Raw genomic sequence first — 111,292 nt, 5'->3', positions numbered from 1 at the left:
ATGGTTGACTCAACAACTCCGCTCATCCCCCAGCTCTTGCGGGCTTCGCCAATAGTTGCCCCGCGGAGAGCGTGGCCGATGTCGAATACTTGATGTCTGACGATCCGCAGTTCTTGGAAAAGGCAAATTCCGGATGGAATCGCCTGTCCCGGCAAGGTGGACTCTTCACAGAAGGCGTTCCAGAATTCCTCCTGGCAGTCAACTGCGCAGAACCCGACGAGCCTCACGTCTGGTGGTGGGCGAGGGTTCCATTGTCGGATCGGTGGGACATCGCGGGCACCGGCGCGGCCACCAGAATTCTCGGCAATGGGTCCGGCCATCCGACATTCGTCATGCTGTCGCTCGACGAAAACGCGATTGTGCGAGCACAACAAGGCGAAAAGTCCACCAAGTTCGTGCTCGTACGCGAGCCTCATCGTGTCCAGTTTTTCCGACAGCACGGTGAGTGGATGGCCGGACGGCCTCGGACAGGGCAGTTCGTCCGCACCGCCATCGAAGCTGGCTTGCCGCCACATCGGAATGACCTAGATGCCTTGAGTCCGAAGTCTTCGTGCCTCAGACTGCGCTTGATATGCGCACCCGGCGGACCGCTGATCACCTGAGCCCTGGCCAACCCCCAAAGCCGACGAACGCGAAGTCCTCGCCGGCATGCTCACAAGCGATCCGGACCTGCTGACCACCCGTCCCCGGCAGACGGTCATCGGCGGGGTACGTCTTCAAGCACCGGCCAGCACCTGCTCAAGCCCATCCGCCAGCTCTTCAAGTCCGTCAACGACACCTCCAAAGGCCAGCTCGACCTCGATCGCCATGGCGCCAGGACCCCAACCAGGGTCCTGGCCCGCGTCAGACAGCGAGTCCTGGCACTGACCGCAGCGATCTGGCACAACCGGGCCAACGCAACACCAGTCACCCGATCAATCATGGGCTCAAGCCGCACCTGGTGGACACAAGCTCTCGAAAGATCCGCAGTTCATCGAGAAGGTCCGCGACGCCGTCGGCCTGTACATGGCACCGCCCGAGCACGCACTGGTGCTGTGCGTGGACGAGAAGACACAGATCCAGGCGCTGGACCGCTCTCAGCCGGTACTGCCGATGATGCCGGGCATGCCCCCGAGCGCCGCACCCACGACTACGTGCGCGGCGGGGTGACCACCCTGTTCGCCGCGCTGAACACCGCCACCCGCGAGGTGATCGGGCAGATCCACCGCCGGCACCGCGCCGTGGAGTTCAAGAAGTTCCTCTCCCCTATCGACAATGAAGTCCCCACTGAGCTCGATGTCCACCTGATCTGCGACAACGCCTCCGCCCACAAGCCCCCGCCATCCAGCGATGGCTGGCCGCCCACCCTCGCTTCCACGTGCACCTCACCCCCACCAGCAGCTCCTGGCTCAACCAGGTCGAGAGGTGGTTCGCCCTCCTGGCGACCAAGCAGACACGACGAGGCGTCCACAAGAATGTGCAGGCCCTGGAACGGGACATCCGCACCTGGAGCGAAGGCCCCAAGCCCTTCGTCTGGCCGAAGACCGCAGACGAGATCCTCGAACGCCTCGCCGGATATCTGAACCGAATCCCCGACTCAAAGCACTAGCGCGGTGACCGCGAAGGTTCGTCCGATTGGTGGTTGGACGGTCGGTAGCGTCCGTCCAACCTTCGGGCGGTCTGGCGGCCGGGCCTGTGCGGGTACACAGACTGGCTGACCAGGAAAGGCAGAAGTGCAGCAGATCGTCTGGAGCCGAAACCGTAGAGCGCACGGTGCGGGAGAATCCGCCGCTGAGCGCGGCCCTCGTGTCCCATCCGCTCACGCAGGCGCACGCAAACGGCCCCGGACGAGGAGTCCGAGGCCGCATAGAGCGCCTCCCTGAGGAGAAACCCCAGGTCAGCGCGTCATGCTCAGAGCCCCCTGTCGGATTCGAACCGACGACCTTCGCTTTACAAGAGCGGTGCTCTGGCCAGCTGAGCTAAGGAGGCGTGCGTGGAGAAGTGTACCCAGGCGCGCCGGATGCCGGTCGCATAATCTCGTGACCGCCGCGCTACTGACATCAGGCCCCCGCCCAGGTAGCGTCGCGCACAGTCCACAGCTGCGGACTACATCACTCCTTTTACTCGGATCGTCCGGCACGTTCCTGCCGGTGAAGGGACACATCACCATGGCTACGGTCACGTATGACCAGGCAACCCGCGTCTACCCGGGTGCCGACAAGCCCGCCGTCGACAAGCTCGACATCGCCATCGAGGACGGTGAATTCCTCGTTCTCGTCGGGCCCTCGGGCTGCGGCAAGTCCACGTCGCTGCGCATGCTCGCGGGGCTGGAGGACGTCGACGGCGGTGCCATCCGCATCGGGGACCGCGATGTCACCCACCTTCCGCCCAAGGACCGGGACATCGCGATGGTGTTCCAGAACTACGCGCTCTACCCGCATATGACGGTCGCCGACAACATGGGCTTCGCGCTCAAGATCGCGGGTGTCAACAAGGCCGAGATCCGGCAGAAGGTCGAGGACGCGGCCAAGATCCTGGATCTCACGGAGTACCTGGGGCGCAAGCCGAAGGCGCTGTCCGGTGGTCAGCGGCAGCGTGTGGCCATGGGCCGGGCGATCGTCCGGGAGCCGCAGGTCTTCCTCATGGACGAGCCGCTGTCCAACCTGGACGCCAAGCTCCGCGTGCAGACCCGTACGCAGATCGCGGGCCTGCAGCGCCGCCTGGGCATCACGACCGTCTACGTCACCCACGACCAGGTCGAGGCCATGACGATGGGCGACCGCGTCGCCGTCCTCAAGGACGGTCTGCTGCAGCAGATCGACTCGCCGCGGAACATGTACGACCGCCCGGCGAACCTGTTCGTCGCCGGCTTCATCGGCTCGCCCGCGATGAACCTGATCGAGGTTCCGATCACCGACGGCGGCGTGAAGTTCGGCAACAGCGTCGTTCCGGTGAACCGCGAGGCGCTGGCCGCCGCGGGTGAGAAGGGCGACCGGACGGTGACCGTCGGCGTGCGCCCGGAGCACTTCGAGATCGTCGAGCAGAACGGCGCCGCCGCGAAGTCGCTGTCCAAGGAGACGGCGGACGCGCCGGCCGGCCTGGCCGTCACGGTCAATGTCGTCGAGGAGCTCGGCGCCGACGGCTATGTCTACGGCACCGTCGAGGTCGGCGGCGAGGTCAAGGACCTCGTCGTCCGGGTCAACGGCCGCCAGGTGCCGGAGAAGGGCACCCAGCTGCACGTCGTGCCGCGACCGGGCGAGACCCATGTGTTCTCGACGTCGACGGGCGAGCGGCTCTCGGACTGACGGGCTGACGATCGGCAAGGGCGCGGGGCGGCGGTACGGCGCCCCGCGCCCTTGCCGTAACCCGCGGAAGGCCTGGCGGCACTTGGCGGGATTGGCGGCACCGGTGGGCCTCAGCTATCCCCGCGTGGCCATGCCAGGGCCTCGACAGGGCCTCGCCGGCGCGCACCACGGCGCCCGCCCACATTCCGCCGGTTCCCCGGCACCCTCACCAGGGCAGAACAGAGCGAATCTTTCCGGCTTTTCGTACCAGTGCGTCAACATCACAACCGCACCGACGAGCCATTCTGTCCCCCGATAAGGTGACCAAATGTCGCCAAATCATCACTCCTCGCTACCATCGCGACCGTGAACTCCGCAGCCCGCCGCATCGGCCGAACTCTCGCCCTCGTACTCCCCGTCGTCCTCGTCCTCTCCGGGACTCTCGCGGTGACCCGCGTCCCGTGGGCATCGACGAACACCGAGTCCCAGGTGCTGACCGCATCCTCGTCCACGTCCTCGGGGAAGGCTTCCACCAAGGCCGCCCCTCGAACCCCCCAGGCTGATCTTCGCGACCAGCTCCTCGTCGAACTTCAGGAGAGGAATCCCGGCGCCGCCCTGACCCATCTCCAGAAGGCGATCACCGAGCGGCCGTCCCTGGCCAAGCACTGCGCCTCCATCGCCCGCGACCTCGGCCGCGCCGCGGTCGCCAAGTACAGCGGCGCCACGCACCGTGCCCAGGCCTGGTCCCGTCCCGTGTGCGACACCTCCTTCGCCAGCGGCGTCGCCGGCGCACAGTGACATCGGCTCGCACCGCATAGGGTGCGAAACATGACAGGCGCCCCACACCCGTACCCCACGCAGGCCGTGATCCTGGCCGGCGGCCAGGGCTCGCGTCTCCGCCCCTACACCGATGACCGACCCAAGCCGATGGTCGAGATTCCCGGTACCGGAACCCCGATCATCGGCCATCAGCTGAACTGGCTGGCCGAGGAAGGCGTCACCGACGCCGTCATCTCCTGCGGCCACCTCGCCGAGGTCCTCCAGGACTGGCTGGACGGGACCCAACTGCCCTTGCGCATCACGACCGTTATCGAAACGGAGCCGCTGGGCCGCGGCGGCGGCCTCAAGTACGCCGCCGCCTCCCTCCCCCGCCCGGACGAGGCCTGGTACGCCACCAACGGCGACATCTGGACCCGCTTCCCGCTCCGCGAGATGGCCGCCTTCCACGACGAACGCGACGCCGAGGCCACCCTCGCGCTCGCCCGCCCACGCATCCCGTGGGGCGCCGTCGAGACCGACGCGTTCGGGCATGTGCTGGACTTCATCGAGTCGCCGCCCTCGCCGTATCTCATCAACGCGGGCGTCTACGTCTTCTCCGCCGCTTTCACGGATCTGCTGCCCACCCGCGGCGACCACGAGCGCACCACCTTCCCGCGCCTCGCCCGGGAACGCCGGCTGGCCGGCTACCCGCTCCCGCACGGGGCCTACTGGCGCGCCATCGACACCGCCAAGGACCTCACCGAAGCAGCCAAGGAACTGGGCGTGGAAGGGCGTTGAGCCGCCCTCAGCGGGCCGACCCACCGCCGTCGGCCCCCTGCGCCACCCCGGCCCGCTCGGCCCCCGCACGCACCCCCTGAGCGCCCCGCGCCCCCACACGGCACCCACACACGACTGTCCCCGACCACCAGAGGCGATCGAGGACAGTCAGGGTGCCGGCAGGGCACCGGCGCTCTCCGGAAGCGTCAGCCCAGGAGCCCGCCCAAGGTGCTCCCCCGGCCGGAGTCGTCTCCGGAGCTGGTGCTCTCGCTCGTGCCGCCGGTGGTGCCACCGCCGGTGCCGCCGCCCGACGAGGGCTTCGCCCGGGTCGGCGCCGGGGCCCGGGTCGGTGCCGTCTGCGGCGCGCTGGTGGTCGCGCCGGGCTGCTGCGCGATGCCGCTGGCGCTGCCGGACGGGGTGCCGGACGCCGAGGCGGACGGCCTGCCCGCCTTGCCGGTCTTGCGCGAGGCGCCCGCGGACGGCGTCCCGGGGCGGTGCGAAGCGCTGCCGACGTGCGTTTGGCCGGGCCGGGTGCCGCTCTTGCCGGGGCGGGGCAGCGGCGAACCGGGCAGGTTGTTGATCGCCGGCTCGCCGGGCCGCGGTACGGGCGCGACCGTCGCGGACCGTACGGCGCCGCCGAGCAGCGAGCCGATCAGCAGGGTCAGGCCGGCCACCACCGCGGTCATCGCGGCGCCGCGGCGCAGCACCCGGCGCCGCAGCTCGACGACCTCGACCCGCGGGCCGAGCCGCCGCCAGGCCTCGCCGGCCAGCCGGGCGTCCATGGAGTAGACCGGGGCGCCCGCGATGATCAGCGGGCTCCAGGCGGCGAGGTAGATGATGTCGGGGGCGTCGTAGGCGGGGACGGTGCGCCAGCTGACGGTCATCAGCAGCGCCGCGGAGAGCAGCGTGCCGAAGGAGGCGGCGAGGCGCTGCCACAGTCCGCAGATGGTCAGGACGCCGACGACGACCTGGAGGAAGGCGACGGTCAGACCGGCGCCGACAGGGTGCGAGACGGCGAAGTCGCGCAGCGGCACGGCGAGCGCCCAGGGGTCGAGCGACTGCAGCCACTTGACCATCGAGCCGCGCTCGCCGCCGTCGAAGTAGACGGGGTCGCAGAGCTTGCCCATGCCGGCGTAGACGGAGATCAGGCCGAGGAAGATGCGCAGGGGGAGAAGGACGACGCCGAGGTTCATGCGGCGGCCCGGGTAGTACGCGTGCCGAACGCTGTCGGCGCCGCGCCGCCTGGCCCCGGCCTCGTAGTCGTCCCGCGCATCGAACCGGTCGTCGTCGTATCCGCCGTCGTGGCCACCGTCGTCGCCGTGGCCACTCTCGCCGTACGTGTTGTCGCCGTACGCGCTGCCCACGGGGCGTACGCCGCGCAGCAGGGGGGTCTCGGACTCGGTGGGGCGGCGCTGGCCGATCACGGTCGAGGCGGGGGCGTCGTCGAGACGGACCCGGGGCAGGACCTGGGTCGTGCCGACGTCGGTGTCCTCGCCGTGACCGCTGTCGAGGCCGCTGTCGAGGCCGCTGTCGAGGCCGATACCCGAATTCCGTACCGCGAAAAGGAGTTCGGTGGTGGCGCCGGCCGAGCGTCCCGGTTCCGTGCGGCCGCTCCACACCACGGGCGCCCGGCGCCTGGCACCGGCGGAGCCCCGGATGACGGGGACGCGCGCGGTGTTCGCCATGTTGTGGCTCACGACAGGCGCGGCGAGCTGTACACGGAAGCTGGCGTGGTTGACGATGACCTGAGCGGGATCGCACGGCACCTTGACCGAGCTCAAGACCGCCTCGTCATCGAAGCCCGGCGAGCGTCCCCCCGTAGGTGTGCGGGGTGTTCTGGTGTCCACGCTCATCTAACCGAGTGACTCGCGGTTAGGACACTGCCTCGAACGGCTAGATCTGTCCGAGACCCGTCAAAAGATCACGGGATACGGCGATGACATACGGAACGTCAGGCTTTGCCCCGGGCTGCGGTCTGTCGCCTCCCCGCCCGGGGCCACCTCGCTCGCTCAGGAGCGGCGGCGCGCCGCCTCCCACAGGACCACACCGGCCGCGACACCGGCGTTCAGCGACTCCGCACCGCCCGGCATCGGGATCCGCACCCGTACGTCACAGGTCTCGCCGACCAGCCGCGACAGGCCCTTGCCCTCACTGCCGACCACGATGACGACCGGGCCGTTCAGCGCCTCGACGTCCTGAAGCTCCATCTCGCCGTCCGCGGCCAGACCGACGACCAGGAGACCGGCCTTCTGGTAGGCCTCCAGGGTCCGGGTCAGGTTCGTGGCGCGCGCGACCGGCGTACGGGCCGCGGTGCCCGCCGAGGTCTTCCACGCACCGGCCGTCATCCCGGCCGCCCGGCGCTCCGGCACGACCACGCCATGGCCGCCGAAGGCACACACGGAGCGGACGACGGCACCGAGGTTGCGCGGGTCGGTGACCCCGTCGAGCGCCACGATCAGCGGGTCGACGCCCTCGTCGAAGGCGGCCGCGGCCAGGTCCTCGGGGTGCGCGTAGTCGTACGGCGGCACCTGAAGGACCAGACCCTGGTGGTTGAGGCCGTTGGTCATCCGGTCCAGCTCGGGGCGCGGCGCCTCCATCAGATTGATGTTGCCGCGCGCCGTGGCGAGCTGCAGCGCCTCACGCACCCGCTCGTCGGAGTCGATGAACTGCTGGACGTAGAGAGTGGTCGCGGGCACACCGTCGCGCAGCGCCTCGAAGACCGGGTTACGGCCGACGACGAGCTCGGAGGTGCCCTTCGCGCCGCCGCGCCGCGGGGCGGGCCGGCGGGCGGCCGCCTGCTTCGCCTTGGCGTTGGCGATGCGGTTCTTGACATGCCCCTTGCGTGCGGAGGCGGGCGGGGTCGGCCCCTTGCCCTCCAGGCCCCGGCGCCGCTTACCGCCACTGCCGATCTGCGCGCCCTTCTTGCCGGATGCGCGGCGGTTACTGCCTTGGCTGTTGCCGGCCATGGGTCACCTGTTTCCTCACTGCTCTCGACGTCTCGCGACGTGGAGTGGATACGTACGTATGGATTGAGTGTCGCCCGCGGCCACCGGGAAGGGCGAATCCGGGCGGCGGCCGCGGCTCACGACGGGGGCGGGACGGCGGTCACGACACGCACTCGGGCGGATGTCATGACAGCGACCAGCGCGGGCCGGACGGGGTGTCCTCGATGGCGAGACCGGACTGCTGGAGCTGGTCACGGATGGCGTCGGCGGTGGCGTAGTCCTTGCGCGCACGGGCCGCCTGCCGCTGGTCCAGGACGAGCCGTACGAGAGAGTCCACCACGCCGTGCAGATCCGCGCCGCGCTCCGCCTCGCCGCCCGCCCAGCGCTCGTCGAGCGGGTCGAGGCCGAGCACACCGAGCATCGCCCGCAGCTCGGCGAGCCGGGCCACCGCCGACTCCTTGTCGTCGGCCGTCAGCGCGGAATTGCCCTGCCGGACGGTGGTGTGCACGATCGCCAGCGCCTGCGGCACACCCAGGTCATCGTCCATCGCCTCGGCGAAGGCCGGCGGCACCTCGGGCGCCGGCTCGACGACCCCCGCCTTCTCGACGGCCCTCTGGACGAAGCCCTCGATCCGCGCGAACGCCGACTCGGCCTCGCGCAGCGCTTCCTCGCTGTACTCGATCATCGAGCGGTAGTGCGGGGTGCCCAGGTAGTAGCGCAGCACGATCGGGCGCCAGCGCTTGACCATCTCGGAGACCAGCACGGAGTTGCCCAGCGACTTGGACATCTTCTCGCCGCTCATGGTCACCCAGGCGTTGTGCGACCAGTAGGCGGCGAAGTCGTCGCCGAAGGCCTTGGCCTGCGCGATCTCGTTCTCGTGGTGTGGGAAGACGAGGTCGACGCCGCCGCCGTGGATGTCGAAGGCGGTGCCCAGGTACTTGTGGGCCATCGCCGAGCACTCCAGATGCCAGCCGGGCCGGCCGCGGCCCCAGGGGGTCTCCCAGCTGGGCTCGCCGTCCCTCGCCGCCTTCCACATGGCGAAGTCGCGCGGGTCCCGCTTGCCGGTCTCGCCCTCGCCGGACGGCTGCAGGAGATTGTCCAACTCCTGGTTGGACAGCTCCAGATAGCCGGGGAAGGACTTCACATCGAAGTAGACATTGCCGTCGGCGGCGTAGGCGTGGCCGCGCTCGATCAGGCCGCGCATCATCTCGACCATCTCCGGGACATGGCCGGTGGCGCGCGGTTCGTAGGTCGGGCGCAGGCAGCCGAGGGCGTCGTACGCCGTGTTGAAGGCGACCTCGTTCTCGTAGCCGATCGACCACCACGGGCGGCCCTGCTCGGCCGACTTCGTGATGATCTTGTCGTCGATGTCCGTCACATTGCGCACGAACGTCACGTCATAGCCGCGGTAGTCGAACCAGCGGCGCATGATGTCGAAGTTCAGTCCCGACCTGATGTGCCCGATATGCGGGGCGGCCTGCACGGTCGCGCCACACAGGTAGATCGAGACACAGCCCGGCTTGAGCGGGGTGAAATCGCGAATCTGCCGGGCGCTGGTGTCGTACAGGCGAATCGTCACGGAACCAGGGTAGTCGGAACGAGGCAGTGCCCCGCGACCCATTCGGCCACGGGGACAAAGAAGCGCGACAGTCGTCCGGTTCGCCGGGAGTACGCACCGGAATGCCGGAGTGGCCCGGCACGGTCGGTCAGAGGCTGCCGACCACCTTGCGCGGTGTGATCCGTACGACCAGGCGCTCGGCGTCCTGCTGGGACGCCGGGTTGAATTCCGCGTACGGCTTGCCCGTGTACTTGTGGGACAGCTCATTGATCAGCTCTTGGCCGCCCTCGGTGGTGAACGAGGCGGAGCCGCGGATCTCGGCGTAGGTGTACGGGTGATCGAAGGGCTGGACGACGACGCTCACCCGGGGGTCGCGGCGCAGGTTGGCGGCCTTGCGGCGGTCGACCGTCGTCGAGATCAGCAGGTCGTCGCCGTCCCGCTTCACCCAGACCGGGGACACCTGGGGGCTGCCGTCGGGCTGGATCGTCGCCACCGTCACAAAGACGGGGGTGTCGAGGAGCTTCTTGAGGGCGTCGGACAGTGTGGCGGTCACGAGGGATCCTTCCGGCGGGCCGTACCGATGGACACGAGCACTCCGATGCTTCCCCAACACCCTTACCGCACCCGGCATTCCCCGTCCGTTCGGGGGAACACCGGGTCGCCGCACACCGCGTCCCGGACCTCCTCAGACCGTACGGACCACCAGCGCCGTGGCGACCGCGGCCAGCCCCTCGGCGCGGCCGGTGAGCCCCAGCCCGTCCGACGTCGTCCCCGACACCGAAACCGGTGCGCCGACCGCCGCCGACAGCGCCTTCTGCGCCTCGTCCCGCCGCTTGCCGACCTTCGGCCGTACGCCGATGACCTGCACCGCGACATTGCCGATCGTGAAACCCTCGGCCCGGACGATGCGCGCGGCCTCGGCCAGCAGCGTCACTCCGGAGGCACCGGACCACTCGGGGCGGTCGGTGCCGAAGTGCGCGCCGAGGTCGCCGACGCCGGCCGCCGAGAACAGCGCGTCGCAGGCGGCGTGCGCGGCCACGTCGCCGTCGCTGTGGCCGGCCAGGCCGTACTCCTCGCCCTTCCAGAGCAGCCCGGCGCACCACAGCTCGCGGCCGCGCTCGAAGGCGTGCACATCCGTGCCGATGCCGACGAGCGGGATGCCGGGCGGCCCCGCGGGGGCGGACTCGGCAGACCCCGTCGACGGCGCCGACGCCGTCGGCTCAGACATACCCATCAGTGGCCCTCCTACGGGCGAGTACGGCCTCGGCCAGGACCAGGTCCAGCGGCCGGGTCACCTTGAACGCTTCCTCATGGCCGGGGACGACCACGACGGGGGCGCCGAGCCGTTCGACCAGCCCGGCGTCGTCCGTGGCGCCCTCACCCTCGACGACCGTGTCATGCGCCTTGAGCAGCGTCGCCCGGTCAAAGCCCTGTGGGGTCTGTACGGCACGCAGCCGGGCCCGCTCCGGGGTGCCGACCACCGGCTCCGGGGTGCCCTGCGGCTGCGGCTCGACCTGCTTGACGGTGTCGGCGAGCGGCAGCGCGGGGACGACGGCCGGCGCGCCGGCGCGTACCGCCGCGATCACCGAGTCGACGGTGTCGACGGGGACCAGCGGACGCGCCGCGTCATGCACCAGCACCACGTCGATGGCGTCCGGCAGCGCCGCCAGACCGAGCCGCACAGATTCCTGGCGGGTCTCACCGCCGGGGACCACCACCAGGTCGGTGCGGTCGCCGAGCGGATGCTCGTTGAGGAGGTGGCGTACCTCGGGGGCACCATCGGGCGGGGCGACCACGACGACAAGGGAGACGGCACGCGAGGCGGCCATCGCACGGACGGCGTGTACCAGCATGGGGGTGCCGCCCAGCGCGCGCAGCGCCTTCGGGGCGCCGGGGCCGAGCCGGACACCGCGGCCGGCGGCGGGAATCACCGCGGCGGTGCGGATCGGGCGGGACGGATCTGACATCGATGGCTCCGGAGTCCGGGCCGAGCCCGGAATTGGCGCAGACAGGTTTGTTTCCTCGGCCGAGGTGGGTATGGCCTGAGCGTGCCGGGCGCGAAGCCTTGACCGGACCCTTCCGTGACATCGGTCGAGGCAGCTGCCCGAGCCCGGCACACCAAAAGGGCGACCGGCCGTAGATATGCCGCAGCGCCCGGCAACAGACCCCTCCACTGGGGAGACAGTCGTCACTCGGGCACCGCGGCAGTGCTGCGTAGAATCACCGCTCGTGAATCGTCACTCAGTGCAGATTCACCGCTCGGTGTCGATACACACTGTGTCGATGCAACTCAGTGCCGATTCACGGTGTCGCGCCGATTCTCGTCACATCGTCGGGTCACGTGGATTCACACAGCGTGCATTGAACACAGCGTGCATTGAACACAGCACGCATTCACGCAGCGTGGATTCATACAGCGTTCTGGCTCACACAGCGTTCACACGCTGCGTCAGGACGCGAGGACCTCGTCGAGCAGAGCCTCGGCCTTGTCTTCGTTCGTGTTCTCCGCGAGGGCGAGTTCGCTCACCAGAATCTGGCGCGCCTTGGCGAGCATCCTCTTCTCGCCGGCAGAGAGTCCGCGCTCGCGCTCACGACGCCAGAGGTCACGAACTACCTCGGCAACCTTGATCACATCGCCGGAAGCGAGCTTCTCAAGATTTGCCTTGTAGCGACGGGACCAGTTCGTCGGCTCTTCGGCATACGGTGCACGAAGCACCTCGAAGACCCGGTCCAGCCCGTCCTGACCAACCACGTCGCGTACGCCGACGAACTCCGCATTGTCCGCTGGAACACGAACAGTCAAGTCGCCCTGGGCGACCTTCAGCACCAAGTAGGTCTTGTCCACGCCTTTGATCTGGCGAGTTTCGATGGCCTCGATCAGCGCGGCCCCGTGATGGGGATAGACCACGGTGTCGCCAACCTTGAACGTCATGTGACAGGTACCCCTTCCGTGGCTATCCATGCTAACACGGGAACGGGCCGTTCTGAATGGCGTTTTCGCAGGTCAGGGCATATCTCGGGGCTTGACAACAGCGCCCGGAACGTGCTGCGAGGGGGCATCAGATACGGGTATTCGCAGGTCGGAGGGGCTCCGCGGGTGAGCTGAAACGCGCCTGCCACACACCGGGAACGCGGTGATCGACATGACGAACGTCCCGTTTTGCACGGATCCGTATGAGCGACTTCCGCTACTCCGTTCGGTTGGTCGCGGGCGGCTCCGGCTCGTTTCTCGAATTGATCAGCATCCGGCTACCGAGGGATGTGATCAATTCCGCGGGGCGCAAACATTCGCTACGAATAGCGCTTTTCACCGGGGGAAACCGGCCGACCGCCACCCGAACGGCAGCGTACCGAATATTCATCCACGTTCTCGGGACACATCGGGGAAGACGGCGCAGGGGACGCCGGGGAAGTGATCGGGAACTGATCACGGAACTGACCGGGATCTGATCGGGCGTCTGATCTGGCATCCGATCTGGCATCCGATCGTGGACGGAGAAGGGTGTCGGGAAGCGGATACGAAGGCCGTGCGGAAGAGGTACGCAAGTGATCTTGAAGGTTCCGGTCGGCGTTCCGTTCGGCGTGCCGGCCCGTCGGATACCGGCCGGCACCTCGGCCCGCGAGGGGTGCCTGATCGCTCCGGGGGCGGGTCGGGTGCGGCGGCGCGAGGGCGGCTCGGTAACCTAGCGGCGCTGACACACCCTTAGGGCGGCTTTACGCACCCGTCGACATGACGCGTACGCAACGGCCGCCCCAGCCGTCCATCCGCGACCGGGCACGAAGTTCGGCCGCCGTAGCTCGTCAAGGAGATGCCGCCGCCGTGAGCCGCAGCCTTCGACGCGGCGTCCTCGCCGCTACCGTCCTTTCGCTCTCGATCGCCTCGCTGTCCGCGTGCGGCGCCGGGAACGACGCACAGACGCTGCAGGTGAAGCCGGACAACGCCGCGACCGCCGTCGGCGACATCAAGATCCAGAACGCGAATGTGATCACCCAGCCCGACCTGAAGGCCAAGGGCCCGGCCGTGATCTCCGCGACGCTGTTCAACAACGGTGCCAAGGACCAGAAGCTGACCGCCATCAGCGTCAACGGCACCGGCAAGTCGGCCAAGCTGAGCCCGGCCAAGGGCGCGGCGGGCGCGATCACCGTGCCGGCCGGCGGCTCCGTCGTCATCGGTGGCGAGGGCAACGCCTCGGCCGTCCTGGCGAGCGGCCGTGAGTCCGTCAAGGACGGCGGCGTGCAGCCCCTGACGTTCAGCTTCAGCTCCACGGGCAAGGTGGGCATCACCGCGTTCATCGTCCCAGCGCAGAAGTACTTCGAGGGCTGGGGTCCCACGGAGGTGCCGCAGCCCTCCGGCTCGGCGACCCCCGCCGGCACCGCCAAGCCGTCGGAGTCGCACTCGCCGGCCGGCTCCACGACCGGCGCCGCGACGCCGACCGGCGCCGCCACCCCGGCCGGCGAGGCCACCAGCCAGGCACACAAGGGTCACTGACCGGGCCGTGGGACGTCGTCGCCTGGATGACGTCCCGCAGCATCACGTAAGCCCGGCACATACGCGTCAGGGGCGCCCGTCCGGATCGGATGGGCGCCCCTGACGCGTACATCGGCCAACAGTTTCGGCTTACGGCTCGAACTTGTAGCCCAGGCCGCGGACCGTGACCAGATAGCGCGGCGCGCCCGGGTCCGGCTCGATCTTGGCGCGCAGCCGCTTGACGTGCACGTCCAGGGTCTTGGTGTCGCCCACGTAGTCGGCGCCCCACACCCGGTCGATGAGCTGCATACGGGTCAGCACCCGGCCGGCGTTGCGCAGCAGCATCTCCAGGAGGTCGAACTCCTTGAGCGGCAGGTCGACCTTGCCACCGGAGACCGTGACGACATGGCGGTCCACGTCCATCCGGACCGGGCCGGCCTCCAGGGCCTGCGGGGTGACCTCCTCCGGCTCGCCGCGGCGGCGCAGCACCGCGCGGATGCGGGCAACCAGTTCGCGGGAGGAGAAGGGCTTGGTGACGTAGTCGTCGGCTCCTATTTCCAGGCCGACCACCTTGTCGATCTCGCTGTCCTTGGCGGTCACCATGATGACCGGGACGTTGGAGCGGCCGCGCAGCTGACGGCAGACCTCGGTGCCGGGCAGGCCCGGCAGCATCAGGTCCAGCAGGACCAGGTCGGCGCCGTTGCGTTCGAACTCGTCCAGTCCGTCGGGGCCCGTAGCCGCGATGGCGACCTCGAAACCCTCCTTGCGGAGCATGTACGACAGTGCATCGCTGAACGATTCCTCGTCCTCGACGACAAGCACTCGGGTCACGGAAGGACCTCCGGGGCAGGGTGAGCAGGGAGCGGTTCGTTGAAGGTCTCGTACGGGCGGTCCTCGTCGTCGAGGCCCTCCGCGGTATCGAGGTCGGCGGGCCGTTCGCGCTCGCGTACGGCACCGGCTTCTGGGAGACGCAGGGTGAAGGTGGAGCCCTGTCCCTCAGCGCTCCACACCGTGACCTCCCCGCCGTGGGAGGCGGCCACGTGTTTGACGATGGCGAGGCCGAGGCCGGTCCCGCCGGTGGCGCGCGAACGCGCCGGGTCCACACGGTAGAACCGCTCGAAGACGCGGTCCCGGTCCTTTTCGGATATCCCGATGCCCTGGTCGGTCACCGCGATCTCGATCAGGTCGCCACCGGGCGCGGAGACCCGGCGGCCGGCGATCCCGACGCGGGTGTGCGCCGGGGAGTAGTTGACGGCGTTCTCGACGAGATTGCCGAGGGCCGCCGCGAGCTGGCCGCGGTTTCCCCATACGTGCAGGTCGGCGGTGCCTCCGGCGGCCATGGTGATCTGTTTCGTGCCGGCCTGCTGGCGGCAGCGGTCGATCGCCTCGGCGACCAGTTCGTCCACCCGGACCGGCTCGGCGTCCTCCAGCGGGTCGTCGTTCTGGACCCGGGAGAGGTCGATGAGCTCCTGGACGAGGCTGGTCAGGCGGGTGGCCTCGTTCTGCATGCGGCCGGCGAAGCGGGTGACGGCCTCGGGGTCGTCGCTGGCGTCCATCACGGCCTCGGAGAGCAGCGAGAGGGCGCCGACCGGCGTCTTGAGCTCATGGCTGACATTGGCGACGAAGTCGCGGCGGACCGCCTCTATGCGGCGGGCTTCCGTGAGGTCCTCGACCAGCAGCAGGACGAGCCGGGAGCCGAGCGGGGCGACCCGGGCGGAGACCGCGAGCGCGTCTCCCCGGCCGGTGCCGCGGCGCGGCAGATCCAGCTCGACCTGGCGTATCTCGCCGTCCCTGCGGGTGTCGCGGGCCATCTGCATCATCGGCTCGACGGCGAGCTTGCCCCCGCGGACCAGCCCGAGGGCGTACGCGGCGGAGCTGGCCTTGACGACGGCGTCGGCCTCGTCCAGGACGACGGCGGAGGAGCGCAGCACGGAGAGCACGGTGTCGACGCCGGGTGGCAGCACCGCGTCGGTGTGCAGGGAGGTCCGCGTGGGCTTGGCCTGGTCGCGCTCACTCCAGCGGAACGCCAGCATGGCGAAGACGCCGGTGCACAACCCGGCGATCGCTGCCACTGCGGCAACGGCCGCGTCCACGTTCATGGCTCCAGGTTATGCGCCGGGTCGGACACTTCCCCAGCCGTGCGGACCTCTCCCCGAACACACGTCGCCCAGAATTCACCGTGAGGTCGGTGGTGGTTCACTCCGGAGGTCGGGAAGGGATCCGCGGCCGCGGGCCAGGCGGCCCTTGGGGGACCGGCACGACCGCCCGGCACCGCCGGGGCGCGGCCGGGTGAACCGTACGGCCGGCCGCGGGGCGGTGGTATGTCGCCCAGAGTTCACCTTCACGACGGCGACGGTTAACTCCCGGTGGCACGGGAGGTCGCGATGTCCCCGCACTGTGAGGGTGCGGGGACGAATCGATCCCGCACCGGCGCGCGGCCGAACCCGGGGATGACCTCCGCTTCCCGGAGTACCGGCCGTGCGGGCACGACCCGTGGGAGCGTAGGAGGAGCGCAGGAACCCAGAGCAGCCGCTCGCCCTTCATTCCCACCTCCCACACCCGCCGGCTCCACCGGACCCACGTGGAGCCGCTGGACCCCTGGATTCGATTCCCTCGAATCCGCACGACCCCATGGATTCGATCCGCTCGGATCCACACCACCACTCGATGCGAGAGAAGGTCACTGATGCGGGACGCGTACCACGAGGAGCTGGATTCGATCGGCGAGGGCCTGGTCGAGATGGCCCGGCTCGTGGGCTCCGCGATCGGGCGCGCCACCACGGCGATACTCGACGCGGACCTCAAGCTGGCCGAGAACGTGATCGCCGCCGACGAGAAGGTCGACGACCTCCAGCGCGATCTGGAGGCCCGGGCGATCGCCCTTCTGGCGCGGCAGCAGCCGGTCGCCACCGATCTGCGGATCGTCGTCACCTCCCTGCGGATGAGCGCCGACCTGGAGCGTTCCGGCGACCTGGCGCAGCATGTGGCCAAGCTGGCCCGGCTGCGCTTCCCGGAGACGGCCGTTCCGCGCGACCTGCACGCCACCATCCTGGAGATGGGGCAGCTGGCGCAGCGGCTGATGGCCAAGGCCGCGGAGGTCATCATCACCAAGGACGTCGATCTGGCGCTCCAGCTGGAGCAGGACGACGACGCGATGGACCTGCTGCACCGCGCCCTCTTCCAGCACCTCATGGACGACCGTTGGAAGCACGGCATCGAGACGGCCGTGGACGTGACGCTGCTGGGCCGCTACTACGAGCGGTTCGCGGACCACGCGGTCTCCGTGGCCAAGCGGGTCGTCTACCTGGTCACCGGGGAGCACGCGGACGAGATCGCCCCGCCGACGGCGGTCGACGGCTCGTGATCACGGCGGTGGTGCAGGGGCGCGTTTCGGCACCCCGCACCACCGTGCGCCGTTGACGCGTGCCTCCGCGCGCCGTTGACGCGCCTCTCGGCCAGGGCTTGCAATGGGCAGCGTTTGGGCACCAGGTGACCCCTAGGAGGCAATTCATGGCACTCATGGCAGACTCCCCCAACCTCACGCCCCACGACAGCCCGCCGGCCGTCGAGCTCCCGCTGCTCAGCAACTGCCAATGCGGCCCCGGCTGCAGCTGCGGCTGCCAGTCCGGCGGCTCGTGCCAGTGCGGTGGCGGCTGCGGCTGACGCGGCAATGCGGTAGTGACAGCGCGAACACGGCCCCCGCCGGCAGGACGCCGGCGGGGGCCGTGTTGTGTCTCAGGGCCGCGTCACACAGTCAGCGGCACCGGGTGGATCTCGTCCGCCGGGTGGCCGGTGCGCTCGTGGACGCGCTGGACGGCTTCGGCCGAAGGTCCCTCGGAGAGGCAGAAGACGTCACCGGAGTCGGGGTCGGCCCAAGCGCGTGCGAAGTGGACGCCTTCCTGGCTCTCGATCGCGAGGTCGGCCTGGTGCGCCTCCTTGAGCTGCTCCTGTGTGATGCCTTTCATGCCGTGGTGGATGTCCATGAAGTTGGCCATCGGGCTCAATCCTCCAACGTGCCGACGGATGCACCCCCTTTACATGCTGCATCCGTTAGCCATGGATTGCCCCATATAGCAGAGTGTTGCGCCGTATTACGCACTTACGTCCGGCCTCAGGCCGTCACTGGCGGGCCTTACTTCTTCAGCCCACAAGCGGCCCAGAGACGGCCCGGCCCAGTCAGCATTTGTCGAAGTCAGCGCTCTACCCAGTCCGCCTACGGCCGCCTGAGCACCGACCCGACTACACGACTCACGGGAGAGTCGCGTGCCATCGGTCAGATCCCGAGCTCGACGCCGGGGGGGGACGGCGCACACGGATCGAAGCACCGCTCCGCGCGCTCAACAAGGGTGCTCATGCCGGAGGGGCCAGGTGACTCGACCGGGTGCCCCTGTGATCGGTACCGTACGAAACGGTTTCGTTCCGCTCGCGTTACCTTCGAGATGTACGAAACCGTTTCGTCTCGATAGGAGTCACCGGTATGGCCCGCAGCAGGCTCACTCCGGAACGCGAGTCCGAGTTGTACGAAGCCGTGCTCGACCTGCTCCGTGAGGTGGGCTACGACGGCCTGACCATGGATGCCGTCGCCACCCGCACCCATTCCAGCAAGGCCACCCTCTACCGCCAGTGGGGGAGCAAGCCCGAGCTGGTGGCCCGGGCCCTGCGGCACAACAAGCCGGTCCGTCTCGACGAGATCGACACCGGCTCGCTGCGCGGCGACTTCCACGAGATGGTGTCGCGTGCCGACGTCGACCAGCTGGAGCGGGACTCCGCGCTGATGCGGGGCCTCGCCCATGCCATCCACGACAACCCCGATCTCCTCCAAGCGCTGCGCGAACTGCTCATCGAACCCGAGATGACCGGGCTCGACGAGATTCTGCGACGCGCAGTCGCACGCGGCGAGGTCGCCCAGGACAACCCGGCGCTGAAACTCGTCCCGCACATGATGACCGGCGCCCTCATCGTCCGCCCGCTGGTCGACGGCCGGCCGGTGGACCAGGCATTCCTGACGACCTACGTCGACGCCGTGGTGCTCCGCGCACTGGGCGTCTGACGCCGCGGGGGCGTTCCCCGCGCCCCGGCCGGGAACCGGGCCCCACCCGGGCCCGAATCACCCGCACCACCGGCACGCACCGCTCACGCGTTGGGCCGGCTCCCCATGCCCTGTCCCGTCTTCACCACTCGGGAGATGCCCCCGTGGCCACGTTCCTCTACAAACTCGGCCGGGCCGCCTTCCGGCGCCGCCATCTCGTGATCCTGCTGTGGGTCGCGTTGTTGGCGCTCGCCGGGGTCGGTGCCGCCACTGCGCCCGCCGCGACCTCCAACTCCTTCTCCATACCCGGCACGGAGGCGCAGAAGGCATTCGACCTGCTCAAAGAGCGCTTCCCTGGCGCAAGCGCCGACGGCGCCACCGCCCGGGTCGTCTTCAAGGCCCCCGACGGCCGGAAGATGACCGACCCGGACAGCCGGGCCACCGTCGCCAAGGCCGTCGGCGAGCTGAAGTCCGGCTCCGACCAGGTCGCCTCCGTCACCGACCCGTACACAGCCCACGCGGTCTCCCGAGACGGCACCACCGCCTACGTCCAGGTGTCGTACAAGGTCAACAAGCTGGAGGTGACCGACGCCACCCGCCACGCGCTGGAAAAGACCGGCAAGAAGGCCGGCGCCGGCGGCCTCACCGTCGAGACCGGCGGCGACGCGCTGGAGACGACCACTCCCGAGACCGGCGCGGGCGAGATCATCGGCGTGGCCATCGCCGGGGTCGTCCTCGTCATCACCTTCGGATCGCTGGTCGCCGCCGGACTGCCGCTGCTCACCGCCGTCATCGGCGTCGGCACCGGCGTCTGCACGATCACCGCGCTCGCCAGTGCCCTGGATCTCGGCTCCACCACCTCCACCCTCGCGATGATGATCGGCCTCGCGGTCGGCATCGACTACGCCCTGTTCATCGTCTCCCGCTACCGCGCCGAGCTCGCCGAGGGCCACGACCACGAGGAGGCGGCCGGACGCGCCACCGGCACCGCCGGCTCGGCCGTCGTCTTCGCCGGACTCACCGTCGTCATCGCCCTGGCCGGCCTCGCCGTCGTCAACATCCCCGTGCTGACGAAGATGGGTTTCGCCGCCGCCGGCACGGTCGTGATCGCCGTCCTCATCGCGCTCACCCTCATCCCGGCCCTGCTCGGATACGTGGGCAAACGCGTCCAGGGCCGTGCCGCCCGCAAGAACAAGCCGGTCAGCGGCAAGCCCAACATGGGCACCCGCTGGGCTCGTTTCGTGCTGCGCCGCCCGGCGATGGTGCTCCTCGTCGGCGTGCTCGGCCTCGGCGCCATCGCCCTACCGGCCACGTCACTGGAGATGGGCCTGCCGGACGACGGCTCGCAGCCGACCTCGACCACCCAGCGCCGCGCCTACGACCTGCTGTCCGACGGCTTCGGCCCAGGCTTCAACGGTCCGCTGATCGTCGTCGTCGACGGGAACAAGGCCGCCGCCGACAACGCGGCCAAGGCCATCCGCGGCCTCGAAGGGGTCGCTGCGGTGACGCCCCCGACCCCCAACAAGGCCGGGAACACCGAAGTGATCACTGTCATCCCGAAGGACCGCCCGTCCTCCGGCGCCACCGAGGACCTGGTCCACTCCATCCGCGACACCAGCGGCGACCACGTCCTGGTCACCGGCTCCACAGCCATGAACATCGACTTCTCGCAGAAGATGAACGACGCGCTGCTGCCCTACCTGGCGCTCGTCGTCGGCCTCGCCTTCCTGCTGCTGATGGTGGTCTTCCGGTCCGTCCTCGTCCCGCTGAAGGCCGCGCTCGGCTTCCTGCTCTCGGTGGTCGCCGCACTCGGCGCCGTCGTGGCGGTGTTCCAGTGGGGCTGGCTCGGCTCCCTCTTCGGCGTCGAGCAGACCGGCCCGATCATGAGCATGATGCCGATCTTCATGGTGGGCGTGGTCTTCGGTCTCGCCATGGACTACGAGGTCTTCCTCGTCACCCGGATGCGCGAGGCGTATGTGCACGGGGAGCGGCCCGGCGAGGCAATCGTGACCGGCTTCCACCACGGCGCGCGGGTCGTCACCGCCGCCGCGGTGATCATGATGGCGGTCTTCGCCGGCTTCATCGGCTCCTCCGAACCGATGATCAAGATGATCGGCTTCGGCCTCGCCATCGCCGTCTTCTTCGACGCGTTCGTGGTGCGCATGGCGATCGTGCCGGCAGTCCTGGCGCTCCTGGGCCACCAGGCGTGGTGGCTGCCGCGCTGGTTGGACCGTGTACTGCCGAACGTCGACGTCGAGGGCGACGGTCTGCGCAAACAACTGTCGCCCGACGCTGACCCGGCCCCGGACGCCGACCGGGAGCCGGCCCGCGTCTGATCCACCCGAAGCCCCGGGGTGCCCGCCGAGCGGGGCGGTCGCCCCGGAGACAACGGTCGGGCATGACACAACGAAAACGGCCCCTGATCCGCATCAACACGGATCAGGGGCCGTTCCACTCCTGTGGCGGCGCCAGGATTCGAACCTGGGAGGGCGAAGCCAGCAGCCAGACTCGCGTTCAAGATCTATTCGGACGTACCCGCCGCGTGTCCCCAGGGAGTTGTCACGGCCGTACCCACATCATGAACGCCTTAGCATTCAGCCCTCATGGCCAAACGCCGGTTGGCAGCGATTCGAGCGCGGGAATCATGTTGCGCCCCGTCGGATAGCGATATCCGGGAGTTTACGTACTCGCGCATGCGCCACCGCGAACGGACGAAAAGGCGCTTGGCGGGGGCTCGGTGTTCCGGCGCTGGGCAAAGCGGAGAAGGAATAGCACGGGCATCTCGCCCTCGTCCGCTTTGCCTGAACTTGTGCCGGATAGCCGTCAAAAGAGGCAGATGAGGGGGGACCCGAAGCAGTCGTGACCGGAGCCGTGGCCATGGTGATGACCGTGGTGATGGTGATGATGATGATGATGGTGATGGTGATGGCCATGGTGATGGTGATGGTGATGATGGCCATGGCCGTCGGCCGGGGCCGACTGGGCCACCTTGGCCTGTGTGGCGATGTGCGGGGCGGTCGTCGCGGCCACAGCCGATGCGGCCGTTGCCGCCCCTGCCGCAAGTGCGATCCCCAGCGCGGCGCTGACCGCGAATATTCGCGAAACGTTTTTCTTCGGGCGATCCATCCGTGTGGTGGTCATGCGAATAACCATGCACACCCATCTGCCCAATTTCACCCCGAGCACGGCCAATCGAGTGAATCGCGCGGAATTCAGTGATCCGGATTTCCAGTCATCTAATTCACTCACCTTTCACGCCCTTATTCAACGGCCGGGTGCGCTTCGTTCATCGAGCCGGGTGCGCTTCGTTCATAGAGGAGTTGCTATCACTTCTCTGGTCTCGTTCTCGCTGCACCTGTCGCAGTCACCTCAGTCTGTATGTGGATCCGGGGTGGCGATGGAAGTGGTACCTGATGCCGACCAGTCGGGACCGCGCGTGGAAGGCTCTCGGTAGGGCCCTCAGGCCGCAAGATCCGCTGGACTGACGGCCCACAGACGGCCCGAGAGAGGCGAAAGCCCCCGATCCGCGCCATAAGCGCAGGTCGGGGGCGTGATCGCCATTCTTACTTCTTCTTGCCCTGGTTCTTCACTGCCTCGATGGCGGCCTTGGCGGCCTCCGGGTCGAGGTAGGTGCCGCCGGGCTTGACCGGGCGGAAGTCGGAGTCCAGCTCGTAGGCGAGCGGGATGCCGGTGGGGATGTTCAGGCCCGAGATGTCCTCGTCGGAGATGCCGTCGAGGTGCTTGACCAGACCGCGCAGGCTGTTGCCGTGGGCGGCGACCAGGACCGTACGGCCGGCGACGAGGTCCGGGACGATGCCGTCGTACCAGTACGGCAGCATGCGGGTGACGACGTCCTTGAGGCACTCCGTGCGGGGGCGCAGCTCGCTGGGGATGTCCGCGTAGCGCGGGTCGTCGCTCTGGGAGAACTCGGAGCCGTCCTCAAGGGCGGGCGGCGGGGTGTCGTACGAGCGGCGCCAGAGCATGAACTGCTCCTCGCCGAACTCGGCGAGCGTCTGCGCCTTGTCCTTGCCCTGCAGCGCGCCGTAGTGGCGCTCGTTCAGCCGCCAGCTGCGGTGGACCGGGATCCAGTGGCGGTCGGCGGCCTCCAGGGCCAGCTGCGCGGTGCGGATGGCGCGCTTCTGGAGGGAGGTGTGCAGCACATCGGGGAGCAGACCGGCGTCCTTGAGCAGCTCTCCGCCGCGGACCGCCTCCTTCTCGCCCTTCTCGTTGAGGTTCACGTCCACCCAGCCGGTGAACAGGTTCTTCGCGTTCCACTCGCTCTCGCCGTGGCGGAGGAGGATCAGCTTGTACGGTGCGTCGGCCATGCCGTCGAGCGTAATCCAGATCCGGATCGGCCCTTGCCCGGGTCCAGGACCTGGGCGTCCCGGCGACGTTTGACGCTTCCCGTCAATTGAGTGGTGGCCTGAGTCGACCCGTCAGTAGGTTGCGATCGTCGGCCTCACCACTTACCCGCGCCGCTGACGCGGGAACACCGAGCACCGCCGGGGGAACTGTCATGTCCGCATCCATCGCCCGTATGAGACGCGCCGCCGTGGAGAGCGTCTCCGGCCTCCCCCGGCAGTTCTGGTGGCTGTGGACCAGCACCTTGATCAACCGGCTCGGCGCGTTCGTCGCCACTTTTCTGGCGCTCTATCTGACCGTCGAACGCGGCTTCTCGGCGTCGTACGCGGGCCTGGTCGGCGCGCTCTACGGGCTCGGCGGCGTGATCTCGTCCATAGGAGCGGGCGTGCTGACCGACCGGCTCGGCCGGCGGCCCACCATGCTGATCGCCCAGCTGTCGACGGCGGCTTCCGTGGCGCTGCTGGGTTTCATGGAGCATCCGGTCGCCATCGCGGCGGTGGCGTGCCTGGTCGGCATGGCGACCAACGCCTCGCGGCCCGCCGTACAGGCGATGATGGCGGACATCGTCGCCCCCGAGGACCGCGTACGCGCCTTCTCCTTGAACTACTGGGCGATCAACCTGGGCTTCGCGATCTCCTCGACCGCCGCCGGACTGATCGCCGAACACGGCTACCTGGCCCTCTTCCTGGGTGAGTCGGCACTGGTACTGGCGTGCGCGCTGGTGGTCTTCTGGAAGCTGCCGGAGTCGCGGCCGGAAGCGATGGGCCCGAAGGACGGCACGCAAGACGCCGCCGCATCGGCCCCCGCCGCGGTCTCCATGCTCACCGTCCTGCGCGACGGCCGCTTCATGACCGTCGTCGGACTCAACCTCCTCCTGGCCCTGCTCTTCCAGCAGGCGTACGTCTCGATGCCGGTGTCGATGGGTCAGGACGGCTTCTCCAGCAGCGACTTCGGTCTGGTGATCGCGGTCAACGGCGTGCTCATCGTGCTGCTGCAGATCCCCGTGACGCGCTTCATCGAACACCGCAGCCCCGCGATGCTGCTGATCGGCTCGGCACTGCTCGCCGGTTACGGCTTCGGCCTGACCGCGCTGGCCGGCTCGGTCGCGATGTACGCGGTCGCGGTGGCCGTCTGGACCCTCGGCGAGATCATCAACTCGCCGACACAGATGGGGCTGGTGGTGCAACTGTCGCCGGTCCATGGCCGTGGCCGCTACCAGGGCATGTACGCCCTGTCCTGGTCTGTCGCCTCCCTGACGGCCCCGCTGCTCGGCGGCGCGGTGATCGACCACTACGGGGCGGATGCGCTGTGGGCGGGCTGCGCGGTTGTCGGCACGGTGGCGGCGGTGGGGTACGGGTTGTTGCTGCGGAACGTGCCGCGGCATGCGGGGGCGGGAGCGGGAGCGGCGTCATCGGACACGGTGGCCGCTTCGGACACGGTGGCCGCTTCGGACACGGTGGCCGCTTCGAAGCCGGAGGGATCGCGGAGCCGGGAGGCGGGGCCCGCGTCGGCGCCGACCGAACCGGTGGCGTAGTCACACAGCCGGCCCCCGTCGGTCAGCGCCGCAGCCCCCGTTGCGCCTCGTGGGGATTTCGCGGCTCGTGGAGATTTCGCGGGGCGCCGGGGGGAGTCGACTCCACCCGGTAGCCGGCCTGGGCGGCGTAGGGGATCTGGGGGGGCGGGTGCGTGAGGGGGCCATGCCTTCGGGGCGCGGGATGGGGTCCGTAGCGGCCGTTCGTGCCAGCCACACCACGAAGACGGGGGTCTCCACGATCGATTGGGCCGCTCGGCGACGAAACCCTGGCTGTGCGGCAGGAGGCCGCGGGGGAAACCGGACCGGCGGACGGGGAGACGTGATGAGGAACAGGGGCGCGACCAGGGCCGTGGACGGGGCGGGGCGGAAGGCGGGGCGCAGGGGCTGGACGATCGGTGCGCTGGTGGTCGCTGCGGCGCTGGTCACCGTGCCGGCCGTGGCTCAGATCGCGGGCGGGACGGGCGGGCCCGCATCCGCTCCCGTACGCGGGCCCGCCCCCGCACACACATCGCCCGCCGACGCGCGCACCGCGCGGATGACGCTTCCCGCACCCACCGGCGCACATCAAGTCGGCACGGTCTCACTCCACTTGACCGACCGCCATCGCCGCGATCCATGGGTGGCCGGGCAAGCCCACCGGGAACTGATGGTGAGCGTCCGCTACCCGGCGCGGAAGGACGCCGGCCGGTATCCGCTCGCCCCGCAGATGCTGCCGGGCGAGGCGGCGGGGTTCGACGCGCTGAACAACTTCTCCGAGCATGTTCCGAAGGGGAAGGTCGACTGGGCGGCCACCCGCACCCATGCGCACAAGGGTGCGCCTGCGGCCCGGCAGAGCGGGCGGCTGCCGGTGGTGCTCTACTCCCCCGGCGCCGGCGATCCCCGTTCGCTCGGCAGCACGCTCTGCGACGAACTGGCCTCCCGCGGCTACGTGGTGGTGACCATCGACCACACCTACGAGACGCCCGCGGTGGAGTTCCCCGACGGGCGCGTGGCACGCAGCGTGATGCCGGCGGAGATGGCTCGGGCGGAGAAGGCCGGGCGGATGACGGAGTTGTTGAAGAAGGTCAGCGGGGTACGGGTGGCCGACACCCGGTTCGTACTCGACGCGTTGGCGGGGCGGGACGGGGCTTCCGTGCTGCCGTCCGGGCTGCGCAGCGCGGTGGATCTGGACTCCGTGGGGATGTTCGGGCAGTCGGCCGGCGGGTTCACGGCGGCGCAGACGATGCACGACGACCGGCGGATCAAGGCCGCGGTGAACATGGACGGCGTCATGGGCTACACCCGGCGCGATGACGATCCGTCGAACCCGTCGACGGTGGGGCTGGAGGGAGTGGACCGGCCGCTGCTGCTGATGGGGAAGGAGGGGGACACCCATCACACGGTCGCCTCCTGGGGCGCGGTGTGGGAGCACAGTACGGGCTGGCACCGGGACCTGACGCTCGGCGGGAGCGAGCATGCGAGCTATACGGATGGCGAGACGCTGATACCGCAGATCGCCCGGCGGCTGGACCTGCCCCGGAAGGACGTGACGAAGATGATCGGCACCATCGACCCCGGCCGCGCGGTCGCCGCGCAGCGGGCGTATGTCTCGGCGTTCTTCGACCGGTGGCTGCGTGGGCGGGACGGCGGGCTCCTGGACGGGCCGTCGGCGCGCTATCCGGAGGTGCGGTTCGTGCCCTAGGGGGGTGGCCGAACACATCCCGTAGGGGGTGCACGAGCCCCCTGCGGGGCCACAACGCGGGGGCAGCGGGCGGTATTCCCCGTGGCTCACCACGTGATCGGCGAAACGCGGCCTGGGAACCGCACCTCCGGACTGCCGCTACCGCGGTTACCGCCGCTACGGCCGCTACGGCGGTTACCGCCGTTACCGCCGCTACAGCCGCTACAGCCGCTACGAACCCTGCGTCAGATGCCTGAACGCCTCAAGGTTGCGGGTGGACTCGCCGCGCGACACCCGCCACTCGTACTCCTTGCGGATGGCGGTCGCGAAGCCCATCTCCAGGAGTGTGTTGAACGACCCGTCGGCGTTCTCCAGGACCGTGCCGAGGATCCGGTCCAGTTCCTCGGGCGTGACGGCGGCCAGCGGAAGCTTGCCGACGAGGTAGATGTCGCCGAGCTTGTCGATCGCGTAACTGACGCCGTAGAGGCGGGTGTTGCGCTCCAGCAGCCAGCGGTGCACCGCCTCGTGGTTCTCGTCCGGGTGCCGGACGACGAAGGCGTTCACGGACAGCGAGTGCCGGCCGACCAGCAGCGAGCAGGTCGTGGAGAGCTTGCGGGTGCCCGGCAGCTTGACGACATACGAGCCGTCCGACGGCGACTCCCACTCCAGCCCTGCCTCGTCCAGGGTCGCCTCGATCGTCCGCCGTGCGCCGTCCAAGGTCTCCGCCACGTCAGCCATGCAGCGATCGTAGGTGACGGCGGCGCTCCTGCATCGCCGCGGTGTAGACCTCGCCGGTCGCCGAGGCGGCGGTGTCCCAGCCGAAGGACTGGGCGTGCCGGGCCGCCTCGGTGCCCATCCGGGCGGCCAGGGACGGGTCCGCCACAAAGCGGCGGAGCGCGCGGGCGTAGTCGGCCGGGTCGTGGCCGGGTATGAGGAAGCCGCTGACGCCGTCCCGTACGGCCACCGGGAGGCCGCCGACCGAGGCCGCGACGACCGGGGTGCCGCAGGCCTGGGCCTCTATCGCGACCAGCCCGAACGACTCGCTGTAGGACGGCATGACCAGGACGGATGCCGCGCGGTACCAGTCGGCGAGCTGTTCCTGGCCGACCGGCGGGCGGAACTGCACGATGTCCCCGATGCCGAGCCGGGCGGCCAGCTTCTGCAGGCCCTCCGGCTTGGCCAGGCCGCTGCCGCTGGGCCCGCCGACCACCGGGACGACCAGGCGGGAGCGCAGCGAGGGGTCCTCGGCCAGGAGCACGGCGACGGCGCGCAGCAGGACGTCGGGGGCCTTGAGCGGCTGGATGCGGCCGGCGAAGAGCGGGATCACCGCGTCCTGCGGGAGACCGAGGCGGGCGCGGGCGGCGGCCCGGCTCTCCGCGACCGCACCGTCGGCGACCCCGTGCGGCTCTCCCCCGGCGGCCCCGCCCGCACGGGACCCGGTCGGCCGGAACCGGTCGAGGTTGACGCCCGGGTGCACGACGGCGACCTTGCCGGGGTCCGCTTCGTAATGCCGGACGAGCTCGTCCGCCTCCTCGGCGGTGTTCGCTATCAGACGGTCCGCCGCCCGGACGACCTGCGTCTCGCCGATCACGCGGGCGGCGGGCTCGGGGGTGTCGCCGACGGCGAGCGCGGCGTTCTTGACCTTGGCCATGGTGTGCATGGCGTGCACCAGCGGGACGCCCCAGCGCTCGGAGGCGAGCCAGCCGACGTGTCCGGAGAGCCAGTAGTGGGAGTGCACCAGGTCGTAATAGCCGGGGCGGTGGCCCGCCCAGGCCTGCATGACGCCGTGGGTGAAGGCGCACAGCTGGGCCGGCAGCTCTTCCTTGGCCAGGCCCTCGTACGGGCCCGCGTCGACATGCCGTACGAGGACGCCGGGTGCGAGCTCGACGGCGGGTGGCAGGGTGCCGGTGGTGGCGCGCGTGAAGATCTCCACCTCGATGTTGATCGAGGCGAGTTTCCTAGCCAGCTCGACGATGTAGACGTTCATGCCGCCGGCGTCGCCGGTGCCGGGCTGATGCAGCGGGGAGGTGTGCACGCTGAGCATCGCGACCCGGCGTGGGCGGCGCGAGCTGCCGGGCAGCCGCAGTCTGGCCTGGCCCGGGAACTGGCCGTGGGGACGGCTGCGGAGCCGGGACACGTATTGGCTCACTGCGAGCTACCTCCTAGCCGAGGCGGGCTGCGCGCCTCCGAACCCCTCCAACAACAGAAGCCGCCCATCCATTTCCGTCCGGCGTCATGACTTCGCACTTTGCCAAAGCGTGACCTACGCCGGCCGCTGTGGCGCGCCCCCACGACGCGACCCCATACCCTCGATGGCATGGCCCGCCGCCCCTCCGTCTCCGCCGTCTCCGCCGCCACTGCGGCGTCCGCGCCGTCCCGCCCCGTCGGAAACGTCACCCGCGGCACCACCAACCCGAACCGGCTGCGCCGGATGGACCGCTGGATCGCCGCCGAACACGGCGCCGAGCTGCGCCGCGCCGCCGACCCCGTCGCGGTCGACCTCGGATACGGCGCGGCGCCCTGGACGGCCGTGGAGCTGCTGGGCCGGCTGCGTACGGTCCGGCCGGACGCGCGGGTCGTCGGCGTGGAGATAGAGCCGGCCCGGGTCGAAGCCGCCCAGCGGTACGAGCGGCCGGGGCTGGATTTCGTACACGGCGGCTTCGAGGTGCCGCTGCCGGGCGACCGGGGGCGCGCGCCGGTCCTGATCCGGGCCGCGAACGTCCTGCGGCAGTACGACGAGGGCGAGGTCGCCGCCGTATGGCAGCGGCTGTGCGCGCGGCTGGCGCCCGCTGGGCTGCTGGTCGAGGGCACCTGCGACGAGATAGGCCGGCGCCACGTCTGGGTGGCGCTGGGCCCCGAAGGCCCCCGTACGGTCACCTTCGCCACCCGGCTCGGCTCTCTCCACACCCCCTCCGACCTGGCAGAACGCCTCCCGAAGGCGCTGATCCACCGGAATGTGCCGGGCGAGCCGGTGCATGCCTTCCTCCGCGATTTCGACCGCGCCTGGGCGGCGGCCGCCCCACTGGGCGCGCTGGGCGCGCGGCAGCGTTGGCTCGCCGCCGTACGCAGCCTGGCGGCCGACTGGCCGCTGACCGGCGATCCGCGCCGCCGGCGCCAGGGCGAGGTCACGGTGCGGTGGGAGGCGCTGGCGCCACGCGGGTGAGCGGACAGGCCCTAGGCGGCCACCAGCAGCCCCGCCAGTTCCCGCAGCCGCGCCTCCGTCACCGATCCGCCCGGCGCGCTGTACGTCACCAGCGCCTGGTCGGCGTCGCTCGTCAGCCGGAAGCTCTCGAAGGTGAGGCGGAGCTCGCCGACCTGCGGGTGCACGATCCGCTTGCTGCCCCGCAGGCATTCATGCACCGCCTGCGCCTCCCATACCCGGCGGAAGTCCGGGCTCCGGTCGAGCAGTTCGGTGACCACCTCGCAGATCCGCGGGTCGCCCGGGTGCCGTCCGCTCTCGGCCCGCAGATTGCCGACGACCTCCTCGGCGATCCGGTCCCAGTCCGGGTGCAGCACGCGCGCCGCAGGATCGAGGAAGACCAGCAGCGCCGAATTCCGTCGGCCGGGGTCGAGCGCTTCGAGGTCGAAGGCGATCCGGCCGCCCAGCGCGTTCCAGGCGAGGATGTCCATACCGCGGCCCATGACCGTGGCGGGAACGCTCTCCATCGCGTCCAGCAACTGCTGGATCTCGGGCCGCACGGTCTGCCCGGGACCGTCCCCGGCCGCGCGGGGGTCGCCCTCGCGGCGCCGCGGCACCGCCACATTGCGCAGATACGTCACCTCACCGCCGGTCAGCCGCAGCGCCCGCGCGATGGCGTCCAGGACGGAATCGGAGATCGCGGGCGCGCGGCCCTGCTCGATCCGGGTGTAGTAGTCGACGCTGATGCCGGCGAGCTGTGCGACCTCCTCGCGCCGCAGGCCCCGCACCCGGCGGCGGTTGAGTCCGCCGGGCAGCCCGAGGTCGGCCGGGTCGAGCGCCGCACGGCGCGCCTTGAGGAACGAGCTGATCTCGACTTCCGCATGCAGCATCCGTCCAGTATGCGACGCACGGCCGGTTGGGTGGTTCCGCCGGACCCAGGTTGCGACGGGCCTGGTCCGCTCCGCGTACACGCCGCAAGGTGGTCCACACACCGGACCACCGGACAACTGACGGACCGGCTGACAACTGACCTCCTGATAACTGGTCACCTGATATCTAGTCGCCTGATACCTGGTCGTCTGATACCTGGTCGTCTGACAACTTACGGAGCAGCTCATGAAGCGCAGGATCCTCGGCGGTACCGGCATCTCGGTCAGCGAGTACGCGCTGGGCGCGATGATGCTCGGAGCCTGGGGCAACACCGACCACGACGACGGCGTACGGATCGTGCACCGCGCGCTGGACGCCGGCATCAACTTCATCGACACCGCGGACGTCTACGCCGCGGGCGAGTCCGAGGAGATCGTCGGCAAGGCCCTCAAGGGGCGCCGCGACGATGTCGTCCTGGCCACGAAGTTCTTCAACTCCATGGGTCCGGACGCCAACCACGGTGGGAATTCCCGCCGTTGGATCGTCCGCGCGGTGGAGGACAGCCTGCGCCGGCTCGGCACCGACCACATCGACCTCTACCAGGTCCACCGCCCCGACCCGGCCACCGACATCGACGAGACGCTCGCCGCCCTCTCGGATCTCGTACGGTCCGGCAAGGTGCGGGCGGTCGGCACGTCGACCTTCCCCGCCGAGCAGATCGTCGAGGCGCAGTGGACCGCCGAGCGCCGCGGCCATGTCCGCTTCCGCAGCGAGCAGCCGCCGTACTCGATGCTGGCCCGCGGTGTGGAGGCCGCGGTGCTGCCGACCGCGCAGCGCTACGGCATGGGCGTACTGACCTGGGGGCCGCTCAGCGCGGGCTGGCTGTCCGGCCGCGATCTCTCGGCCAGCTCACGCGCCGGCCTCGAATCCCAGAAGTTCGACCTCTCGATCCCCGAGAACGCCCGCAAGGCGGAGGCGGTGGCCGCTCTGTCGAAGGTCGCCGCGGAGGCCGGCCTGTCGCTCCCGCACCTGGCGACCGCCTTCGTACGCGCCCACCCGGCGGTCACCTCCGTCATCATCGGCCCGCGCACCCTCGACCAGCTCAACAGCCTCCTGGAGGGTTCCGAGGTGACGCTCGGCGCGGATGTCCTGGACCGGATCGACGCCATCGTCCCGCCGGGCACCGACCTCAACCGCGCGGACAGCTACTACGTCCCGCCGGCGGTGGCGGACGCGGCGCTGCGGCGGCGCTGATCCAGGGGGCACGCAGCCAAGGCCGGGGGTTGGAAGGGCGCTACGACTCCAGCTCAAGACCAATCAGATGAGACAGCGCAAGACGCTGCCTAGGCCCCGGATCAGGAGCTGAAACTAGCTCCTGACGCACCCAATCCTCCACAGAGACTGTTGCTCGACCATGCCAGGCCCCCGACATTGCGCCGGGGGCCTTCTCATTCACCAATGAGCCTTGTTCAACTTGAAGTTGCTGGTCACGGGGCTGGTGTGGGGTTCGGTTCGTGCACTCGTGCTGGTCGGGGGCGGTTGTCTGGGATCAAGATCGTCTGTCACGCGAGACCTCGGTGTTGGTCAGGACCAGCAGGGCCCGCAGCAGCGGGGTGGCGTGACGCACGTCCAGGCGGAGCTTCGTGAGGATCCTCCAGTTCTTCAGGTGCGCGAAGGCGTGCTCGCAGACCGCGCGGACGGACGCGATCAGCTTGTTGACCTGCTTCTTCGCCGACGTGAGGGGCTTGGTGCGGGCGGCTTTGTAGCCGGTGATGACCACCGGGTTGTCCGGGGCGTCGTCCAGGCCGACGAAGCCGAGGTCGCCGATGGCGCCCAACTCGACGGTCCGCAGGCGCTCGACGAGCTTGTTGTAGCGGGCGGTGGTGATCTCCGAGGAGCGTCCCGGGCGGGCCGCGGACAGCCACAAAAGGCGGCCCTTGTCGTCGGTGAGTGCGAGGAAGAGCAGGCCGTGGGCCTTGTGTTCCCGCTGTAGTTGCGTCGGTTGTCTGTTCCGGTGCGGCGCCGGGTGCGGATCAGGGTGCCGTCGATCAGGACGACGTGGCCGCCCTTTCGGGTGACTTTCTTCAGCGCGCGATCAAGGCGCGGGGCCCGCGCAGCGAGCAGGTGGATCACTTCCAGTACCCAACGGTGCACCGTGGTCGCCGAGATGCGGTTGCCGCCGGCCATGTCGGCAAGCCGCTGGTCATGACGGAGAATGGCGAGGACGATCGTGGCGATCTGTCCGGGCGGCAGCTTCCGCCACCGCGAGCGGATCTTCTTCAGATGGCCCCGCAGCAGGTCGCCGAGGAAGGTCAGGGTGGCCGTGGACAGCTGCAGGCTGGACTGGTAAACAACCGTCTCGGTGCCCCCGGCGGGGCTGGTTTTCTTTGACATGAACTATCAACTGACGCCGGGGGTGCGGACGTTACGGCCAGGGTGCGTGCCGTGGGCGGCAGAGCGCGTTCACAGCGTGGTGGTGAACTTCCCGTCGGCCAGCTTGCGCAGCCAGCCCCGCTCGGCCAGCCGGTTCAGCTTCGCGCGCATCGCCTCCGAGCGGGCCGGCTCGGTGGATATCCCCAGCTCACCGCAGACCTGCTTGACCATGACCGGCGTATCCGCCCGCCGCATCACATCCATGATCCGCTGGTAATCCGCGGGCAGTACCGCCTCGTCCATGCCGCCATCGCGCTGCGGCACCAGCAGCACCGCACGGCCCGCGACCTGCCCGGCGGACTCCGGCGACGTCTGATCCCGCTCCGCTTCAACGGCCACCTGCTCGGCCAGTCGGCGCGCGACCCGCTCGGCGACGGTCAGCTCCTCCAGCTCGTCGCGCACCTCCTGAAGCTGCTGGCTCAACTTTTCGGCCTGCACCTCCAGTTCGGCCCTGCGGACCGTGATCAGCTCACGAAGGTCCGGTTCCGTGTCCCTGTGCACCTGGCGCACCTCCCGCCCGGATCGTACTGTCGGCGTACACCTGAACGCGGCCAGTCAGGTACAGCCATACGTCCCCCGCTCTGAAGGCGGTCGAGTACATAGGGAGGGTCGGGGATCGCCGGCTCTCTCAGGGGCGGGGCATGTCGGGCTGGCAAGCGCGCCCTACGCTTCAGCGCGTCGAAGAGAGGCAGGCGTACGCCCGATGAAGTCCCGCGCAGTACGGGTGAGGTGGGCCTGGTCGGCGAAGCCTGCGGTGGCTGCGGCCAGGGCAGCAGTCGAATCCGGCAGGTCGGCGATCGCGGTGCGGAGCCGGCCCCATCGGCGCAAGCGGGCAAGCGCAATGCCCACGTCCTGCCGGACCAGGGCGCGCAGCCGCGGGGCCGACAGGCCGACCTCGTCGGCGATGGAGGTGATGGGCATGTCCGGATCGCGCAACGTGCACAGGTGGATGGCGTGGGCGACTCTCGGATCGAGCGGGGTCGGGTACCCGGCGAGTGCCCGCAGCTCGGTGTATCCGGCGGCCAGGTCCACACCGGCGTCGGGGCCGTGGGAATCGGTGGTGCCGAGCGCGGCGAGCAGGCGGCGGACCTCGCCGGCATCGAGCCGTATCGGCTCCGGGTAGGAGGGCAGCAGCCAGGAGTCGATGAACAGGGCGACGTAGGGAGAGGTCGCCGCACAGCTGTGGGCCAGCTGGGGCGGAACGATCAGCCCGGGTGCCGCCACCGTGGGCCGTCCCGGCTGGAGGAGTCGGGCGTGGCCGCCGATCGGCAGCACGGCTTTCCACGCGGGCAGCCGGTGTAGGGCGACATGGAACGGGCGGGATTCGGCGAACATCGTCGCTTCGGTGCCGGAGGCGAAGACGGTGCGGCGATCGTTTTGTTCAAGTGCCCAGGCACGAGGTGAGCGGATCATCGTGCCATGCACGCTATCGCTGCCGCCGGGTTGGCGGTGTTCCTGGTCGTCACGGGGGTCATGCATTTCCTGGTTCCCGGCTACTTCCGCATGTTGGTGCCCGCGTGGCTGCGCCGGGAGCAGCTCCTCGTGGCAGTCACGGGGGCGGCGGAGGTCGTGGTGGGTGCGCTGGTGCTGGTTCCGTCCACCCGGCCGGCCGGGGGCTGGGCCGCTGCCGTCCTGATCACCTGTTACCTGGTGTCCCACGTGGACGCGCTGCGACGCGCGCGGCCGGACCGGCCCCGGCTGCTGGAACGGCCGGCCGGCGCGGTGACTCGGCTGGCGGTGAACGTCCTGTACATCGCCTGGGCGGTCGCCGTGGCCAGATCAGCGGCCTGATGCCGATGCACGGGGACTGATTGTCCAAGGTGGCAGCGAAGGCCGCCGTAGTCAGAGAGGAAGTCATGCCATGAGCCATCGCCTCGTCGTCGTGGGTGCCGGTTACGCCGGTCTGCTGGCGGCCAAGCGCCTCGCCCGCAAGCTGCGCCGCAGCGATGTCACCGTCACGCTGGTCAATGCCTCAGACCGGTTCGTGGAACGGGTCCGGCTCCATCAGCTTGCCGCCGGGCAACGATGGGCAGGGCCGTCGTTGCGTCAACAGCTCAGCGGTACATCGGTCCAGCTGGTCGTCGGACGCGTGACCGCGATCGACGCCACTGGCCGGACCGTGTGTATGGACGTCGCGCCCGGAGCGATCGGCTACGACACCCTGGTGTATGCGGTGGGCAGTCGGGCGCGGCTCGGCGATGTCCCCGGGGCAGCCGAGCACGCCTACGCTGTAGCCGACCTTGAGCAGGCGACGCGGCTGCGGCACAGGGTCACCGAGATGGCATCCGGCGGCACGGTTGCGGTGGTCGGCGGAGGGCTGACCGGCCTGGAAACCGCTTCCGAGCTGGCCGAGAGCCATCCCGAGCTGAGAGTCAGGCTGTTCACCGGTGCCGATGGCGTTGGGTCCGGGCTCGCGCCGCGAGCCCAGACCCACCTGCTGCGCGCTCTGGACCGGCTGGACGTCTCGGTTCATCCGAAGACCGTCGTCGCGGCGGTGCGGGAGGACGGCCTGGACACCCGTGATGGCGCGCCGTTCGCCGCTGACGCCGTTGTGTGGAGCACCGGGTTCCGTGCGCCGGAGCTGGCCCGCGCGGCAGGGTTCGCCACGGATGAGAGCGGCCGGATGCTCGTCGACGCCACCCTGCGCTCGGTCTCGCACCCTGAGGTGTACGCCGTCGGTGACGCGGCTGCCGGGGTGTCGGTGAGCGGGGCACCGAGCCGAATGTCCTGCCAGGCAGCCCTGCCCATGGGCCGGGGTGTGGCCGATGTCGTCGCGGCTCGGCTGACGGGCCGGGCACCCGGGCCCGTTCGGATCGGTTACACCTTCACCAACATCAGTCTTGGCCGACGTGATGGTGTCGTCCAGTTCACCCACGCCGACGACCGCCCGCGCAGGTTTGTCCTGACAGGACGCGCCGCGGCGGCTTTCAAGGAGACTGTCGTGCGAAGCACGGTACGTTCCGGGCCGCGCGGCGAGTCGGGCAGGAATGAGTCGGATTCCTGAGCCAACCCGCCTACCGCAGACGATCTTGTGACCTCACGAGGTCCGCTCACGAACGCGTACCAGCACCTGGGGACGTTCACCTGTACGCGGTTGAGGAGCCAAAGTCGTACGCCGACAGTACGGACACCCGCCTCTCCAACACCGGGGAACCTGCGGATCTGTGAGCACCGAGACGGCAGACGATCTTGAGCTCCGACAACCGCCCGCGACCAGCACGAGAACACGCTCAACGACTCACACCAGCACCGTGACCAGCGACTTCAAGATGGTGGATCTTCAATGAACATCCTCACCTGTGACAGACCCTGGACTGGGCATGGGCGTCGCACGGAGCTGGATGGATCGACCCAGCACTATGGGTCATCTCTCGCCGCCATACCCAGGCCGAGGCCGAGCTGTTCGCGTCGTGCCTCCCCGCCTGGTCAACCGCGACCCTCAAGGCTCTGAACGCCTTCGCTGTGGCCAGCGAGCGACTGTGGAACGAGGTCGCCGGCGCGGCCCCGGCCCCGTGGACACAGCAGATCCAGACGGCTTCCAGGGCCTGGTCCGCACACTGTCGGACATGCCACTGACACCCGTCCCCGGATGCGAGGCAACGGTCTCCGGTTCGGCGGCTATCCAGTCGTCCGGGCTTGACGTGGCCCGGCCGTTCCATCCGGGGGTTCCTGAGCTACCCTCACAGCCCTTCGCGGGTCACGTGAAGAGCGCTGACCAGGGCGGCGACCAACTCCTTGTCTCTCGCCTGCGTGAGGCGACTGCATGCAGCAGCCGGCGGAAGCCACAGCATCCGGTCCACCTCCCTGTTCGGCTCGAACGAGCCGCCGGTGGCCTCGGCCGCCCAGTAGCGGACCTCCTTGGGGCGGCCCTCGACCTGATACCGAGCGGTGGGCAGCTCAGGCCCCAGATCGCAAGTCACACCGGTCTCCTCCAGCACTTCGCGCACTGCTCCCTGCCGGGCGTCCTCGCCGCGCTTCAGCTTGCCTTTCGGGTGGGACCAATCTGCCCACTTTGGCCGATGGACCAGGGCAAGCTCGATTCCTTCACCAGAGGGCGAGTGGCGCCACAGCACACACCCCGCCGCCCGAATGGGTTTCTGAGGTGTCGTCACATCCGCCCCCCGTTCCGCTCCCCCGGCAGCCACACCCGCCCGAACGCGAACCGGGCCGCCTCCACCTCGTGGCGCTGGTCGGCGTGTAGGACGCCCAGTGCGTACGCCGTGGCCGGGGCGATTCTGGGGGTGCGGGCCGCGGCGGCGGCCGCGGCGGCGGCCTCCGCGGCGTCACGGTGGCGTTCCAGGGCCCGGCTCGCCTCCGCAAGGCGGGGGTCGATGTGGTCCGGGGCGATCACTTCCTGGGCATAGCGGCTGAGCCGTACCAGCATCCGGACCTGGTGCCAGGGCGCGTCCTGGCGGTGGTCGGCGGCCAGCGCGTCGGCGTTGTACGGATGGCCGGCGCGGGACAGCGGCAGTGCGGCGACCGCCTCCGCGAGCCGCCGGTGGGCCTGCTCGGCGAGTGACGGCAGCGCCTCGGCCGCCGGCACTTCGGCGGCCGTCCGGACCAGCGGCGCCTCGGACGCGAGCACCGCCACGGAGTCGGCGACGGCGTGGAAGCGGGAGGAGCCGAGGGCCTGGAGCGCGGCGGAGTGCGCGCGGGTGCGGGCGAGGGTGAGCTGGCGGTCCAGCAGCGCCCCGGCCCGCGCCGCCCCGGCCGAGAGCGCGCCCTCGGCGTCCGGTTCGGCGGCCTTGGCGGCGGCAGCGCCTGTACCTGTACCTGTGCCTGTGCCCGTACCTGTGCCCGCGCCTGCGCCTGCGCTCGTCCCCGTACCGCTTCCTGTGCGGTCGCCCCGGCCGCCGCGCGCGGTCCGCTCGCCGCGATCGGCCCGCTCCCCCCGCCCCGTCAGCCGCTGGAGTGCCGCCATCAGCCGCTCACGGCGGGCCGCGCAGGCCTGTTCGCGGGCCAGGGTGCCGGACAACCAGCCCAGTTCCGCCTGGAGTTGGTCGGCCCAGGACTCTTCGGTCAGCGGGTGGAAGGTGTGCAGGGTGGCACTGATCCGGCGGGCGGCGCAGCGCAGCTGCCAGGCCGCCTCGCCCGCGCCCTCCGCGTCCGAGCCGCTCTCGCGGTGGAGCCGCAGGCTGCGCAGGAAGTCCGCGGACTGCCGGTGCAGATATGCGGCGAGCAGCTCTCCGGCCGTAAGCCCGGCGAGCGACGGGCCGGCCGAGAGGACCGGGTCGGCGGAGGAGGCGGGCGAGGGGAGGGCGGAGGAGACAGCGGAAGCGGCAGGTCCGGGCGCGTCGTCCGACGGGCGCGCCGGGCCCTGCTGCCCGTACCCCCGGTCCTCGCCGGCCCCCCGGGCTCCGCCCGCTCGCCCCTCCGGCCCGTCCACCACCGCGGCCCGGGCTCCGGGCGCGCCGCCGGGCTCGTATCCGATTCCGATGAGACCGGCCGGCCCCCCGGTCGACTGGTCATGTCGCTGGGCCACGCCGGCGCCTCCGGGCGTCAATGAGCATTTCCTGTACGTTCCGCAGCGGCACGCCGTCCGCGTCCACCGCGTGCCGGGTCCAATCGCCGTCCGGGCCCAGGTGCCAGGACGAGGTGCCATCCGAAGTCCCGGTCTCCAGCAGCCTGTTGAGGGCGGCGCGGTGCGCCGGGTCGGTCACCCGGACCAGCGCCTCGATCCGCCGGTCCAGGTTCCGGTGCATCATGTCGGCGCTGCCCAGCCACACCTCGGGCTCGCCGCCGTTGCCGAAGGCGAAGATCCGGGAGTGCTCCAGGAAGCGGCCGAGGACGCTGCGCACGCGGATGTTCTCGCTCAGGCCCGCGACCCCCGGGCGCAGCGCGCAGATGCCGCGTACCCAGATGTCGACCGGCACACCGGCCTGCGAGGCGCGGTAGAGCGCGTCGATGACGGCCTCGTCGACCATCGAGTTGACCTTGATGCGGACATAGGCGGGGCGCCCGGCCCGGTGGTGCGCGATCTCCTTGGTGATGCGCTGGACCAGTCCGTCGCGAAGGGACTTGGGGGCGACGAGGAGCCGCCGGTAGGTCTCGCGGCGGGAGTATCCGCTCAGCCGGTTGAAGAGGTCCGAGAGGTCAGCGCCGACCTGCGGGTCGGCGGTCAGCAGCCCCAGGTCCTCGTACAGCCGGGCCGTCTTCGGGTGGTAGTTGCCGGTCCCCACGTGGGAGTAGCGGCGCAGCATCTCGCCTTCCTGGCGGACGACGAGCGACAGCTTGCAGTGCGTTTTGAGGCCCACCAGGCCGTAGACGACGTGGCAGCCGGACTCCTCCAGCTTCCTGGCCCACTTGATGTTGGCCTGCTCGTCGAAGCGCGCCTTGATCTCGACGAGGACCAGGACCTGCTTGCCCGACTCGGCGGCGTCTATCAGGGCGTCGACGATCGGTGAGTCCTCGCCGGAGGTCCGGTACAGGGTCTGCTTGATCGCGAGGACGTCCGGGTCGGCGGCCGCCTGCTCCAGGAACGCCTGCACGGAGGTGGAGAAGGAGTCGTACGGGTGGTGCAGGAGGACGTCGCGGGCGCGCAGGGCGGCGAAGATGTCGGGGGCGGACGCGGACTCCACCTCCGCCAGGTCGCGGTGCGTGCCGGCGACGAACTTGGGGTACTTGTGTTCGGGCCGGTCCAGCGCCCCGATGCCGAAGAGACCGGTCAGGTCCAGCGGTCCGGGCAGCGGATAGACCTCGGCCTCCGAGACCTTCAGCTCCTGTACGAGCAGGTCGAGGACGCCCGGGTCGATGGACTCCTCGACCTCCAGGCGGACCGGCGGCCCGAAGCGCCGCCGCATGAGCTCCTTCTCCAGCGCCTGGAGCAGGTTCTCCGCGTCGTCCTCCTCCACCTCCAGGTCCTCGTTGCGGGTGACCCGGAACATGTGGTGCGCGCGCACCTCCATCCCCGGGAACAGCTCCTCCAGGTGGGCGGCGATGACGTCCTCGATGGGGACGTAGCGCTGCGGGGAGGCCTCCAGGAAGCGGGAGAGCAGCGGCGGCACCTTGACCCGCGCGAAGTGGTCGTGCCCGCTGACCGGGTTGCGTACGACGACGGCCAGGTTCAGCGACAGGCCGGAGATGTACGGGAAGGGGTGCGCGGGGTCCACGGCCAGCGGTGTGAGGACCGGGAAGATCTGCTGGCGGAAGAGGGTGAACAGGCGGGCCTGTTCCTTCTCGGTCAGCTCGGGCCAGCGGATGAGGTGAACGCCCTCGTCGGAGAGAGCGGGGGCGATGTCCTGCTGGAAGCAGGCGGCGTGGCGGGCCATGAGCTCGCGCGAGCGCGTCCAGATGTGCTCCAGCACCTCACGGGGCTGCAGACCGGACGCGGAGCGGGTGGCGACACCGGTGGCTATCCGGCGCTTGAGGCCGGCCACCCGGACCATGAAGAACTCGTCCAGGTTGCTGGCGAAGATCGCCAGGAAGTTCGCCCGTTCCAGGAGCGGGGTGCCCGGGTCCTCGGCCAGCTCCAGCACCCGCTCGTTGAATCCCAGCCAGCTGCGCTCCCGGTCCAGGAAGCGGCCGATGGGCAGCTCCTCACCGTCCGCACCCGGTACGCCCTGGTCCTCGTACGAATCCAGATCGGCGTCCAGATCCGGCTCCAGTTCGGGCAGCGGCACGCCGACGGCGTGCGGCCGGTGGGCGGCGATGGAGCCGACCGATGGCTGCGCGGCGGGTCCCGCGGCCTCCGGCCGGGCCTGCTTCGGCTGCGCGGACGGTGTCTCGGGCTGGGCCTGGGCCTGAGCGCTGGACTGCTGGTTCATGGCCCCATTCTTCCGCGCTCCGGGGATTCCGGGCGCGTCAGGAGGAAGCGAAGCGACGCGGAGCCCCGTTTTCGGGGCTTTCGGCACAGCGGGCTGCATTCGGTGATGCTCGCAAGCGACATTGAATCGCCGGTAACGCGGATATGGCGGACAGGCAAGCGGGGCGCTACTCCCAGGGGGTTTCCCACGGTTTTCCAGGGGTTCCCGGGGTTTTCCGGCCGTTCCCGGGGCGCAGGTTATCGGAGGCCCCTTCGCGTTCCACTAATCAACTAGTGAAAGCATGCGAAAAGTGGGCTGCGCCCCCGGGCCTCCGCTGCATACGCTCCCCGCGTGCCCACACCTTCCGCACCCCCCACCCCGCCGCTGCCGTACACCCCCGACTACCCGATACGCACCGAGCGCCTGGATCTCCGCCCGGTCACCGCCGACGACTTCGAGGCGATCCACGCCTACCAGCGCCGCCCCGAGGTCTGCCGCTACCTCTACTGGGGCCCCCTCGACGAGGACGGCTCCCGCGCCTCCATCGCCACCAAGGCGACCCGTACGACGCTGCGCGAGCCCGGCGACATCCTCCAACTGGCCGCCGTCGTCCGAGCGACAGGCGAACTCGTCGGCGATGTCACCTTCGTATGGACCAGCGGGGAACACCGCCAGGGCGGCATCGGCTATGTCTTCAACCCCGACTTCGCCGGCCGCGGCTACGCCACCGAAGCCGCCCGCGCACTACTGAAACTGGGCTTCGAGGACCTGCGACTCCACCGCATCCAGGCCGAGTTGGACGGGCGCAACACCGCTTCGGCGAATCTGCTGGAGCGCCTGGGGATGCGTCGCGAGGGCCATCTGCGGGAGAACGAGTTCCTCGACGGCGAATGGGCCGACGAGGTCATCTACGCGATGCTGGCACGCGAGTGGCGGGCGGCCCAACACACGGCCTGACGCACAGCCTGACGCACGGGGTGAGGCCCGCCCCGCCCCCTCGCATCCCCGTTCTCCCCGCCTCTCACGTCTCCGAGCGGTACATCAGATCCGTCTCATGCGTGAGGAACCCCAGCCGCTCGTACACGGTCACCGCCGCCACGTTGTCCGCGTCCACGTACAGCATCGCCGTCGGCAGTCCCTCCGCCGCCAGATGCCGCAGCCCGATCGCGGTCAGCGCCTTGCCCAGGCCGCCGCCCTGCGCACCCGGCCGGATCCCGAGCACATACACCTCGCCGAGGCCCTCCTCGGCATGCACCTTGGTCCAGTGGAAGCCGGCCGGCCGCCCGTCCTTCTCCGCGAGGAAGAAGCCCTTCGGGTCGAACCACGACTCGGCCATCCGGGCATCCAGGTCGCGCTGGGTCAGCGAGCCCTGCTCCGGGTGGTGCGCAAAGGCCTCCGCGTTCACCTCCAGCCAGGCCGCGTCGTCGACGCCCGGCTGGAAGGTCCGTACCGTCACGCCCTCGGGGAGCACCGGCTCCGGCAGGTCGAGGTCCGTCAGCGAGCGCCGCATCTGCCGCAGTTCCCGGAACATCGTCAGACCGAGGGTCTGGGCGAGGTGCCGGGCGGCCGGATGCCCGCCGTGCGCCCACACCCGCAGCCGGCGCCCGGACTGCGCCAGCAGCTCGGCGCCCAGCGCCCGGCCGTGCCCGCGGCCGCGGTAGCCGGGGTGCACGACCAGCTCGGCGGCCGGCGCCTCCACCGGGTCGGTGTCCTCCAGCTGCCCGTACCCGACCAGCTCTTCCGTGTCGTCCTCGGGCACGTACACCAGCAGATGCCGCACCCCCTCGCGCCGCCCGCCACGCAGCTGCAAGCGCCCCTGCTCGGACACGGCGGGCTGCCCGTCCGTCCGCGTGGCCCGCCCGATCAGCTCAAGGACGGCCGCGGCCTCTTCCGGGGCCAGCTCGTCGGCCACCTGAATCCTGCGGCCGGTCCGGCCCATTTCGTGTGCAGCGTCAGTCATATCTGAAGCGTACGGCGCTGCCGGGCCCTGGTCCCGTACGCCGCCGCTCCCCGGCAACCAGCTCGTAACCCTTCTCCCCCTGTTGCGCTACGCGCGTTGACAATAAGCTGCCGACCGCTCGGACACACGATCGTCGTCCGTCCAGTACCCGAGGGGGATCACATGTCAACGACGCCTCAACGGCGCCGTATCGCGCGTAGATTGACGGCCGCGGCCGCCGTACTGGCTGCGGCCGTCGGTATCACCGCCACCGCCCTGCCGGCCGGTGCGAACGGCGACCCGGCCCGCCACTCAGGCCGCACGGTCGACGTACAGCTTCTCTCCTTCAACGACTTCCACGGCAACCTCGAACCGCCGCAGGGCTCCTCCGGCACGGTCGAGGAGATCCAGCCGGACGGCAGCAAGAAGACCGTCGAAGCGGGCGGCGTCGAATATCTCGCCCAGTCGCTGCGCACGGCCCGCAAGGGACACCCGTACTCCGTCACCGCCGCGGCCGGTGACATGGTCGGGGGCAGCCCGCTCCTCTCCGGTCTGTTCCACGACGAACCGACCATCGAGGCGATGAACAAGCTGGGCCTGGACGTCACCTCCGTCGGCAACCATGAATTCGACGAGGGCCGGACGGAGTTGACGCGCCTCCAGAACGGCGGCTGCCACCCGAAGGACGGCTGTTACGAGGACGGCAAGAAGTTCCAGGGCGCGGACTTCCCCTACCTCACGGCCAATGTCACGGACGAGAAGACCGGCAAGCCACTGCTCAAGCCGTACACCGTCTGGCAACACCGGGGCGTCAAGATCGGCTTCATCGGCGTGACGCTGGAGGGCACGCCGGACATCGTCAACGGCGAGGGCATCAAGGCCTGACGTTCCACGACGAGGTCAAGACGATCAACAAGTACGCCAAGGAACTCAACAAGCAGGGCGTACGGTCCATCGTCGCGCTCCTCCACGAGGGCGGCCTGCCGGCCTCCACCTCCTACAACTACAACTGCGACAGCCCGGGACCCGGCGACGGCATCTCCGGCCCGATCACCGAGATCGCCAAGAACGTGACCCCCAAGGTCGACGCGCTGGTCACCGGCCACACCCACCAGGCATACGCCTGCACCATCCCGGACCCGTCCGGCACCCCGCGCACCGTCACCTCCGCCGCGTCGTACGGCAAGCTCTACACGGACACCACGCTGACGTACGACCGCCGCACCAAGGACATCGTGCGGACCAGCGTCAAGGCGCCCGGCGCGGTCAACCATGTCGTGAACCGCACCCAGCCCAAGGCCGCGGACATGACGTCCCTGATCACCCGCTGGAACAAGCTCGCCGCGCCGATCGCGAACCGCCCCGTCGGCCATATCACCGCGGACATCGCGGGGCGCGGCGCGAACGCCCCCGAGTCACCGCTCGGCGACGTCATCGCGGACGCCCAGCTGGAGGCCACCCAGCCGGACGGCAAGGGCGGGGCCCAGCTGGCGCTGATGAACCCCGGCGGCATCCGCTCCGACCTCGCCTTCAAGGCGTCCGGCGGGGAGGGGGACGGCGTGGTCACCTACGGCGAGGCGTTCACCGTCCAACCCTTCACGAACATGATGAACGTCATCGACCTCACCGGCGAGCAGCTGATCACCGGCCTCCAGCAGCAGGTCAGCGGCCCGAACGCGGCCTCCCCGAAGATCCTCCAGATCTCCAGGGGCCTGACGTACACCCTGGACATGACCAAGACCGGCGCCGACCGCGTGGTCAAGGACTCGGTGAAACTCGGCGGTGTCGCGATCGACCCGGCCAAGACGTACCGCGTCGCCATGAACGAGTTCCTGGCCGGCGGCGGTGACGGCTTCGCGGCCTTCAAGGAGGGCAGGAACAAGTACGTCGGCAAGCCCGACCTGGACGCCCTCACCGCCTACCTGGCCGCCCACGCCTCGGCGGACAGCCCGCTCAACCCGCCGAAGGCGGACCGCATCACGGTCGTGAAGTAGAGAAATACGGTCGTGAAGTAGAGAAATGTCGTGAGGTAGAGAAACAGGGGATACGGCGACGGCCCGGTGGGGATCCCCCACCGGGCCGTCATCGCGTTTGCGGGTGGCGCGCTCAGCCGCCGTACGGGTTGCCCTGCTGCGGGGCGCCGTACGGGGGCTGCTGCGGCTGGCCTGCCGGGTAGCCGTACTGACCCTGCTGCGGCGCCTGCTGGTAACCGGGCTGGGGCTGCTGCTGCGGCGGCGCCTGCTGGTAGCCCGGCTGCTGCTGGGGCTGCTGGTAGCCCGGCTGGGGCTGCTGGGGGGCCTGCGGCGGGGCCTGCTGGTAGCCCGGCTGAGGCTGCTGCTGGGGAGCCTGCTGGTAGCCGGGCTGGGGCTGCTGCTGGGGAGCCTGCTGGTAGCCGGGCTGGGGCTGCTGCTGGGGAGCGTGCTGCGGGGCCTGCTGATAACCCGGCTGCTGCTGCGGCGCGCCGTGCGGCGGAACCTGCTGCCCCAACTGCGGTGCCCCCTGCGGCGCGTAGCCCTGCTGCGGCGGGGCGATGCCCGGCTGCTGCTGGCCCGGCATGCCCGGCTGCTGCTGCGCGAAACCCTGCTGCGGCGCGCCGCCGATCATGGCGAGCAGCTGCTCCATCTCGTCCCGCCAGATCCGGTGGACGTTCAGCCGGACCGGGGCCGCCTCGCCCGGGAGCGCCAGGCGGAACGAGCTCCAGAGCGGGTTCACATTGACGTCGGAGATGGCCGACTGGGCCTGGTCGCGCGGGATCGCGTAGGTGATCTCCTGCGGCCGCTGGTTGATCCGGTGCATCCGGTGCAGGACGACCGCCTGGTCGGTGACAGTGACGAAGTAGTACTTCACCAGCATCTGGCCGATCAGGCCCAGCGCCCCGGTCAGCCAGGGGGTCGGCCCGGTCAGGCAGGTGATCGACACCAACGCCCGGTCTCCGGGGGCCTGCTGGGCTATCGCCGCAGCGACCTGCTCCTTCATCGTGCTCTTGCGCATCGCCATACGGCGGTTCCCCAATTCCGTGACAGTGGATCCGGCCAGCGTATCCACCCGACCTGTGGCCCCTGCATGGCGAGGGCCTGCCCCTGGGCGCGATGGCCGCCCTCACCCGAAGAGTGGCTTATATCCCCAGGTCGCATCCCCTCTGCCCCCTACGGTCGTTACCCGGCCGAGTCCCCACGAGAGGAAGTCCGTTGGCATCGATGTCCCAGCCCCGTCTGCGTCTCGCAGTCCTGGCGCTGTCCACCGCCCTGCTCGGCGCCGCCGCGCCCGCCTCCGCACCCGCCGCCGCGCCCGCCTCCGCACCCGCCGTCGCGTCCGCGTCCGCGCCCGCGTCCGCACCTGCCTCCCAGCCGCCGCAGGCCGTGCACGGCGATCCTTATATCGAGACCAGTCTCTTCTTCGGTACCGCCCGCCCGGACGGTGGCCCGCCCGTCACCGACAAGCAGTTCCATGCGTTCGTCGACGAGGTCGTCACGCCCCGCTTCCCGGACGGGCTGACCATCCAGGAGGGCCAGGGCCAGTACCGGGACGCGCACGGCGTCATCGAGCATGAGCGCTCCTACGAGCTGACCTTGTTCTATCCCACGTCCAAGGCCCGCCCGAACGACCCCGCGATCGAGTACATCCGCAGCGCGTACAACAAGCGCTTCGGGCAGGAGTCCGTCGCCCGCGTCGACGACCGCGCCCGCGTCGACTTCTGACCGGTCAGGTGATCTGTCACCTGTCCCGTCAGGTGGTCGTCAGGTGGTCGTCAGGTGACCTGTCACTGCCCCGCCGTGCCGAACCAGGTCTCCGCCAGGGACTCCAGGGTCGGCTCCGGTGGGGCGGGCAGTTCCCGCAGATACCAGGGCACGTTGCTGTAGACGTGCAGGAGTGTGTGGGCGAGGAGTTCGCGAGGGGTGAAGGTCTCCCCGTACGCGCGGAAGACACGGGCGAGGAGGCGCGGGTCGCCGCGCGAGACGAAGAGGCCCACCGCGACGAAGTCATAGGCGCGGTGGCCGATCATGGCGGGCTCGAAGTCGAGGAGGCCGGTCAGCCGCCAGTCGTCGTGCTCGTCGATGGTCAGGTGCTGGCGCATGAACTCGGTGTGGAGGAGCGCCCCCGGGAGCCGGGATCCTGACGGTTGCGGGGGCAGCGGCACCGATTCGAGGAAGCCGGGAATCTGTTCCAGCCAAGGTTCGGGGAGCGCGTGAGCGCGTTGGCGGTCCACCGCCGAAGCGCGCTGGGTGTCGAGGAAGGTGTCCCAGTCGCCGGGGCCTAGGACGTCGGCGAGCGGGGCCGGGTCGAGGGCGTGCAGCGCGGCCAGGGTCTCGCCGCACTCGGTGGCGATGCGGTCCCGTTCGGCGCGGGGGATGCGCGGCCAGGTGACGGCCAGATCGGTGCCGCGCAACCGGGACATCAGGACGTAGTGCCAGCCGTTGTCGTACTCCCCGGCGTCGTGCACATAGGGGGTGGGGACGGGCAGCCGGCCCTGAATGTGGGAAAGGACGCGGGCCTCGGCAAGGCCGTCGGCCGCGCTCGCGGTGGGGAAGAGCTTGAGGACGTACCGGTCACCCACCGCGTAGACGGGCTGGGAGCCGGCCGGGAAGCGGGTGAGGGGGGCGTCGGGCAGGCCGAGTCGTGCGCAGAGGGCGGCGGCGCCCGGCCGGATCACCCGTTCGTCGGGGACGATCGCGTCCCACTCGTCGTCCGTGTCCACGCGAGGCAGCATGCGCGGACCGTATGGGCCCAACGTACGGAAGATCAACGGAATTTCGGGGCGCCCCGAGGCCGAGAGGGGCCTCCGCCTCACGGGGGAGATGGTCCCGCCCCGAGCAGGACGCCGTACGGTGGCGCGCGTTCATAGCGTGCCGGGTATGACTCCGCCACGCTATTCCCCGGGTTCTCCGCCGCCTCACACCCCGCTGCGGCGCCGCATCGCCTTCTGGGCGTACGCGGCGTTCGGCTGGCTGACGGCCTCGTTCGTCTGGCACGTCTGGATGGGGATCGACTACCGCAACGCGATGGGCGACGGCGCCACGGATCACGCTCCGCTGTGGGTCTTCCTCGCCTACGACGCGCTGATCGTCGTCATGTCCGCGGTCGGCGCGGCGCTGGCGCTGGCGACAGTCCGGCCGTGGGGCCGCCGCCTGCCGGGGCGGCTGTTGCTGCTGCCGCTCTGGTTCGGCGCGATCCTGCTGGTCGTACGGGGTGGTCCCGGCCTCGTGGAGAACATCACCACGGCCACCGGGCTCACCCCGCGCGGGCTGCTGGCCCTGGAGGAGCAGCCGATCGACGTCGGGTCCGCGGACTTCTGGACGGGGATGGTGATCAATACGTACTTCTTCGTGGGGGCAGTGCTGATGCTGCCGCTGGCGGTGCTCGCCCGGCGGGGCCGGCGGGCCGCCGGAGGCACCGGCGGCCGCCCCGTTCAGGAGAAGTCGGCGGCGTGATCCCGTGCCCACTGGGCGAACGTCCTGGCCGGGTGGCCGGTGACCCGCTCGACGGCGTCCGAGACCGGGTACGGGGGCTCGCCGACCGACTCGCCGTACAGCCGGACGAGTTCCCGCGCGGCCTCCAGTGGGAGGTGCGGCCCGGCCCACGCCTCGGCGGCCTCCTCCTCGGCGATCTGGTCGATCCGCGTCTCGCGCCCGATGGCCTGCCCGATCTCGGCGACCTGTTCCGCCACCGTCTTCGACTCCGGGCCGGTGACGACATGGGCCTTGCCCAGGTGGGCGCCCGTGCGGTCCAGGAGGGCGACGGCGGCGACATCCGCGAGATCGTCCTCGTGGACGGGGACGCCCTGCGCGCCCGGATGCGCGTCGCGCACCACGCCGAACTCGCGGATCGACGGGGCCCAGCCGAGCGCGTTGGTGGCGTAGTTGCTGCCGCGGACGAAGGTCCACTCCAGGCCGGAGTCACGGACCACGCGCTCCAGTGCGGCGTGCATCCGAGCGATGAAGTTGGTCTCGTCGGCGGGGGTATCGGTCACCGCCATCGAGGAGTTGAGGACGATACGGCCGACGCCGGCCCGCACCGCGGCGTCGGTCAGCGCCGTCGCGGCCTGCTGGCCGCCTGCGGCGAGGTTGAGAAAGAGGGCGTCGGCACCGGCCAGCAGCGACTCCAGCGCCTTCGCGTCGGTGAGGTCCGCGCGGACCGTCTCGGCGCCGGCGGGCAGCGCGGCGCGCGAGGGGTCGCGGGTCAGCGCGCGCACGGCCGCGCCCTCGCCGAGGAGCCCGCCGACAAGGCTACGGCCGATGTTGCCGGTTGCTCCGGTTACCACGATCATGAGGCCACCTTCACGGATGACGACCTTTTTCCGGCCGATGAACGAATAAGGCTGGTGGGAGGGGTAGCAGACGGGTGGGTGACGGAAGTCCAGATGACGAGCCGTATGGAGACTCGCCGCATTGAGACGCGTTGCGTTACGACGTTGCGTTACGACGTTGCGTTAAGACTCGCTCTGTTAAGACTCGTTGTGTTAAGACTCGCTGCGTTACAACTCATTGCTTCAAGAACCGTGACGGCGGGTCAGGTCATGCCCGCCCATGACGGTGATTCAGGTCACAAATATGCGGGGCCGTAGCGGGCGCGTCACCACGTGTGGTGACGGAAGATCAGATCGCCCTCAAGTAGCGGTAATTTTTCGCCAAGACCGACAGGACAACCTTCACCTATCTCGCATACCGCTGGTAAGAGTTGCGTTCAAGGGTCCCGCGCATGGTGGGATAAGCGGATGCGAACCCCCATACGCATAGCTTCACCCTCGCCCTCAGGCTCCGCTCAGCCTGGCACCGATTCCCGCGCAGCGGGCGCTCCGGACGACTCGCACAGCGACACCAGACGGCTCGAAAAGGTCAATCCCTATGCGGACCTGGCCGCCCTCGCCGACCCCGAGCCGGAGCTGGCACCCGAACCGGAATACGGCACGGAATACGGTGGCACGCACCGCCGCCGTACCTACCTCAACGAGCGCGACGGCAGCGACGATCCCCTGGGGCTGGGGCTGCGCGCGGACGACGGGGACGACGAGGCCTGGACGGCGCCGAACCACCGGCGTACGAAGCGCGGGGTCAGCCGCTTCGCCGCCGTCCCGCTCACCCTGAAACTGCTGGTCGCCGTCCTGGTGTGCACGGCATTCCTCACCCTGCTCGACCGTTTCGCCGTGTTGTACGCGCAGGACAAGACCGAGGAGAAACTGAAGCAGTCGCTGAAACTCACGGCGAAGCCGGAAGTCGACATCCAGGGATTTCCCTTCCTGACCCAGGTCTTCGACAAGCGCCTTGACCAGGTGAGCGTCACCATTCCCGACCTGGCGGCCGACCGGGTCTCGCTGGCGAAAATCGAGGCGACCGCGAACGATGTGCGGATCGAAGGCGATCTCCCCACCTCCATCAAGGGCGCCACGATCGGCAAAATGCACGGCAGCGTGCTGCTCGCCTTCGACGACATGAATCGCGAGCTGGGCGCCTCGCAGGTGAAATTCAGCGAAATGGGCCCCAATGCGGTCCGGGCCGTCGGCCGGCTGCCGATCGCCGGTCATGAATTGCGCGTACAGGCGGAGGCGCGCATTCAGCGGGCGGGTGACCGCGGCATTTCCACCGACATCAGCCGTATGCGGCTGGAGATCGGCGATGTCGCCGTCTACCGCCCCGGCACCGGCAAGGAAGAGGGCCTGCGGCTGACCCGCAAGGCCGCCGCCGAGGTCAGCCGGCAGGCCGCCAAGGTCAAGGCGATGCTGAGCATTCCGGCGATCGCGGACCGGATCGGCATTCCCAAGGCGTACATCGACCAGGCACTGCACAACGAGCAGAAGCTGCACGAGCTGACCGGGTCGCCGCGCTTCGTCGAGCAGCTGATGCAGGTCAATCTCGTCGATGTGGTGATCGACCACCCCTGGCTGCTGGAGAAGGTCGGCATCGACCCGAAGGTGCTGGGCGCGCTGACCGGGCTGACCAAGCCGCAGCTCGCGGACCGGCTGTCGCTGTCCTTCCAGCTGCCCAAGACGCCCGGCGACATCCGGCTGCGTCGTATCTCCGTCGAGCAGGACGGCATCCGCGTCGAGCTGTCGGGGTCTGACCTGCCGGTCGGGGACGCGGCCAAGAAGCAGAAGAAGGGCTAAGGAGCGGAAGGAGCGGGCGGTCCCGGCCGCTCCGGCGGTCCGGGTGGCTCCGCCGGCTCCGGCATCTCCGGCGGCGGCGTCGCCGCACCCGGCACCGTCAGTACCGCCTCGGTGCCACCGCCCGCCGCGGCCCGCAGCCGTACGTCTCCGCCCGTCTGCTCCGCCGTACGGGCCACGATCGACAGGCCCAGGCCGCTGCCCGGCAGGCTGCGCGCGGACGGCGAGCGCCAGAACCGCTCGAAGACATGCGGCAGTTCGTCCTGCGGGATGCCGGGGCCGTGGTCCCGGACGGTCAGCTCGCCGGCCGTCAGCCGGACCTGGACGGTGCCGCCGGGCGGGCTGAACTTCACCGCGTTGTCGAGCAGATTGACCACCGCGCGTTCCAGCCCGGCCGGTTCGGCCCGTACGTACCAGGGGTCGAGGTCCGCGGTGAGGGTCAGCGACGGGCCGCGCAGCCGGGCCCGGCCCAGCGCGGTGCCGACGACGTCGTGCAGCGCCACGACATCGGCCATGCCGCCGGCGGACTGCCCGGGGGCCGGCGGCCGGGACAGCTCCTGCAGATCGCCGATCAGCGCCGCCAGCTCCCCCATCTGCGCCTTCACCGACGCCAGCAGCGCCGCCTTGTCCACGGCGGGGATCGGGCGGCCGGACTGTTCGCTGCGCACCAGCAGGTCGATGTTGGTGCGGAGGGAGGTGAGCGGGGTACGCAGTTCATGGCCCGCGTCCGCGATCAGCTGCTGCTGGAGGTCGCGGGAGGCGGCCAGCGCCGCGGTCATGGAGTTGAAGGAGCGGGAGAGGCGGGCGATCTCGTCCTCGCCGTCCGCCGGGATGCGGATGGCCAAGTCCTCGGTGCGGGCGACGTGTTCGACGGCTTCGGTGAGGCGGTCGACGGGCTTGAGGCCGGCCCGGGCGACCCAGAGTCCGGCGGTCGCGGCGCCCAGCACGCCGACGCCGGCGACGACCAACAGCACCAGCGCGAGGTGGTTGAGCGGTTGGGTGACCTGGTCCATGGGCGTGGCCACGGAGATCGCGAGCGGATTGCCCGACGTGTCGGTGACCAGGCCGTGGTAGAGCATGGTCGACACCCGCATCTCGGTGCCGTTCTCGTCCTTGGCGGTGCGCACACTGGAGGTCAGCCGCCCCTCGGCCACCAGGACATCCGCCCGCTGCGCCGGGATCTCCGCCTTGTTGGGCGCCCGGCAGACATAGCCGCTCGACGACACCAGACGGACGGTGTACGGAGTGGGCTGGAAACGGAGACCGGGCCGCCCGTTGCAGTGGTCGATCAGCGCCTTCACATAGCTGTCGTCCACCTTGACGGAGCTCAGCGTCTCGTCCAGCTGCTCGGTGAGCCGGTCGCGGGTGATCAGCCAGCAGGCCGCGGCCGAGGCGGCGACCGCCACCGCCACCGCAAGGCCCACCAGCATCGCCAGCCGCGAGCGCAGCGGCAGCCGCCGGAGGCGGGGCAGGGGGCCGGTTCCGCTCGCGCTCACTCCGCTCCGCCGTCCGCCCGCAGGACGTACCCGACCCCCCGCACCGTGTGCACCAGCCGCGGCTCCCCGCCCGCTTCCGTCTTGCGGCGCAGGTACATCACATACACATCCAGGGAGTTGGAGGTGGGCTCGAAGTCGAAGCCCCACACGGCCTTCAGGATCTGCTCACGGGTGAGGACCTGGCGCGGGTGCGCGAGGAACATCTCCAGCAGGGTGAATTCGGTACGGGTCAGCTCGACCGGTCGGGTGCCCCGGGTCACCTCGCGGGTCGCCAGGTCCATCCGCAGATCGGCGAAGGACAGCGTCTCGCCCTCCTCGGGCTGCGCACCGGCCGCCGCCGCGTACGAGCTGCGGCGCAGCAGTGCCCGGATACGGGCCAGCAGCTCATCCAGCTCGAAGGGCTTGACGAGGTAGTCGTCGGCGCCGGCGTCCAGTCCCGTGACGCGGTCGCCGACCGTGTCCCGCGCGGTCAGCATCAGGATCGGCACGGTCACCCCGCTCGCCCGCAGCCGGCGGGCGGCCGTCAGCCCGTCCATCCGCGGCATCAGCACATCCAGCACGATCAGTTCCGGGTCGTACGCGGCGACCTTCTCCACCGCGTCCAGACCGTCGACGGCCTGTTCGGTCCCGTAGCCCTCGAACGCCAGCGAACGCTGCAGCGCCTCGCGGACCGCGGGCTCATCGTCGACGATCAGGATGCGGGCGGGCTGATCACCGTGCTCGGCGGGACTCATGTGCGTGGTTACCTCGGGTGTGGGACGGAACAGCTGACGGCAGGACGGCTCAAGGCGCGTCCATCAGCCTCGCACGGCCGCGCGGTCAGACGCCGCTGCTGGCGCCGTCGCTGCCGCCCCCGCGCAGCGATTCGAGGTCGGCCTTGACGGTGTTGATCGGGATGGCGAATCCGAGACCGACGCTGCCCGCGGTGCTGCTCGATGCCGAACTCGGCGAGTACATCGCGGAGTTGATGCCGACGATCTGACCCTGCATGTTGATCAGCGCGCCGCCGGAGTTGCCCGGGTTGAGCGAGGCATCGGTCTGGATGGCCTTGTAGGAGGTCTTCGACGAGCCGGTGTCGCCGTTGTACTGGTTGCCGCCGAACTCGAACGGCCAGCCGCCGCCCGGACCGTCCGGCCCCTGCTGCCCCCGGCCCTGGTCCTTGGGGACGGTGACATCGCGGTTGAGCGCGGAGACGATACCGCTGGTCACAGAGCCGGTGAGGCCCTCGGGCGAGCCGATCGCCACGACCTGGTCGCCGACCGCGAGCCGGTCGGAGTCGCCGAGCGCGGCCGCGGTCAGGCCCTTGGCGCCGTTGATCTTGATCAGCGCCAGGTCCTTGTCGGCGTCGGAACCGACGACCTTGGCGGTCTTCCTGCTGCCGTCGCTGAAGCTGACGGTGACGGTGTCCGCGCCGGCCACCACATGGTTGTTGGTGATGATCTCGCCGTCCTGGGTGATGACCACGCCGGAGCCGGTGGACTGGCCGCCGGCCGTCCGCGCGTTGATCTCCACTATGGCCGGGCTGACCGCCTTGGCCACCCCCGAGACGCCGCTGCCGCTGTTCTTGCCCGCATTGACGACCGGGGTGGCGGCGCCGCCGTCCTGCGACGCCTTGGTGGCGCCGGCGATCAGCGCCGCGCTGCCGCCGCCGATGAGCCCGGAGGCGAGCGCCACCGCCGCGATCAGCGCGATCGGACGGCGCGCCCTGCGACGCGGCTCGCGCGGGGCGGCATCCGGCATGTACGGGGGCGGCGGCGGGACCGCCCGCCCGAAGGCGTCGCCGTACGCGTACGGCCGGTCCGGGGACGTCTCATCGCCGCTTCGGCGGTAGCTCTCGGTCATGGCTATGACTGTGCGACCGCAGCATGAGAACCGTCTGAGAACGTCCTGAGAGGCCCGACAGAAGTCGGTATGCCCGGGATAAGGAAGCCGGGCGCACTGCCCGCCAGAGGCGGCCGCCGGTCAGTCTCGGCACCCGCAGGACTGCCGTACCACCAGCCGCGACGGGAACTGCCGCAGCCGCTCGCGGCGCGAGCCCACCACACGCAGCCCGTCGTCCAGCACCAGATCGACCGCGGCGCGCGCCATCGCCTCACGGTCCGAGGCGACCGTCGTCAGCGGCGGGTCGGTCAGCGCCGCCTCCTTCACGTCGTCGAAGCCCGCGACCGCCAGCCCGCCCGGCACATCGATCCGCAGCTCACGGGCGGCCCGCAGCACACCGATCGCCTGGTCGTCCGTCGCGCACATGATGGCCGGCGGCCGCTCCGGGCCCGCCAGCAGCTTCAGCGCGACCTGGTAGGCGTCGTAGCGGTTGTACGGCGCCAGGAAATAGCGCCCCTCCGTCGTCTTCCCGGACTCCTGCATCGCGCGGCGCCAGCCCTCGACGTGGTCGGTGACCGGGTCGCCGGACTTCGGGGTCTCCTCCGTACCGCCGAGGAAGGCGACGTACGGGTGGCCGTGCTCCAGCAGATGCCGGGTCGCCAGCTGCGCGCCCCAGACGTCGTCCGTCATCACCGCGACATCGTCGATGGCGTCCGGCCGGCGGTGCAGCAGCACCACCCGGGCGTCCCAGGCGTCGATCTCGGCGGCGGCGTGCTCGCTGGGGCCCTGGCTGATCAGGATCAGCCCGGACACCCGCATGCCGAGGAAGGCACGCAGATAGTGCACCTCGCGCTCGTCGAGATAGTCGGCGTTGCCGACCAGGACCATCTTCCCGCGCTCGGAGGCGGCCCGTTCGACGGCATGCGCCATCTCCGCGAAGAACGGCTGCCGGGTGTCCGGCACGATCAGGCCTATGAGGTCGGTACGGCGGGACGCCATCGCCTGGGCGACGCGGTCCGGCCGGTAGCCGAGCTCCTTGATGGCGGCGAGCACCCGCTCGCGCGTGGCCGGGGCGACCGGCCTCGGTCCGTTGTTGATGACGTAGCTGACCACGGCGGTGGATGTCCCCGCCAGCTTTGCCACGTCATCTCGCGTCACCTTGGCCACGCGCGGCAGTCTACGCGGGTGGTACTACCGCTGGGCAGGCCGAACGGGCACAGATTCTGCGCCCGCCTGCGCCGCCCTCACGGAGCCGCCACCAGCACCGGAGCCGTCCGGGGAGGACTTCGCCGCATTCGCGGCCTTGGCCGCATTCACAGCCTTGGCCGCATTCGCGGCGTCCTCCTTGGCCTGTGCCTCGGCCGCCGCCCGCTCCACCTTCTCGGGCGTCACAAAGCGGTAGCCGACGTTACGGACCGTGCCGATCAGCGACTCGTGCTCGGGGCCGAGCTTCGCGCGCAGCCGCCGTACGTGCACATCGACCGTCCGCGTACCGCCGAAGTAGTCATAGCCCCACACCTCCTGGAGGAGCTGGGCGCGGGTGAACACCCGGCCCGGGTGCTGCGCCAGGTACTTCAGCAGCTCGAACTCCTTGAAGGTCAGGTCCAGGACCCGGCCCTTCAGCTTCGCGCTGTACGTGGCCTCGTCCACCGACAGATCACCGTTGCGGATCTCCATGGGGCTGTCGTCGGTGGTGATCTGCTGGCGGCCCATCGCCAGCCGCAGCCGCGCCTCCACCTCGGCGGGTCCCGCCGTGTCCAGCAGAACATCGTCGATGCCCCAGTCCGCGGTGACGGCGGCGAGTCCGCCCTCGGTCACCACCAGCACCAGCGGACAGCCCGGTCCGGTGGACCGCAGCAGCTGGCACAGCGACCGCACCTGGGGAAGATCACGGCGGCCGTCGATCAGTATGACGTCGGCCCCTGGGGTGTCGATGAGGGCCGGGCCCTCGGCGGGGGCCACTCGCACGCTGTGCAGCAGCAGGCCGAGGGCGGGGAGCACCTCCGTCGACGGCTGGAGTGCGTTGGTCAGCAGCAGGAGCGAGCTCACTTACGACCACCTGCCCGGTACTCGGCGCGTGCTGTGTGGTCGGCGTACTCGATGTGCTTCGTCCTGTGCGGCTCGCTGTCCGGCTTGCTTCTCTTGCCCATGACGTCTGGTTCCTCCTCGGTCCCTGCGACGGGGGCACCTCCCGGCCTCGGCCGGGGGAGTCTTCTGCGGCCCTGCTTCGTACGGTGCTTCCGGCAGCGCGGCACGCGCGTAAGAAAGCACAAAAGGACCCGGGGGCTACGCTGCCCGGATCCTTCTTGCCCAGCAGAATAGCTCACCTGGGGTTCGGAGCCGAGGCCGATTTTGCACGTTCTTGTGTTCCGCTGATCACTTCGAGTGGTCAGCGGGCGTCCTCGTTGACGTACGACGACATCCGGATCGAGGTCGCACAGACCCCCCGCCGGGCCCGCCCCGAAGCGGATTTCCCCACCTCCGCCGACGCCCCTGCCCTGGTCCTCGTACACGGTTTCACCGGCGCCCCGGAAACGCCCGGCACTCCGCCGCACAGCTGCCGCGCTATCCCAGCATGCGGACGGGATCACGTTTCCTACGGCGTTTTCCGGCCAGGGGGAGCGCCGGGGGCGCACAGGGGCGTGCCCCCTGCGCACTGCTTCCTCCCCACGGTGCCGGCGGGTCAGCCGAAAGCGTGGGGGGCAGGCGAAGCTCCGGCGAATTGCGCTGCATACAGCCGCGCGTAGGCGCCGTCCACCGCCAGCAGGCTGTCGTGGGTGCCCTGTTCGACGATCGCCCCGGACTCCATCACCAGGATCAGGTCGGCGTCGCGGATCGTGGAGAGGCGGTGCGCGATGACGAAGCTGGTACGGCCGGTGCGGAGCTGGGCCATGGCGTGCTGGATCAGCACCTCGGTGCGGGTGTCGACCGAGCTGGTGGCCTCGTCGAGGACGAGGATCGCGGGCTCGGCGAGGAACGCGCGCGCGATGGTGATCAGCTGTTTCTCGCCGACCGAGACATTGCCGCCCTCCTCGTCTATGACGCTGTCGTAGCCGTCCGGGAGGGTGCGGACGAAACGGTCGACGTGGGTGGCCTTCGCCGCTTCGACGATCTTGTCCATCGAGGTGCCGGCGGGGGCGCCGTAGGCGATGTTCTCCGCGATCGTGCCGCCGAACAACCAGGTGTCCTGGAGGACCATGCCGATGTTGGAACGCAGTTCCTCGCGGGACATGGCGGCGATGTCGATGCCGTCCAGGGTGATCCGGCCGCCGCTGACCTCGTAGAACCGCATCAACAGGTTGACCAGGGTGGTCTTGCCGGCGCCGGTCGGGCCGACGATGGCGACCGTGTGGCCGGGGTGCACGGACAGTGACAGGTCCTCGATGAGCGGCTTGTCGGCCTCGTAGCGGAAGGCGACCTTCTCGAAGTCGACGCGCCCGGTGACGTGTTCGGGGCGGGCCGGCTCGGTCGCGTCCGGGACCTGCTCCTCGGCGTCCAGCAGCTCGAAGACCCGCTCGGCGGAGGCGACACCGGACTGGACCAGGTTGGCCATCGAGGCGACCTGCGTGAGCGGCTGGCTGAACTGCCGGGAGTACTGGATGAAGGCCTGGACGTCGCCGATGGAGAGGGCGCCGGAGGCCACCCGCAGACCGCCGACCACCGCGACCAGGACGTAGTTGAGGTTGCCGATGAACATCATCGCGGGCTGGATGATCCCGGAGATGAACTGCGCCTTGAAGCCGGCGGTGTAGAGGGCCTCGTTCTGCTCGCGGAACAGCTCGGCGGACTCCCGCTGGCGGCCGAAGACCTTCACCAGGGAGTGGCCGGTGTACATCTCCTCGATGTGCGCGTTGAGCTTGCCGGTCGTCTTCCACTGCTGGACGAACTGCGGCTGGGCCCGCTTGCCGACCTTGGCGGCGACGAGGACCGAGACCGGGACGGTGATCAGCGCGACCAGCGCCAGCAGCGGCGAGATCCAGAACATCATGGCGAGGACACCGAGGATGGTCAGGAGCGACGCCATGATCTGGCTCAGGGTCTGCTGAAGCGTCTGCTGGATGTTGTCGATGTCGTTGGTCGCCCGGGAGAGCACCTCACCGCGCTGCTGCTTGTCGAAGTAGCTCAGCGGCAGCCGGGCCAGCTTCTCCTCGATCTGCTCGCGCATCCGGAAGACGGTGCGCTGGACGACCCGGGTGGCGATCCTGGCCTGCACGAAGCCGAAGAGCGAGGCGGCCGCGTAGATCACCGCCACCCAGAGCAGGACCATGCCGACGGCGCCGAATTCGATGCCGTGACCGGGGACGACCGGCATCGTGCCGAGCATGTCGGCGAGCCCGCCCTGGCCGTTCGCACGCAGCTGGGCCGCGGCCTGCGCCTTGGTGATGCCCTCGGGCAGCCGGCGGCCGACGATGCCGGCCATGATCAGGTCGGTGGCATGGCCCAGGATCTTCGGTGCCACCACGCCCAGCGCCACACTCAGCACGCCGAGCACCAGCGCGGCCGAGAAGATGCCGCGTTCGGGCCGCATCTGGGCCAGCAGCCGCTTGCCGGAGCCCTTGAAGTCCATCGACTTCTCGGTGGGCTGGCCGCCCATCATCCGGGCGGGTCCCACGGCCGGGGCCGGACCCCGTGCGGGGGCTGTCCGTGAGGGCTGTGGGGCCTCGGGGGCCTCGGTCCGGGAGGCCGCTCCCTTGTCCGCGGTGGTCACGCCGCCTCCTGCTCGGTGAGCTGGGAGAGCACGATCTCCCGATAGGTCTCGTTGTCCGCCATCAGCTCGGTGTGCGTACCGGTGCCGACGACCCGTCCCTCGTCCAGGACGACGATCCGGTCGGCGCCGCGGATGGTGGACACCCGCTGCGCGACGATCACCACCGTCGCCCGGTCGGTCTCCCGGGACAGCGCGGCCCGCAGCGCCGCGTCCGTCGCGTAGTCCAGCGCGGAGAAGGAGTCGTCGAAGAGATAGATCTCGGGGCGGCGCACCAGCGCCCGCGCGATGGCCAGCCGCTGCCGCTGGCCGCCGGAGACATTGCCGCCGCCCTGCGCGACGGGGGCGTCCAGCCCGCCCTCCATCCGCTCGACGAACTCCCGCGCCTGCGCGGTCTCCAGCGCGTGCCACAGCTCCTCGTCGGTGGCGTCCGGATTGCCGTAACGCAGGTTGGTCGCGACCGTCCCGGAGAAGAGGTACGGCTTCTGGGGGACGAGGCCGATGGCGCCGGCCAGCGTCTCCTGGTCGAGGGTGCGGACGTCCTCGCCGTCCACCAGGACCGCGCCGCCGGTCGCGTCGAACAGCCGCGGTACGAGCCCGAGGAGGGTCGACTTGCCGCTGCCCGTCGAGCCGATGACGGCGGTGGTCTCGCCGGGGCGGGCGACCAGGGAAATGTCCTTGAGGACCGGCTGCTCGGCGCCGGGGAAGCGGAACTCCACGTCGCGCAGCTCCAGTTCGCCGCGCCGGCGCAGCTCGGTGACCGGGTTCCGGGGCGGGGCGACGCTGGAGTCGGTGGCCAGCACCTCCTCGATGCGTTCGGCGCAGACCTCGGCGCGCGGCAGCATCATCATCATGAACGTCGCCATCATGATCGACATGAGGATGTACATCAGATAGCTGAGGAACGCCGTCAGCGCGCCGATCTGCATGGCGCCGCTGTCGATACGCAGCCCGCCGAACCAGACGACGGCCACGCTGGAGAGGTTCACGATCAGCATGACCAGCGGGAACATCATCGACATCAGCCGGCCGGCGCGCACCGACACGTCGTACAGATCGGTGTTGGCCGCGGCGAACCGCTCCCGCTCATGACGGTCGCGGACGAATGCGCGGATGACGCGGATACCGGTGATCTGCTCGCGCAGTACGCGGTTGACGGTGTCGATGCGCTCCTGCACCCCGCGGAACAGCGGCCGCATCCGGCGCACGATCAGTGAGACGAGAATCCCGAGGACCGGGACGATGACCAGGAGAAGGCCCGACAGCGGCACATCCTGATTGAGCGCCATGATGACGCCGCCGACGCACATGATCGGCGCCGAGACCATCATCGTGAACGTCATCAGCACCAGCATCTGGACCTGCTGGACGTCATTGGTGGTGCGGGTGATCAGCGAGGGCGCGCCGAACGTGCCCATTTCCCGGGCGGAAAAGGACTGCACCCGGTCGAAGACGGCGGCGCGGATGTCCCGGCCCAGCGCCATGGCGGTGCGGGCGCCGAAATAGACGGCGCCAATGGCGCAGACGATCTGCAGCAGAGTGATGGCGGTCATGATTCCGCCGAGGCGGAGGATATAGCCCGTGTCCCCCTTCACGACACCGTTGTCAATGATGTCGGCGTTGAGGGTGGGCAAATAGAGGGTCGCCAGCGTCTGGATCAGCTGGAGAAAAACGATCAGGGATATCGAGCGCCTGTGGGGCCGCAGATGCGCCCGCGCGAGTCGGACCAACACGCATAGAGCGTATGCGAACACTTGCCTTCGGCAATCGAATTTCCGAAGCTGCCTCCGTCCCGGCGCTGAGCCTTTGCCGGAACTTGCCCGGAGCCGGAACCGCCGCCGCGTAGGCCATCATGGAGGCGGCAACGACGGGGCCTCCCGCACAGCGGCAGCCCCGGACCGACACGACGAAGAGGCCGCCGTGACAACAACTGGCACCGTGCGCTACTGGGCCGCGGCCAAAGCCGCCGCCGGCACGGCTGAGGAGCCGTACGCGGCGGCGACGCTCGCCGAGGCGCTCGACGCAGCGCGCGCCGCGCATGCCGCGAACCCCGAATTCGCGCGCGTCCTGATGCGCTGCTCTTTCCTGGTGAACGGCGATCCGGTCGGCACCCGCGACCACACGGCGGTGGCACTGGCCGAGGGCGGCACCGTCGAGGTCCTGCCGCCGTTCGCGGGAGGGTGAGCACACGATCATGAACGACAACCAGCCGCAGCCCCAGAATCCGTACGAGCCGCACGATCCGTACGCACCCCACCCACAGCAGGGGGCGTACGGCCCGCAGGCGTCGTACGGCCAGCAGCAGGAGCACTACGCCCCCTACGCGCAGCAGCCGCAGGAGCCGGTGTGGCCGGCGGCCGGCAGCCAGGGCCACTACGCCAACGACCAGTACGGGTACGACGCGTACGGGCAGCAGCCCCCGGAGCGCCCCGATACCCAGACCTGGAACACCACGACCTGGGACACCGGCATCCAGCCGCTGCCGGGACCTGCCCCGGACACGTCCGCCCCGGGCGGCGTCCCGTCGCAGCACCAGACCGCGCCGCCGCCCGAGGAGCCGTACGCCCGGCAGCACCCCGCGCAGGCCCGGCCCGCCGCGGCCGCGCCGGCCGGCGCCCGGGGAGCGGCCGCCGCCAAGCCCCCGGCCGCCGGGGCCGCGCCCCGGCCCATCTCCACCGCGCCGCTCGCGCCCAACCAGCGGGCCCGCGCCGAGGGCCGGTCGCCGATCATCCCGCCGGGCCTGAAGCCGGCCGCGCTGACCGCCGGGCTCGCCCTGCTGCTCGCGGTGACCGCGCCGCTCGGCCGTTGGGCGCTCGTTGTGCCGGTGGTGCTGCTGCAGGCGGTCACGGCCGCCGGCTGGTTCCGGCTGAACGGCATGTGGCCCGCCCGCCAGGGCATCGCGCTCGCCTTCCTCGCCGGTCTGACCACGGACATCGCGCTACTGGCCACCGACCGCGAGAACGCACCCGTCGTGGCCATCGGCACGCTCGGCGTCTGGTGTCTGTTCGTCCTCATCCTCCAGCTGCGCAACCGCAGCAGCGCCGACGAGCGGATGTACGCACTGACCGCCGGCCTCACCTCGACCGCGCTGGCGGTGCTCGCCGCCGGCCAGCTCGCGGCCGCCTCACACGCGGTGACGGTCGGCGCCGCCGCGGTCGGTGTGGCGACGCTCGCCCGCGCGCTGCCGCTGCCCTCCGCCGTCTCCGTGACCGTCGCGCTGGCGGCCGCCGTGGGCGCCGGTATCGCCGCCGGCCAGCTGACCGGCCTCGGGCCCTCCGGCGCTTTGCTGGGTCTGGCGGCCGGCGGCTGCGCCCTGACCGGCCTCCGGGTGGCCAGCTACGACTACCCGTCCCGCTTCGTCCACATGACGGCCGGGGTGGCCCTGCCGCTGACCCTCGCCGCACCGGCGGTGTACGTCCTGGGCCGCGCACTGGGCTAGGTGTATCGACCCGCAGGGTTGTCGTACGGGACTTGCTGCCCGTCTCCGGGGAGGCGAGAGATCGCGCCTTACGGAGGCGGGCAGCAGCGTTCCCGGACCGACTCGTCTAGGCTCCCCGAAAGCGCAGGCAGGGGGCCTGCACCGATCAGACGGCCGGGCTTCCGGCCGTTGTGTGGGGGTAGTGGTTCGATGCGTGCACTACGGGTGCTGCTGTTCATCGCCGTGATAGTCGTGGCGCTTCTGGTGGCCGGCGACCGGATCGCGGTGAATCTCGCCGAGGACAAGGCCGCGGACAAGATCCGCAGCAGTCAGGGGCTGGACCGGACGCCGGACGTCTCGATCAAGGGCTTTCCGTTCCTGACCCAGGTCATCGGCCGCAACCTGACCGAGGTGGACGCCGAGCTCGGTGGCGTCGAGGCCAGCGCCGACGGGCGCACGCTGCGGGTGGAGAAGCTGAGCGCCCAGTTCCACGACGTCGAGCTGGGCAGTGACTACACGTCCGTCAAGAGCGCCGCCTCGGCCACCGGCGACGCCCGGATCTCGTACACGGATCTGACCAAGGCCGCGGGCGGCGGCGTCAAGATCAGCTACGCGGGCCAGAAGAACGGCCGCAGCCAGGTCAAGATCACGCCGAATCTCCCGGTCCTCAGCTCGCTGGAGGTGACCGGCTCGCTCAGCGTCGACGGCACCACGGTCCGGCTGCGCGCCGACAGCGTCCCGATGATGTGCAAGGCGATTCCGGGTTGCGAGAGCAAGGTGCGCACCCAGACGGACCACGAGTGGAAGCTGGCGCAGTTGCCCGGCAACCTCAAGCTGGAGCGGGTGGAGACGATGCGGGACGGCATCTCGATCGCCGCCTCCGGCAAGAACGTCAAGCTCCCCGGCTGACGCCGGACCCCCGGCCGGCGAGGATTCGCGGCGGGCCGCCCCACCGGCCCGCCCGCCCCGGCCGACCTGCCCCGGCCCGCGGGCCGCAGCCCGCCCCCACCAGCACACTGTCCACTTTTTGAGACGCGGCAGTCCGTACGCCAGACCCCCCATGGGCGCACCGACTCCCCGGGACGGCAGGCGGCCACCTGCCACCCGCATCGATCCCACATCCCGGACAAACGCGTCTCGTCATTTGACACGCCGGTGACACGCCCCGTCGTCCCTCCCTACGATCGGGGCCATGCAGAGCGCATTGAGCGGTCTCCGTCCGCGGGGACAGGCGGTACTTACGAAGCGGCGGGCAGTGGACCTGTGCCGCGTCGCCGCCATGCTCTGTCGCCCTGTCTGACGGGCCCTCCCACCCCCGTCCTCACCCGGTCGGCCCGCTCGGGCCGCCCCCGCAGGTAACCCGCGCAGCGCCGCGCGCATACCCCGGCCCCCATACGGGAAGTGCCCTGAGCGCGCACTCGGCGTAACCGCGTGTACACGCACACCCCTCAACTGCCCCCCGCAACTGCCCCGGAGGAGAAGAAAATGAGCCGTAGCGACGTCCTGGTGGACGCCGACTGGGTCGAGGCCCACATCGATGACCCCAAGGTGGTCATCGTCGAGGTCGACGAGGACACCTCGGCCTACGACAAGAACCACATCAAGAACGCGGTCCGCATCGACTGGAAGCAGGACCTCCAGGACCCGGTGCGCCGCGACTTCGTCGACCAGGCGGGCTTCGAGGCGCTGCTCTCGGCCAAGGGCATCGCCAACGACGACACCGTCATCCTCTACGGCGGCAACAACAACTGGTTCGCGTCCTACGCCTACTGGTACTTCAAGCTCTACGGCCACGGCAGCGTCAAGCTCCTCGACGGCGGCCGCAAGAAGTGGGAGCTGGACTCCCGTGACCTGGTCGACGGTGCGCAGGTGCCGCAGCGCGCGGCCACCGAGTACAAGGCCAAGGCCCAGGACACCTCCATCCGCGCCTTCCGTGACGACGTCGTCGCCGCCATCGGCAGCCTGAACCTGGTCGACGTCCGCTCGCCCGACGAGTTCAGCGGCAAGCTGCTCGCGCCGGCGCACCTCCCGCAGGAGCAGTCGCAGCGCCCCGGCCACGTGCCCAGCGCCCGCAACATCCCGTGGTCCAAGAACGCCAACGACGACGGCACCTTCAAGTCGGACGACGAGCTCACGGCCCTCTACCAGGAGGAGTCCGTCGACCTGGCGAAGGACACCATCGCCTACTGCCGTATCGGTGAGCGCTCCGCGCTCACCTGGTTCGTGCTGCACGAGCTGCTCGGCCAGACCAACGTCAAGAACTACGACGGTTCCTGGACCGAGTACGGCTCGCTGGTCGGCGTGCCGATCGAGCTCGGCGCCAACAAGTAAGTCCGGCGAAAACCCCAACCCCTCAAGGAAGTACCCATGTGTGGAGCACAGGCCGGCGGCCCCGACGCCTCGACCATCAAGCCCGGTGAGACCACCATCCAGGGCAGCGTGACCCGCGACGGCGAGCCCGTCACCGGTTACGTCCGTCTGCTGGACAGCACCGGCGAGTTCACCGCCGAGGTCCCCACCTCGGCGACCGGACAGTTCCGCTTCTACGCGGCCGAGGGCACCTGGACTGTGCGTGCACTCGTCCCGGGCGGCACCGCGGACCGCACCGTCGTCGCCCAGCAGGGCGGCCTGGCGGAGGTCGCCATCGCCGTCTGACGACGCTGCCGGCCGGAGGGCCGCACCCCTGGGGTTTGGACACCTGGGCAGGGGTGCGGCCCTCCGCGCTGTCCGGGACCGGCGGCGCCCCGCGCGCCTCTTCCCGCCGGGCGTACCGACTTCCTCCCCGCCCCGCCCGGATCTACCGTGGACGTATGTACGCGCACAGTCGGCTGCCGGCGCCACAACGCCGTCATCGCAAGTACTTCATCTTGATGGGCGTGTGCATCGTGCTGTTCGTGCTGGCCTGGAGCGTGGTGCGGCTCTGGTCGATCCCGGTGGCCGTGGGCATGTGCGTCGTCGCCATGGTCATCCCGCCGATCGCCGCGATCATCGGCAACCGCAGGGAGCCCGGCGAACGCTGGTGGGACGAGAGCGGCGACCCGGAGTCCGACCGCTGGTGGCGCGAGCTGGACGACCACAAGTGATCACCGGTGGCGGCGGGAGCGGCGGTCAGTAGACCAGCGCCTGCACCCCGTCCGCCATGATCTCGCTGACGAAGACCTGCATCCCGGCGATCCGCGCGCCCTCGATGAGGTCCTTCTCCTCGATCCCCCGGCGGGCCGCGCACTGCGAGCACACCGTGATCACGCCGCCGCCCGCTGTGATCCCCCCGATCAGATCCGGCAGTGGTGCCGCGTGCGGCAGCTCGAACTCGGCCGCCCGCCCCGGCAGCGCGTACCACGTCGACTCCCCGGTCAGGAACAGCGAGACCTCGGCCCCGCTGGCCACGGCCACCGCCGCCGCCGTGAACGCCTGAGAGCACCGCTCGGGCGCGTCCGCCCCTGCCGTCGCCTTGATCACGAGCTTCTTCTTCGCCATGCGGCCAGACTAGGGTCTGTCCGATAGGTCAGGGCCTAGAGGTGCAGCAGGATGGGGGTACCCCTGCTCCTTAAGAGCTTGGCGGCGGACCTCACAGCGCCGCTGCCACGGTCGCCGACTAGACTCGCAGGCGGTCCGTAACCTCACTCCGTCCAAGGAGCGCGCTCGTGCTTGAGGCAGTCTTCACCACCCTGCTCGTCCTCGTCGGCGTCGGCGTGGTCGCTTTCGCCGGTCTGACCTGGAAGAAGCTGTACCAGGGCCAGCGCTGACCTGCCCGTCCTCCGTACGAGCGCGTCGCGCACCCCTCCTTTCGCCCCCTAAAGATCGCCTGAGCTCATGATCGAGATCCCGTCCGACCTGAACCCGGCCCTCGTGCCGCTCGCCTTCCTCCTCGGCAACTGGGAGGGCGCGGGCGTCGCCGACTTCCCTGGCACCGAGAAGTGCAACTTCGGGCAGGAGGTCACCTTCACCCACGACGGCCGTGACTTCCTCGAATACACCTCGCACAGCTGGGTGCTCGACAGCGAGGGCAAGAAGGTCCGCCCGCTGGAGACCGAGAGCGGCTACTGGCGGATCGACGCGGACCGCAGGGTCGAGATCGTGATGATCCGCGACCAGGGCGTGGTCGAGGTCTGGTACGGCGAGCTCGCCGACCGGAAGCCGCAGATCGACCTGGCCACCGACGCCGTCGCGCGCACCGCGGCCTCCGGCCCGTACAGCGGCGGCAAGCGGCTCTACGGCTATGTCAACGGCGACCTGATGTGGGTCGGCGAGAAGGCCACCCCCGACGTGCCGCTGCGCCCGTACATGTCGGCGCAACTGAAGAAGGTCGCCGATCTGAAGCAGTGGGCGGAGAGCCTGCCCGACGACATGCCGGACGGCGTCTCCTTCTTCAACCCGGACGGCACGCCCTACAAGGGCTGACCGGCACAGCAGCACAGCAGCACAGCAGCACCCAGTACGACCCAGCGTTACGCGCCCCGCGGGGGAAGTCCGGTGAGAGTCCGGCGCTGACCCGCAACGGTTGAGCGGAAGCCCCTTCCGCAAGCCCGATCACCCGCGGCGGCGCCTGATCCTGACAACTCGCCGTGGACTGCGATGGGACACCGCCGTTGCCTGGGGGCACTCCCCCGGCCGGCGCTGGGGGGACCCCCGCTCAGCGTCAGCTGGGGGCGCTCCGGGCCGCCGCTCCTTTCCGCATGGACGCGGCCCGAGCCGAAGGCTCCTCTTGGCACCCCCCGCCCGTACCGCCCCCTTGGCGGCCGCGCTCTCCCTCGCCCTCCTCGGCTCCCTGCTCTGCGGGGTCGGCCTCGGCGCCGCCGGGGTGAGCTGGCCGCAGGTGCTGCGCTATCTCGGCGCCGGGCTGACCGGCGGCACCATCGCGCCCGACGAGGTCCCCGCCTACACCATCGTGTGGGAGCTGCGCTTCCCACGGGCCGTGCTGGCCGCCGTCGTGGGCGCCGGGCTCTCCGCCATCGGCGTGGCCGTACAGGCCATGGTCCGTAACGCCCTCGCCGACCCCTTCGTCCTCGGCATCTCCTCCGGCGCCGCCGTCGGCGCCAACGCCGTGCTCCTCTTCGGGGCGCTCGGCACGCTCGGCGTCTGGGCACTGTCGGTGTCCGCGTTCGTCTCCGCGCTGATCGCGATGGTGCTGGTGTACGCGGCGGCCCGCACCGTCCACGGGCTCACCCCGCTGCGCCTGGTCCTCACCGGCTCGGCCATGTACTACGGCTTCTCCGCCATCACCACCCTCATGGTGTTCACCGCCGACCGCGGCGAGGCCGCCCGCTCCGCGATGATGTGGCTGCTGGGCAGCCTGAGCGGGGCCGGCTGGGGCTCGGTGCCGATAGCCGCGGCCGCGGTGGCCGCCGCGCTGGCATATCTGCTGCTCTCCGCGGGCCGGCTGAACGCACTGGCCATGGGCGACGAGACGGCCGCCGCCCTCGGGGTCGACGGGGAGCGGCTGCGCCGTGAACTGTTCGTCGTCGCCGCGGCGGTCACCGGCGCGGTGGTCGCCGTCAGCGGCGCGATCGGCTTCGTGGGCCTGATGGTGCCGCATGTGACGCGGATGCTGGTCGGCGCCGACCACCGCCGGGTGCTGGCCGTCGCGCCGCTGCTGGGCGCGGTGCTGCTGGTGTGGGTCGATCTGCTGTCCCGCGTACTGCTGGCACCCGTGGAACTCCCGGTGGGCGCGCTCACCGCCGTGATCGGCGTGCCCTGCTTCGTCCTGCTGATGCGGCGGCGCGGCTACACCTTCGGAGGCGGCGCCTGATGCGGATCGACATCGAGGACCTGTGCGTCGAGGTGGCCGGAAACCGCCTCGTCCACGACATCGCGCTGCAGGCCGGCAGCGGGCGGCTCGTCGGACTGGTCGGCCCCAACGGCAGCGGCAAATCCACCCTGCTGCGCTGCGTCTACCGCGCGCTGCGCCCGGCCGCGGGGACGGTGCGGCTGGACGGCGCGGACCTGCACGCCATGGACACGCGCGAGGGCGCCCGGCGGCTGGCCGCGCTCCCCCAAGAGGCGTCCACGGAGTTCGACTTCACCGTCGCCGAGGTCGTCGCGATGGGGCGGCTGCCGCATCAGCGCGGCTCGGGCCGGGCGAGCGCGGCGGACACCGAGGTGTGCGGGCGCGCGCTGACCCGGGTCGGCGCGGACCATCTGGCCGAACGGGGCTTTCTCAGCCTGTCCGGCGGCGAGAAGCAGCGGGTGCTGATCGCCCGCGCGCTGGCCCAGGAGCCCGAGGTGCTGGTGCTCGACGAGCCCACCAACCACCTTGACATCGCCCAGCAGTTGGAGGTCCTGGCACTGGTCCGGGACAGCCGGCTGACCGTGCTCACCGCCCTTCACGACCTCAATCTGGCCGCCGTGCACTGCGATGAGCTCTACGTCATCGCACACGGCCGGATCGTCGACTCGGGCCCGCCGCACGACGTCCTGACCCCCGAGCTGCTCGGCGAGGTCTTCGGCGTCCGCGCGCACCGCGTACGCCACCCCGAATCCGGCGCCGTACAGCTCCTGTTCGACCGCCTCAGCCCCTAAGGACCAGCCGCCATGCCCCGCCGCGCCCCCGTACTGCTCACCGCCCTCTCGCTCGCCGCCCTCACCGGCTGCGGCGCGCAGGTCTCCTCCGACGCCAAGAGCGCCCCGGCCCGCTCCGGCCACTACCCCGTCACCATCGAGAACTGCGGCGTCAAGACGACGTACGACAAGGCGCCCCGGCGCGTGGTCACCAACGACGTGGGCATCGCCGACATCATGTTCGCGCTCGGCCTTGAGGACCACATGGCGGGCTATGTGATGCCCTCCTACCGGGGCAAGATCGAGGCGGTGGCCTGGAAGGACGCGTACGAGTCGACGCCCTGGCTCTCCAAGAAGGCCATCACCAAGGAGATCGCCCTGGACGCCAGGGCCGATCTGGTCTTCGCGGGCTGGAACTACGGCTTCGGTGAGGCCACCGGTGTCACCCCCGCCTCACTCAAGAAGCTCGGTATCGGCAGCTACGTCCTGACCGAGTCCTGCCGCAACGGCACCACCGGCAGCTCGCGCGGTGTGATGCCACCCCTGGAGGCCCTCTACGCCGACCTGGAGACACTGGGCAAGATCTTCGACGTGGAGGACCGGGCCGCCGCGCTGATCAAGAAGTACCAGAACCAGATCGCCGATGCGCAGGCCAAGGCCCCCAAGGCGGGCGACCGCCCTTCCGTCTTCCTCTACGACGGCGGCGAGGACAAGCCGATGACCTCGGGCAAGTACGCCGGCCCGCACGACATCATCACCAAGGCCGGCGGCAACCACGTCATGAAGGACCTGAAGGACTCCTGGACGACGGTCGGCTGGGAGACCATCGTGGAGCGCAACCCCGAGGTGATCGTGATCAACGACTACGGCACCCCCACCGCCGCGCAGAAGAAGGCGTTCCTCACGTCGTACCCGCCCCTCGCGAACGTCTCGGCGGTCAAGAACAACCACATCTACGTCATGGATTACGCCGATCTGGTCGAGAGCCCGCGCAATCCCGCCGCCGTCACCGCACTGGCCGACTATCTGCGGGACGTACGAAGGGGCTGACCGCCCTCCTACACTGGGGGGCGTGGTAACCACCGACTGGCAGCGTGACCTCCGAAGGCGCGGATACCGCCTGACCCCGCAGCGTCAGCTCGTACTGGAGGCTGTGGACAGACTGGAACACGCCACCCCCGACGACATCCTCACCGAGGTACGCAAAACGGCGGGCGGCGTGAACATCTCCACCGTCTACCGGACCCTGGAGCTCCTGGAGGAGCTGGACCTGGTCAGCCATGCGCACCTCGGCCACGGCGCGCCCACGTACCACCTGGCCGACCGCCACCACCACATCCACCTGGTGTGCCGGGACTGCACGGAGGTCATCGAGGCGGATCTGTCGGTGGCCGCGCCGTTCACGGCGACGCTGCGCGAACAGTTCGGTTTCGACACGGACATGAAGCATTTCGCGATCTTCGGGCGCTGTGCGGCGTGCACCACGAAGGCCGCACAGGGCGAGGCCTAGGGCGCCCTGGCGGCGGCGCGGCCGGGTCGTAGGCTGGCCTCATGCTGCGAGATGTGAAAGCCAGCCCTCTGCTGTCGCTGCCCGGCGCCGTTCCCGCCGAGTCTCCCGACGAAGGCGTCGCCGCGCACTACGGCGATCTCTTCCGGGAGCAACGCGCCCTCGCCGACGGCTCCGGCTTCGTGGACCTCTCACACCGCGGCGTGGTCGCCGTCACCGGCGTCGAGCGGCTGAGCTGGCTGCATCTGCTGATCACCCAGCACGTCAGCGATCTTCAGCCCGGCCGTGCCACGGAGGCGCTGATCCTCTCCGCGCACGGCCATATCGAGCATGCGCTGTACCTCGTCGACGACGGCGAGACGACCTGGATGCACACCGAGCCGGGCACCCAGGAGACGCTGGTCGCCTACCTGGAGAGCATGAAGTTCTTCTACCGGGTCGAGGTCGCCGACCGTACCGACGAGTTCGCCGTGGTCCACCTCCCGGCCGGCTCCATCACCGAGGTGCCGGAAGGCGCCGTCGTACGCGAGACCCCGCACGGCCGCGACCTCTTCCTCCCCCGCGCCGGCCTGGAGTCCTTCGCGGCCGAGAACGGCCCGGCGATCGGCATCCTGGCCATGGAGGCGCTGCGCGTCGAGGCCCACCGCCCCCGCCTCGGCCTGGAGACCGACCACCGCACCATTCCGCACGAGCTGGGCTGGATCGGCACCGCCGTCCACCTCCAGAAGGGCTGCTACCGCGGCCAGGAGACCGTCGCCCGGGTCCACAACCTGGGGAAGCCGCCGCGCCGGCTGGTCTTTCTGCACCTGGACGGCAGCGAGGTGCATCTGCCGCCGCACGGCACACCGGTACGACTGGCCTCGGAGGGCGAGGAGGGCCGGCAGCTGGGCTTCATCACGACCTCGGCCCGCCACCACGAGCTCGGCCCGATCGCCCTCGCCCTGGTCAAGCGCAACGTGCCGACCGACGCGCAGCTGAGTGCGGGCGGGACGGCGGCGGCGCAGGAGGTCGTGGTCGAGCCGTAGCGGCTGCCGGCGGGCTCCGCCGGGCCCGGCCATGATCCACCGGACAGCTTCCAGGGCTTTGCGGACGCGCGCCAGTTTGACGACAGGGCCTAGATCTCGACGAGCACGGTGAACGGCCCGTCGTTCGTCAGCGACACCTTCATCTGGGCGCCGAAGCGGCCGGTGTCGACCCGGGCGCCGAGTGCCCGCAGCTGTGTGACGACCTCGTCGACCAGCGGTTCCGCGACCGGGCCGGGGGCCGCCGCGTTCCAGGTGGGGCGGCGGCCTTTGCGGGCGTCACCGTAGAGAGTGAACTGGCTGATCACCAGCAGCGGCGCTCCGGTGTCCGAACAGGACTTCTCGCCGTCGAGGATCCGCAGCGACCACAGCTTGCGGGCGAGCTGTGCCGCCTTCTCGGCGGTGTCCTCGTGGGTGACCCCCACCAAGACGCACAGCCCTTCGCCGACGATCTCTCCGACCGTCTCCCCTGCCACGTCGACACGTGCCCCGTCAACTCTCTGCACCACAGCTCGCATATCCGCCATGATGCCTGGGGACCACCGGCCTTCCGACAGCCGCCCCACGGCGGCCGTTCGGGTGCCATGGCCCTGCACGCGAACCACGCAGAGTGGCACGATGCGTGCACGTGCGGCCTTCCACGGACAACATGCCCTGGATGCCGCACCGGACGAGGGGACGGAACGCTCATGACCACTGCCGGCTCCGGGCAGACACCCGGTCCCGTACCACCCGCCCGTACGACACCGCCCGCCCAGACGACTCCATCCGCCCAGACGACTCCATCCGCTCTCACGCCGCCGACCGCCGTGACGACCACGACCGCGGCCCCGGGTCCCGTCGTGACCACGACCACGACCGCGAATTCGACCATGGCGACGGCTCGCGTCGAGCCCACCCGCACCGAGGACGGCTCCATGCTCCAGGCAGGCCAGACGCAGCACCCCCGCCCTCCGCACCAGCGCGACCGCTTCCACCCGGTCGAGAGGCCGGACCTGTCCGGCCTGGGACTGCCCGAGCTGCGGATGGTACGGCGCGACTCACAGCAGGAAGAGGCCGATCTGAGCTATCTGCGGCGGCTGTTGCAGGGCCGGATCGACATCCTGCGGGCCGAGATCGCCCGCCGGACCGCGCAGCATTCGCCGCTGCTGGACCGGCTCCCGGAGATCCTCACCGATGTGCCTTCGCGGCACCGCTCCTCCGCCCGGCATGTGACGCTGCGGACGCCGCACAGCGAGGAGTACCGGCGGCTGGCCGAGGAGATGCTCGGCGAGGTCGAGCTGTCCGATCTCACGGCCCGTACGGACCAGGAGCTGCATGACGCGATGGGGCGGCTGATCCGCTATGAGCGGCAGGTCTCCCGGCGCCGTCAGTCGCTTCAGCGGATGGCCGACGATTGCAGTGCCGAAATCACCCGCAGGTACCGTGAAGGCGAAGCACAAGTAGACGACCTGCTGTCCTGACCACGGCCACAAGCCTTCGGGGGGCGCGGGTCACCTCCCCGGAAGGCCGCCGATGACCTCGCCCACCCCGATACCCGAGCAGTCCCCGGTACCCGCGACATCCCCCGTCATATCCCCTGTCCTCGCCGAGGTCGTCCGGTCCGGCTTCGTCGAGGGGCGGCACCGCGGCTCACTGGTGGTCCTCGCGGCGGACGGCAGCGTGGAACGGTCGCTCGGCGATATCGCCGCCCCGGTCTTCCCCCGCTCGGCGAACAAGCCGATGCAGGCCGCGGCCCTGCTGCGGGCGGGCCTGGAGCTGTCCGGCGAGCGGCTGGCGCTGGCCGCCGCGAGCCACTCCGGTGAGCCCTTCCACCTCGATCTCGTCCGCACCATGCTGGCCGAGCACGATCTGACCGCCGACCAGTTGCAGACCCCGCCGGACCTGCCGCTGGACCCGCAGGAAACGGAGCGCTACCTGGCGTCGGGCCTGGTACGCGACCGGCTCACCATGAACTGCTCCGGCAAGCACACCGCGATGCTGGCCGCCTGCGCCGTCAACGGCTGGCCGCTCGACTCGTATCTCGACCAGGACCACCCGCTCCAGCAGCTGGTGCTCGACGGCGTCCGCGCGGCGAGCGGCGAGGACGTCGCCCACATCGGCACGGACGGCTGCGGCGCGCCCCTGATGTCGCTCTCGCTGACCGGCCTGGCCCGCGCGTTCCGGCACTTCGTGCTGGCCGACCCCGGCACGCCGGAGCGCCGCGTCGCGGACGCGATGCGCGCCCACCCCGAATACGTCGCGGGCACCCGCCGCCCCGACACCTGGCTGATGCGGGCGCTGCCCGGCACCCTGTCGAAAATGGGCGCGGAGGCCGTCCAGGCGCTGGCCCTCCCCGACGGCCGCGCCCTGGCCTTCAAGATCGACGACGGTGCCACCCGCACCCTCGGCCCGGTCCTGGCCCGCGTCCTGCGCGAGATGGGCGTCGAGGACCCCGTACTCGCCCGCATCGAGGACGCCCCGCTGCTGGGCGGCAGCGAACGGGTCGGGGAGATCCGGGCGGCCTTCTGACGGCGGTCGGGACTGTCCGGGCGGCCTTCCGACAGCGGCCTGTCCCAGCAGCCTTCCCAGCGGCCTTTCCCAGCGGCCTGACAGCCGTTTAACAGGCGCGTAGCTACCGTACGGACCATGAACCTTGAGGTCCGTACGGTGGGCGACGACGACTTACGCGACTGGATCGCGGCGCTGGCGGCGGGCTTTCTGCACCCGCCGGTGGCCTCCGACGAGGAGGTCGCGTTCCGCACCGCGCATTACGACCCCGAGCGGACCCAGGGTGCGTACGACGGGCGCTGCGTCGCCACCTTCCGGAGCTTCGCGCAGGAGCTGACGGTGGTGGGCGGTGCGCGGCTGCCCGCCGACGCCGTCACGAGCGTCACCGTCTCCCCCACCCTCCCCCATGCCTTAAGGGCATGGGAGGTGCCCCCATCGCCGCGGGCTGCTGATCCGGATGGTGGAGAACGACCTGCGGCGGGCCAAGGAGCGCGGTGACGCCGTCTCCACCCTCATCGCCGCCGAGTACCCGATCTACGGGCGGTTCGGGTACGGCCCGGCGACCTGGACCACGTCCTGGCTGATCGACGTGCCCCGGGCCAGGCTCGACCCGCGGCACGCCGCTCCGGAGTGCGGCGGCCGGATCGACTTCGCCACCTCCGAGGAGGTCCGCGGGTTCGGCCCCGGCCTCCATGACCGCTTCCGTGCCCGGGTGCCGGGCGCGGTCTCCCGTTCCGCCGCGTGGTGGCAGCGGACAACGGGCGCCGTCCGCCTCCCCAGCTCCCCGTGGACCGAGCCGCACCACGCCGTCTACCGCTCCCCGTCCGGCGAGATCGAGGGCCTGGCCGACTTCACCGTCGAGGATCGCTGGGAGGCCATGCGGCCGGAGAACACGGCACGCGTCGACGGGCTCATCGCGACCACGCCGGCCGCCGAGCGCGCGCTGTGGCAGTTCCTGTGCTCCATCGACTGGGTGCTGCACGTCGACACCGGCCACCGCGGCCCCGACGATCTGCTGCTGCACTTCCTGGGCGACCCGCGGGCGGCGGCCGTCAAGGACCACTCCGACTTCCTGTGGCTGCGCCCGCTGGACGTCCCCCGCCTGCTGGAGGCGCGTACCTATCCGGTGCCCGGGTCCCTCGTCCTGGAGGTGGCGGACCGCGCCGGGCTGGCCGGCGGCCGCTTCCTGCTGGACGCCGGCCCGGACGGCGCCACCTGCACGCCGACCACTCGATCCGCCGAACTCGCTCTGGATGTGGGCGAGTTGGCCGCTCTCTATCTGGGAGACGCACCCGCGTCCCGGTGGCGGCGCTGGGCAAGGTCAGCGAGGAGCGGGCGGGGGCGGTCGCCACTGCGGATGCGCTGCTGCATACGGCGCGGCGACCTTGGTGCCCGGATATGTTCTGAGCTTGCCATGGCGTTCCGCCGAGGGGCCCGCGGGGCTTTCGCCTTGGGCTTTCCCGTGCGGGTTTCCCGTAGGGGCGCGCGGGCGCTGCCCCAATGACCATGGCCTGCATAAAGTGGCGAGGAGAGAGTGCATCACCCACCACAGCAGGAGGCCGGCGACCATGAGCGACGCGAATTCCGAGCCGAAGGGTCCCGAGGCGATCGAGCACGCCCACGACCCCGAGGTACTGCAGCTCGCGGCCAAGGTGTTCGACCTGGCGCGGCACGGTGACACGGACACGGTCGCCGCGTACGTGGACGCGGGCGTGCCCGCCAACCTGACGAACGAGAAGGGCGACTCCCTGGTGATGCTGGCCGCATACCACGGCCACGGGACCACCGTGGAGGCCCTGCTCCAGCGCGGCGGCGACCCCGACCGCGCCAACGACCGGGGGCAGACCCCGCTGGCCGGGGCGGTCTTCAAGGGTGAGGACGAGGTCATCAAGGTGCTGCTCGCGCATGGCGCGGACCCGTCGAAGGGGACGCCGTCGGCGATCGAGACGGCGCGGATGTTCCAGAAGACGGAGCTGCTGAGGCAGTTCGGCGAGGAGTGACGGGCGAGGGCGAGGGGCGGGCTCGCGGAGGCTTGACCTGAAGTTTGGTTGAGCTCCTAGCGTCAGGGCCTGACGGCGCATCCGCCGCTCATGCACTCACGCCACGAAGGGCCTCTCACATGTCCGAGCGCCGCTACTCCCTCGCAGTGATCGTCGGCAGCACCCGGGAGGGCCGGTTCGCGCCGGTCGTCGCGAACTGGTTCGCCCGGCATGCCGAAAACCACCCGGACATCAGAGTCGACGTCGACGTCATCGACCTGGACACCGTCCGCCCCTACCAACTCCGTTACGGCAGCGAGGAATACGCCTCCTTCGCCAAACGCGTCGACGAGGCGGACGCCTTCGTCGTGATCACTCCGGAGTACAACCACTCCTTCCCCGCGCCCCTCAAGCACGCCATCGACCTGCTGCACCGGCAGTGGCAGGCCAAGCCGGTGGGCTTCGTCTCGTACGGCGGGATCTCGGGCGGGCTCCGCGCCGTCGAGCAACTGCGGCTGGTCTTCGCCGAGTTGCATGCCGTGACGGTGCGCGAGACGGTCAGCTTCGCGCTCGCCGGGAACCTCTTCGACGACGAGGGCCGGCTGCACGACCCCGCCCCGGCGGCCGAGGCCGCCGACGCCCTGCTCAAGCAGCTGACGTGGTGGGCGGTGGCCCTGCGGGAGGCCCGCACGGCCCGGCCGTACGGCGCGTAGCGGGCGGCCGGGCGCGCCTCACTCCCCGCCGCCCCCCTCCGCCTCCCCCTTGCCGTCCAACCCGATCGTGCGGTCCACGAGCGCGGAGATCAGGCCGTCGGTCTCCTCGGCCGCAACCACCCCCGGCAGCGTGAGCTGCTCCAGCATCAGCCCGGTCATCGCGAGATAGATCAGCAGTACGGCGGTACGGTCGCCCGGCAGCCCGCTCTCCAGGTGGAAGCGGATGTCCTCGTCGAGCGTCTCTCGGATGACCCGGGTCAGCGCCGCCCGCAGTTCGGGGCGCCGGGTCGCCTCCAGGCGCAGCTCCAGCATCGCCAGATAGCCGGTGCGGTGCTCGGTCACCCGGCGGTTGATCCACCCCATCAGCTCGGCCACCAGCGCCCGGCTCGGCGGCGCCGCCATCACCGCGGTCACCTCGTCCGGGTCGGGCGCGATGCTCTGGTGGATCTGCCCGGTGACCTGGGCCAGCAGATCGTCCCGGCTGGTGAAGTAGTTGGACGCGGTGCCGTTGGGCACCGCCGCGGCCGCGTCGACGGCGCGGAAGGTCAACCCCCGGGCGCCGTCCCGCGCCAGTACCTCGATAGCGGCGTCGACCAGCGCCGTACGCCGTTCTGGATTACGCACCATGCCGTCTCCCTCTTCCGTCCGGACCGACGTGGCTGCGGATCCGAAATCCACCCGGAATCCGAAATCCCTTGCAACCACTACACCTAAAGTACTACAACTAGAGTCCTTACCCGGTTGCAGCGATGGCGTGGCGAACGACCGCACACAGCTGCACACAGAGAGGACAACTATGCGCTTCGCCAAACTCGGCACCGCCCTGCTCGCCGACGACGTGGCCGCCAGCACCCGCTTCTACGTCGACCACTTCGGCTTCCGGCCACTCGTCGAACTGGGCTGGTACGCCAGCCTCCAGCACCCCCAACACCCCGACTACACCCTCGACTTCACCCAGCGCGGACACGAGGCCATGCCGGAGGACTTCCGCACCCAGGAGACCGGGGGCACGCTCCTCGGCTTCCTCGTCACGGACGCCGCGGCCGAGGAAGCCGCCCTGCGCGCCAAGGGCGTCACCATCGCCGAGCCCCTGCGCGACGAGCCCTGGGGCCAGCGCCGCTTCAACGTCTGGGCCCCCGAGGGCACCCTGATCGAGGTACTCCAGACCATCGACCCCGACCCGGAATGGATGGCCGCGCAGGGACTGTGAGCCCAGGAGCCCACTCCCGTCCGATACTTGCGCCCCGGCCGAATGCTTCCTGTCCCGGCCGATGCTTCCTACCTCGGTTGATACTTGCTGTCGCAACACCACTCAGGGGGACACATGGGCACACGCAAGGGTCCGTACGAATGCGGCCTGGACGCCGCCGTGGACGTCATCGGCGGGAAGTGGAAAGTCCTGCTGCTGTGGGCGCTGGCCGAGCGGCCGCGGCGGTTCGGCGAGCTGAAGCGGGAGTTGCCGAAGATCAGCGAGAAGGTGCTGAGCCAGCAGCTGCGCGAGCTGGAGGCGGACCGCATCGTGCACCGCGAGGTCTACGACCAAACCCCACCGAAGGTCGAGTACTCGCTCACCGGCCTCGGCACCTCACTCAACGAGGCGCTGGCCCCGCTCGGCGCCTGGGGCCGGGAGCACATGACAGACCTGGAGGCCACCTACCCCCAACGTCACCCGGCGGACAGCTGACCCCCGCCGCCGGCAACCCGGTTGCCTCCGCCGCACCCGCCGCCCGCACCTTCCCCGGCGTATCGCTCACGGGCGGCACCCAGCGCCCGCTCGAACCCATGCTGCGTGGCGTCGCACCACTGCATCAGGTCCACCAGGAGGTCCTGGAGATTCTGACTCGGCGTCTGCCGCCAGCCCCCTTCGACCACCGCGTACGCCTGCAACGCGTCATTCGCGCGCGCCACCCGCTCATCGACCCCCTGACCGATCCCGTGACCATTCCCTTGGCCGATCCCTTGACTGACGCCCCGTCCGCCCCCCTGACCGATCCCCGTCATCGCGCCTCACCCTTCCCGTCTCGGTCCACCACGCCCCTCGCGGCCACCATCGTTCCAATGCAACCGCATCGGTACGATGGCGAGCAACCGCAATTGAGGGCACCGCAACCGGACCGGAATCAGGGCATCGCAACCGGAATTGAGGAGCGTCATCGCTCCTCGGCGGGTCGCTCCTGCAACGCCCAGCCATTCCCATCCGGGTCACTGAAGTAGACGAACGAGTTCCATGGCTCGCCGGGCCCGTCGGCCATCGCCCCGTTCTCGACATGCTGCACCGGACCGGCCGCCACTCCGTGCGCCACCAACTGGGCGCGGGCCGCCGCGATATCGGACACCACGAGTTGCAGCCCGCGCACCGACCCCGGCTCCGCCGCCTCGACGCCGGTACCCGCACCGATGACGATCGAGCAGCCCGACCCGGGAGGCGTCAGCTGCACAATCCGTACGTCCTCGCCGATGCGGGTGTCGTGATCGACGGCGAAACCCACCTGCTCGCTGTAGAAGTGCTTGGCCCGGTCCACGTCGGACACCGGAACCGGCACCAGTTCAAGCTTCCAGTCCATGGCGCGCCGCCCTTCCGTACGGGCGACGGGATACGGACAGCGGCGGCAGCCGCCGGCCTTGTCGCGCCCGGAAGAAGTCTAGGCAGCGGACAGCGGACGCGCCGGGTGGAGCATCGCCCGCCACAGCACCACCGTCACCACCAGCGGGAGGTAGCTCAGCTCAGGCCATATCCACTCCTGACGCCCACTCGGGTGACCGGCCCCACCCGGACAGCCGACGAACTCCTCGCCGTACTCCTGCACGGCACCCTCATCACCCCCGGGGAGCGCACGCCGGCCATCACCCATCCACGAACGTCATGCTCACCTCGTCGTAGCGCGTCCCGGCGATCTGACCGGCCGGTGCCGCGGCGTCGATTTCGGCGAGCTCATCGGGGGTCAGCCGGACGGAGAGCGCGCCGAGGTTCTCCTCCAGGTACTTCTCCCGGCGGGTACCCGGAATCGGCACCACATCGTCCCCGCGGTACTGCACCCAGGCCAGGGCCAGCTGTCCGGCGGTGACGCCCTTCTCGGCGGCCAGTTCGTTCAGCTGCTCCACGATGGCGAGGTTCTGCTCCAGGTTGCCGTCGGCGAACCGCGGCTGGGTCCGGCGCAGATCGGACTCCGGCAGCCCGGCCACCGAGGTGTACCGCCCGGTCAGGAAACCGCGCCCGAGCGGCGAGAACGGCACCAGGCCGATACCGAGTTCACGGCACACCGGCGCGATCTCATGCTCCAGATCGCGGGTCCACAGCGACCACTCGCTCTGCAGGGCGGCGATCGGATGCACCGCATGCGCCCGCCGGAGGGTCACCGCGCTCGCCTCGGACAACCCGAGGTACCGCACCTTGCCGGCCGTGACGAGCTCGGCCATCGCACCGACGGTCTCCTCGATCGGTACGTCGGGGTCGACCCGGTGCTGGTAGTAGAGATCGATGTGGTCGACGCCGAGCCGGCGCAGCGACGCATCACAGGCCTGCCGTACGTATGCGGCGTCGCCCCGGATCGCGGTCGGCTCGCCGAGCCGGTTGGCGAACCCGAACTTCGTCGCCAGCACCACCCCGTCCCGGTGGCCGGCGATGGCCCGCCCGATCAGTTCCTCGTTGTGCCCCGCCCCGTAGAAATCGGCGGTGTCCAGCAAGCTGACTCCGAGGTCGAGCGCCCGGTGGATGGTCGCGATCGACTGCTCGTCGTCCGCGTCCCCGTATCCATGGCTCATCCCCATACACCCGAGCCCCTGCGCCGAAACCGCCAGCCCACCAAGGTGACGCGTGGGAATCTCCGTCATGCTGCTACCTCCTGGCGCTGTACCGCGAATGAATCCGGACGTTTCCCGGAATCACACTTCAGACGTTAGGAGTTCGAGCACACTCCAAGTCAACAACGCACCGAACGCCGCCCAGCGTCACCCGCCCGTCGCCCCGCTGCAGAAGTCCGAGCCCGCCACCAGCGAACGGCACACACCGGCAGGCACAGCGCAGATACCGGCAGCCACCACCTCCGTCCACCCTCAGCGGCGCGGCTTCTCCGGCACCGTCAGCCGTCGTCGCGGGCGTCGCCTCCCGCGATCGCCCGCAGAGCCTGGCAGTGGGCGGCGAAGGCGGACCGGCCGTCCTCGGTGAGGGCGAGCCAGGTACGCGGACGCTTCCCGACGTACCCCTTCGTGACCGCGACATAGCCGGCCTTCTCCAAGGTGGTGACCTGCCGCGAGAGGACCGAGTCGCTCACCTCGACCACGTCCCGGACGAACGCGAACTCGGCTTTGTCGGCGGCCGCCAGGGTCGCCACGATGGAGAAGCGAACCGGCGCGTGTATCACCTCGTCGAGCCCATGACGCGGATGGGCTCCGGCGCGCGAACGGCTTCCAGTGCTCGGATGAACTCCAGAGCGCGGATCACTCACCGTCGGGCCTCCAAGTAACCGCCTATCACGCTGGGAAGCGCCACCACCAACGCGCCGGGGACCCACCACGCCGCGACGCCCTCGAACCAGATGAGCCCCGGGGACAGCACGGCGACATGGAGCAGCCCCCACACGACGATCAGGCCGTTGAGCCGGCGGGTGGATCCTCGCCGGGCAACGGGCTGCCGGGCCGCATACACCGACAGCCCCGTGAGGGCGAGAGCCCAGATGCCCATACCGACCGCCAAACCGTACGGATGGCTCAGCAGCCCGATCGCGAGCACCGTGACGGCAGCCGCGCATCCGTAGATCACTTGGTAGCGGATATGCCACTTGGATCCGTTCCGAACGGTGGATCCCAACTCCTGCGCGCGGGCCAGTGCGGCCGCCGCATCCTTCGAGGCGTAGTCGGACACGCCAGTCCTCCCCCTTGCCGGCCGATCCTTACACCCTCAAGCATGACAAGTACTTTCCACTTCGACAAGTACTTTCCAGCCATTCGCAAGCCGAGGCACACCGAGCGGATCCGCACGACCGAACGCACCCCAACACCCGCAGCAGAACGGTGAGTTGCCGATAGCACACACCAGTAGCCCCGAGCGCGAGCGGCGATGGACCGACCATTTCGACCGCTTCGACCACCTCGACCACCTCGACCACCTCGACCACGACAAACTGACGCAGCGTCATGGAGCGGCCGTGGCCGCCGCAAAGCTCGTCTGTGCACATCGTCCGAGGTCAGGTAGTGTTGCCGTCTCCAGCAGTGGACCGACCGAGGAGGTGAGACCGATTCCCCGCCAGACCAGGCAGGTGCTCCCGTCTCACGTCCGTACGGTCCGCCCGACGCAGGTGACCAACCGACAGACGTGATCCGGGGAGCGCCGATCGGCGTCCCGAAAGGCTCACATGTCGACCATCCAGTCACCGCACTCCCCGCCGCACCCTTCACCGCACTCCCCGCCGCACCCCTCGGCTCTCTCCCGCTCCACCGTCATCACCAGGCTTCGCGCCGCCGGCTGTGTCTTCGCCGAGGACGAGGCGGAGCTGCTCATCTCCACAGCACGCACACCGGCCGAACTCGCCGCCATGGTGGAACAGCGCGTCATCGGCCTGCCGCTCGAACACGTCCTGGGCTGGGCCGAGTTCGCCGGCCTGCGGGTAGCCGTGGATCCCGGGGTCTTCGTGCCGCGGCGCCGCACCGAGTTCCTCGTCGGGCAGGCCGTCGGCCTCGCCGCCGCCCTCGGCCGGCCGCGGCCCGTCGTCGTCGACCTGTGCTGCGGCTCCGGCGCGGTGGGCGCCGCGCTGACCGCGGCCCTGGGCCGGGTCGAGTTGCACGCCGCGGACATCGAACCCGCCGCGGTGCGCTGCGCCCGCCGCAATATCACCGCCGCCGGTGGCGAGGTATACGAGGGCGACCTCTTCGGCCCGCTGCCCGCCGGCCTCCGGGGCCGCATCGACGTCCTGGTCGCCAACGTTCCGTACGTACCGACCGAAGAGGTCGGGCTGCTTCCCCCGGAGGCGCGCGAGTACGAGCCACTGGTGGCGCTCGACGGCGGCGCGGACGGACTCGACGTTCTGCGGCGAGTAACCGCGGCGGCGCCGGAATGGCTGGCGCCAGGTGGCCATCTGCTGGTCGAGACAAGCGAGCGCCAGGCACCACAGGCCGTCGAAGCCTTCACCCGCAACGGGCTGATCCCGCAGGTGGCCGGCGACGACGAGCTCTACGCCACGGTCGTCATCGGTACCAGGACCGGCACCAGGACCGGCATCAGCACCGGCACGGGGACCGGCACCAGAGCCGGCATCAGGCCCGCCGCTCACAGCGAGACAGCCCAGAGCCAGGAAGCGGGCAACACCCTCTAGGTCTACTAGGTCTACAGAGGCGGCCAGCCGCTGCGGCGCCCCGCGGGGCGAGTCGGTGCCCACACGGGGGCACCACCGCCCCCGCCGCCACTCCTGCTAGCGCTTGCTTGCAAAAGTTAGCACCGGGATGCACTATCGACACATGGCATCACTCAACGTCGGCAATCTCGGCGAGTTCCTGCGGGAGCAGCGGCGCACGGCGCAGCTGAGCCTGCGGCAGCTCGCGGATGCCGCCGGGGTGTCCAACCCGTATCTCAGCCAGATCGAGCGCGGCCTGCGCAAGCCGAGTGCGGAGATCCTGCAGCAGCTGGCCAAGGCACTGCGGATATCCGCCGAGACGCTGTACGTCCAGGCCGGGATCCTCGACGAGCGGCACGGGCCCGACGGGGTCGAGGTGCAGACCGCGATCCTCACCGATCCGTCGCTGAATGAGAAGCAGAAGCAGGTCCTGCTGCAGATCTACGAGTCCTTCCGCAAGGAGAACGGGCTCGGGAGCGGCGGCGAGGGCGGCGCTGCGAGCGGGCATGAGGACGGGCGCGGTACGGACTCCCACGAGGCAGAGGCCGACGGCGGCCCGCACGCCACCTGAGCAATCGATTTCGTTTCCAGGAGGAATAACGTCATGGCCATCAACACCGATGACCTCCGCAAGGTCCTGACGGACACGACCCCGCTGTACGCCCTGGCCGGTGCCACCGACCTGGCCGCCGAGAAGCTCGGCGAGGTGCCGCAGCTGGTCGAGAAGATCCGGATCGAGGCGCCCAAGCGCTTCGAGTCCGTGCGGGCCACCGACCCCAAGGACGTCCAGGAGCGCGTCACCAAGCAGGCGAAGGACGCCCAGGAGAAGCTGAACGAGCTGCTGGGCTCGCTCGACGGCGACCTGAAGAAGTTCCGCGAGCAGGCGCAGGAGCTGGCGCTGCAGGGCGTGGGCCGGGCCGCCGAGGTTGCCGTACGGGCGCGCGAGACGTACGACGAGCTGGCCGAGCGAGGCCGCGGCGCCGTGCAGACCTGGCGCGGCCAGGCCGCCGACCAGGCCGAGGAGCTCGCGGTCGCGATCGAGCCGGAGCCGGTGGCGAAGGACGCGGAGAAGGACGAGACGAAGCCGGTGCCGGCGCCCGCGAACGGGACCATGACCGAGGGCAAGCCCGTCGCGGCGAAGAGGACCAACGCGGCGCGCAAGCCGGCGGCGAAGAAGACCCCGCCGCCGTCCGCGACGTGACCTCGGTCATGGCTCGCTGAGCTGACGGGCAACGGGCGGGCCGGGCACATTTCACGTGTCCGGCCCGTTCTCCGGTTACGGTCCGTTCCTCCGGGTACGGTCCGCCTCCGGGTACGGTCCGCCTCCGGGTACGGTCCGCCTCCAGGTACGGTGGGGCCGAGTAGGACCGGTACCACGCAGGACCAATCAGGGCCAATGCAGACCAGCGGGACGAAGTACCGAGAAGACCGATAACGGGCGGTGGAAGTGTGCTGATCTACGGGTTCCAGAACTTTCTGGGCTATCTGCAGCTCGCTCTGGGCGTGTACGCCGCCGTGATGCTGATCGACGCGGCCGTGCACCGCGAGGACGCCTACCGCGCCGCCGACAAGCAGACCAAGGGCATGTGGCTGATTCTCCTCGTCATCGCCACGGCGCTGCTCTTCCTGCTGCCGTTCGACATGTTCCTGCCGATCATCGGCATGATCGCCGTGATCGTCTACACCGTCGATGTCCGCCCGGCGCTCCGGCAGGTCGCCGGCGGCGGCCGCGGCCCGCGCCGCGGCGGCTCCAGCTCGGACGGCCCGTACGGCCCCTATAACGGTGGTCGGTAAGACGCCGCTATAACGGTGGCCGGTAGACCGCCCCTGCAACGGTGGCCGGTGAACGGCCCCTGACGGTGGTCGGTAAACAGCAGCGTGAGTGACGGTGTTCGGTGAGCGGTGGCGACAGGCGCCGAGCGCCCGCTAACGCCGGTCCAGCAGCAGCACCGCGACATCGTCCGTCAGCTCCCCGCCGTTCAGGTCGCGTACCTCCCTGACCGACGCGTTGAGCAGCTCTTCGCCCCTCAGCCCGGACGCCATTTGACGGCTGACCAGCTCGGTCATGCCCTCCTGGCCGAGGCGCTGGTTGCCCTCGCCGATGCGGCCCTCGATCAGGCCGTCGGTGTACATCATCAGGCTCCAGGAGCCGCCCAGCTCGACCTGCCGGCGCGGCCAGCGGGCGTGCGGCAGCAGGCCGAGCGCCGGACCGCCGAATTCGTACGGCAGCAGCTGCGGCGTGCGTCCGGCGCGGGCCAGCAGCGGTGCGGGGTGGCCGGCCAGGCACAGGCCCGCGCGGCGGCCGTCCGCGGAGACGTCGACGGTGCACAGCGTCGCGAAGATCTCGTCGTCCGCGCGCTCATGCTCCAGGACCTTCTGGAGCGTGGAGAGCAGTTCGTCACCGCACAGCCCGGCGAAGGTCAGCGCGCGCCAGGCGATACGCAGCTCGACGCCGAGCGCGGCCTCGTCAGGGCCGTGGCCGCAGACATCGCCGATCATCGCGTGGACGGTGCCGTCCGGGGTGCGGACGGTGTCGTAGAAGTCGCCGCCGAGCAGCGCGCGGCTGCGGCCGGGCCGGTAGCAGGCCGCGAACCGCAGATCGGAACCGTCGAGCAGCGGCGTGGGCAGCAGGCCGCGCTCCAGGCGGGCGTTCTCCTGCGCAAGCATCCGTGACTCGGTGAGCTGGCGCTGGGCGAGATCGGCACGTTTGCGTTCGACGGCGTAGCGGACGGCACGGCTGAGCACGGCGCCGTCCAGCTCGCCGCGGAAAAGGTAGTCCTGGGCGCCGACGCGTACCGCATCGGCGGCGCGCTCGGCGTCCGTCTCGGATGTCAGCACCAGCACCGCCTGCGCCGGCGCCATCCGCAGCACCTCACGCAGCATGTCCAGCTCGTCGCCTGGGCAGCCCTCGCCGCCCGCGTCCCGCTCCTCGCGCTCCGGCGGGGCCAGGTCGAGCAGGATGCACTGCACGTCGTCGGTGAGCAGCCGCTCGGCCTCGGTGAGGTTCCGGGCGGTCCGCAGCCGGACCTTGCGGCCCGACCAGTCCCACATCTCGGGTACCGGGCTGTTGGGGTCCTCGCCGATGAGGAGCAGGGTCAGACCCTGATCATGCGGCCCGTGGTCGGCCGAAAATGACTGGTTCGCGCCCTGGGGCTCCGGCTGCTCCTGGGAGCCCATGCCCACGCCGTACTGCACGAGGGCGATCGCGGGCTCTGCCGTGGCGCTCCCGGCCGGGTCGGCCGCCTGCTGGGCGCTCGCGCCCCGGTCGACCGTCTCCCAGGCGCTCACGCCCCGGGCCGCCGCGCCCCCCTCCGCCGGCGCACCGGCCGCCCGCGCGGCATCCGCGCAGGCGTGGCTCACCGCGTCTGCCTGTTGCGGCAGCACGGCGGTCCGCTGGTGCGGTACGGGTACGGGCATTCCTCTGCTTCCTTCCCTCCCCCCGAGGGTCGGCGGCGCGCCGACGGCGCACCACCGTGCCCAGTTCCACGCCTCCAGTCGGTCATATGAGCGAGACGCTGCCGAGCACTGAGAGGCGACCATAGCGCCAGTACCGAGGGGTACGGAATGGCCGATGGCAATCGGCCAACGTCATATGCCGCACCCCATCAGCGATTTCGCCTGGGAAGGCAGGAAAGCGGAATGACGAACATCACCCCGCTTGACCGCATTCAGCTACACCCCGACAACCCTCCGATAGCAATCAATCCGGTCATTTATCGGGCTGGCGGGTCGTTTACCTCTCGGGCCGGGGGCCGATTACCTCAGGGCCGACCGTCTTCCCCATCGCCCCGACCGTCTTCCCCTTCGCGCCGGTCATCGTCCCGATTGCGCCGGTCGTCGCCCATATCCGGCCGGACGACACCCAGGATCGGCATCGAGCCGGCACCGGCGATCGTGATCTTCCGGCCCGGCCGCGGGGCATGCACCATAGCGCCGTCACCGGCGTAGATCCCGACATGACTAGCATCGGTGAAATAAATGATCAGATCGCCCGGCCGCATGTTCTTGATGCCGACCCGGGGCAGCTGCCGCCACTGCTCCTGCGAGGTCCGCGGAATCGTCCGGCCGGCGGCCTGCCACGCCCGGAGGGTCAGCCCGGAGCAGTCGAAGGTGTCCGGCCCCTCCGCGCCCCACACATAGTCCTTGCCGATCTGCGCGGTGGCGTACGAAATCGCCTTCTTGCCTTTGCGGGACGCTTTGTTGCTGATTTCCTTCAGCACACCGGAGTCGAGCCATTTCTGCTGTTCCTTGAACGCCTGCTCGTCCTCCAGCTCCTTCAGCCAGGCCTTTTCCTTCGCGGCCAGCCGGGATTCCAGCTTCTTTGCCGCGTCGATCTCTTTCTTGATGTCCCGCTTCGCGCTTTCCTTCTTCTTGCGGTTCGCCTCCAGCCGCTCCCAGCGGTCCGTGGCGGCCTGCGAATACTTCTCCAAGTCACCCTTCAGCAGGGCAAGTTGGCTGATCACACCCTTGGCGGCCTGCTGCCCCTTACGGGCGAGGATGATGTTGTCGAGAAAGAGCTCGGGGTCGGTGTTGAGCACCAGCTTGGCCTCGGGCGGAATCCCGCCGCCCCGGTACTGAGCACTGGCCAGCACGCCGGCCTGCTGCTTGAGAGCGGTCAGCTTGCGCTGTGTCCTGTCGATGGTGCGCGCCAGGTTGACGATCTCTTTCTGCTGGATCTCGACCTGCTCCTTGGCGCCGTTGTAGGCCTCGGTGGCCTGCTCCGCCTTGCGGTAGAGGCCCTCGATCTCCTTGCGTACGTCCTCAAGGCGCTTGCCGGAGTCCTTGCCCGGCCCCGCCTCCGCCCCCTTGCCCGACCCGGCCCCGGCCGCTGTCCCCGGCTCCGGATCGGCGGCATACGAGGCCGTCGCCGTCCCTCCGAGCAGCCCCGTCGCGCACAGGACGACGGCGGTACACGTCACGATCCGGCCCCCCCGGCCGCCCCGTACGCCCCATCCATCCCGAACGCCCTGCCGTGCCCCCTGGCTCCCCACCAGCCACCTCCGGTCGTTCCGCACCGATTCGCGTCTTCTTCGCGTCTTCGTCTCAGCCGCGGATGCTGCCATGCCGACCGCTAAATCGACAGAGCGACGGGCCGTTTCTCATGAGCGGACGGATGCTTCTCATAAAACGGCGCCCGGTCTCTCACGGCCGATGCGCCGTCTCGCACGGCCGATGCGCCGCCCCCCACATGGGCGACACCCCCTCCGACATGCACGAAAGCCCCGATTTTCGCGCCCGGCCACGCGCCGGTCTCCCGCCCGGCCACCCCTCATATCCGCCGCCCGGCCGCCCGCGCGCGATCACTCGCCCGCCACACCCATCTGACGGCCGAGGTTCACCTTGCGTTCACTCTCCTCCATCGGCCGCTTCACCTGGTCTGCCTAATTTCGGCCGTACCGAGTGCGCGTCATGCCCTCAGGGCGGGCGCGGCACGGCTAGCTGACACCGCACCCCCACGGCGGTCACCAAAGAAGAGTCATCACCCCCGTCTCCACCCGCACGCCGAAAAAGCGGCGCGCCCAGGAAGGAACTCTCGACAGTGAAGCTTCAGCGCAAGAACCGGGTTCGCGCCCTCGCCGTTGGCGCTCTCGCCGTCTCCGGTGCCCTGGCCCTGACGGCGTGCGGCTCCGACGACACCAGCGCCTCCGGCGGCAGCGGCAATGCCGCGAAGACCGCCGACATCAAGTGTGAGGGCAAGGGCAAGCTGCTCGCGTCCGGCTCGTCGGCGCAGAAGAACGCCATGGACGTCTGGGTGCAGAACTACTCGGGCGCCTGCAAGGACACCGAGATCAACTACCAGCCCACCGGCTCCGGTGCGGGCGTCACGACCTTCCTGCAGGGCCAGACCGCGTTCGCGGGCTCCGACTCGGCGCTCAAGCCCGATGAGGTCGCGAAGTCGAAGAAGGTCTGCAAGGGCGGCCAGGCGATCGACCTGCCGATGCTCGGCGGCCCGATCGCGATCGGCTACAACGTCCCCGGCGTGGACAACCTGGTCCTCGACGCCGAGACCCTCGCCAAGATCTTCGACTCGAAGATCAAGAACTGGAACGACGCCGCGATCAAGAAGCTGAACCCGGACGCCAAGCTTCCGGACCTCAAGATCCAGGCGTTCCACCGCTCCGACGACTCGGGCACCACCGACAACCTCACCAAGTACCTGAAGGCCGCGGCCCCGGGTGCCTGGAAGTACGAGCCGGCGAAGAAGTGGGAGGGCGAGGGCGGCCAGGCGGCCTCCGGTTCGTCCGGTGTCTCCTCGCAGGTCAAGCAGACCAGCGGCGCGATCTCCTACTTCGAGCTGTCGTACGCGACCTCCAGCAAGATCCCGACGGCGAAGCTGGACACCGGCGCCAAGGCCCCGGTCGAGGCCACCACCGCCAACGCCTCCAAGGCGATCTCCGACGCGAAGCCGGCCGGTGAGGGCAACGACCTCGCGCTGAAGCTCAACTACACCACCAAGGCCGAGGGCGCGTACCCGATCACCCTGGTGACGTACGAGATCGCCTGCGACAAGGGCAACAAGGCCGAGACGCTGGCCGCCACCAAGTCCTTCCTGACCTACGTCTCCAGCAAGGACGGCCAGGGCGCCCTTGAGGCCCTGGGTTACGCCCCGCTGCCCACCGAGATCGCCGACAAGGTCCGCAAGACCGTCGCCACGCTCTCCTGACAAACCGGGCGGCGGCCTCGCATCCCGCCGTATGGCCTCGGGGCCCACTACAGGGCCTCACCGTGGGTGAGGCCGCCGCCCGTCCGGTGCACCGCCGCGCCAGGAGCCCTCACCGGCTCCGCAGACCGGAGAAACCATGACTTCACCTGCCATAACCGACGCACCTCCACCGCCTCCGCCCGGGAACGACGCGCAGTCCGCCGTCTCCGGCAAGGCCGTACGCCCCGGAGACCGGATCTTCCTCGGGCTCTCCCGCGGCTCCGGCATCGCCCTCCTGGTGATCATGGCCGCCATCGCGGCCTTCCTCACCTACCGGTCCGTGCTCGCCATCTCCGGCGACGAGGCCAACTTCTTCACCACGCTCGACTGGAACACCGCCGGCCCGGACCCGAAGTTCGGCATCGCGGTACTCGCCTTCGGCACCGCCGTCAGCTCCGTGATCGCGATGGCCATCGCGGTGCCGGTCGCCGTCGGCATCGCGCTGTTCATCTCGCACTACGCGCCGCGCAAGCTGGCCTCGCCGCTCGGCTATGTCATCGACCTGCTCGCCGCGGTGCCCAGCATCATCTACGGCCTCTGGGGCGCGCTCTTCCTCGTCCCGCACCTGACCGGCCTCTACAGCTGGCTCGACGACTACCTCGGCTGGACCGGCATCTTCGAGTACGGCGACGGAGCCGCCCGCTCCCTGTTCACCGTCGGCATCCTGCTCGCGATCATGATCCTGCCGATCGTGACCAGTGTCAGCCGCGAGGTCTTCCTCCAGGTCCCGAGGATGCACGAGGAGGCCGCGCTCGCGCTCGGCGCCACCCGCTGGGAAGTCATCCGGATGTCGGTGCTCCCCTTCGGCCGCTCCGGAGTCATCAGCGCCTCCATGCTGGGCCTGGGCCGCGCCCTCGGCGAGACGATGGCCGTCGCCACGGTGCTGTCTCCCAGCTTCCTGATCAACACCAGCCTGCTGGACCCGGGCGGCGGCACCTTCGCCCAGAACATCGCCAGCAAGTTCAGCGAGGCCGACGAGTTCGGCCAGGACGCCCTGATCGCGTCCGGCCTGGTCCTCTTCGTGATCACGCTGCTGGTCAACGGCGCGGCCCGCCTGATCATCGCTCGCCGCAAGGAGTACTCGGGAGCCAACGCATGACCGACGTGATGACCCCGCGCCCGGTCGCCGACGGCGGCCACCCCGTCTCCCTCAAGCAGGCCCGGCTGCCCCGCTGGACCCCGGCCGTGCTCGCGCTCCTCGCGGCCGCCGCGGGCTGCGGCATCGGCCTCGCCGCCGGCCTGGACAGCAAGATCCAGTGGGGCCTGATCGCCGCCCTGGTCTTCATCCTCGGCACGTTCGCGCTGGCCACGGCCGTCGAGGGCGGCCGGCAGGCCAAGGACCGAATGGCCACCAACCTGGTCTGGATCGCCTTCCTGCTCGCCGTCGTACCGCTCGTCTCCCTCCTGTGGGAGACGGTCGCCCGCGGCATCAAGGTCCTGGACGGCTACTTCCTGTCCACCTCGATGGGCACCCTCCCGGACGCGATGCCCGGCGGCGGTATCTACCACGCGATCATCGGCACCCTGGAGCAGGTGGGCCTGGCGACCCTGATCGCCGCACCGCTCGGTCTGCTCACCGCGATCTACCTGGTCGAATACGGGCGCGGCAAGCTCGCCAAGGCCGTCACCTTCTTCGTCGACGTGATGACCGGCATCCCGTCCATCGTGGCCGGCCTGTTCGTCCTCTCCGTCTGGATCCTGATCCTCGGCTTCGGTCCGTCCGGCTTCGCCGGCGCGATGGCCCTGGCGATCCTGATGATGCCGGTCGTCGTCCGCTCCACCGAGGAGATGCTCAAGCTCGTCCCGAACGAGCTGCGCGAGGCCTCCCTCGCCCTCGGTGTCCCCAAATGGCGCACCATCCTCAAGGTCGTCCTGCCGACGTCGATCGGCGGTATCACCACCGGCGTGATGCTGGCCATCGCCCGTATCGCCGGTGAGACGGCCCCGGTGCTGCTCCTGGTGTGGGGCGCGAAGACGATCAACAACAACCCCTTCGAAGATGCGCAGCAGTCCCTTCCGCTGTACGTGTTCCAGCAGTGGCAGCAGGGCTCCGAGGCGAGCTACGACCGCGCTTGGGCCGCGGCGCTCGTCCTGATCGCCTTCGTCATGATCCTCAACCTGGTGGCCCGCGGCATCGCCCGCTGGAAGGCCCCCAAGACCGGCCGCTAAAGCGTCGAGCTATCGGCTCCGCCGAGGCAGCGACCAGCAGAAAGAAGCAGTGATCCCCATGGCCAAGCGAATCGACGTCAGCGGCCTCTCCGCGTACTACGGCAACCACAAGGCCATCGACGACATCTCGATGACCGTCGAGCCGCGCTCCGTGACCGCCTTCATCGGCCCCTCCGGCTGCGGCAAGTCGACGTTCCTGCGCACCCTGAACCGTATGCACGAGGTCACCCCCGGCGGCCGCGTCGAGGGCAAGGTGATGCTGGACGACGAGAACCTCTACGGCTCCGGGGTCGACCCGGTCGCCGTCCGCCGCACCGTCGGCATGGTCTTCCAGCGCCCCAACCCGTTCCCGACAATGTCGATCTTCGACAATGTCGCGGCCGGTCTGCGGCTGAACGGCTCGCACAAGAAGAGCGAGCTGAAGGACATCGTCGAGAAGTCCCTCAAGGGCGCCAACCTCTGGAACGAGGTCAAGGACCGCCTCAACAAGCCCGGCTCCGGCCTCTCCGGCGGCCAGCAGCAGCGGCTGTGCATCGCCCGCGCCATCGCGGTCGAGCCCCAGGTCCTGCTGATGGACGAGCCGTGCTCGGCGCTCGACCCGATCTCCACCCTCGCCATCGAGGACCTGATCGGCGAGCTCAAGGAGCGCTTCACGATCGTCATCGTGACGCACAACATGCAGCAGGCCGCCCGTGTCTCGGACCGTACGGCCTTCTTCAACCTCGCCGCCGTCGGCCAGCCCGGCAAGCTGATCGAGATCGACGAGACCGAGCGGATCTTCTCCAACCCGTCGGTCCAGGCCACGGAGGACTACATCTCCGGCCGCTTCGGCTGAGCCGTCATGGATGGCTGAAGCGTCGGGGTGCGGCTTCCGCCGCGCGCCGACGCCCCCAGAGCGTCCTGCGGTGCTGCATGGCGGTGCCACCGCAAGGCGAAGGGCCCGCCCCTCGTTCCCGGGGGGCGGGCCCATTCATGTCTGTTCGGTCTGCCCGGTGCGTTGCCCGGTGCAGTGAACCGGTGCGCTAGCCGAACGCCAGCTGCACGATCCAGAAACTCACGGCCGCGACCAGTGCCGCCGCCGGCATCGTGATGAACCAACCCATCACGATGTTCTTGGCGACGCCCCAGCGCACCGCGCGGGTGCCCTTCGTCGAGCCGACGCCCATGATCCCGGACGTGATGACATGCGTCGTGGAGATCGGCGCGTGGAACATGAACGACGCGGTGTACATGACCGAGGCGGCCGTGGTCTCCGCGGCGAAGCCCTGCGGCGGGTCCAGCTCGATGATCCGCCGACCCAGCGTGCGCATGATGCGCCAGCCGCCCGCGTAGGTACCGAGCGAGAGCGTGATCGCACAGGCCAGCTTGACCCAGACCGGGATCGCATCGTTCTGATCCTCGACATCGGCGATGACCAGGGCCATCACCACGATGCCCATGGTCTTCTGCGCGTCCTGCAGACCGTGGCCGAGGGCCATGCCCGCCGCCGAGACGGTCTGCGCTATGCGGAAGCCGCGCTTGGCCTTGTGCGGGTTGGCCTTACGGAACATCCAAAGGATCACGACCATCACCAGATAGCCGAGCACCAGGCCGACGACCGGCGAGATGAACATCGGCAGGATGACCTTCTCGACCACCCCGGACCAGATCACCGTGGTGCCACCGGCGAGCGCCGCACCGACCATGCCGCCGAACAGGGCGTGCGAGGACGACGACGGCAGCCCGAAGTACCAGGTGACGAGGTTCCAGACGATCGCGCCGAGCAGCGCAGCGAAGAGGATGCCCATCCCCTTGCTGCCATGGGGAGTGGCGATCAGCCCTTCGCTCACCGTCTTGGCGACCCCGCTGCCCAGGAAGGCACCGGCGAGGTTCATCACCGCGGCCATCGCCAGCGCCGCCCGCGGGGTCAGCGCCCGCGTCGAGACCGAGGTGGCGATGGCGTTCGCCGAGTCGTGGAAGCCGTTCGTGTACGTGAAACCGAGCGCGACCGTAATGGTCACGACAAGCGCAAAGGTATCCATGGCCGGGGCTCAGGATTCCTTTACCGCGATGGTCTCGACGGTGTTGGCGACGTGCTCGAAGGCGTCCGCCGCCTCCTCCAGGATGTCCACGATCTGCTTGAGCTTGAGCACCTCGATGGCGTCGTACTTGCCGTTGAAGAGTTGCGCGAGCAGCTTGCGGTGGATCTGGTCGGCCTGGTTCTCCAGGCGGTTGACCTCGATCCAGTACTCGGTGAGGTTGGACATCGTGCGCAGATTGGGCATCGCCTCGGCGGTCAGCTCCGCCGCCCGCGCCAGCACCTCGATCTGCTGCTCGATGCCCTTCGGCAGCTCCTCGACCTTGTAGAGGACGACCAGATCAACGGCCTCCTCCATGAAGTCCATGATGTCGTCGAGCGACGAGGCGAGCTTGTAGATGTCCTCGCGGTCGAACGGCGTGATGAAGGAGGAGTTCAGCTGGTGGAAGATCGCGTGCGTCGCGTCATCACCCGCGTGCTCAGCCGCCCGCATCCTCTCGGCGATCTCTGCCCGCGCGGAGGCGTCCGCCCCGAGCAGTTCCATCAGGAGCTTGGAGCCCGTGACGATGTTGTCCGCGGAGGCGGCGAACATGTCGTAGAAGCTCGTCTCCCTGGGGGTCAGACGAAAGCGCACGTGAAATCCTCGGGGTGCATGGGATTCGGTCGAGTTGATGCTAGGCGCATCATCCAGCCACAGCTAACCGGCATTCCCTCAGTGTCGCCCATCGGGCAGCATGCTCTGCACGGGGTACCTCCGGTGCCCGCAAAGTTCGGTACCATATACCCACCAGGGGTATATGAATCGCCTAGATTCCAGGGGAGACGGCCATGACGCCCACGGACGCCGACACCACCGGCGGCACCGATGCCGCCGCGGCCTGCCACACCCCGCACCCGAAAACCGACCCCCGCGACGAGGCCCGAACCGTGACCGATCACGCAGAGACCTCTCCCGCCGCCGGCGCCCACGGCTACGCAAAGCAGAAGGACGCACACATCAAGCGACTGCGCCGCATCGAGGGCCAGATCCGCGGACTCCAGCGGATGCTGGAAGAGGACGTCTACTGCATCGACATCCTCACCCAGGTCTCGGCGAGCACAAAGGGCCTACAGTCCTTCGGCCTTCAGCTCCTGGAGGAGCACCTCCGGCACTGCGTCGCCGACGCGGCCGTCAAGGGCCCCGAGGCCATCGACGCCAAGGTGCAGGAGGCCACCAAGGCGATCGAGCGGATGCTGCGTACCTGACGGCGGCTATCCCGGCTCGCCGGCCGGTGCGCAGTGCTCCCCGTCCACGTCCAGCACCTCGTCGATACGGTCCGGGCTGAGCCGGTCCTCGCTCGCGGCCGCGGCCGCGATCATCAACTCACCAGTCAGCTCGATCTCGACGAGGGCTACGTGGTCCTGAACCGTCCCATGGCGGTGTGGGGCCACGTGCAACACCTCCTCCTCCGAGCGCCTTCCCACGCTTCTGGCGGCTACCGCCCAGAGTAGGTACGGCCACACACTCCGCACATGGCACAGATGGACCATTTCCGCCACCCGGCAACCACCCCGGGCACGTGCCCGTCCGCGCCCGTCACGAACCGCCCCTACGGGACCGTGGAAGCGATCTTCCCGGTGTAGATGTCCGGTTCGTCCGGCAGCCGCACCGCGACCTTCGCCCCGAACCCGTGCAGCTCCGTGGTGGACGTCACCGACACACCCTTCGGCACCCCGTTGGCGAAGTGGAACCGCTGCCGCACCTTGCGCAGCCGCCCTTGGTCGTCGACATACGCGTCGAACGGCACGGCATCGGTGGTGAACCCTTTCTCCGCCGCCATCAGCGCGGATCTGGTACGCCCCGACGCCGCTCCGGCCGCCGTCCCGATGTCCGTCACCCCGCGGTAGTGCCGCACCACGACCCCGTCCAGCCGCTCCTTCCCCTCGTACGTCACATCCCGCGCCCCACGCAGCAGTTCGGCGGCGGCCAGCGGATCGGTCGCGCCGCCGGTGACCAGATTCCCGTCGGCCAGCGAGCGGGTGTCCACCCGCACCCACTTGTCGGCGGGCACCCCCGCCCCACGGTTCTTCATGTAGAGGGCGCCCGACGCGAGGATCTCGGTGATCGGCTGGTGCCCGCCGCCGGGCTTGCCCGCCGGGTCGGGGAGGACGACCAGCAGTTCCCCGCTGCCCGCGCGGAAGTCGTAGCCGCCGGTGCCGCGGATGGCGACATTGGTGCCGCCGCTCGCGGTCTCCATGGCCGTACGGACCTTGGCGGAGCCGGCCCGGACCAGCGCGTCGGCGCTGCGCCGGACCTCCGCGGCGGCGGCCCGGCCGGGCGGCGCCTGGTCGGTGGCGGCGGCACCGTCCGGGGAACAGCCCGTCGCCAGCAGCCCGACCGCCAGACCCGTCCCGCACACCACGCCCACGGCAGCCGCAGCACCGCCTCGCCTGTCCTGCACCACCATCGCGTACGAGCCCCCTCGGCCGCTGTGTTCAAGACGGCCGGTGCCGGCCGGTCTGTTCCGGACGGTCGACGTTCCACCAACGGCTCGTCAGAGGCTCCGTCATCGGATCCACTGGTTCCGCCGACCGATCCGTTCAACGACGATTCCGGGGGGCCGTCACGCTAGGGCCCTTCCGACCCTGACCCACCGGACAGGCTCTGGGCCTGACCGACCCTGGCCCCCGGGCACGCTCCGGGGCCCCGGAGCGCGTAGCGTGGCCGGGTGCCCGACCGAGCCCTCAGAGATTCCTCGCCAGGTCACCGCACCTCCACCACCGAGCGCGGTTCCTTCTGCCTGGCTCGCTGCGACTGCGGCTGGACAGGACCGGCCCGGCGCGCCCGCTCCCAGGCGCGTACGGACGCCGAGCGGCATCTGACGGCCGCGGCGGCCGGCTCCGGGACCCCGTAGGGGCTGCCCCGCCCCCGCCCCTCCTGGAATGACTCCGTCCGTTCCTGGAACCCGCAACGCCCGCACCGCATCTGGGTAACCAGAGAGGCAAGAGCGCCAAGCGGTACCGGACTTCACCGGCGATAAAGGACAGCGCCGAGCAGTACCGGACACCACGGAGCACTACCGGCACAGCGGCACACAGGGGAAGAGCGCTGCCGTATTCGCCCGGTGACGCGCTCCCGGCACTCGCCTCGTGACCAGCAGCCGGCGGCGTCGGTCGCGCCGGCACCAGCGCCTCGAACCGCTCCGGGCACTCGGCGGCGGGGCAGGACCGTACGACATCGAGGGGGACTCACCCAGTGAACCGGCGCACACTCCTGCAAGCCGGCGGTGGGCTCGCGGCGACTTCGGTCGTCTGGGCCACCGGCTGCAACAAGACCACCGGCGGAGCGGGCGCGTCGCCCTCCGGCTCCACCACAGGGGCCGCCTCCGGCGCCACCACCACCAACGCGGCCTCCGGCCCCGCCTACGCCGCCAAGGCCCCCGCCTCCAGCGCCTCCTGGAGCGCGCTGGGCAAGAGCCTGGACGGCAAGCTGGTGCGCGCTTCCGACGCCGCGTACGCGACGGCCCGCCGCCTCTACAACACCCGCTACGACTCGCTGAAGCCCTCGGCCATCGCGTACGTCAAGCACCCGTCCGACATAGCCGAATGCCTCGCCTTCGCCCGCCGCCACAACACCCCGGTCGCCATCCGCAGCGGCGGCCACTCGTACGCGGGCTGGTCCAGCGGCAACGGCAAGCTCATCGTCGATGTCTCCGCCCTCGCCAAGGTCTCCGCACCGTCCGGCGGCACGACCCGAATAGGCGCCGGCGCCAAGCTCATCGATGTCTACGAGGGCCTGGCGTCGCACGGCGTGACGATCCCCGGCGGCTCCTGCCCCACCGTCGGGATATCCGGCCTCACCCTGGGCGGCGGCCATGGCGTGGTCTCCCGCGCATACGGCCTGACCTGCGACAGCCTCGTAGGGGCCACCCTCGTCACCGCCGACGGTAAAACCGTGAACTGTGACAAGTCCGAGCATTCCGACCTCTTCTGGGCACTGCGCGGCGCCGGCAACGGCAACTTCGGCGTGGTCACCGAACTCCGCTTCCGTACGCACCCGGCGCCGCCCGCGGTGATGGCGTACATGACCTGGCCGTGGTCCAAGGCGGCGAAGGTACTGGCGTCCTGGCAGAAGTGGGGCCCGGTGCAGGCCGACGAGATCTGGTCCGCCTGCCATCTCGACGCCCGCCCCGGCGGCACCCCGACCGTCTCCGTCGCCGCGTTCTCCCTGGGAACGAAGGGCGACCTCCAGAACGCCGTGGACAAGCTCGCCGACCAGCCCGGCGGCCCCGGCCCCGCATCCACCGTGCGGCTGACCCCGATCGGCTACCTGGACGCGATGGAGGCCTACGCGGGCTGCTCGTCCAAGTCCACCGCGCAGTGCCATGCCCCGGGTTCGCTGCCCGGCCAGACGGGCGCCGGCCAACTGGGCCGCGAGACATACGCGGCCCGCTCGCACTTCTTCGACCGGTCACTGTCCACGGCCGGCATCCGCACCCTGATGGACCAGATCGAGAGCGGCAGCCGCAAGGGCGTCAACGGCAATGTCGCGCTGACGGCGCTCGGCGGCGCGATCAACCGCGTGGGCCGCACCGACACCGCGTTCGTCCACCGCGGATCCCGTTTCCTCGCCCAGTACTTGGCGTCCTGGCCCGCCAACGGGTCGTCCGGCACCCGCACCGCCTGGCTGGATTCTTTCCACTCGGCGATGCGCCGCCACTCCTCCGGCGCCGCCTACCAGAACTACACGGACCCCGGCCTCAAGGACTGGAAGACCGCCTACTACGGCCCGGCCGCCGGCCGCCTCGCCAAGGTCAAGCAGTCGTACGACCCGCAGCGGCTGTTCAGCACCTTCCCCCAGGCGCTCTGAGAGCGGGCACTCCTCCCGGGACGCATCCCTGACCTCTCCTCCCCCTGACCTCTCCTCTGACTCGCCTCGTGTGACGCCTCCTTGACGCCTCCTTATATTCCGGCAACGAATACGGAGAGTAATTCGTTCCTCCCCTGAGTTACCTTCCGTGGATATCAGGGGAGTGTCGGGGGAGAGCCAGGCAAGGGGTCAGGGAAGGGGTCAGGGGCCAGTCGGGGAGAGGTCAGGGATGGGGACGGCTACCGGCCCGTCAGGCCGCCAGATCCCTGTCACGACGCTCGTCGCGTCCCTGCGGCACCGCTGAGCCCGTGGCCACGAACCGGCCGTCCTCCGCGCCCACTTCGCCCTCCGCCGCGGCGCCCGGCGCCACCACCAGCCACCTGACCGGCGACCGCCCGACAGCCGTCATCAGCGGTACGAGCATCGCCTGCGCCAGCGGCGCCAGCAGCAGCGCGACGGCGGTCCCCAGCGCGAACCCGCCCACCACATCGGTCGGGTAGTGCACGCCCATGTAGACCCGGCAGAAGCCCTCTGCCAACGCCAGCGCGATCCCGGCCAACCCGTACTTCCGATGGGCGACGAAGAGTCCGACACCCACCGCCATCGTCAGCGTCGCGTGATCACTCACAAACGAGAAGTCGCTCTTCCCGGGGATCAGCACTTCCAGCCCGGCGTGGTCCTTGAACGGCCGCGGCCGCTCGACGAAGTTCCGGATCGGAATATTGGCCAGCAGCGCGATACCGGCGGCCAGCGGCGCCCACACCAGACCCGCGACGGCAGCGGGCGCATCCGGCTTACGGCGCGCCCCCCACCACGCGATCAGACACAGCACCGCGAGCCCGGCGATGATCCCGTACTCGCCGATGTACTCCATCGCGCGGTTGACCCAGTGCGGAGCGTCCTTCGCCAGACCGTTGATGCCGTCGAGCACGTCAAGGTCTGGGTTCGGCCCCTCCAGGGCGAGTCCAGCCATCTGCGCGGCCCCTTATCTTTCGCGCGCGCGAGCGCCTACGTGTGTGCCAACCCCCCGTGGTCGTCGAGCGTGTGCTGCGTCAAGCCTGTTGCATCAAGCGCGCCAAGCGACAAGTTTCGCCACTTCGCCAAATCGCCAGTCTGCTACGCCCCCACGCCAAGAAAACGTGATCGCCGGCCCCTGCGTTCCAGCCGCTACCGGAAGATCACCAGGACGTTATCGAAGCTTGACTCATCGCTGCAGTTCAGGGCCACATATTCACGCAGCGTTCGCGGTGGGCAGCGCTTTTGCGCCATCCGACGTGACCCGGGTGGCACCGATGTAGTCGGGCGTATCGATCTTGTCGAACCGGATGACGGCCCCCGTGTAGGGCGCATTGATCATGTAGCCGCCCCCCACATACAACCCCACGTGATGAATCGACCGCGGATCGTTCAGGTCGTACGCGAAAAACACCAGGTCACCCGGGAGCAGCTCATCCCGCTTGGGATGCGGCCCGGCGTTCCACTGATCGTTCGCCACACGCGGCAGCTCGATGCCCACGGTGTGGTACGCGGCCTTGGTCAGCCCGGAACAGTCGAACCGCCCGCCCTGCTCAGCTGTCCCGTTTCCGCCCCACAGATACTTCGTACCCAGCCGCTCCTGCGCGAAGTAGATCGCCGCAGCGGCCTGCTTGGAGGGCGCCACCCGTCCCACCGGCGCCTCAAAACTCTTCGCCAGCGTCGTGATCGTCTTCACGTAGTTCTGCGTCTCACGGTACGGCGGCACACCGTTGTACTGGATCACCCGGTACGCCCCCGCGTTGTACGCCGCGAGCATGTTGTGCGTGGCGTTGCCCGGTGCGTCCTTCACATATTTCGCCAGCTCACAGTCGTACGAGGCGGCCGACGGGATCGCGTCCTCCGGGTCCCACACATCCCGCTTCCCGTCCCCGTTCCCATCCACCCCGTGCGTCTGCCACGTCCCCGGAATGAACTGCGCGATCCCCTGCGCGGCCGCCGGGCTCTGCGCCTTCGCGTTCCAGCCGCTCTCCTGGTAGAGCTGGGCCGCGAGGAGAGCGGGGTTGATCGCCGGGCAGAGCGTCCCCCACTTCTGCACCAGTGACTGATACGCGGCGGGCACGGCGCCCTTCGCCAGCCCCACCGCCCGCCCGCCGGCCCCGGCCAGCCCCGCCGCGGCCGTGTACGTACCGATCACGAGCAGCCCGAGCAGGCCGAGCACCAGCCCGACCCCGATCCCACCGGCAACCCAGTATTTCCGCACTCCCCAACCCTCCCCCATTCAGGTGCCGTTCACTGCCGTTTCGACGTGCCGAGCGCGACTTCCGGCCGCACGGCGGGCCGCACGACGGCGCATGGAGCGGCGCGGGGGCTCGGTGCCGGGGCCCACCCGCGCACAAGATCACGTGCGCATGCACGACACTGGCTGCAGACACCTAAGACAGGAAGCGCCCCATGGACCCGAACAACCAGAAGCAGATGAGCCGCCACCTGTGGTGGCGCGTGGCGTACTTCCTGTTCGCGATCCACCTCATCGCGCTCGTGATGATCTGGGCCATGTCACACGCCCCGAAGTAAGCACCGCGCCGCTTCCCCGAGTCCCCCGAGCTCGAACCAGACCGACTTCCCGGGCCCCGGTCCGTACCGGCACACGCCCCACTCCGCGGCACACTCCGCGATCAGCACCAGCCCCCGCCCGCTCTCCGCGTCCGCCGCGAGACAGTGCACGGCGGGCAGTCCGGGCGCCGCGTCATGGACGAGCACCCGCAGCGTGCCGGGCCCCCGCCACTCGACGTACAGCGTCACCGGCTCCGCGCACCCACTCCCCCGGCACGCGTCGACGGCGTTCGTGACCGCCTCGGACGTCAGCAGCAGCGCGATATCCGCGAGATCGTCCCGCCGAGCGGTGCGGAGCGACGTACGGACCGCCTCTCTGGCCGTACGGACCCACCCCGGGTGAGGCGGGAAGACGAGGGAGAAGTCGGCGGTCGTGGGCACGGTCATGGGGCCTCACTTCTGGCGATGCCGTCGCTGAGGTCTTCGACGGTAGGGAGTTCCGTTTAGCTAGCGCAACTAAATCGCGCAAGTTGCCCCCATCGAGTGGACCAACTCCCACGCGAGCGGGCAGACTTCGCGTGATCGACGGAGGGGAATCAGCGATGGGGCTACGGACCAATCCGAGTCAGCGTCAGCTACGCCTCGGCGAAGAGCTGCGCAAACTTCGCGAGGCCAGTGGCCTGTCCGCCACCGAGGCGGGAGCTCACGCCGGGCTGGGACGAGCCCACATGAGCCATATCGAAACGGGACGTACAGCCATCCCCGAGAGCAAGCTGCGCACCTTGGCTCGGGTCTACGGTTGCGCTAGCCAGCCCTATGTTGAGGCATTGGTGGCCATGAGCAACGCCACCGGCAAGGGCTGGTGGTCGGCGTACAGGAAAACGCTTGACCAGCGGGTTCTCGACCTGGCAGAGCTGGAGTCGGCTGCCTCCGTACACCGCACCTTCGACTGGCTGTATGTGCCGGGGCTACTCCAGACCGAGGCGTACATGCGCGCCCTGTTCAGCAGCGGGCATCCGGTCGCAGACAGCCAGACCCTGGATACGTACGCCGAGTTCAGGCTGAGTCGCCAACAGGTGCTCGACGTCGACAAGCCGCCGACACTGCACGCGGTGATCCATGAGGCGGCCTTTCACATGCGCTTCGTGGACACCGCGATCATGCGCAGCCAGCTCACCCATCTCATCGAGATGGCCAAGTTGCCGCACGTGCACATCCAGATCCTGCCGTTCAAGGCCACCACCTACCCCGATGCAATGGGAGCCCCTTTCGTCATTCTGGAACCCGCAGCGCCTGAACTGAGCGCGGTGTACATCGAGCACCCGGTGTCGGCGCTGTTCCTGGACGATCCGTCGCAGCTGGCCCAGTACAACGACGCCTTCGAGAGCCTCAGTTCCTCCGCCCTTGCCCCGATCACAGCTTGCCCCGAACGCGTGACCTATGCGAAGACAGAATCACTCGGGCTCGTGCAGCACTTGCTCTACGTCCTGTGAGAAGGGAACCCATATCCATGCCCAGTTGGCAGAAATCGAGCTACAGCAGCGGCAACGGCAGCTCCAACTGCGTCGAGGTGGCAACCGGCCCGGACGGGGTAATCCACTTCCGCGAGAGCGACCGCCCAACTGACGTCGCCCTGGCGGACCGCCCCACCTGGGGCCACTTCCTCGCCCACCTGAAGCAAAACCCGTAAGGAACTCCCCATGGCCCTCGACTGGATCAAGGCAACCGACGACCCGACCGCCCCCGAATACATCGAGATCGCGTTCGGCGAGGGCGACGACAGCGACAACGTGTACCTGCGCACCAACACCGAACCGGACAACATCGTCACCACCACCCGCACCAAGTGGGACGCGTTCGTACTCGGCGTGAAAGCAGGCGAGTTCGACCACTTCGTCGGGCTCTGACTCCGCAAGCGAACATTGCTCAGCGTTACCGACCGTGATACACACGGTGAGACTGAAAAGAAAGCCGCCAAGTCGACATCCCAATGACGTCTTCGTCGGCGAAGATAGAAGCTGACCTGCGCTGTCCGGCGCGGGGCGCAACTACCCACACAAGGCGGTGAGTTCACACATGTTCCTCGCAGCACCCGACAAAGGCGATATCACCACCATCATCGGTGGAATCGCCCCGAGCTGGGGGCCGTTCGGGAGCCTGGGCACGGAAGCCCGCGTGATGATCGAAGTGGTCATGGCGATCGCGATCCTGCTGTGCCTCGGCATCGCGATCTGGGGCGCGGCCAAACAACGTATCGGCGCCACCGCACTGCGCGACACGTTCAGCGCCGAACAGGGCAAGGGCCTGATCGTGGCCGGCCTGACCGGCGTCTTCATCATCGGTTCCCTGGGGACGCTGTTCACCATCGTCTACGGGATGGCGGTCTAGCCCGCCGCCAACCGCCAGGCCCGTCAGCCGGACCCGCCGGACCACGCCCCCTGCACGCGGCCGTCCCGGCGCCATTCCGGCGCCGCCCCCATGCGCCCCCTGCCCGCCACCTCTCCGCCGCCCTGTGCCTCCACCCACCCCCACATGCCCCACCTCCCCTGCCGAGGCCCCATGCCGACCCCCACTCACCCCGGCCCGACAGGCCCTTCGTCATGCCTCCGGCACCCCCGCGACCAGCACGTCGGTTGGGTCGGTCGCCGCGTGGGGACAGGAGGTTCCGGAGAGAAGAAGGCGACGGCGGACGCGGGAGCAGGCGATGGGCACAAATACCTCAAAGTCTCCCATTCGCCGCGCCCGTTCAGCATCTGAGGAACCGTCACCGTGACAAGTACTCGTACCACTTCGCCCGTGCCGCCGCCCACGCGGCTACGGTCATATGAGGGCGGCACAACAACGGCAGCGGCGGCGATGCCGGCAGAGGGGGCACAGGCGCGATGACTCTCAACGACGACGGCGGCTACGGCGGCGAGAGCCACCGCGGTCACGGAACGGGCCAGACGCGTACGAGACTTCCCGACGGCGAGAGTGACGTCTACGGCTCGGGACGTCGGTCCCGCGCCGGCATGTCCAGCCGGAACCTCGTCACGATCGTCGGCGTGGTGGTGCTGCTGATAGCCGCGATCGCGTTCGCCAACCGGGGCGGGAGCGGCGGCGAGTCGACGTCGAGCGATTCCGCCAAGGACGCGGACGCCCAGCCGACCGCCCCTACGGGCACCAAGCCGGTCAACGGCAAGACGGGCGGCATCGCTTCGGGCTTCGCCAAGACGGAGCAGGGGGCGCAGTCGGCGGCGGCGAATTATGCGGTGGCGTTGGGCTCCGAGCAGATGTTCAAGGTGAGCAGCCGCCATCAGGTCGTGGACGCGGTCTACGCACCCGATGCCGCTGCGAAGCTGAAAGGCCCGCAGGACAAGGCGTACTCAGCGGCATTCCTCCAAAGGCTTGGGCTGGACACCACGGGAAACGCGCCCAAGGGCAAGACGTTCATCTCGCGCACCATTCCTGTGGGCACGAAGGTCGAGCAGTTCAAGGGCGGCACCGCCAAGGTCTCCGTCTGGTACACGGGCCTCATCGGCATGGCCGGCACGGGCTCCAAAGACCCGGTCCGTACGGACTGGAAGACCTGGACCTTCGACCTGTCGTGGACCGGCGGCGACTGGAAGGTCGTTGCCGACTCACAGAAGGACGGTCCGGCTCCGGTGTCGGGGGACGTTCCGGCCTCCGGGGCCGAAGAAATGAGCAAGGCGGTCGAAGAATTCGGAGGCTTCACTTATGCCAGGTAGCCCGCGCCGCCGAATGGTCTCGATCGCTGCGTTCCTCGCGAGCGTACAGACCGCGGTCTTCATGCTTGCCACGCGCGCCGTCGCCGCTCCGAGCCCGAAACCCTCACCGGGCGAGAGCAACAAGCCCTGCGACTTGTTGATCGGCCCGGCAAAGGAGTACTGCCAAGACGGCGACAGCGCCGACGCCCCCAAGGCCCCCTCCACCAACCCCCTAGACAACAACCCCCTAGACCCCCTCGAATCCCTGGCCAAAGGCTGCGCCAAAGCCGCCGCCTGGATCGTCACCAAGCTTTCCGACGCCGTGAAGTCCACCTCTGAGGTCGACTTCACCAACGCCGCCTTCCTCCGCCAGTACGCCGTCGTCTTCGCGGCCTCGACGATCCTGACGCTCGTCCTGTGGCTGCTCGCCGTCGCCAAGCGTGCCGTGCGCGGTGTACGGCTCACCGAGGCGATCGGTGAGGCCGTCGGGTTCCTCTGGCTCACCGTCCTCGCGTCCGCCTTCACGCCGCTGATCCTCTACACCATCGTCTCGGCCACCGACGGCGTCACCGAGGTCATCGCGAAGGGGACCGGCGCGCAGACCGACACGTTCTTCGGGGCGTTCTCGGAAGCGCTCACCAAGGGCACGGACATCGGCGGCGGGCCGATCATGCTGATCGTGGTGTCCCTCGTCTCCATCCTCGCCTCCGGTGTGCTGTGGCTGGAGCTGGTGATCCGGGCCGCGCTGCTGTACGTCGGCGCGCTGCTCGGGACCGTCGTCTACGCCGGGCTGGTCGACAAGAACATGTGGGGGCACGTCCGGCGCTGGGCGGGCATCATGATCGCGGTGATCATGGTGAAGCCCATCATCGTGATCGTGTTGGGCATCGCCGGAGCGCTCTCCTCGGAGGAGGGCCCGAACGCCTTCTCCGCCGTCGTGTCCGGGCTCGCGATCATCATTCTCGCCATCTTCGCCAGCGCCATGATCTACCGCTTCGTCCCCGGCTTCGGCGACGAGATCGCCAACTCCCGCAACAACCGGATCATGCAGGGCGCGGAGAACAAGGCGGCCGCCGTCATCAGTTCCCCGGCGGCCCTCGTCTCCCAGGGCATCAAGACCCACAGCTCCCGCAGCTCCGGCGGCGACGGCGGCAACCAGGCACAAGGCGGTCAGTCCCGGCCCGCCGACTCCGTGTCCGGTGGCGTCGCCGCGCACAGCTCCCGCACCAGCGGCGGCCGCTCCACGCCCACGACCCCCGCTCCCCGTACGAGCCCCAATCCCGGCAGCGGCGCCCGCACCGGCAAGACAGCAGGAGATGATGGGCGTTGAGTACGCAGTCCCACCCGATCGCGCCCCGCCGCACCTATCTGATCGGCCGCGCCCGGCCCAACGCGATCGTCGGCAAGAACCGCGAGACCGGCGAGATCGCGATGATCATCGCGGGCGCGTTCGTCGGCATGATGTGCGGCCTGCTGGTGCCCGTCCTCCCGCTGCGGATCGTGACGCTCACCGGCTTCCCGCTGCTGGGCCTAGCCGCCGTCTACGTCCCGTACAAGGGCCGTACGTTCTACAAGTGGTTCGAGATCAACCGCAGCTTCCGCCGTTCCGTCCGGCGCGGCGCCGCCTACCGCTCCGGCGCCGTCGAGGCGGGCACCCGGCTCGACGGCCGGGAGGTCGAGATCGGGCCGCCGCCCGGCATCGGCCGGATCAACTGGCTGGCCGCCCCGTTCGGCCCGGACGAAATCGCCGTACTGCTGCACGCCGACCGCAAAACCGTCACTGCGGCCATCGAGATCGAGGGCCCCGGCGTCGGCCTGCGCGACAGCGAGGACCAGGAGGCGCTGGTCGACCGCTTCGGGACGCTGCTCAAGCATGTGGCCAACGGGGACGGCTTCGTGACCCGCCTGCAGATCCTGGCGCGCACCCTCCCGGCCGACCCGGACGCACACGCCAAGGACGTCGCCCAGCGCGGCGACACCCAGGCCCCCCGCTGGCTCAAGGACTCCTACGACCAACTCCAGTCGATGGTCTCCACCTCCTCCGAGCAGCACCGCGCCTACCTCGTCGCGTGCATGCACTACACCCGCGAACTGGCCGCCGAGGCCACCACCATGGCGCGCGCCGCCCGCACCCAGCGCACCGGCCTGTTCAGCCAGAAACTGGACCGCGACGCCGGCCTCGCCGTCGTCATGGCCCGCGAGCTGAACGACATCTGCGCCCGGCTCGCGGAAGCCGACATCCGCGTCCGCCAGCCCCTCGGCCAGGCCCGTCTCGCCTCCCTCGTGCACTCCATGTACGACCCGGACCACCCCATCGACCACATCCAGGCGATGAGCAAGCGCAACGCCTGGCCGGCCGAGCTGGACGCGATGGAGCCGACGTACCTCCAGGCCAAGACCCGCGAGTCGACGACCCGCGCGCCCTGGTGCCACTCCACCGCCTGGGTCAAGGAATGGCCGCTGACCCCGGTTGGCGTCAACTTCCTCGCGCCGCTCCTGGTGCACACCCCGGACGTGATCCGCACGGTCGCCGTCTGCATGGACCTGGAGCCGACCGAGGTCGCCATCGAGCGGATGCTGACGGAGAAGACGAACGACGACGCGGAGGCGAGCCGCGCGGCGAAGATGAACCGGGTCGTGGACCCGCGGGACGTCGCCCATCACGGGCGCGTCGACCAGCGCGGCGAGGACCTGGCCTCCGGCGCCGCCGGCGTCAACCTCGTCGGCTACATCACGGTCTCCGCCCGCTCGCCCGAGGCGCTCGCCCGGGACAAGCGGACCATCCGTGCCTCGGCCGGCAAGTCCTACCTCAAGCTGGAGTGGTGCGACCGTGAGCACCACCGGGCCTTCGTCAACACCCTGCCGTTCGCGACCGGGATCCGCCGCTAACGCCGCTGAACGCCGCTAGAGCCCCTGGGAGGCGCGTACGTCATGGCCATGTTCGACCCGCTCGGTGCCCTCACCGACGCATTCACCAGCTTCCTGTTCGGGAAGGTGGAGACGACACGGCTGCCCGTACGCACCTCCACCGGCCAGGCCCAGGCGGTCTATCTGCCCACCGCCGCCCCCGGCCTCGGCGACTCCGGCGTGATCATCGGCCGCGAGGTCTACAGCGGCAAGGGATACATCTACGATCCGTTCCAGCTGTACGGTCAGCAGCTGCCCGCCCCGCACTGGCTCGTCCTCGGCGAATCCGGCAACGGCAAGTCCGCGCTGGAGAAGACCTACGTCCTGCGGCAGTTGAGATTCCGCGACCGGCAGGTCGTCGTCCTGGACGCCCAGGGCGAGGACGGGGTGGGTGAATGGAATCTCATCGCCCAGGAGCTGGGCATCACTCCCATCCGGCTGGACCCCACCGCCGCCCTCAACGGCGGTATCCGACTCAACCCCCTCGACCCGTCGATCACCACGACCGGCCAGCTGGCCCTGCTCCGTACGATCATCGAGGTCGCGATGGGGCACGGCCTGGACGAACGCTCCGGCTTCGCCCTCAAGGTCGCGCACGCCACGGTGCTCAGTGAATTCGGCTCCGCCGAGGGGAACGGCACCCTCACCAACCGGCAGCCCGTCCTGACCGACATCGTCGAGCAACTGCGCCACCCGGAAGCGGAGTCGGCGGAGGCCATGAATGTCGACATAGACGACGTACGGGCCTGGGGCCTGGATGTGGCGCTGGTGCTGGACCGCCTCGTCGACGGCGACCTCCGCGGCATGTTCGACGGCCCGACGAGCGCCGGCATCGACCTGGACTCCCCGCTCATCGTCTTCGACCTCTCGCACATCGACCGCAACTCCATTGCGATGCCGATCCTGATGGCGATCGTCGGCGTCTGGCTGGAACACACCTGGATCCGCCCCGACCGCAAGAAGCGCATCTTCCTGGTGGAGGAGGCCTGGCACATCATCAACTCCCCGTTCGTCGCCCAGCTCTTCCAGCGACTGCTGAAGTTCGGCCGCCGCCTTGGCCTGTCCTTCGTGGCCGTCGTCCACCACCTCAGCGACGTGGTCGACGGCGCGGCAGCGCGCGAGGCCGCGGCGATCCTCAAGATGGCGTCGACGCGGACGATCTACGCCCAGAAAGCCGACGAAGCCCGCGCTACGGGCCGGGTCCTGGGGCTCCCCCGCTGGGCCGTCGAGATCATCCCGACCCTGACACCCGGCATCGCGGTGTGGGATGTCAACGGCAACGTCCAGGTCGTCAAACACCTCATCACCGAAGCCGAACGCCCCCTGGTCTACACGGACCGGGCGATGACCGAGGCCTCCTCGACGCTCACGGACGAGGCCCTCGCCATCGAACGGGCGGCGGACGCCGAGGCCGAGGCGCGCGCCGAAGCCCTGGCCATGGAACGGCAGTTGAGAGACGAGTCGAGCGAGACGGTGGCGTGAGTCGCGGATACGACCGGGGCCGGGGCGACGGCCGGGACGGACACAGCGGATACGGCGGACGGGACGGCCGGGGCCGCCGGTACGGATATGACGAGCGGGACGGCCGGGGCGGGCGCGGCGGCCGCGACCGCGGCATCCCGGACTCCCTCCTCATCGGCCTGCTCGCCTTCCTCCTCGGCCTGACCCTGCTGGTGTGGACGGCGACCGGCCTGGCCGGCCTCTTGGCACACGGCGCCTGGCCCGACCACGTCACCTACCCCGGCACGCCCACAGCCCTGCGCCACCTCGTCTCCGCCCCGCACAACCTCGCCGCCGCCTGGCCCGAAACCCCCAAGGAACAGCTCTCCGGCTACGGCCTGTTCTGGGGGATACTCATCGGCGAGCTGATGGTGCTGCTGGTCCTGACGATCTTCGCGCTGGGGACGATCACGCGGTACCGGGCGGTACGCGCGGCACGACGTGAGGCAGCCCGGGAGGCGCGCGAGACGGCTGGTGGGAACGCGGGAGTGGCCCCGACCCCGGCTGCTTCCGAAACGGCCGTACCTGCTCCCATCCCCGCCCCTGCCCCCGCCCCGCCCTCCCTCCACAAGACGGAGACCACGCCGCCGCCCTCCAACAACGCCCCCATCCCCGAACAACGCATCGCAGCACCCAGCCCGCTGGATGCCCAACTCACTCTCCCCCGGGTCGAGTTCGGCCCCGACCGCGCCACCACACGCGCCGCCGCCCTCGCCGCCGCGACCGCCGCCGAGGGCCCGCTGATCGTCGCCACCACCGATCCCGCCCTCTGGTCCGAGACCAAGGACTCCCGCGCCAAACTCGGCCCGCTGCTGACCTACGACCCGACGCACCGCCTCGACACCCCGGCCCGGCTGCGCTGGTCACCGACCTCCGGCTGCGAGGACATCGCCACCGCCACCGCCCGCGCCGCCGCCCTGCTGGCCCCCGTACGCCCGGTCAGCGCCCTGGACTCGGCCGTCGCGGACGCCGCCCAGACCCTGCTGCGCTGCTGGCTGCACGCCGCCGCGGTGGACGGCCGCCCGTTCCGCCAGCTCCACCGCTGGGCACACGCCACCGGCGCCGCCCAGGAGCCCGTACGCATCCTGCGCACCAACACCAAGGCATCAGCCGGCCAGGCAGGCGAGTTGGAGTCCGTCCTCACCGCGCACGCCGAACGCCGCGAAATCGCCAAGGAGTTGGTCGGCCGCGCACTGACCGCCCTCTCCTCGATCCATATCCGCGACGCCTGCACCCCACTTCGAGCAGATTCGCTCATTCTCGAATCATTCATCGACGAGGGGGGAACGCTCTACGTGGTCGGGGACTCCATCGAGGATCCGCGTACCAATCCGGGTGCGATGCCCTTGCTCACCGCACTCCTCTCCAACGTGGTCGAGCACGGCCGCCGCATGGCCGAACGGTCATCTGACGGTCGGCTCGACCCACCACTCACGCTCGTCCTCGACGACATCGCGGCCCTCGCCCCGCTGCCCGCACTCCCCGCCCTTCTCGAAACGGGCGGCACACGCGGCCTGCTGACCCTGGCGACCATGCGCTCCCAGGAACAGGCCCGCGCCCGCTGGCCGGGCAGCGCTCTGCCGGCCTGAGGGCGCGTACCGTTCCGGCCGGCTCAGCCCATGGGCAGCCCGCCAGACATGGCACCCATCAGGCTGTCCATCCCCGACCCGCCGCCCATCCCGGCACCATTTGCGCCCATCCCCGCGTTACCAGTAAGCCGACCGAACAAGTCGCCCGAGAGAGCCCCCTGCCCGTCACCGTCGGCAGCCGCACTCGGCAGCGCCTTGTCACCATTCGCGGGACGCGACGCCTTTCCCTGATCGAGCACCTTCGTGTTCTGGCGCGCGGAGACGGCCTCGGGAATCATCCCGCCTGCGACGTCTTCCTCTCCGTCGGAGCCGACGGCCGCGGCCGATCCGGCGCCGCCCAGAAGGGCGGTGGCAGCCAGCAGTGCCGCAATGAGGGTCTTGCTCGTGCGGTAGTACATCAAGCCTCCGTGAGATACGAGGCGCCCCGGGTGGGCGCGCCCCAGGGCCTTACCCGCAATCAATACCGTTGCGCTCGCCTCAACGGGTGATCTCCCGTCGGCGTCCCCTCATACCGGCCCCGCACGGCGCTCACGCCATCCGTACGTACTCCCAGACCGTACCCGTGTGGTCCTCCAGCGTGCTACCCCATACGGACGAACCCGCGCTTCATAGAGACGCTGTGCTCTGACGTTGTCCGCGTGCACCCACCAGGCGCTTACCGCGGTGAAACGCAGAAAAACCCCGCACCATAAGGTGCGGGGCTTCCCCACTATCAAAAATTGTTCGGCGGCGTCCTACTCTCCCACAGGGTCCCCCCTGCAGTACCATCGGCGC

At 69.9% G+C, this 111,292-nt stretch carries 111 protein-coding genes, 1 tRNA gene, 3 pseudogenes and 1 riboswitch; of the genes and pseudogenes, 64 read left to right on the top strand and 51 right to left on the bottom strand.

Annotation, left to right across the window (positions count from 1 at the left end):
• Positions 1–71: 71 nt before the first annotated feature.
• Positions 72–602: a hypothetical protein gene (locus AB0I10_RS14845; RefSeq protein WP_363152832.1), complete on the top strand. Its 531-nt coding sequence runs from the start codon at positions 72–74 to the stop codon at positions 600–602.
• Positions 603–948: 346 nt separating this feature from the next.
• Positions 949–1,588: pseudogene (locus tag AB0I10_RS14840) on the top strand (IS630 family transposase); the annotation flags it as partial.
• Between the two features lie 306 nt (positions 1,589–1,894).
• Here the strand turns inward: AB0I10_RS14840 and AB0I10_RS14835 are convergent.
• Positions 1,895–1,968 (bottom strand) — tRNA-Thr (locus AB0I10_RS14835).
• A 179-nt stretch (positions 1,969–2,147) separates the two neighbouring features.
• Between AB0I10_RS14835 and ugpC the strand changes: the two genes are divergently transcribed.
• The 3 genes from ugpC to AB0I10_RS14820 all read left to right on the top strand — a co-directional run bounded on the left by ugpC (position 2,148) and on the right by AB0I10_RS14820 (position 4,820).
• Positions 2,148–3,284: a sn-glycerol-3-phosphate ABC transporter ATP-binding protein UgpC gene (gene ugpC, locus AB0I10_RS14830; RefSeq protein WP_363152831.1), complete on the top strand. Its 1,137-nt coding sequence runs from the start codon at positions 2,148–2,150 to the stop codon at positions 3,282–3,284.
• Positions 3,285–3,629: 345 nt separating this feature from the next.
• Positions 3,630–4,061: a hypothetical protein gene (locus tag AB0I10_RS14825; RefSeq protein WP_363152830.1), complete on the top strand. Its 432-nt coding sequence runs from the start codon at positions 3,630–3,632 to the stop codon at positions 4,059–4,061.
• Between the two features lie 30 nt (positions 4,062–4,091).
• On the top strand, positions 4,092–4,820 hold the full coding sequence (locus AB0I10_RS14820) for a nucleotidyltransferase family protein (RefSeq protein ID WP_363152829.1): 729 nt from the start codon (positions 4,092–4,094) through the stop codon (positions 4,818–4,820).
• A gap of 185 nt (positions 4,821–5,005) precedes the next feature.
• Here AB0I10_RS14820 and AB0I10_RS14815 read toward each other — a convergent pair whose 3' ends face one another.
• The 7 genes from AB0I10_RS14815 to AB0I10_RS14785 form a co-directional block, all read right to left on the bottom strand.
• Complete coding sequence (locus AB0I10_RS14815) at positions 5,006–6,652, bottom strand: DoxX family membrane protein (protein WP_363152828.1); 1,647 nt, start codon at positions 6,650–6,652, stop codon at positions 5,006–5,008.
• 156 nt (positions 6,653–6,808) lie between these two features.
• The gene (gene rlmB, locus AB0I10_RS14810) at positions 6,809–7,765 is read right to left on the bottom strand and encodes a 23S rRNA (guanosine(2251)-2'-O)-methyltransferase RlmB (RefSeq protein ID WP_363152827.1); all 957 of its coding nucleotides are present in this window, start codon (positions 7,763–7,765) and stop codon (positions 6,809–6,811) included.
• 163 nt (positions 7,766–7,928) lie between these two features.
• Positions 7,929–9,323, bottom strand: coding sequence for a cysteine--tRNA ligase (gene cysS / locus AB0I10_RS14805; protein WP_363152826.1), 1,395 nt, complete (start codon positions 9,321–9,323; stop codon positions 7,929–7,931).
• 127 nt (positions 9,324–9,450) lie between these two features.
• Positions 9,451–9,855 (bottom strand): PPOX class F420-dependent oxidoreductase, encoded by a 405-nt coding sequence (locus AB0I10_RS14800; protein WP_363152825.1) that lies wholly within the window; start codon positions 9,853–9,855, stop codon positions 9,451–9,453.
• 132 nt (positions 9,856–9,987) lie between these two features.
• Complete coding sequence (gene ispF / locus AB0I10_RS14795) at positions 9,988–10,530, bottom strand: 2-C-methyl-D-erythritol 2,4-cyclodiphosphate synthase (protein WP_363152859.1); 543 nt, start codon at positions 10,528–10,530, stop codon at positions 9,988–9,990.
• Positions 10,523–11,269, bottom strand: coding sequence for a 2-C-methyl-D-erythritol 4-phosphate cytidylyltransferase (gene ispD / locus AB0I10_RS14790; protein WP_363152824.1), 747 nt, complete (start codon positions 11,267–11,269; stop codon positions 10,523–10,525). Before ispD ends, ispF begins: the two co-directional genes overlap by 8 nt.
• Before the next feature lie 482 nt (positions 11,270–11,751).
• On the bottom strand, positions 11,752–12,234 hold the full coding sequence (locus tag AB0I10_RS14785) for a CarD family transcriptional regulator (protein WP_003953493.1): 483 nt from the start codon (positions 12,232–12,234) through the stop codon (positions 11,752–11,754).
• An 888-nt stretch (positions 12,235–13,122) separates the two neighbouring features.
• On the opposite strand from AB0I10_RS14785, the gene AB0I10_RS14780 reads away from it, so the two are divergent.
• Complete coding sequence (locus AB0I10_RS14780; protein ID WP_363152823.1) at positions 13,123–13,791, top strand: DUF461 domain-containing protein; 669 nt, start codon at positions 13,123–13,125, stop codon at positions 13,789–13,791.
• A 129-nt stretch (positions 13,792–13,920) separates the two neighbouring features.
• Here AB0I10_RS14780 and AB0I10_RS14775 read toward each other — a convergent pair whose 3' ends face one another.
• Both AB0I10_RS14775 and AB0I10_RS14770 read right to left on the bottom strand, forming a co-directional pair.
• Positions 13,921–14,601: a response regulator transcription factor gene (locus AB0I10_RS14775; protein ID WP_006603892.1), complete on the bottom strand. Its 681-nt coding sequence runs from the start codon at positions 14,599–14,601 to the stop codon at positions 13,921–13,923.
• A complete protein-coding gene (locus AB0I10_RS14770; protein WP_363152822.1) occupies positions 14,598–15,869 on the bottom strand; it encodes an ATP-binding protein in 1,272 nt (423 codons plus the stop codon). Before AB0I10_RS14770 ends, AB0I10_RS14775 begins: the two co-directional genes overlap by 4 nt.
• Positions 15,870–16,456: 587 nt before the next feature.
• Between AB0I10_RS14770 and phoU the strand changes: the two genes are divergently transcribed.
• Both phoU and AB0I10_RS14760 read left to right on the top strand, forming a co-directional pair.
• Positions 16,457–17,134: a phosphate signaling complex protein PhoU gene (phoU, locus tag AB0I10_RS14765; protein WP_363152821.1), complete on the top strand. Its 678-nt coding sequence runs from the start codon at positions 16,457–16,459 to the stop codon at positions 17,132–17,134.
• Positions 17,135–17,280: 146 nt separating this feature from the next.
• Positions 17,281–17,433, top strand: a complete 153-nt coding sequence (locus AB0I10_RS14760) for a hypothetical protein (RefSeq protein ID WP_363152862.1) — start codon at positions 17,281–17,283, stop codon at positions 17,431–17,433.
• A gap of 83 nt (positions 17,434–17,516) precedes the next feature.
• On the opposite strand, the gene AB0I10_RS14755 is transcribed toward AB0I10_RS14760, so the two are convergent.
• Positions 17,517–17,765: an SCO4226 family nickel-binding protein gene (locus AB0I10_RS14755; protein WP_363152820.1), complete on the bottom strand. Its 249-nt coding sequence runs from the start codon at positions 17,763–17,765 to the stop codon at positions 17,517–17,519.
• Positions 17,766–18,247: 482 nt separating this feature from the next.
• Here AB0I10_RS14755 and AB0I10_RS14750 point away from each other — a divergent pair, with 482 nt between their 5' ends.
• From AB0I10_RS14750 to AB0I10_RS14740, 3 genes are all read left to right on the top strand, one after another.
• Positions 18,248–18,820 (top strand): TetR/AcrR family transcriptional regulator, encoded by a 573-nt coding sequence (locus tag AB0I10_RS14750; protein ID WP_363152819.1) that lies wholly within the window; start codon positions 18,248–18,250, stop codon positions 18,818–18,820.
• Between the two features lie 143 nt (positions 18,821–18,963).
• Positions 18,964–21,135: an MMPL family transporter gene (locus tag AB0I10_RS14745; protein ID WP_363152818.1), complete on the top strand. Its 2,172-nt coding sequence runs from the start codon at positions 18,964–18,966 to the stop codon at positions 21,133–21,135.
• A gap of 541 nt (positions 21,136–21,676) precedes the next feature.
• Positions 21,677–22,018: a hypothetical protein gene (locus AB0I10_RS14740; RefSeq protein ID WP_363152817.1), complete on the top strand. Its 342-nt coding sequence runs from the start codon at positions 21,677–21,679 to the stop codon at positions 22,016–22,018.
• Between the two features lie 344 nt (positions 22,019–22,362).
• On the opposite strand, the gene AB0I10_RS14735 is transcribed toward AB0I10_RS14740, so the two are convergent.
• On the bottom strand, positions 22,363–23,124 hold the full coding sequence (locus tag AB0I10_RS14735; RefSeq protein ID WP_363152816.1) for a phosphoglyceromutase: 762 nt from the start codon (positions 23,122–23,124) through the stop codon (positions 22,363–22,365).
• A gap of 191 nt (positions 23,125–23,315) precedes the next feature.
• Between AB0I10_RS14735 and AB0I10_RS14730 the strand changes: the two genes are divergently transcribed.
• Together AB0I10_RS14730 and AB0I10_RS14725 are read left to right on the top strand one after the other, a co-directional pair.
• Positions 23,316–24,695: an MFS transporter gene (locus AB0I10_RS14730; protein WP_363152815.1), complete on the top strand. Its 1,380-nt coding sequence runs from the start codon at positions 23,316–23,318 to the stop codon at positions 24,693–24,695.
• Between the two features lie 322 nt (positions 24,696–25,017).
• Positions 25,018–26,376, top strand: a complete 1,359-nt coding sequence (locus AB0I10_RS14725; RefSeq protein WP_363152814.1) for a hydrolase — start codon at positions 25,018–25,020, stop codon at positions 26,374–26,376.
• 210 nt (positions 26,377–26,586) lie between these two features.
• Here AB0I10_RS14725 and AB0I10_RS14720 read toward each other — a convergent pair whose 3' ends face one another.
• Complete coding sequence (locus AB0I10_RS14720) at positions 26,587–27,093, bottom strand: YbjN domain-containing protein (RefSeq protein WP_363152813.1); 507 nt, start codon at positions 27,091–27,093, stop codon at positions 26,587–26,589.
• A complete protein-coding gene (mshA, locus tag AB0I10_RS14715) occupies positions 27,086–28,504 on the bottom strand; it encodes a D-inositol-3-phosphate glycosyltransferase (protein ID WP_363152812.1) in 1,419 nt (472 codons plus the stop codon). Before mshA ends, AB0I10_RS14720 begins: the two co-directional genes overlap by 8 nt.
• Before the next feature lie 168 nt (positions 28,505–28,672).
• Between mshA and AB0I10_RS14710 the strand changes: the two genes are divergently transcribed.
• Positions 28,673–29,518 (top strand): class I SAM-dependent methyltransferase, encoded by an 846-nt coding sequence (locus AB0I10_RS14710; RefSeq protein ID WP_363152811.1) that lies wholly within the window; start codon positions 28,673–28,675, stop codon positions 29,516–29,518.
• A gap of 11 nt (positions 29,519–29,529) precedes the next feature.
• On the opposite strand, the gene AB0I10_RS14705 is transcribed toward AB0I10_RS14710, so the two are convergent.
• Complete coding sequence (locus AB0I10_RS14705) at positions 29,530–30,384, bottom strand: helix-turn-helix transcriptional regulator (RefSeq protein ID WP_363152810.1); 855 nt, start codon at positions 30,382–30,384, stop codon at positions 29,530–29,532.
• A gap of 226 nt (positions 30,385–30,610) precedes the next feature.
• On the opposite strand from AB0I10_RS14705, the gene AB0I10_RS14700 reads away from it, so the two are divergent.
• The gene (locus tag AB0I10_RS14700) at positions 30,611–31,618 is read left to right on the top strand and encodes an aldo/keto reductase (RefSeq protein WP_363152809.1); all 1,008 of its coding nucleotides are present in this window, start codon (positions 30,611–30,613) and stop codon (positions 31,616–31,618) included.
• Between the two features lie 295 nt (positions 31,619–31,913).
• On the opposite strand, the gene AB0I10_RS14695 is transcribed toward AB0I10_RS14700, so the two are convergent.
• A complete protein-coding gene (locus tag AB0I10_RS14695) occupies positions 31,914–32,330 on the bottom strand; it encodes a transposase family protein (RefSeq protein WP_363152858.1) in 417 nt (138 codons plus the stop codon).
• Positions 32,331–32,422: 92 nt separating this feature from the next.
• On the opposite strand from AB0I10_RS14695, the gene AB0I10_RS14690 reads away from it, so the two are divergent.
• The gene (locus AB0I10_RS14690; RefSeq protein WP_363152808.1) at positions 32,423–32,755 is read left to right on the top strand and encodes a hypothetical protein; all 333 of its coding nucleotides are present in this window, start codon (positions 32,423–32,425) and stop codon (positions 32,753–32,755) included.
• A gap of 72 nt (positions 32,756–32,827) precedes the next feature.
• Here the strand turns inward: AB0I10_RS14690 and AB0I10_RS14685 are convergent, their stop codons facing one another.
• Complete coding sequence (locus AB0I10_RS14685; protein WP_363152807.1) at positions 32,828–33,298, bottom strand: hypothetical protein; 471 nt, start codon at positions 33,296–33,298, stop codon at positions 32,828–32,830.
• Positions 33,299–33,460: 162 nt separating this feature from the next.
• Positions 33,461–34,210, bottom strand: coding sequence for a helix-turn-helix domain-containing protein (locus AB0I10_RS14680; protein ID WP_363152806.1), 750 nt, complete (start codon positions 34,208–34,210; stop codon positions 33,461–33,463).
• 6 nt (positions 34,211–34,216) lie between these two features.
• On the opposite strand from AB0I10_RS14680, the gene AB0I10_RS14675 reads away from it, so the two are divergent.
• Positions 34,217–34,588 (top strand): hypothetical protein, encoded by a 372-nt coding sequence (locus AB0I10_RS14675; RefSeq protein ID WP_363152805.1) that lies wholly within the window; start codon positions 34,217–34,219, stop codon positions 34,586–34,588.
• Positions 34,589–34,658: 70 nt separating this feature from the next.
• Positions 34,659–35,801, top strand: a complete 1,143-nt coding sequence (locus AB0I10_RS14670; protein ID WP_363152804.1) for an FAD-dependent oxidoreductase — start codon at positions 34,659–34,661, stop codon at positions 35,799–35,801.
• A 676-nt stretch (positions 35,802–36,477) separates the two neighbouring features.
• Here the strand turns inward: AB0I10_RS14670 and AB0I10_RS14665 are convergent.
• Genes AB0I10_RS14665 through AB0I10_RS14655 form a run of 3 tightly spaced genes read right to left on the bottom strand, consistent with a single transcriptional unit; the run spans position 36,478 to position 40,560 of the window.
• Positions 36,478–36,909 (bottom strand): NUDIX hydrolase, encoded by a 432-nt coding sequence (locus AB0I10_RS14665; RefSeq protein ID WP_363152803.1) that lies wholly within the window; start codon positions 36,907–36,909, stop codon positions 36,478–36,480.
• Entirely contained in the window at positions 36,906–38,279 is a 1,374-nt protein-coding gene (locus AB0I10_RS14660) for a CHAD domain-containing protein (RefSeq protein WP_363152802.1), read from the bottom strand. Before AB0I10_RS14660 ends, AB0I10_RS14665 begins: the two co-directional genes overlap by 4 nt.
• The gene (locus AB0I10_RS14655) at positions 38,263–40,560 is read right to left on the bottom strand and encodes an RNA degradosome polyphosphate kinase (protein ID WP_363152801.1); all 2,298 of its coding nucleotides are present in this window, start codon (positions 40,558–40,560) and stop codon (positions 38,263–38,265) included. The genes AB0I10_RS14660 and AB0I10_RS14655 overlap by 17 nt, the downstream gene beginning before the upstream one ends.
• Positions 40,561–40,890: 330 nt before the next feature.
• On the opposite strand from AB0I10_RS14655, the gene AB0I10_RS14650 reads away from it, so the two are divergent.
• Complete coding sequence (locus AB0I10_RS14650; protein ID WP_363152800.1) at positions 40,891–41,496, top strand: GNAT family protein; 606 nt, start codon at positions 40,891–40,893, stop codon at positions 41,494–41,496.
• Positions 41,497–41,560: 64 nt separating this feature from the next.
• On the opposite strand, the gene mshD is transcribed toward AB0I10_RS14650, so the two are convergent.
• Positions 41,561–42,478 (bottom strand): mycothiol synthase, encoded by a 918-nt coding sequence (gene mshD, locus AB0I10_RS14645; RefSeq protein ID WP_363152857.1) that lies wholly within the window; start codon positions 42,476–42,478, stop codon positions 41,561–41,563.
• 183 nt (positions 42,479–42,661) lie between these two features.
• Between mshD and AB0I10_RS14640 the strand changes: the two are divergent.
• Positions 42,662–44,472, top strand: a pseudogene (locus AB0I10_RS14640) (bifunctional metallophosphatase/5'-nucleotidase).
• 112 nt (positions 44,473–44,584) lie between these two features.
• Here AB0I10_RS14640 and AB0I10_RS14635 read toward each other — a convergent pair.
• Positions 44,585–45,475 carry a hypothetical protein gene (locus tag AB0I10_RS14635; RefSeq protein ID WP_363152799.1) on the bottom strand — a complete coding sequence of 297 codons (891 nt, stop codon included), beginning with the start codon at positions 45,473–45,475 and terminating at the stop codon, positions 44,585–44,587.
• A gap of 200 nt (positions 45,476–45,675) precedes the next feature.
• Between AB0I10_RS14635 and AB0I10_RS14630 the strand changes: the two genes are divergently transcribed.
• A complete protein-coding gene (locus AB0I10_RS14630; RefSeq protein ID WP_363152798.1) occupies positions 45,676–46,176 on the top strand; it encodes a DUF3574 domain-containing protein in 501 nt (166 codons plus the stop codon).
• 62 nt (positions 46,177–46,238) lie between these two features.
• Here AB0I10_RS14630 and AB0I10_RS14625 read toward each other — a convergent pair whose 3' ends face one another.
• Positions 46,239–47,186, bottom strand: a complete 948-nt coding sequence (locus AB0I10_RS14625) for an aminoglycoside phosphotransferase family protein (RefSeq protein ID WP_363152797.1) — start codon at positions 47,184–47,186, stop codon at positions 46,239–46,241.
• Between the two features lie 145 nt (positions 47,187–47,331).
• Here AB0I10_RS14625 and AB0I10_RS14620 point away from each other — a divergent pair, with 145 nt between their 5' ends.
• Positions 47,332–47,907: a hypothetical protein gene (locus AB0I10_RS14620; protein ID WP_363152796.1), complete on the top strand. Its 576-nt coding sequence runs from the start codon at positions 47,332–47,334 to the stop codon at positions 47,905–47,907.
• Here AB0I10_RS14620 and AB0I10_RS14615 read toward each other — a convergent pair.
• Positions 47,886–48,743, bottom strand: a complete 858-nt coding sequence (locus tag AB0I10_RS14615) for an NAD(P)H-binding protein (protein WP_363152795.1) — start codon at positions 48,741–48,743, stop codon at positions 47,886–47,888. The two genes, AB0I10_RS14620 and AB0I10_RS14615, sit on opposite strands and share 22 nt — an antisense overlap.
• Before the next feature lie 447 nt (positions 48,744–49,190).
• On the opposite strand from AB0I10_RS14615, the gene AB0I10_RS14610 reads away from it, so the two are divergent.
• Entirely contained in the window at positions 49,191–50,576 is a 1,386-nt protein-coding gene (locus tag AB0I10_RS14610) for a DUF2993 domain-containing protein (protein ID WP_363152794.1), read from the top strand.
• Here AB0I10_RS14610 and AB0I10_RS14605 read toward each other — a convergent pair.
• The 7 genes from AB0I10_RS14605 to AB0I10_RS14575 all read right to left on the bottom strand — a co-directional run bounded on the left by AB0I10_RS14605 (position 50,573) and on the right by AB0I10_RS14575 (position 60,328).
• A complete protein-coding gene (locus tag AB0I10_RS14605) occupies positions 50,573–52,003 on the bottom strand; it encodes a HAMP domain-containing sensor histidine kinase (RefSeq protein WP_363152856.1) in 1,431 nt (476 codons plus the stop codon). The genes AB0I10_RS14610 and AB0I10_RS14605 overlap by 4 nt on opposite strands.
• A gap of 62 nt (positions 52,004–52,065) precedes the next feature.
• A complete protein-coding gene (locus AB0I10_RS14600) occupies positions 52,066–52,803 on the bottom strand; it encodes a response regulator transcription factor (protein ID WP_363152793.1) in 738 nt (245 codons plus the stop codon).
• A gap of 85 nt (positions 52,804–52,888) precedes the next feature.
• Positions 52,889–53,911 carry a trypsin-like peptidase domain-containing protein gene (locus AB0I10_RS14595; RefSeq protein WP_363152792.1) on the bottom strand — a complete coding sequence of 341 codons (1,023 nt, stop codon included), beginning with the start codon at positions 53,909–53,911 and terminating at the stop codon, positions 52,889–52,891.
• A 120-nt stretch (positions 53,912–54,031) separates the two neighbouring features.
• Positions 54,032–55,057: a LacI family DNA-binding transcriptional regulator gene (locus AB0I10_RS14590; RefSeq protein WP_363152791.1), complete on the bottom strand. Its 1,026-nt coding sequence runs from the start codon at positions 55,055–55,057 to the stop codon at positions 54,032–54,034.
• A 24-nt stretch (positions 55,058–55,081) separates the two neighbouring features.
• Positions 55,082–55,939, bottom strand: a complete 858-nt coding sequence (locus tag AB0I10_RS14585) for a response regulator transcription factor (protein ID WP_363152790.1) — start codon at positions 55,937–55,939, stop codon at positions 55,082–55,084.
• A gap of 634 nt (positions 55,940–56,573) precedes the next feature.
• Positions 56,574–58,484 carry an ABC transporter ATP-binding protein gene (locus tag AB0I10_RS14580; protein ID WP_363152855.1) on the bottom strand — a complete coding sequence of 637 codons (1,911 nt, stop codon included), beginning with the start codon at positions 58,482–58,484 and terminating at the stop codon, positions 56,574–56,576.
• 110 nt (positions 58,485–58,594) lie between these two features.
• The gene (locus AB0I10_RS14575) at positions 58,595–60,328 is read right to left on the bottom strand and encodes an ABC transporter ATP-binding protein (protein WP_363152789.1); all 1,734 of its coding nucleotides are present in this window, start codon (positions 60,326–60,328) and stop codon (positions 58,595–58,597) included.
• Between the two features lie 205 nt (positions 60,329–60,533).
• Here AB0I10_RS14575 and AB0I10_RS14570 point away from each other — a divergent pair, with 205 nt between their 5' ends.
• The 7 genes from AB0I10_RS14570 to AB0I10_RS14540 all read left to right on the top strand — a co-directional run bounded on the left by AB0I10_RS14570 (position 60,534) and on the right by AB0I10_RS14540 (position 65,096).
• Positions 60,534–60,779, top strand: a complete 246-nt coding sequence (locus AB0I10_RS14570; protein WP_363152854.1) for a MoaD/ThiS family protein — start codon at positions 60,534–60,536, stop codon at positions 60,777–60,779.
• 10 nt (positions 60,780–60,789) lie between these two features.
• Positions 60,790–62,034 carry a hypothetical protein gene (locus AB0I10_RS14565; protein ID WP_363152788.1) on the top strand — a complete coding sequence of 415 codons (1,245 nt, stop codon included), beginning with the start codon at positions 60,790–60,792 and terminating at the stop codon, positions 62,032–62,034.
• A gap of 189 nt (positions 62,035–62,223) precedes the next feature.
• Entirely contained in the window at positions 62,224–62,922 is a 699-nt protein-coding gene (locus AB0I10_RS14560) for a DUF2993 domain-containing protein (RefSeq protein ID WP_363152787.1), read from the top strand.
• Positions 62,923–63,205: 283 nt separating this feature from the next.
• A complete protein-coding gene (locus AB0I10_RS14555; protein ID WP_363152786.1) occupies positions 63,206–63,313 on the top strand; it encodes an Ms5788A family Cys-rich leader peptide in 108 nt (35 codons plus the stop codon).
• Between the two features lie 185 nt (positions 63,314–63,498).
• Positions 63,499–64,344 (top strand): sulfurtransferase, encoded by an 846-nt coding sequence (locus tag AB0I10_RS14550; RefSeq protein ID WP_363152785.1) that lies wholly within the window; start codon positions 63,499–63,501, stop codon positions 64,342–64,344.
• A gap of 36 nt (positions 64,345–64,380) precedes the next feature.
• On the top strand, positions 64,381–64,668 hold the full coding sequence (locus tag AB0I10_RS14545; protein WP_237320662.1) for a DUF1416 domain-containing protein: 288 nt from the start codon (positions 64,381–64,383) through the stop codon (positions 64,666–64,668).
• Positions 64,669–64,823: 155 nt separating this feature from the next.
• Entirely contained in the window at positions 64,824–65,096 is a 273-nt protein-coding gene (locus tag AB0I10_RS14540) for a DUF3099 domain-containing protein (RefSeq protein ID WP_363152784.1), read from the top strand.
• A gap of 25 nt (positions 65,097–65,121) precedes the next feature.
• Here AB0I10_RS14540 and AB0I10_RS14535 read toward each other — a convergent pair whose 3' ends face one another.
• Positions 65,122–65,490, bottom strand: coding sequence for a DsrE family protein (locus tag AB0I10_RS14535; RefSeq protein WP_363152783.1), 369 nt, complete (start codon positions 65,488–65,490; stop codon positions 65,122–65,124).
• A gap of 336 nt (positions 65,491–65,826) precedes the next feature.
• Here AB0I10_RS14535 and AB0I10_RS14530 point away from each other — a divergent pair, with 336 nt between their 5' ends.
• From AB0I10_RS14530 to AB0I10_RS14505, 6 genes are all read left to right on the top strand, one after another.
• The gene (locus AB0I10_RS14530; RefSeq protein ID WP_363152782.1) at positions 65,827–66,414 is read left to right on the top strand and encodes an FABP family protein; all 588 of its coding nucleotides are present in this window, start codon (positions 65,827–65,829) and stop codon (positions 66,412–66,414) included.
• 27 nt (positions 66,415–66,441) lie between these two features.
• A riboswitch (cobalamin riboswitch) is annotated at positions 66,442–66,570 on the top strand.
• A 148-nt stretch (positions 66,571–66,718) separates the two neighbouring features.
• The gene (locus tag AB0I10_RS14525; protein WP_363152781.1) at positions 66,719–67,762 is read left to right on the top strand and encodes an iron ABC transporter permease; all 1,044 of its coding nucleotides are present in this window, start codon (positions 66,719–66,721) and stop codon (positions 67,760–67,762) included.
• Positions 67,762–68,532 carry an ABC transporter ATP-binding protein gene (locus AB0I10_RS14520; protein WP_363152780.1) on the top strand — a complete coding sequence of 257 codons (771 nt, stop codon included), beginning with the start codon at positions 67,762–67,764 and terminating at the stop codon, positions 68,530–68,532. The genes AB0I10_RS14525 and AB0I10_RS14520 overlap by 1 nt, the downstream gene beginning before the upstream one ends.
• A gap of 12 nt (positions 68,533–68,544) precedes the next feature.
• Positions 68,545–69,561, top strand: a complete 1,017-nt coding sequence (locus AB0I10_RS14515) for an ABC transporter substrate-binding protein (RefSeq protein WP_363152779.1) — start codon at positions 68,545–68,547, stop codon at positions 69,559–69,561.
• Between the two features lie 22 nt (positions 69,562–69,583).
• Positions 69,584–70,021, top strand: a complete 438-nt coding sequence (locus AB0I10_RS14510; protein WP_363152778.1) for a transcriptional repressor — start codon at positions 69,584–69,586, stop codon at positions 70,019–70,021.
• Between the two features lie 41 nt (positions 70,022–70,062).
• Entirely contained in the window at positions 70,063–71,043 is a 981-nt protein-coding gene (locus tag AB0I10_RS14505) for a folate-binding protein (RefSeq protein ID WP_363152777.1), read from the top strand.
• 89 nt (positions 71,044–71,132) lie between these two features.
• Here the strand turns inward: AB0I10_RS14505 and dtd are convergent, their stop codons facing one another.
• Entirely contained in the window at positions 71,133–71,558 is a 426-nt protein-coding gene (gene dtd / locus AB0I10_RS14500; RefSeq protein ID WP_363152776.1) for a D-aminoacyl-tRNA deacylase, read from the bottom strand.
• A gap of 399 nt (positions 71,559–71,957) precedes the next feature.
• Between dtd and AB0I10_RS14495 the strand changes: the two genes are divergently transcribed.
• The 5 genes and pseudogenes from AB0I10_RS14495 to AB0I10_RS14475 all read left to right on the top strand — a co-directional run bounded on the left by AB0I10_RS14495 (position 71,958) and on the right by AB0I10_RS14475 (position 76,222).
• Positions 71,958–72,503 (top strand): ABC transporter substrate-binding protein, encoded by a 546-nt coding sequence (locus tag AB0I10_RS14495; RefSeq protein WP_363152853.1) that lies wholly within the window; start codon positions 71,958–71,960, stop codon positions 72,501–72,503.
• 52 nt (positions 72,504–72,555) lie between these two features.
• Positions 72,556–73,551: an asparaginase gene (locus AB0I10_RS14490; protein WP_363152775.1), complete on the top strand. Its 996-nt coding sequence runs from the start codon at positions 72,556–72,558 to the stop codon at positions 73,549–73,551.
• A 117-nt stretch (positions 73,552–73,668) separates the two neighbouring features.
• A pseudogene (locus AB0I10_RS14485) lies at positions 73,669–74,937 on the top strand (GNAT family N-acetyltransferase).
• A 161-nt stretch (positions 74,938–75,098) separates the two neighbouring features.
• A complete protein-coding gene (locus AB0I10_RS14480; RefSeq protein WP_363152774.1) occupies positions 75,099–75,530 on the top strand; it encodes an ankyrin repeat domain-containing protein in 432 nt (143 codons plus the stop codon).
• A gap of 119 nt (positions 75,531–75,649) precedes the next feature.
• Positions 75,650–76,222 (top strand): NAD(P)H-dependent oxidoreductase, encoded by a 573-nt coding sequence (locus AB0I10_RS14475; protein WP_363152773.1) that lies wholly within the window; start codon positions 75,650–75,652, stop codon positions 76,220–76,222.
• A gap of 18 nt (positions 76,223–76,240) precedes the next feature.
• Here the strand turns inward: AB0I10_RS14475 and AB0I10_RS14470 are convergent, their stop codons facing one another.
• Positions 76,241–76,849: a TetR family transcriptional regulator gene (locus tag AB0I10_RS14470; RefSeq protein WP_363152772.1), complete on the bottom strand. Its 609-nt coding sequence runs from the start codon at positions 76,847–76,849 to the stop codon at positions 76,241–76,243.
• 169 nt (positions 76,850–77,018) lie between these two features.
• Between AB0I10_RS14470 and AB0I10_RS14465 the strand changes: the two genes are divergently transcribed.
• Both AB0I10_RS14465 and AB0I10_RS14460 read left to right on the top strand, forming a co-directional pair.
• Positions 77,019–77,432 carry a VOC family protein gene (locus tag AB0I10_RS14465; protein ID WP_363152771.1) on the top strand — a complete coding sequence of 138 codons (414 nt, stop codon included), beginning with the start codon at positions 77,019–77,021 and terminating at the stop codon, positions 77,430–77,432.
• A gap of 114 nt (positions 77,433–77,546) precedes the next feature.
• Complete coding sequence (locus AB0I10_RS14460; RefSeq protein ID WP_363152770.1) at positions 77,547–77,906, top strand: helix-turn-helix domain-containing protein; 360 nt, start codon at positions 77,547–77,549, stop codon at positions 77,904–77,906.
• Here the strand turns inward: AB0I10_RS14460 and AB0I10_RS14455 are convergent.
• The 6 genes from AB0I10_RS14455 to AB0I10_RS14430 all read right to left on the bottom strand — a co-directional run bounded on the left by AB0I10_RS14455 (position 77,888) and on the right by AB0I10_RS14430 (position 81,083).
• Positions 77,888–78,130 carry a hypothetical protein gene (locus AB0I10_RS14455; RefSeq protein WP_363152769.1) on the bottom strand — a complete coding sequence of 81 codons (243 nt, stop codon included), beginning with the start codon at positions 78,128–78,130 and terminating at the stop codon, positions 77,888–77,890. The genes AB0I10_RS14460 and AB0I10_RS14455 overlap by 19 nt on opposite strands.
• 242 nt (positions 78,131–78,372) lie before the next feature.
• Positions 78,373–78,786, bottom strand: a complete 414-nt coding sequence (locus tag AB0I10_RS14450) for a VOC family protein (RefSeq protein ID WP_363152768.1) — start codon at positions 78,784–78,786, stop codon at positions 78,373–78,375.
• A 78-nt stretch (positions 78,787–78,864) separates the two neighbouring features.
• Entirely contained in the window at positions 78,865–79,029 is a 165-nt protein-coding gene (locus AB0I10_RS14445) for a hypothetical protein (RefSeq protein ID WP_363152767.1), read from the bottom strand.
• Between the two features lie 37 nt (positions 79,030–79,066).
• On the bottom strand, positions 79,067–80,053 hold the full coding sequence (locus AB0I10_RS14440) for an aldo/keto reductase (RefSeq protein WP_363152766.1): 987 nt from the start codon (positions 80,051–80,053) through the stop codon (positions 79,067–79,069).
• A gap of 248 nt (positions 80,054–80,301) precedes the next feature.
• Positions 80,302–80,667 carry a transcriptional regulator gene (locus tag AB0I10_RS14435; protein ID WP_363152765.1) on the bottom strand — a complete coding sequence of 122 codons (366 nt, stop codon included), beginning with the start codon at positions 80,665–80,667 and terminating at the stop codon, positions 80,302–80,304.
• A complete protein-coding gene (locus AB0I10_RS14430) occupies positions 80,664–81,083 on the bottom strand; it encodes a hypothetical protein (RefSeq protein ID WP_363152764.1) in 420 nt (139 codons plus the stop codon). Before AB0I10_RS14430 ends, AB0I10_RS14435 begins: the two co-directional genes overlap by 4 nt.
• Before the next feature lie 490 nt (positions 81,084–81,573).
• Between AB0I10_RS14430 and AB0I10_RS14425 the strand changes: the two genes are divergently transcribed.
• The 4 genes from AB0I10_RS14425 to AB0I10_RS14410 all read left to right on the top strand — a co-directional run bounded on the left by AB0I10_RS14425 (position 81,574) and on the right by AB0I10_RS14410 (position 84,342).
• Positions 81,574–82,530, top strand: coding sequence for a putative protein N(5)-glutamine methyltransferase (locus tag AB0I10_RS14425; protein ID WP_363152762.1), 957 nt, complete (start codon positions 81,574–81,576; stop codon positions 82,528–82,530).
• Positions 82,531–82,672: 142 nt separating this feature from the next.
• Positions 82,673–83,119, top strand: a complete 447-nt coding sequence (locus AB0I10_RS14420; protein WP_363152761.1) for a helix-turn-helix transcriptional regulator — start codon at positions 82,673–82,675, stop codon at positions 83,117–83,119.
• 33 nt (positions 83,120–83,152) lie between these two features.
• A complete protein-coding gene (locus tag AB0I10_RS14415; RefSeq protein ID WP_363152760.1) occupies positions 83,153–83,749 on the top strand; it encodes a hypothetical protein in 597 nt (198 codons plus the stop codon).
• Positions 83,750–83,997: 248 nt separating this feature from the next.
• Entirely contained in the window at positions 83,998–84,342 is a 345-nt protein-coding gene (locus tag AB0I10_RS14410; RefSeq protein WP_363152759.1) for a DUF2516 family protein, read from the top strand.
• Between the two features lie 132 nt (positions 84,343–84,474).
• Here the strand turns inward: AB0I10_RS14410 and AB0I10_RS14405 are convergent, their stop codons facing one another.
• Positions 84,475–85,965, bottom strand: a complete 1,491-nt coding sequence (locus AB0I10_RS14405) for a SpoIIE family protein phosphatase (protein ID WP_363152758.1) — start codon at positions 85,963–85,965, stop codon at positions 84,475–84,477.
• 344 nt (positions 85,966–86,309) lie between these two features.
• Positions 86,310–87,467 carry an NlpC/P60 family protein gene (locus tag AB0I10_RS14400; RefSeq protein WP_363152757.1) on the bottom strand — a complete coding sequence of 386 codons (1,158 nt, stop codon included), beginning with the start codon at positions 87,465–87,467 and terminating at the stop codon, positions 86,310–86,312.
• A gap of 620 nt (positions 87,468–88,087) precedes the next feature.
• Here AB0I10_RS14400 and pstS point away from each other — a divergent pair.
• From pstS to pstB, 4 genes are all read left to right on the top strand, one after another.
• A complete protein-coding gene (gene pstS, locus AB0I10_RS14395; RefSeq protein ID WP_363152756.1) occupies positions 88,088–89,212 on the top strand; it encodes a phosphate ABC transporter substrate-binding protein PstS in 1,125 nt (374 codons plus the stop codon).
• 136 nt (positions 89,213–89,348) lie between these two features.
• Positions 89,349–90,350, top strand: coding sequence for a phosphate ABC transporter permease subunit PstC (gene pstC / locus AB0I10_RS14390; RefSeq protein WP_363152755.1), 1,002 nt, complete (start codon positions 89,349–89,351; stop codon positions 90,348–90,350).
• 8 nt (positions 90,351–90,358) lie between these two features.
• Complete coding sequence (gene pstA / locus AB0I10_RS14385) at positions 90,359–91,420, top strand: phosphate ABC transporter permease PstA (protein WP_363152852.1); 1,062 nt, start codon at positions 90,359–90,361, stop codon at positions 91,418–91,420.
• A gap of 58 nt (positions 91,421–91,478) precedes the next feature.
• On the top strand, positions 91,479–92,255 hold the full coding sequence (gene pstB, locus AB0I10_RS14380) for a phosphate ABC transporter ATP-binding protein PstB (protein ID WP_363152754.1): 777 nt from the start codon (positions 91,479–91,481) through the stop codon (positions 92,253–92,255).
• A 187-nt stretch (positions 92,256–92,442) separates the two neighbouring features.
• Here the strand turns inward: pstB and AB0I10_RS14375 are convergent, their stop codons facing one another.
• A complete protein-coding gene (locus AB0I10_RS14375; protein WP_363152753.1) occupies positions 92,443–93,441 on the bottom strand; it encodes an inorganic phosphate transporter in 999 nt (332 codons plus the stop codon).
• Between the two features lie 9 nt (positions 93,442–93,450).
• Positions 93,451–94,071 (bottom strand): DUF47 family protein, encoded by a 621-nt coding sequence (locus AB0I10_RS14370; RefSeq protein ID WP_363152752.1) that lies wholly within the window; start codon positions 94,069–94,071, stop codon positions 93,451–93,453.
• A gap of 194 nt (positions 94,072–94,265) precedes the next feature.
• On the opposite strand from AB0I10_RS14370, the gene AB0I10_RS14365 reads away from it, so the two are divergent.
• Positions 94,266–94,682 carry a metal-sensitive transcriptional regulator gene (locus AB0I10_RS14365; protein ID WP_363152751.1) on the top strand — a complete coding sequence of 139 codons (417 nt, stop codon included), beginning with the start codon at positions 94,266–94,268 and terminating at the stop codon, positions 94,680–94,682.
• Between the two features lie 6 nt (positions 94,683–94,688).
• Here the strand turns inward: AB0I10_RS14365 and AB0I10_RS14360 are convergent, their stop codons facing one another.
• Both AB0I10_RS14360 and AB0I10_RS14355 read right to left on the bottom strand, forming a co-directional pair.
• Positions 94,689–94,874: a hypothetical protein gene (locus AB0I10_RS14360; RefSeq protein WP_363152750.1), complete on the bottom strand. Its 186-nt coding sequence runs from the start codon at positions 94,872–94,874 to the stop codon at positions 94,689–94,691.
• Between the two features lie 152 nt (positions 94,875–95,026).
• A complete protein-coding gene (locus AB0I10_RS14355; RefSeq protein WP_363152749.1) occupies positions 95,027–95,884 on the bottom strand; it encodes a hypothetical protein in 858 nt (285 codons plus the stop codon).
• 261 nt (positions 95,885–96,145) lie between these two features.
• On the opposite strand from AB0I10_RS14355, the gene AB0I10_RS14350 reads away from it, so the two are divergent.
• Both AB0I10_RS14350 and AB0I10_RS14345 read left to right on the top strand, forming a co-directional pair.
• The gene (locus tag AB0I10_RS14350) at positions 96,146–96,331 is read left to right on the top strand and encodes a hypothetical protein (protein ID WP_363152748.1); all 186 of its coding nucleotides are present in this window, start codon (positions 96,146–96,148) and stop codon (positions 96,329–96,331) included.
• Positions 96,332–96,672: 341 nt separating this feature from the next.
• A complete protein-coding gene (locus AB0I10_RS14345) occupies positions 96,673–98,286 on the top strand; it encodes an FAD-binding oxidoreductase (RefSeq protein ID WP_363152747.1) in 1,614 nt (537 codons plus the stop codon).
• A gap of 250 nt (positions 98,287–98,536) precedes the next feature.
• On the opposite strand, the gene AB0I10_RS14340 is transcribed toward AB0I10_RS14345, so the two are convergent.
• A complete protein-coding gene (locus tag AB0I10_RS14340) occupies positions 98,537–99,259 on the bottom strand; it encodes a phosphatase PAP2 family protein (RefSeq protein WP_363152746.1) in 723 nt (240 codons plus the stop codon).
• 258 nt (positions 99,260–99,517) lie between these two features.
• Positions 99,518–100,522 (bottom strand): bifunctional lytic transglycosylase/C40 family peptidase, encoded by a 1,005-nt coding sequence (locus tag AB0I10_RS14335; RefSeq protein ID WP_363152745.1) that lies wholly within the window; start codon positions 100,520–100,522, stop codon positions 99,518–99,520.
• A 191-nt stretch (positions 100,523–100,713) separates the two neighbouring features.
• Between AB0I10_RS14335 and AB0I10_RS14330 the strand changes: the two genes are divergently transcribed.
• Positions 100,714–100,836, top strand: a complete 123-nt coding sequence (locus AB0I10_RS14330) for a hypothetical protein (RefSeq protein ID WP_363152744.1) — start codon at positions 100,714–100,716, stop codon at positions 100,834–100,836.
• Here the strand turns inward: AB0I10_RS14330 and AB0I10_RS14325 are convergent.
• Positions 100,819–101,262 (bottom strand): ATP-binding protein, encoded by a 444-nt coding sequence (locus AB0I10_RS14325; protein ID WP_363152743.1) that lies wholly within the window; start codon positions 101,260–101,262, stop codon positions 100,819–100,821. The genes AB0I10_RS14330 and AB0I10_RS14325 overlap by 18 nt on opposite strands.
• A gap of 155 nt (positions 101,263–101,417) precedes the next feature.
• On the opposite strand from AB0I10_RS14325, the gene AB0I10_RS14320 reads away from it, so the two are divergent.
• The 9 genes from AB0I10_RS14320 (at position 101,418) to AB0I10_RS14280 (ending at position 110,518) form a co-directional block, all read left to right on the top strand.
• On the top strand, positions 101,418–102,308 hold the full coding sequence (locus tag AB0I10_RS14320; RefSeq protein ID WP_363152742.1) for a helix-turn-helix transcriptional regulator: 891 nt from the start codon (positions 101,418–101,420) through the stop codon (positions 102,306–102,308).
• 17 nt (positions 102,309–102,325) lie between these two features.
• Positions 102,326–102,505, top strand: coding sequence for a DUF397 domain-containing protein (locus AB0I10_RS14315; RefSeq protein ID WP_363152741.1), 180 nt, complete (start codon positions 102,326–102,328; stop codon positions 102,503–102,505).
• A 10-nt stretch (positions 102,506–102,515) separates the two neighbouring features.
• The gene (locus AB0I10_RS14310; RefSeq protein WP_363152740.1) at positions 102,516–102,722 is read left to right on the top strand and encodes a DUF397 domain-containing protein; all 207 of its coding nucleotides are present in this window, start codon (positions 102,516–102,518) and stop codon (positions 102,720–102,722) included.
• A gap of 169 nt (positions 102,723–102,891) precedes the next feature.
• Positions 102,892–103,203: a hypothetical protein gene (locus AB0I10_RS14305; protein ID WP_136740760.1), complete on the top strand. Its 312-nt coding sequence runs from the start codon at positions 102,892–102,894 to the stop codon at positions 103,201–103,203.
• A 494-nt stretch (positions 103,204–103,697) separates the two neighbouring features.
• Positions 103,698–104,543, top strand: a complete 846-nt coding sequence (locus tag AB0I10_RS14300) for a hypothetical protein (RefSeq protein ID WP_363152739.1) — start codon at positions 103,698–103,700, stop codon at positions 104,541–104,543.
• Positions 104,533–105,852 carry a hypothetical protein gene (locus AB0I10_RS14295; RefSeq protein WP_363152738.1) on the top strand — a complete coding sequence of 440 codons (1,320 nt, stop codon included), beginning with the start codon at positions 104,533–104,535 and terminating at the stop codon, positions 105,850–105,852. Before AB0I10_RS14300 ends, AB0I10_RS14295 begins: the two co-directional genes overlap by 11 nt.
• Positions 105,849–107,411, top strand: coding sequence for an SCO6880 family protein (locus AB0I10_RS14290; RefSeq protein WP_363152737.1), 1,563 nt, complete (start codon positions 105,849–105,851; stop codon positions 107,409–107,411). Before AB0I10_RS14295 ends, AB0I10_RS14290 begins: the two co-directional genes overlap by 4 nt.
• Before the next feature lie 48 nt (positions 107,412–107,459).
• Positions 107,460–108,911, top strand: a complete 1,452-nt coding sequence (locus AB0I10_RS14285; protein WP_363152851.1) for an ATP-binding protein — start codon at positions 107,460–107,462, stop codon at positions 108,909–108,911.
• A gap of 134 nt (positions 108,912–109,045) precedes the next feature.
• A complete protein-coding gene (locus AB0I10_RS14280) occupies positions 109,046–110,518 on the top strand; it encodes a type VI secretion protein (protein WP_363152850.1) in 1,473 nt (490 codons plus the stop codon).
• A 23-nt stretch (positions 110,519–110,541) separates the two neighbouring features.
• On the opposite strand, the gene AB0I10_RS14275 is transcribed toward AB0I10_RS14280, so the two are convergent.
• Positions 110,542–110,916, bottom strand: a complete 375-nt coding sequence (locus tag AB0I10_RS14275) for a hypothetical protein (protein WP_363152736.1) — start codon at positions 110,914–110,916, stop codon at positions 110,542–110,544.
• Positions 110,917–111,292: the final 376 nt, after the last annotated feature.

This window comes from Streptomyces sp. NPDC050636 (assembly GCF_040654775.1).
Classification (GTDB): Bacteria; Actinomycetota; Actinomycetes; order Streptomycetales; family Streptomycetaceae; genus Streptomyces.
The sequence above is the reverse complement of the archived record's forward strand: the minus strand, read 5'-3'. Positions and strand labels throughout refer to the sequence as shown.

Excerpts from the sequence above, each read along its gene's own strand:
- AB0I10_RS14480 (WP_363152774.1), top strand. The coding sequence starts at position 75,099 with ATGAGCGACGCGAATTCCGAGCCGAAGGGTCCCGAGGCGATCGAGCAC.
- AB0I10_RS14655 (WP_363152801.1), bottom strand. The coding sequence starts at position 40,560 with ATGAACCAGCAGTCCAGCGCTCAGGCCCAGGCCCAGCCCGAGACACCG.
- AB0I10_RS14475 (WP_363152773.1), top strand. The coding sequence starts at position 75,650 with ATGTCCGAGCGCCGCTACTCCCTCGCAGTGATCGTCGGCAGCACCCGG.
- AB0I10_RS14320 (WP_363152742.1), top strand. The coding sequence starts at position 101,418 with ATGGGGCTACGGACCAATCCGAGTCAGCGTCAGCTACGCCTCGGCGAA.
- AB0I10_RS14820 (WP_363152829.1), top strand. The coding sequence starts at position 4,092 with ATGACAGGCGCCCCACACCCGTACCCCACGCAGGCCGTGATCCTGGCC.
- AB0I10_RS14755 (WP_363152820.1), bottom strand. The coding sequence starts at position 17,765 with ATGGCCAACTTCATGGACATCCACCACGGCATGAAAGGCATCACACAG.
- pstC (WP_363152755.1), top strand. The coding sequence starts at position 89,349 with ATGACTTCACCTGCCATAACCGACGCACCTCCACCGCCTCCGCCCGGG.
- ispD (WP_363152824.1), bottom strand. The coding sequence starts at position 11,269 with ATGTCAGATCCGTCCCGCCCGATCCGCACCGCCGCGGTGATTCCCGCC.
- AB0I10_RS14420 (WP_363152761.1), top strand. The coding sequence starts at position 82,673 with ATGGCATCACTCAACGTCGGCAATCTCGGCGAGTTCCTGCGGGAGCAG.
- AB0I10_RS14815 (WP_363152828.1), bottom strand. The coding sequence starts at position 6,652 with ATGAGCGTGGACACCAGAACACCCCGCACACCTACGGGGGGACGCTCG.
- AB0I10_RS14275 (WP_363152736.1), bottom strand. The coding sequence starts at position 110,916 with ATGTACTACCGCACGAGCAAGACCCTCATTGCGGCACTGCTGGCTGCC.
- AB0I10_RS14300 (WP_363152739.1), top strand. The coding sequence starts at position 103,698 with ATGACTCTCAACGACGACGGCGGCTACGGCGGCGAGAGCCACCGCGGT.
- AB0I10_RS14295 (WP_363152738.1), top strand. The coding sequence starts at position 104,533 with ATGCCAGGTAGCCCGCGCCGCCGAATGGTCTCGATCGCTGCGTTCCTC.
- AB0I10_RS14505 (WP_363152777.1), top strand. The coding sequence starts at position 70,063 with ATGCTGCGAGATGTGAAAGCCAGCCCTCTGCTGTCGCTGCCCGGCGCC.
- AB0I10_RS14730 (WP_363152815.1), top strand. The coding sequence starts at position 23,316 with ATGTCCGCATCCATCGCCCGTATGAGACGCGCCGCCGTGGAGAGCGTC.
- phoU (WP_363152821.1), top strand. The coding sequence starts at position 16,457 with ATGCGGGACGCGTACCACGAGGAGCTGGATTCGATCGGCGAGGGCCTG.
- AB0I10_RS14470 (WP_363152772.1), bottom strand. The coding sequence starts at position 76,849 with ATGGTGCGTAATCCAGAACGGCGTACGGCGCTGGTCGACGCCGCTATC.
- AB0I10_RS14725 (WP_363152814.1), top strand. The coding sequence starts at position 25,018 with ATGAGGAACAGGGGCGCGACCAGGGCCGTGGACGGGGCGGGGCGGAAG.
- AB0I10_RS14705 (WP_363152810.1), bottom strand. The coding sequence starts at position 30,384 with ATGCTGCATGCGGAAGTCGAGATCAGCTCGTTCCTCAAGGCGCGCCGT.
- AB0I10_RS14530 (WP_363152782.1), top strand. The coding sequence starts at position 65,827 with ATGATCGAGATCCCGTCCGACCTGAACCCGGCCCTCGTGCCGCTCGCC.
- AB0I10_RS14465 (WP_363152771.1), top strand. The coding sequence starts at position 77,019 with ATGCGCTTCGCCAAACTCGGCACCGCCCTGCTCGCCGACGACGTGGCC.
- AB0I10_RS14425 (WP_363152762.1), top strand. The coding sequence starts at position 81,574 with ATGTCGACCATCCAGTCACCGCACTCCCCGCCGCACCCTTCACCGCAC.
- AB0I10_RS14785 (WP_003953493.1), bottom strand. The coding sequence starts at position 12,234 with ATGACGTTCAAGGTTGGCGACACCGTGGTCTATCCCCATCACGGGGCC.
- AB0I10_RS14415 (WP_363152760.1), top strand. The coding sequence starts at position 83,153 with ATGGCCATCAACACCGATGACCTCCGCAAGGTCCTGACGGACACGACC.
- AB0I10_RS14740 (WP_363152817.1), top strand. The coding sequence starts at position 21,677 with ATGGTGATGACCGTGGTGATGGTGATGATGATGATGATGGTGATGGTG.
- AB0I10_RS14710 (WP_363152811.1), top strand. The coding sequence starts at position 28,673 with ATGGCCCGCCGCCCCTCCGTCTCCGCCGTCTCCGCCGCCACTGCGGCG.
- AB0I10_RS14490 (WP_363152775.1), top strand. The coding sequence starts at position 72,556 with ATGACCTCGCCCACCCCGATACCCGAGCAGTCCCCGGTACCCGCGACA.
- AB0I10_RS14580 (WP_363152855.1), bottom strand. The coding sequence starts at position 58,484 with ATGGGCGGCCAGCCCACCGAGAAGTCGATGGACTTCAAGGGCTCCGGC.
- AB0I10_RS14315 (WP_363152741.1), top strand. The coding sequence starts at position 102,326 with ATGCCCAGTTGGCAGAAATCGAGCTACAGCAGCGGCAACGGCAGCTCC.
- AB0I10_RS14560 (WP_363152787.1), top strand. The coding sequence starts at position 62,224 with ATGCGTGCACTACGGGTGCTGCTGTTCATCGCCGTGATAGTCGTGGCG.
- AB0I10_RS14535 (WP_363152783.1), bottom strand. The coding sequence starts at position 65,490 with ATGGCGAAGAAGAAGCTCGTGATCAAGGCGACGGCAGGGGCGGACGCG.
- AB0I10_RS14460 (WP_363152770.1), top strand. The coding sequence starts at position 77,547 with ATGGGCACACGCAAGGGTCCGTACGAATGCGGCCTGGACGCCGCCGTG.
- AB0I10_RS14405 (WP_363152758.1), bottom strand. The coding sequence starts at position 85,965 with ATGCCCGTACCCGTACCGCACCAGCGGACCGCCGTGCTGCCGCAACAG.
- AB0I10_RS14760 (WP_363152862.1), top strand. The coding sequence starts at position 17,281 with ATGGCACTCATGGCAGACTCCCCCAACCTCACGCCCCACGACAGCCCG.
- AB0I10_RS14310 (WP_363152740.1), top strand. The coding sequence starts at position 102,516 with ATGGCCCTCGACTGGATCAAGGCAACCGACGACCCGACCGCCCCCGAA.
- ispF (WP_363152859.1), bottom strand. The coding sequence starts at position 10,530 with ATGTCTGAGCCGACGGCGTCGGCGCCGTCGACGGGGTCTGCCGAGTCC.
- AB0I10_RS14355 (WP_363152749.1), bottom strand. The coding sequence starts at position 95,884 with ATGGTGGTGCAGGACAGGCGAGGCGGTGCTGCGGCTGCCGTGGGCGTG.
- AB0I10_RS14720 (WP_363152813.1), bottom strand. The coding sequence starts at position 27,093 with ATGGCTGACGTGGCGGAGACCTTGGACGGCGCACGGCGGACGATCGAG.
- AB0I10_RS14735 (WP_363152816.1), bottom strand. The coding sequence starts at position 23,124 with ATGGCCGACGCACCGTACAAGCTGATCCTCCTCCGCCACGGCGAGAGC.
- AB0I10_RS14670 (WP_363152804.1), top strand. The coding sequence starts at position 34,659 with ATGAGCCATCGCCTCGTCGTCGTGGGTGCCGGTTACGCCGGTCTGCTG.
- AB0I10_RS14540 (WP_363152784.1), top strand. The coding sequence starts at position 64,824 with ATGTACGCGCACAGTCGGCTGCCGGCGCCACAACGCCGTCATCGCAAG.
- rlmB (WP_363152827.1), bottom strand. The coding sequence starts at position 7,765 with ATGGCCGGCAACAGCCAAGGCAGTAACCGCCGCGCATCCGGCAAGAAG.
- AB0I10_RS14600 (WP_363152793.1), bottom strand. The coding sequence starts at position 52,803 with ATGAGTCCCGCCGAGCACGGTGATCAGCCCGCCCGCATCCTGATCGTC.
- AB0I10_RS14635 (WP_363152799.1), bottom strand. The coding sequence starts at position 45,475 with ATGGCGATGCGCAAGAGCACGATGAAGGAGCAGGTCGCTGCGGCGATA.
- AB0I10_RS14305 (WP_136740760.1), top strand. The coding sequence starts at position 102,892 with ATGTTCCTCGCAGCACCCGACAAAGGCGATATCACCACCATCATCGGT.
- AB0I10_RS14285 (WP_363152851.1), top strand. The coding sequence starts at position 107,460 with ATGTTCGACCCGCTCGGTGCCCTCACCGACGCATTCACCAGCTTCCTG.
- AB0I10_RS14615 (WP_363152795.1), bottom strand. The coding sequence starts at position 48,743 with ATGATCGTGGTAACCGGAGCAACCGGCAACATCGGCCGTAGCCTTGTC.
- dtd (WP_363152776.1), bottom strand. The coding sequence starts at position 71,558 with ATGCGAGCTGTGGTGCAGAGAGTTGACGGGGCACGTGTCGACGTGGCA.
- AB0I10_RS14440 (WP_363152766.1), bottom strand. The coding sequence starts at position 80,053 with ATGACGGAGATTCCCACGCGTCACCTTGGTGGGCTGGCGGTTTCGGCG.
- pstA (WP_363152852.1), top strand. The coding sequence starts at position 90,359 with ATGACCCCGCGCCCGGTCGCCGACGGCGGCCACCCCGTCTCCCTCAAG.
- AB0I10_RS14565 (WP_363152788.1), top strand. The coding sequence starts at position 60,790 with ATGAACGACAACCAGCCGCAGCCCCAGAATCCGTACGAGCCGCACGAT.
- AB0I10_RS14555 (WP_363152786.1), top strand. The coding sequence starts at position 63,206 with ATGCAGAGCGCATTGAGCGGTCTCCGTCCGCGGGGACAGGCGGTACTT.
- AB0I10_RS14610 (WP_363152794.1), top strand. The coding sequence starts at position 49,191 with ATGCGAACCCCCATACGCATAGCTTCACCCTCGCCCTCAGGCTCCGCT.
- AB0I10_RS14550 (WP_363152785.1), top strand. The coding sequence starts at position 63,499 with ATGAGCCGTAGCGACGTCCTGGTGGACGCCGACTGGGTCGAGGCCCAC.
- AB0I10_RS14495 (WP_363152853.1), top strand. The coding sequence starts at position 71,958 with ATGCTCCAGGCAGGCCAGACGCAGCACCCCCGCCCTCCGCACCAGCGC.
- AB0I10_RS14340 (WP_363152746.1), bottom strand. The coding sequence starts at position 99,259 with ATGGCTGGACTCGCCCTGGAGGGGCCGAACCCAGACCTTGACGTGCTC.
- AB0I10_RS14325 (WP_363152743.1), bottom strand. The coding sequence starts at position 101,262 with ATGACCGTGCCCACGACCGCCGACTTCTCCCTCGTCTTCCCGCCTCAC.
- AB0I10_RS14625 (WP_363152797.1), bottom strand. The coding sequence starts at position 47,186 with ATGCTGCCTCGCGTGGACACGGACGACGAGTGGGACGCGATCGTCCCC.
- AB0I10_RS14515 (WP_363152779.1), top strand. The coding sequence starts at position 68,545 with ATGCCCCGCCGCGCCCCCGTACTGCTCACCGCCCTCTCGCTCGCCGCC.
- pstB (WP_363152754.1), top strand. The coding sequence starts at position 91,479 with ATGGCCAAGCGAATCGACGTCAGCGGCCTCTCCGCGTACTACGGCAAC.
- ugpC (WP_363152831.1), top strand. The coding sequence starts at position 2,148 with ATGGCTACGGTCACGTATGACCAGGCAACCCGCGTCTACCCGGGTGCC.
- AB0I10_RS14700 (WP_363152809.1), top strand. The coding sequence starts at position 30,611 with ATGAAGCGCAGGATCCTCGGCGGTACCGGCATCTCGGTCAGCGAGTAC.
- AB0I10_RS14450 (WP_363152768.1), bottom strand. The coding sequence starts at position 78,786 with ATGGACTGGAAGCTTGAACTGGTGCCGGTTCCGGTGTCCGACGTGGAC.
- AB0I10_RS14365 (WP_363152751.1), top strand. The coding sequence starts at position 94,266 with ATGACGCCCACGGACGCCGACACCACCGGCGGCACCGATGCCGCCGCG.
- AB0I10_RS14605 (WP_363152856.1), bottom strand. The coding sequence starts at position 52,003 with ATGCTGGTGGGCCTTGCGGTGGCGGTGGCGGTCGCCGCCTCGGCCGCG.
- AB0I10_RS14595 (WP_363152792.1), bottom strand. The coding sequence starts at position 53,911 with ATGACCGAGAGCTACCGCCGAAGCGGCGATGAGACGTCCCCGGACCGG.
- AB0I10_RS14520 (WP_363152780.1), top strand. The coding sequence starts at position 67,762 with ATGCGGATCGACATCGAGGACCTGTGCGTCGAGGTGGCCGGAAACCGC.
- AB0I10_RS14675 (WP_363152805.1), top strand. The coding sequence starts at position 34,217 with ATGCACGCTATCGCTGCCGCCGGGTTGGCGGTGTTCCTGGTCGTCACG.
- AB0I10_RS14770 (WP_363152822.1), bottom strand. The coding sequence starts at position 15,869 with ATGAACGTGGACGCGGCCGTTGCCGCAGTGGCAGCGATCGCCGGGTTG.
- mshD (WP_363152857.1), bottom strand. The coding sequence starts at position 42,478 with ATGGGCCGGACCGGCCGCAGGATTCAGGTGGCCGACGAGCTGGCCCCG.
- AB0I10_RS14545 (WP_237320662.1), top strand. The coding sequence starts at position 64,381 with ATGTGTGGAGCACAGGCCGGCGGCCCCGACGCCTCGACCATCAAGCCC.
- AB0I10_RS14375 (WP_363152753.1), bottom strand. The coding sequence starts at position 93,441 with ATGGATACCTTTGCGCTTGTCGTGACCATTACGGTCGCGCTCGGTTTC.
- AB0I10_RS14620 (WP_363152796.1), top strand. The coding sequence starts at position 47,332 with ATGACTCCGCCACGCTATTCCCCGGGTTCTCCGCCGCCTCACACCCCG.
- AB0I10_RS14630 (WP_363152798.1), top strand. The coding sequence starts at position 45,676 with ATGTCCCAGCCCCGTCTGCGTCTCGCAGTCCTGGCGCTGTCCACCGCC.
- AB0I10_RS14330 (WP_363152744.1), top strand. The coding sequence starts at position 100,714 with ATGGACCCGAACAACCAGAAGCAGATGAGCCGCCACCTGTGGTGGCGC.
- AB0I10_RS14680 (WP_363152806.1), bottom strand. The coding sequence starts at position 34,210 with ATGATCCGCTCACCTCGTGCCTGGGCACTTGAACAAAACGATCGCCGC.
- AB0I10_RS14750 (WP_363152819.1), top strand. The coding sequence starts at position 18,248 with ATGGCCCGCAGCAGGCTCACTCCGGAACGCGAGTCCGAGTTGTACGAA.